The organism is Actinoallomurus vinaceus, assembly GCF_039542055.1.
Taxonomy (GTDB): Bacteria; Actinomycetota; Actinomycetes; order Streptosporangiales; family Streptosporangiaceae; genus Actinoallomurus; species Actinoallomurus vinaceus.
Genome location: NZ_BAABHK010000030.1, coordinates 1 through 93,179 on the forward strand (window position 1 = coordinate 1; position 93,179 = coordinate 93,179).

84 protein-coding genes are annotated in these 93,179 nt (G+C 70.9%); 45 read left to right on the forward strand and 39 right to left on the reverse strand.

Annotated elements, in window-relative coordinates; genetic code table 11:
• Positions 1–262 (forward strand): Scr1 family TA system antitoxin-like transcriptional regulator (locus ABEA24_RS50915; RefSeq protein WP_345443504.1); only part of this gene is annotated, 262 nt, incomplete at its 5' end.
• Positions 263–338: 76 nt separating this feature from the next.
• Here the strand turns inward: ABEA24_RS50915 and ABEA24_RS50920 are convergent.
• Complete coding sequence (locus ABEA24_RS50920; RefSeq protein WP_345443507.1) at positions 339–1,187, reverse strand: helix-turn-helix domain-containing protein; 849 nt, start codon at positions 1,185–1,187, stop codon at positions 339–341.
• A gap of 182 nt (positions 1,188–1,369) precedes the next feature.
• Positions 1,370–2,218 carry a siderophore-interacting protein gene (locus tag ABEA24_RS50925; RefSeq protein WP_345443510.1) on the reverse strand — a complete coding sequence of 283 codons (849 nt, stop codon included), beginning with the start codon at positions 2,216–2,218 and terminating at the stop codon, positions 1,370–1,372.
• A 196-nt stretch (positions 2,219–2,414) separates the two neighbouring features.
• On the opposite strand from ABEA24_RS50925, the gene ABEA24_RS50930 reads away from it, so the two are divergent.
• The 3 genes from ABEA24_RS50930 (at position 2,415) to ABEA24_RS50940 (ending at position 5,209) form a co-directional block, all read left to right on the forward strand.
• Positions 2,415–2,912 (forward strand): PH domain-containing protein, encoded by a 498-nt coding sequence (locus ABEA24_RS50930; protein WP_345443512.1) that lies wholly within the window; start codon positions 2,415–2,417, stop codon positions 2,910–2,912.
• Positions 2,909–4,414 (forward strand): PH domain-containing protein, encoded by a 1,506-nt coding sequence (locus ABEA24_RS50935; protein WP_345443514.1) that lies wholly within the window; start codon positions 2,909–2,911, stop codon positions 4,412–4,414. Before ABEA24_RS50930 ends, ABEA24_RS50935 begins: the two co-directional genes overlap by 4 nt.
• 99 nt (positions 4,415–4,513) lie before the next feature.
• The gene (locus ABEA24_RS50940) at positions 4,514–5,209 is read left to right on the forward strand and encodes an HAD family hydrolase (protein ID WP_345443516.1); all 696 of its coding nucleotides are present in this window, start codon (positions 4,514–4,516) and stop codon (positions 5,207–5,209) included.
• A 5-nt stretch (positions 5,210–5,214) separates the two neighbouring features.
• Here ABEA24_RS50940 and ABEA24_RS50945 read toward each other — a convergent pair whose 3' ends face one another.
• Entirely contained in the window at positions 5,215–6,492 is a 1,278-nt protein-coding gene (locus tag ABEA24_RS50945) for a glycosyltransferase family 4 protein (protein ID WP_345443518.1), read from the reverse strand.
• Positions 6,492–7,448, reverse strand: a complete 957-nt coding sequence (locus tag ABEA24_RS50950) for a phosphoribosylaminoimidazolesuccinocarboxamide synthase (RefSeq protein WP_345443521.1) — start codon at positions 7,446–7,448, stop codon at positions 6,492–6,494. Before ABEA24_RS50950 ends, ABEA24_RS50945 begins: the two co-directional genes overlap by 1 nt.
• A 446-nt stretch (positions 7,449–7,894) precedes the next feature.
• On the opposite strand from ABEA24_RS50950, the gene ABEA24_RS50955 reads away from it, so the two are divergent.
• Entirely contained in the window at positions 7,895–8,587 is a 693-nt protein-coding gene (locus ABEA24_RS50955) for an L-2-amino-thiazoline-4-carboxylic acid hydrolase (protein WP_345443523.1), read from the forward strand.
• A 276-nt stretch (positions 8,588–8,863) separates the two neighbouring features.
• Here the strand turns inward: ABEA24_RS50955 and ABEA24_RS50960 are convergent, their stop codons facing one another.
• Together ABEA24_RS50960 and ABEA24_RS50965 are read right to left on the reverse strand one after the other, a co-directional pair.
• Positions 8,864–10,021: an MFS transporter gene (locus ABEA24_RS50960; protein ID WP_345443526.1), complete on the reverse strand. Its 1,158-nt coding sequence runs from the start codon at positions 10,019–10,021 to the stop codon at positions 8,864–8,866.
• 143 nt (positions 10,022–10,164) lie between these two features.
• A complete protein-coding gene (locus tag ABEA24_RS50965; protein ID WP_345443529.1) occupies positions 10,165–11,730 on the reverse strand; it encodes an amino acid permease in 1,566 nt (521 codons plus the stop codon).
• Positions 11,731–11,956: 226 nt separating this feature from the next.
• On the opposite strand from ABEA24_RS50965, the gene ggt reads away from it, so the two are divergent.
• The 3 genes from ggt (at position 11,957) to ABEA24_RS50980 (ending at position 15,267) form a co-directional block, all read left to right on the forward strand.
• Entirely contained in the window at positions 11,957–13,783 is a 1,827-nt protein-coding gene (gene ggt / locus ABEA24_RS50970) for a gamma-glutamyltransferase (RefSeq protein ID WP_345443532.1), read from the forward strand.
• A gap of 142 nt (positions 13,784–13,925) precedes the next feature.
• The gene (gene cutA, locus ABEA24_RS50975) at positions 13,926–14,249 is read left to right on the forward strand and encodes a divalent-cation tolerance protein CutA (RefSeq protein WP_345443535.1); all 324 of its coding nucleotides are present in this window, start codon (positions 13,926–13,928) and stop codon (positions 14,247–14,249) included.
• 178 nt (positions 14,250–14,427) lie between these two features.
• Positions 14,428–15,267, forward strand: a complete 840-nt coding sequence (locus ABEA24_RS50980; RefSeq protein ID WP_345443538.1) for an oxygenase MpaB family protein — start codon at positions 14,428–14,430, stop codon at positions 15,265–15,267.
• An 8-nt stretch (positions 15,268–15,275) separates the two neighbouring features.
• On the opposite strand, the gene ABEA24_RS50985 is transcribed toward ABEA24_RS50980, so the two are convergent.
• Positions 15,276–15,962, reverse strand: a complete 687-nt coding sequence (locus tag ABEA24_RS50985) for an alpha/beta fold hydrolase (protein WP_345443540.1) — start codon at positions 15,960–15,962, stop codon at positions 15,276–15,278.
• A gap of 163 nt (positions 15,963–16,125) precedes the next feature.
• On the opposite strand from ABEA24_RS50985, the gene ABEA24_RS50990 reads away from it, so the two are divergent.
• The 3 genes from ABEA24_RS50990 to ABEA24_RS51000 all read left to right on the forward strand — a co-directional run bounded on the left by ABEA24_RS50990 (position 16,126) and on the right by ABEA24_RS51000 (position 19,051).
• Complete coding sequence (locus ABEA24_RS50990; RefSeq protein ID WP_345443543.1) at positions 16,126–16,731, forward strand: RNA polymerase sigma factor; 606 nt, start codon at positions 16,126–16,128, stop codon at positions 16,729–16,731.
• On the forward strand, positions 16,728–17,423 hold the full coding sequence (locus tag ABEA24_RS50995; protein ID WP_345443546.1) for a hypothetical protein: 696 nt from the start codon (positions 16,728–16,730) through the stop codon (positions 17,421–17,423). Before ABEA24_RS50990 ends, ABEA24_RS50995 begins: the two co-directional genes overlap by 4 nt.
• A 551-nt stretch (positions 17,424–17,974) precedes the next feature.
• Positions 17,975–19,051, forward strand: a complete 1,077-nt coding sequence (locus tag ABEA24_RS51000) for a M1 family metallopeptidase (RefSeq protein WP_345443549.1) — start codon at positions 17,975–17,977, stop codon at positions 19,049–19,051.
• 77 nt (positions 19,052–19,128) lie between these two features.
• Here ABEA24_RS51000 and ABEA24_RS51005 read toward each other — a convergent pair whose 3' ends face one another.
• The 4 genes from ABEA24_RS51005 to ABEA24_RS51020 all read right to left on the reverse strand — a co-directional run bounded on the left by ABEA24_RS51005 (position 19,129) and on the right by ABEA24_RS51020 (position 24,130).
• A complete protein-coding gene (locus tag ABEA24_RS51005) occupies positions 19,129–19,701 on the reverse strand; it encodes a histidine phosphatase family protein (RefSeq protein WP_345443552.1) in 573 nt (190 codons plus the stop codon).
• Between the two features lie 102 nt (positions 19,702–19,803).
• Positions 19,804–20,919 carry an alanine dehydrogenase gene (gene ald, locus ABEA24_RS51010; RefSeq protein WP_345443555.1) on the reverse strand — a complete coding sequence of 372 codons (1,116 nt, stop codon included), beginning with the start codon at positions 20,917–20,919 and terminating at the stop codon, positions 19,804–19,806.
• 99 nt (positions 20,920–21,018) lie between these two features.
• Positions 21,019–22,494, reverse strand: a complete 1,476-nt coding sequence (locus tag ABEA24_RS51015; RefSeq protein WP_345443558.1) for a potassium/proton antiporter — start codon at positions 22,492–22,494, stop codon at positions 21,019–21,021.
• A 229-nt stretch (positions 22,495–22,723) separates the two neighbouring features.
• A complete protein-coding gene (locus ABEA24_RS51020) occupies positions 22,724–24,130 on the reverse strand; it encodes an NCS2 family permease (RefSeq protein WP_345443561.1) in 1,407 nt (468 codons plus the stop codon).
• A 596-nt stretch (positions 24,131–24,726) separates the two neighbouring features.
• Between ABEA24_RS51020 and ABEA24_RS51025 the strand changes: the two genes are divergently transcribed.
• The 3 genes from ABEA24_RS51025 (at position 24,727) to ABEA24_RS51035 (ending at position 29,809) form a co-directional block, all read left to right on the forward strand.
• Complete coding sequence (locus ABEA24_RS51025; RefSeq protein ID WP_345443564.1) at positions 24,727–26,025, forward strand: helix-turn-helix domain-containing protein; 1,299 nt, start codon at positions 24,727–24,729, stop codon at positions 26,023–26,025.
• A gap of 735 nt (positions 26,026–26,760) precedes the next feature.
• Positions 26,761–28,788 carry a bifunctional copper resistance protein CopD/cytochrome c oxidase assembly protein gene (locus ABEA24_RS51030; RefSeq protein ID WP_345443566.1) on the forward strand — a complete coding sequence of 676 codons (2,028 nt, stop codon included), beginning with the start codon at positions 26,761–26,763 and terminating at the stop codon, positions 28,786–28,788.
• A 64-nt stretch (positions 28,789–28,852) separates the two neighbouring features.
• Entirely contained in the window at positions 28,853–29,809 is a 957-nt protein-coding gene (locus ABEA24_RS51035; protein WP_345443569.1) for a TIGR03621 family F420-dependent LLM class oxidoreductase, read from the forward strand.
• Positions 29,810–30,199: 390 nt separating this feature from the next.
• On the opposite strand, the gene ABEA24_RS51040 is transcribed toward ABEA24_RS51035, so the two are convergent.
• Positions 30,200–30,541: a rhodanese-like domain-containing protein gene (locus ABEA24_RS51040; protein WP_345443571.1), complete on the reverse strand. Its 342-nt coding sequence runs from the start codon at positions 30,539–30,541 to the stop codon at positions 30,200–30,202.
• 100 nt (positions 30,542–30,641) lie between these two features.
• On the opposite strand from ABEA24_RS51040, the gene ABEA24_RS51045 reads away from it, so the two are divergent.
• The 3 genes from ABEA24_RS51045 (at position 30,642) to ABEA24_RS51055 (ending at position 32,883) form a co-directional block, all read left to right on the forward strand.
• Complete coding sequence (locus tag ABEA24_RS51045) at positions 30,642–31,259, forward strand: TetR/AcrR family transcriptional regulator (protein ID WP_345443574.1); 618 nt, start codon at positions 30,642–30,644, stop codon at positions 31,257–31,259.
• A 206-nt stretch (positions 31,260–31,465) separates the two neighbouring features.
• Positions 31,466–32,029, forward strand: coding sequence for a retropepsin-like aspartic protease (locus ABEA24_RS51050; RefSeq protein ID WP_345443577.1), 564 nt, complete (start codon positions 31,466–31,468; stop codon positions 32,027–32,029).
• Between the two features lie 68 nt (positions 32,030–32,097).
• Positions 32,098–32,883 carry an SDR family NAD(P)-dependent oxidoreductase gene (locus tag ABEA24_RS51055; protein ID WP_345443580.1) on the forward strand — a complete coding sequence of 262 codons (786 nt, stop codon included), beginning with the start codon at positions 32,098–32,100 and terminating at the stop codon, positions 32,881–32,883.
• Between the two features lie 53 nt (positions 32,884–32,936).
• Here the strand turns inward: ABEA24_RS51055 and ABEA24_RS51060 are convergent, their stop codons facing one another.
• From ABEA24_RS51060 to map, 5 genes are all read right to left on the reverse strand, one after another.
• Positions 32,937–33,965: a S1C family serine protease gene (locus tag ABEA24_RS51060; protein WP_345443582.1), complete on the reverse strand. Its 1,029-nt coding sequence runs from the start codon at positions 33,963–33,965 to the stop codon at positions 32,937–32,939.
• Positions 33,966–34,127: 162 nt separating this feature from the next.
• Positions 34,128–34,865, reverse strand: coding sequence for a metal-dependent hydrolase (locus ABEA24_RS51065; protein ID WP_345443585.1), 738 nt, complete (start codon positions 34,863–34,865; stop codon positions 34,128–34,130).
• Between the two features lie 207 nt (positions 34,866–35,072).
• Entirely contained in the window at positions 35,073–36,326 is a 1,254-nt protein-coding gene (locus ABEA24_RS51070; protein ID WP_345443588.1) for a cytochrome P450 family protein, read from the reverse strand.
• A 154-nt stretch (positions 36,327–36,480) separates the two neighbouring features.
• A complete protein-coding gene (locus ABEA24_RS51075; RefSeq protein ID WP_345443591.1) occupies positions 36,481–37,452 on the reverse strand; it encodes a DNA polymerase ligase N-terminal domain-containing protein in 972 nt (323 codons plus the stop codon).
• A 34-nt stretch (positions 37,453–37,486) separates the two neighbouring features.
• Positions 37,487–38,335 carry a type I methionyl aminopeptidase gene (map, locus tag ABEA24_RS51080; RefSeq protein ID WP_345443594.1) on the reverse strand — a complete coding sequence of 283 codons (849 nt, stop codon included), beginning with the start codon at positions 38,333–38,335 and terminating at the stop codon, positions 37,487–37,489.
• A 57-nt stretch (positions 38,336–38,392) separates the two neighbouring features.
• Between map and ABEA24_RS51085 the strand changes: the two genes are divergently transcribed.
• Positions 38,393–38,560 carry a hypothetical protein gene (locus ABEA24_RS51085; protein WP_345443597.1) on the forward strand — a complete coding sequence of 56 codons (168 nt, stop codon included), beginning with the start codon at positions 38,393–38,395 and terminating at the stop codon, positions 38,558–38,560.
• Positions 38,561–38,638: 78 nt separating this feature from the next.
• On the opposite strand, the gene ABEA24_RS51090 is transcribed toward ABEA24_RS51085, so the two are convergent.
• Positions 38,639–39,220, reverse strand: a complete 582-nt coding sequence (locus ABEA24_RS51090; protein ID WP_345443600.1) for a hypothetical protein — start codon at positions 39,218–39,220, stop codon at positions 38,639–38,641.
• A gap of 78 nt (positions 39,221–39,298) precedes the next feature.
• Between ABEA24_RS51090 and ppgK the strand changes: the two genes are divergently transcribed.
• The 4 genes from ppgK to ABEA24_RS51110 are packed head-to-tail and all read left to right on the forward strand — an operon-like array spanning position 39,299 to position 42,530.
• Positions 39,299–40,048 carry a polyphosphate--glucose phosphotransferase gene (gene ppgK / locus ABEA24_RS51095; protein ID WP_345443603.1) on the forward strand — a complete coding sequence of 250 codons (750 nt, stop codon included), beginning with the start codon at positions 39,299–39,301 and terminating at the stop codon, positions 40,046–40,048.
• A gap of 24 nt (positions 40,049–40,072) precedes the next feature.
• On the forward strand, positions 40,073–40,753 hold the full coding sequence (gene npdG / locus ABEA24_RS51100; protein WP_345443606.1) for an NADPH-dependent F420 reductase: 681 nt from the start codon (positions 40,073–40,075) through the stop codon (positions 40,751–40,753).
• A complete protein-coding gene (locus tag ABEA24_RS51105; protein WP_345443609.1) occupies positions 40,750–41,712 on the forward strand; it encodes a ketopantoate reductase family protein in 963 nt (320 codons plus the stop codon). Before npdG ends, ABEA24_RS51105 begins: the two co-directional genes overlap by 4 nt.
• A 32-nt stretch (positions 41,713–41,744) precedes the next feature.
• On the forward strand, positions 41,745–42,530 hold the full coding sequence (locus ABEA24_RS51110; protein WP_345443612.1) for a helical backbone metal receptor: 786 nt from the start codon (positions 41,745–41,747) through the stop codon (positions 42,528–42,530).
• Here ABEA24_RS51110 and ABEA24_RS51115 read toward each other — a convergent pair.
• Both ABEA24_RS51115 and ABEA24_RS51120 read right to left on the reverse strand, forming a co-directional pair.
• Entirely contained in the window at positions 42,481–43,011 is a 531-nt protein-coding gene (locus tag ABEA24_RS51115) for a hypothetical protein (RefSeq protein WP_345443615.1), read from the reverse strand. The genes ABEA24_RS51110 and ABEA24_RS51115 overlap by 50 nt on opposite strands.
• 232 nt (positions 43,012–43,243) lie before the next feature.
• Positions 43,244–44,161 (reverse strand): LysR family transcriptional regulator, encoded by a 918-nt coding sequence (locus ABEA24_RS51120; RefSeq protein ID WP_345443618.1) that lies wholly within the window; start codon positions 44,159–44,161, stop codon positions 43,244–43,246.
• A gap of 230 nt (positions 44,162–44,391) precedes the next feature.
• Here ABEA24_RS51120 and ABEA24_RS51125 point away from each other — a divergent pair, with 230 nt between their 5' ends.
• Both ABEA24_RS51125 and ABEA24_RS51130 read left to right on the forward strand, forming a co-directional pair.
• Positions 44,392–45,384, forward strand: a complete 993-nt coding sequence (locus tag ABEA24_RS51125; protein ID WP_345443621.1) for an ATP-binding cassette domain-containing protein — start codon at positions 44,392–44,394, stop codon at positions 45,382–45,384.
• Complete coding sequence (locus ABEA24_RS51130; RefSeq protein ID WP_345443625.1) at positions 45,381–46,184, forward strand: ABC transporter permease; 804 nt, start codon at positions 45,381–45,383, stop codon at positions 46,182–46,184. Before ABEA24_RS51125 ends, ABEA24_RS51130 begins: the two co-directional genes overlap by 4 nt.
• Positions 46,185–46,256: 72 nt before the next feature.
• Here the strand turns inward: ABEA24_RS51130 and ABEA24_RS51135 are convergent, their stop codons facing one another.
• Positions 46,257–47,510: an asparaginase domain-containing protein gene (locus ABEA24_RS51135; protein WP_345443628.1), complete on the reverse strand. Its 1,254-nt coding sequence runs from the start codon at positions 47,508–47,510 to the stop codon at positions 46,257–46,259.
• Between the two features lie 653 nt (positions 47,511–48,163).
• Positions 48,164–49,006: a 3-methyl-2-oxobutanoate hydroxymethyltransferase gene (panB, locus tag ABEA24_RS51140; RefSeq protein WP_345443632.1), complete on the reverse strand. Its 843-nt coding sequence runs from the start codon at positions 49,004–49,006 to the stop codon at positions 48,164–48,166.
• Positions 49,007–49,205: 199 nt separating this feature from the next.
• On the opposite strand from panB, the gene ABEA24_RS51145 reads away from it, so the two are divergent.
• The 3 genes from ABEA24_RS51145 to ABEA24_RS51155 all read left to right on the forward strand — a co-directional run bounded on the left by ABEA24_RS51145 (position 49,206) and on the right by ABEA24_RS51155 (position 53,546).
• Positions 49,206–50,765, forward strand: coding sequence for an MFS transporter (locus ABEA24_RS51145; RefSeq protein ID WP_345443634.1), 1,560 nt, complete (start codon positions 49,206–49,208; stop codon positions 50,763–50,765).
• 14 nt (positions 50,766–50,779) lie between these two features.
• Complete coding sequence (locus tag ABEA24_RS51150; protein ID WP_345443637.1) at positions 50,780–51,388, forward strand: TetR/AcrR family transcriptional regulator; 609 nt, start codon at positions 50,780–50,782, stop codon at positions 51,386–51,388.
• A 91-nt stretch (positions 51,389–51,479) separates the two neighbouring features.
• A complete protein-coding gene (locus tag ABEA24_RS51155) occupies positions 51,480–53,546 on the forward strand; it encodes an ATP-binding SpoIIE family protein phosphatase (RefSeq protein ID WP_345443640.1) in 2,067 nt (688 codons plus the stop codon).
• A gap of 107 nt (positions 53,547–53,653) precedes the next feature.
• On the opposite strand, the gene ABEA24_RS51160 is transcribed toward ABEA24_RS51155, so the two are convergent.
• The 3 genes from ABEA24_RS51160 to ABEA24_RS51170 form a co-directional block, all read right to left on the reverse strand.
• Positions 53,654–55,474: an NAD+ synthase gene (locus ABEA24_RS51160; RefSeq protein WP_345443643.1), complete on the reverse strand. Its 1,821-nt coding sequence runs from the start codon at positions 55,472–55,474 to the stop codon at positions 53,654–53,656.
• A gap of 10 nt (positions 55,475–55,484) precedes the next feature.
• The gene (locus tag ABEA24_RS51165; protein WP_345443646.1) at positions 55,485–56,417 is read right to left on the reverse strand and encodes a LysR family transcriptional regulator; all 933 of its coding nucleotides are present in this window, start codon (positions 56,415–56,417) and stop codon (positions 55,485–55,487) included.
• A gap of 159 nt (positions 56,418–56,576) precedes the next feature.
• Positions 56,577–57,824: an MFS transporter gene (locus tag ABEA24_RS51170; protein ID WP_345443649.1), complete on the reverse strand. Its 1,248-nt coding sequence runs from the start codon at positions 57,822–57,824 to the stop codon at positions 56,577–56,579.
• A 231-nt stretch (positions 57,825–58,055) separates the two neighbouring features.
• Here ABEA24_RS51170 and ABEA24_RS51175 point away from each other — a divergent pair, with 231 nt between their 5' ends.
• Complete coding sequence (locus ABEA24_RS51175; RefSeq protein WP_345443651.1) at positions 58,056–59,450, forward strand: glycoside hydrolase family 16 protein; 1,395 nt, start codon at positions 58,056–58,058, stop codon at positions 59,448–59,450.
• A gap of 110 nt (positions 59,451–59,560) precedes the next feature.
• Here ABEA24_RS51175 and ABEA24_RS51180 read toward each other — a convergent pair whose 3' ends face one another.
• Positions 59,561–60,793 carry an MDR family MFS transporter gene (locus tag ABEA24_RS51180; RefSeq protein ID WP_345443654.1) on the reverse strand — a complete coding sequence of 411 codons (1,233 nt, stop codon included), beginning with the start codon at positions 60,791–60,793 and terminating at the stop codon, positions 59,561–59,563.
• Between the two features lie 55 nt (positions 60,794–60,848).
• On the opposite strand from ABEA24_RS51180, the gene ABEA24_RS51185 reads away from it, so the two are divergent.
• From ABEA24_RS51185 to ABEA24_RS51210, 6 genes are all read left to right on the forward strand, one after another.
• Positions 60,849–61,859, forward strand: coding sequence for an ArsR/SmtB family transcription factor (locus tag ABEA24_RS51185; protein WP_345443656.1), 1,011 nt, complete (start codon positions 60,849–60,851; stop codon positions 61,857–61,859).
• Positions 61,860–61,885: 26 nt separating this feature from the next.
• A complete protein-coding gene (locus tag ABEA24_RS51190) occupies positions 61,886–62,722 on the forward strand; it encodes an ABC transporter substrate-binding protein (RefSeq protein ID WP_345443659.1) in 837 nt (278 codons plus the stop codon).
• A gap of 151 nt (positions 62,723–62,873) precedes the next feature.
• A complete protein-coding gene (locus tag ABEA24_RS51195) occupies positions 62,874–64,391 on the forward strand; it encodes a penicillin-binding transpeptidase domain-containing protein (RefSeq protein WP_345443662.1) in 1,518 nt (505 codons plus the stop codon).
• 74 nt (positions 64,392–64,465) lie between these two features.
• The gene (locus ABEA24_RS51200; RefSeq protein WP_345443665.1) at positions 64,466–65,275 is read left to right on the forward strand and encodes an ABC transporter substrate-binding protein; all 810 of its coding nucleotides are present in this window, start codon (positions 64,466–64,468) and stop codon (positions 65,273–65,275) included.
• Between the two features lie 31 nt (positions 65,276–65,306).
• A complete protein-coding gene (locus ABEA24_RS51205; protein ID WP_345443668.1) occupies positions 65,307–66,128 on the forward strand; it encodes an amino acid ABC transporter permease in 822 nt (273 codons plus the stop codon).
• The gene (locus tag ABEA24_RS51210; protein ID WP_345443671.1) at positions 66,125–66,898 is read left to right on the forward strand and encodes an amino acid ABC transporter ATP-binding protein; all 774 of its coding nucleotides are present in this window, start codon (positions 66,125–66,127) and stop codon (positions 66,896–66,898) included. The genes ABEA24_RS51205 and ABEA24_RS51210 overlap by 4 nt, the downstream gene beginning before the upstream one ends.
• Before the next feature lie 97 nt (positions 66,899–66,995).
• Here ABEA24_RS51210 and ABEA24_RS51215 read toward each other — a convergent pair whose 3' ends face one another.
• Positions 66,996–67,982 carry an SMP-30/gluconolactonase/LRE family protein gene (locus ABEA24_RS51215; protein WP_345443674.1) on the reverse strand — a complete coding sequence of 329 codons (987 nt, stop codon included), beginning with the start codon at positions 67,980–67,982 and terminating at the stop codon, positions 66,996–66,998.
• 286 nt (positions 67,983–68,268) lie between these two features.
• Between ABEA24_RS51215 and glnA (ABEA24_RS51220) the strand changes: the two genes are divergently transcribed.
• Entirely contained in the window at positions 68,269–69,630 is a 1,362-nt protein-coding gene (gene glnA / locus ABEA24_RS51220; RefSeq protein WP_345443677.1) for a type I glutamate--ammonia ligase, read from the forward strand.
• 12 nt (positions 69,631–69,642) lie between these two features.
• On the opposite strand, the gene ABEA24_RS51225 is transcribed toward glnA (ABEA24_RS51220), so the two are convergent.
• Positions 69,643–70,461 (reverse strand): oxidoreductase, encoded by an 819-nt coding sequence (locus ABEA24_RS51225; protein ID WP_345443680.1) that lies wholly within the window; start codon positions 70,459–70,461, stop codon positions 69,643–69,645.
• A 165-nt stretch (positions 70,462–70,626) separates the two neighbouring features.
• On the opposite strand from ABEA24_RS51225, the gene ABEA24_RS51230 reads away from it, so the two are divergent.
• Complete coding sequence (locus ABEA24_RS51230; protein ID WP_345443683.1) at positions 70,627–71,211, forward strand: TetR/AcrR family transcriptional regulator; 585 nt, start codon at positions 70,627–70,629, stop codon at positions 71,209–71,211.
• Between the two features lie 65 nt (positions 71,212–71,276).
• Here the strand turns inward: ABEA24_RS51230 and ABEA24_RS51235 are convergent, their stop codons facing one another.
• Entirely contained in the window at positions 71,277–71,846 is a 570-nt protein-coding gene (locus tag ABEA24_RS51235; protein ID WP_345443686.1) for a TetR/AcrR family transcriptional regulator, read from the reverse strand.
• A 117-nt stretch (positions 71,847–71,963) separates the two neighbouring features.
• On the opposite strand from ABEA24_RS51235, the gene ABEA24_RS51240 reads away from it, so the two are divergent.
• From ABEA24_RS51240 to ABEA24_RS51255, 4 genes are all read left to right on the forward strand, one after another.
• Complete coding sequence (locus ABEA24_RS51240; protein ID WP_345443689.1) at positions 71,964–73,550, forward strand: MDR family MFS transporter; 1,587 nt, start codon at positions 71,964–71,966, stop codon at positions 73,548–73,550.
• 172 nt (positions 73,551–73,722) lie between these two features.
• The gene (locus tag ABEA24_RS51245) at positions 73,723–76,722 is read left to right on the forward strand and encodes a bifunctional [glutamine synthetase] adenylyltransferase/[glutamine synthetase]-adenylyl-L-tyrosine phosphorylase (RefSeq protein WP_345443692.1); all 3,000 of its coding nucleotides are present in this window, start codon (positions 73,723–73,725) and stop codon (positions 76,720–76,722) included.
• A 101-nt stretch (positions 76,723–76,823) separates the two neighbouring features.
• Positions 76,824–78,347, forward strand: coding sequence for a N,N-dimethylformamidase beta subunit family domain-containing protein (locus ABEA24_RS51250; RefSeq protein WP_345443695.1), 1,524 nt, complete (start codon positions 76,824–76,826; stop codon positions 78,345–78,347).
• Between the two features lie 90 nt (positions 78,348–78,437).
• Positions 78,438–79,502: a cobalamin-independent methionine synthase II family protein gene (locus ABEA24_RS51255; protein ID WP_345443698.1), complete on the forward strand. Its 1,065-nt coding sequence runs from the start codon at positions 78,438–78,440 to the stop codon at positions 79,500–79,502.
• Between the two features lie 19 nt (positions 79,503–79,521).
• Here the strand turns inward: ABEA24_RS51255 and ABEA24_RS51260 are convergent, their stop codons facing one another.
• From ABEA24_RS51260 to ABEA24_RS51290, 7 genes are all read right to left on the reverse strand, one after another.
• Complete coding sequence (locus tag ABEA24_RS51260; protein ID WP_345443701.1) at positions 79,522–80,406, reverse strand: phosphatase PAP2 family protein; 885 nt, start codon at positions 80,404–80,406, stop codon at positions 79,522–79,524.
• Positions 80,407–80,419: 13 nt separating this feature from the next.
• Positions 80,420–81,253, reverse strand: a complete 834-nt coding sequence (locus ABEA24_RS51265; protein WP_345443704.1) for a phosphatase PAP2 family protein — start codon at positions 81,251–81,253, stop codon at positions 80,420–80,422.
• Positions 81,254–81,359: 106 nt separating this feature from the next.
• A complete protein-coding gene (locus tag ABEA24_RS51270; RefSeq protein ID WP_345443706.1) occupies positions 81,360–82,151 on the reverse strand; it encodes a class I SAM-dependent methyltransferase in 792 nt (263 codons plus the stop codon).
• A 274-nt stretch (positions 82,152–82,425) separates the two neighbouring features.
• Positions 82,426–82,833: an OsmC family protein gene (locus ABEA24_RS51275; protein ID WP_345443708.1), complete on the reverse strand. Its 408-nt coding sequence runs from the start codon at positions 82,831–82,833 to the stop codon at positions 82,426–82,428.
• A gap of 26 nt (positions 82,834–82,859) precedes the next feature.
• Positions 82,860–83,357, reverse strand: a complete 498-nt coding sequence (locus tag ABEA24_RS51280) for an HAD domain-containing protein (RefSeq protein ID WP_345443711.1) — start codon at positions 83,355–83,357, stop codon at positions 82,860–82,862.
• Positions 83,358–83,439: 82 nt separating this feature from the next.
• On the reverse strand, positions 83,440–83,607 hold the full coding sequence (locus ABEA24_RS51285) for a hypothetical protein (RefSeq protein WP_345443713.1): 168 nt from the start codon (positions 83,605–83,607) through the stop codon (positions 83,440–83,442).
• Positions 83,608–83,856: 249 nt separating this feature from the next.
• Entirely contained in the window at positions 83,857–84,348 is a 492-nt protein-coding gene (locus ABEA24_RS51290; RefSeq protein ID WP_345443715.1) for a winged helix-turn-helix transcriptional regulator, read from the reverse strand.
• A 118-nt stretch (positions 84,349–84,466) separates the two neighbouring features.
• Between ABEA24_RS51290 and ABEA24_RS51295 the strand changes: the two genes are divergently transcribed.
• From ABEA24_RS51295 to ABEA24_RS51305, 3 genes are all read left to right on the forward strand, one after another.
• Positions 84,467–85,168: an SDR family oxidoreductase gene (locus ABEA24_RS51295; RefSeq protein WP_345443718.1), complete on the forward strand. Its 702-nt coding sequence runs from the start codon at positions 84,467–84,469 to the stop codon at positions 85,166–85,168.
• A 46-nt stretch (positions 85,169–85,214) separates the two neighbouring features.
• Positions 85,215–85,637: a tautomerase family protein gene (locus tag ABEA24_RS51300; RefSeq protein WP_345443720.1), complete on the forward strand. Its 423-nt coding sequence runs from the start codon at positions 85,215–85,217 to the stop codon at positions 85,635–85,637.
• A gap of 294 nt (positions 85,638–85,931) precedes the next feature.
• Positions 85,932–88,328, forward strand: a complete 2,397-nt coding sequence (locus ABEA24_RS51305; RefSeq protein ID WP_345443723.1) for an MFS transporter — start codon at positions 85,932–85,934, stop codon at positions 88,326–88,328.
• Positions 88,329–88,529: 201 nt separating this feature from the next.
• On the opposite strand, the gene glnA (ABEA24_RS51310) is transcribed toward ABEA24_RS51305, so the two are convergent.
• The gene (gene glnA, locus ABEA24_RS51310) at positions 88,530–89,954 is read right to left on the reverse strand and encodes a type I glutamate--ammonia ligase (protein ID WP_345443725.1); all 1,425 of its coding nucleotides are present in this window, start codon (positions 89,952–89,954) and stop codon (positions 88,530–88,532) included.
• A gap of 136 nt (positions 89,955–90,090) precedes the next feature.
• Here glnA (ABEA24_RS51310) and ABEA24_RS51315 point away from each other — a divergent pair, with 136 nt between their 5' ends.
• Positions 90,091–90,555 (forward strand): RDD family protein, encoded by a 465-nt coding sequence (locus ABEA24_RS51315; protein WP_345443728.1) that lies wholly within the window; start codon positions 90,091–90,093, stop codon positions 90,553–90,555.
• A 1-nt stretch (position 90,556) separates the two neighbouring features.
• On the opposite strand, the gene ABEA24_RS51320 is transcribed toward ABEA24_RS51315, so the two are convergent.
• Positions 90,557–91,255, reverse strand: a complete 699-nt coding sequence (locus ABEA24_RS51320) for a DUF4191 domain-containing protein (protein WP_345443731.1) — start codon at positions 91,253–91,255, stop codon at positions 90,557–90,559.
• A 157-nt stretch (positions 91,256–91,412) separates the two neighbouring features.
• Here ABEA24_RS51320 and ABEA24_RS51325 point away from each other — a divergent pair, with 157 nt between their 5' ends.
• Positions 91,413–92,723: a C39 family peptidase gene (locus ABEA24_RS51325; protein ID WP_345443734.1), complete on the forward strand. Its 1,311-nt coding sequence runs from the start codon at positions 91,413–91,415 to the stop codon at positions 92,721–92,723.
• 79 nt (positions 92,724–92,802) lie between these two features.
• Here ABEA24_RS51325 and ABEA24_RS51330 read toward each other — a convergent pair.
• Positions 92,803–93,179: lipoyl synthase (locus ABEA24_RS51330; protein ID WP_486303936.1), on the reverse strand; the 377-nt coding region annotated here is incomplete at its 5' end.

The window sequence follows — 93,179 nt, forward strand, 5'->3', positions numbered from 1 at the left end:
GGAGTTGCCGCATGTGACGTTGCAGGTGGTTCCGTTTCATCTGGGTGGGCATGCGGCGGCGGGTGGTCCGTTCAGTATTTTGCGGTTCGCGGAGCCGGATCTGCCGGATGTGGTGTATCTGGAGCAGCTGACGAGTGCGTTGTATCTGGATAAGCGTGAGGATGTGGATAATTATCTGGCGGTGATGGAGCGGTTGTGTATCGACGCCGAGCCCGCCACCCGCATCCGCGACACCCTCAGCGAAATTCTCCGCGACCTTTGATGTTCCACGCGCTCTGATTTCTCGCGCGCTTTTCCATTCCGCGCTCTGATGTCCCGTACCCCGGGCGGTGCCTGCCTCAGAGTTCGCGGATGATCTTGCTGATCAGGTCCATGGACTCCTCCGGCGAGGCGCTCTGCACGCACAGGCGCTCCATCGCCGCGGTGTAGTGGTCCATGTCGTCGTCCTTCTCGAGGTACATCGCGCCGGTGAGCTGTTCGATGTAGGCGATGTCGGGCAACTCCGGCTCGGGGAACCGCAGGATCGTGAACGCCCCGGCCTCGCCGGCGTGACCGCCGACCCGGAACGGCATGACCTGCACCGTGATGTTCTCGCGCCGGGCGGACTCGTGCAGCGCCCGCAGCTGGGCGCGGGCGACCTCCACGCCGCCGATCGGCCGCCACAGCGCCGCCTCGTCGATCACGGCCCACAGGCGCGGCGGATGCGGCTGGTAGAGGATCCGCTGCCGGCGCATCCGCAGCTCCACCCGCCGGTCGATCTCCTCGGCCGGCGGATCGGACATGGCCTGGGCGATGACGGCGCGGGTGTACTCCGGGGTCTGCAGCAGCCCCGGGATGAACTGCACCTCGTACGTCCGGATGACCTGCGCGGCCTCTTCCAGGTCGACGTACGGGCGGAACCAGGCGGGCATCGCGTTGCTGTAGGCCTGGAGCCAGCCCGGCCGGCTGGCCTCCCGGACGACGGTGAGCAGAGCGTTGCGCTCTCCGCGGTCGTCGATGCCGTACAGCTTCAGCAGGGCGACGACGTCGTCCTCGTCGAGGCCGGCCCGGCCCTGCTCCAGGCGGCCGATCCTGGTCTCCGTGGCGTGGATCGCCTCGGCGGCCTCCTTACGGGTCACCTCGGCCGCCTCGCGCAGGCGGCGCAGCTGCGCTCCCACGATCCTGCGGCGGACGGTGGGTCTGCTCACCGAATGCACCGCGACCGCCATCGGTTCCCACCTCCGATCACCATAATGCGGGCAGAGTCTGCCATTGATGACCACTGGTGAACAGACCTGACGGCCAACCACGATCTAAATATCGCTGGATGTGCGGCGAATGGCGCGGATCGCGCAGGGGGCGGGCCGGTTTCCGGCCGGTCCGGGCCCGCTCAGGCGGTCGCGGCGACCTCTTCTTCCTCGATGTGGCGGTTCCACTCCCGCTTGCCCGCCTGCCAGCCGTCCTCGTCCGTGTCGCGACGCCAGTACCCGGAGATGGACAGCTGCTCGAGGGGCAGTCCCCGCTCGACGCGCAGGTGGCGACGCAGCCGCTTGACGAAGTTCGCCTCGCCGTGCACGAACGCGTGGACCTCGCCCGGCGGGAACTCCAGGTCCTGTACGGCCGCGACGAGGGTGTCGCCGATCTGCCCGTCGCCGCGGTGCAGCCACACGATCCGGGCGTCGCCCGGCGTGTCGAGCGGGAGTTCCTCCTTCTCGTCGGCCACCTCGACGAAGATCCGCGCGGGCACGCCCTCCGGAATCCTCTCCAGTGACGCCGCGATGGCAGGGAGGGCGCTCTCGTCGCCGACGAGCAGGTGCCAGTCGGCCTTCTCGTTCGGCGCGTACGCGCCGCCGGGGCCCATGAACAGCACCTCGTCACCGGGCTTCGCCTGGGCTGCCCACGGCCCGGCCAGGCCGCGGTCCCCGTGGTGCACGAAGTCGATGGTGAGCTCCAGCGCCTCCGGGTCCCACGAGCGCACGGTGTACGTGCGCGTCCGCGGCCACTGGTCACGCGGGAGGTCGCGGCGCACGGCCTCCATGTCGAACGGCTCGGGGTACGCCACGCCCGGCACGCGGAAGAGGATCTTCACGTAGTGATCGGTGTACGCCCCGGCGGGGAAGCCGGCGAGGTCGTCCCCACCGATCACCACCCGGATCATGTGCGGGGAGATCCACTCGACGCGGCGGACGCGTCCGTGGTTCAGGGGGCGGCCCCGCCCGGCCGGTCTGTCGTTCGCCATCTGTCGCTCCTCACTTAGGTATGCCTAACTTTACGGCGCTGCGCGGTATTTCCCACAGTGCCGCCCGTACCCCTTTCGTGACACCGGTCACGTCCGTCCGGGCGGGAGCGTGCGCGGCCCTCGATGACATCTGTCATGGAAAAATCGGTGATAAGCCGCTCTGCAGGGGAGGCGGCGGCTCTGCCAGGATCCTGTCGTGGAGTCAACCGAAGTGCGGCTCCGGCCGCCACGAGAGCTGGTCAGCGCGAAGGCGATCGGCTACTGGACCGTGCGCGCGCTGGCGGGCTGGCTGATCGTGGTCGCCGCTCAGGTCATCTGGCTGATCAACGACGGCGGCCACGCCGCGTGGCACGTCGCCGGGCTGATCCTGACCGGCGTGCTCGGCGCCGCGCACGTCATCGTCATGCCCCAGTGGAGGTTCCGCGTGCACCGCTGGGAGGTCACCTCCGAGGCGGTCTACACCCAGTCCGGCTGGTTCGACCAGGAACGGCGCATCGCCCCGATCTCCCGGATCCAGACCGTCGACAGTGAGCGCGGACCCGTGGAGCGGCTGTTCGGCCTCGCCAACGTCACCGTGACCACGGCTTCGGCGGCCGGCCCGCTGAAGATCCACGGGCTCGATCAGGAGACGGCGGAACGGCTCGTCGAGCGGCTGACCGAGGGCACGGCCGCCGACCGAACGGACGCCACATGACGGCGATCGAGAACGGCGCCGGCGAGTGGCGGCGGCTGTCCACCCGCATGCTTCTGATCCATCCGGTGCAGGAGCTGCTGCGGGCCTGGCCGCTCCTCCTCGGCCTGGTGGTCGCCGGAAGCGCCGGCGGGCACGGGTCCTGGTGGAGCCTGATCGCCACCGGCCTCGTCATCCTCGGCGGGCTGCTGCGCTGGTTCACCACCACCTACCGCGTGACCGCCGAACAGGTCCAGGTCCGCAAGGGCCTCCTGCGGCGGCAGGTCCTCACCGTCCCGCGCGACCGGATCCGTACGGTCGACGTCACCGCCCACGCGCTGCACCGATCACTCGGCCTGGCCAAGGTGGAGATCGGCACGGGGCGCACCGACCGTAAGAACGACGGCGTCAAGCTCGACGCCATGAACGCCGCCGAGGCCGCCCGGCTGCGCGAGGAACTCCTGCACCGAGCGGACACCGGCGCTCCGGCGGCGTCCGCCGTACGGGCCGCCGAGCTGCCCCGGGAGACGCTCCTGGCGCGCATGCGGCCCGAATGGCTGCGGTACGGCCCGTTCACGCTGACGGGGTTCGTCACGGTCGGCGTCGTCGCCGGGGTCGTGTGGCGCTCGCTCAACGAGGCGCATGTGGATCCCAGGCGCATCGGGGCGCTCAGCGCGCTCGTGGACCGCTTCCAGCGGACGCCGCTGGCCGTGGACGTCCTCGTCGTCGTGGTCGCACTGCTCGTGGTCGTCGCGGTCGCCTCCACCCTGGGATACCTCCTGGCCTTCCACGGCTTCCGCCTCACCCGCAACAGCGCGGGAACGCTCCACGTCACGCGCGGCCTCATCACGACCCGCTCGATCACCATCGAGGAGCGGAGGCTGCGCGGCGTGGAGTTCAGCGAGCCTCTGCTGCTGCGGGCGGTGGGCGCCGCCCGGTGCATCGCCATCACCACCGGCCTGCGGGTCGGACGGGGCGCCGAGCGCGGTGGGTCGCTGCTGCTGCCGCCCGCACCACGTCCCGAGGCGCTCCGGGTGGCCGGCGCGGTCCTGCGGAACGACGCCCCGTTCACCGCGCCCCTGACCGGGCACGGCCCGCGCGCCACGCGCCGCCGATTCTCCCGCGCGCTGGGCGTCACCCTCCTCGTCCTCGCGGCGACGCTCGCCCTGTGGGGCCTCGGGGCCGTGCCCGCGTGGACGTGGGAGGCGGCCATCGCGCCGGTACCGCTCGCGGCCCTGGTGGCCGCCGACCGCGCGCACGCCCTCGGGCACACCGTCCTGAACGGCACCCTCGTCAGCCGCCGGGGCTCCCTCGTACGGCGCCGCAACGTGCTGTCCTGCGAGGGGATCATCGGCTGGAACCTGCGCCGATCCTTCTTCCAACGGCGGAGCGGCCTGGCCACGCTCGTCGCGACGACCGCGGCGGGGCGGCAGCGGGTGGAGGTCCAGGACGTCCCCCTGAAAGAGGCCCTCCGGGTCGCCGAAGAGGCGCTGCCCGGCCTGCTGACGCCGTTCCTGGAGCGGTGAGCGATCCTTCGACGTGGTGCCCATACCGCCCAAGGCCAGTCGGCTTTACCTGCGAAGCCCCTGGTAGCCGAATCGCCATGGCTCATGCATCATGCAGGCATGGCTGGTGACGTTGTTTCCGCCAGGTCGCCGACAGCGGTACGGGCACTCATCTTTGACTTCGACGGCGTGATATTGGACACGGAGACTCCACTCTTCGAATCCTGGGCGGAAATCTACCGGCAGTACGGATGTCAGCCGTTGACCGTTGAGGATTGGGCGCGAGAGCTGGGTGGGAAGGATCGGGGTTCTGCTCCACTCGCCATACTGGCCGAGAACGTCGGCATCGAAATAGATCGGCAGAAGGTGTTGCGGGCGCGCCGGGCCTACGGCCAGCAACTGCTGGCACGTGAGGCCATTCGGCCCGGATTGGTCGAGTGGTTGACAGAGGCTCGGCGGCGGCGACTGCCCGTTGGGATAGCATCGAGCTCTTCTCTTCTGTACGTCGTTCGCCATTTGCGTAGGATCGGCATATACGAATATTTCGACGCGGTCCTGTGCTGTGCGCCCGGAATCGAACCGAAGCCTGCGCCGGATCTCTATCGCCTGGCCTGTGAAGCCCTCGGCGTCAAACCGGACGGGGCGTTGGCGGTGGAGGATTCCCCCAACGGCATCGCGGCCGCCAGGGCGGCCGGCCTACGATGTCTGGCGGTGCCGAACCGGATCACCGAAAATCTCGACCTATCGCAGGCGAATGTCCTTGTTGACTCCCTATCCGGGATCACGTTGGAGGCCGTCATCGCGCTGGTATCGTGATTTTGTCACCACGGATACTGAAGTGACGTGATGAGGTTCGGCAATATATCCCTATCTCTTCGGACGTGCTCAGCGGCCGCCTCCCGGATTTCTGCAATCCTCGTCTTTGAGAGGTTGAGGGAACGTCGGATCGCCTCCGTCAAGGCGTTCTCCGCTTCGGGCTCATAGAGAAATCCGGTACGCCCGTCCGCGATTTGTTCGACGAAGCCGTCGTGGGCTGGGGCCACGACGACCGGACCGCCGTGTTGTGCCCACATCGCGACCTCGAAGGGTACATTGGACAGGGGTTCACCTCTGGCCGAGCAGACGACGACTCGTGTTTCGTCCAGCGAAGAGAGTGCTTTGGGAAGTTCTCGCGTGAACTGCGGAACGAAGGTCGCTCGAATTCTGAGATCCGAGATCTGCCTTCGATAGCCTTCGAGTAGAGGCTGCGAATAACTATAAGGGACCAGGATCACGACAAGGTGTACATCCTCGCGCAGCTCCGCCAATGATCGGATGAGGAGGTCCACCCCCTTGATGGGGTCGGCGCGTCCGAAGGACAGTACTATTGGCCGATCCAGCGGAACCTCCCACCTCCGCGCGATCTCCAGTGCGTCTTCCCGTTTCATCGGACGCAGGTCGTCGCTCATCAGATCGAGGCTTGATCTGAATGGCATGAACCGTGCAGGATCGGCCCTGTACTCTTCGCGAAGGTGACGGGTCATGAATGACCCGATGTCGGCCAACCTGGCGTGATCACCGCGGTTGACGTAATCGATGCAATCGCGTTCCCATTCGAGGCGGCCGGGTGTCGGCCGGGTTCCCCTTATCCGGTCCGTGCTGTAAAGAACCTGCATGATGTCGAGGCCATCGATCCGGCTCCCCTCTCTTAGGAGGTGGACCTCGCGGCCGACGCCGGCGAACGGCGTATCGACGGCGATTGCCAGCGTCTGATCGTATTGAGCGGTGAGTTTCACGCAGAGACGGGCTGCGCTCTCCGATAGTTGGCGCCATGCTTCAGGCGACCAGAGGGAGGAGTCTTCGTCGTGGGGGAGTCGGTAGAGGCGTCCCCCTCGTCTTTCGATGATGTCGCGTGCCCAGTCCAGATCGGCTTGACTGTAGGCCAGTGTTCGGTGAGTCGGGGCGGGAAATGCGAAGTTGAAGGTGACCGGTCCCACGTGTTCAAGAATTGATTCGTAGCGGTTCTGCAGCAGCGACAGCAAGGTCTTGGTCTGTCGGCCGATCCCGTTGGTGTTGTTGCATATGCCATTGTAGGTGATATAGAGGACGCTGCGACTCATCATGCACCCCTTCGGCTGCCGACCGTGTCGGCACCTCTCGCCGTGGCAATCCAGTCGTCTATGGAATGACCGGTGAGGATCTGATATATCCCCATGTATCGTCGCGCGGTCTCATTGACGACAGCGCGAGGTAGGTGCGGGGGCGGCGCACATCCGTTCCAGTTGAACGATTTGAGCCACTCGCGTATGGGCTCCCGATCGAAAGAGTATGGAATGCCGCCGGGCTTCCACGTTTCGGAGAGCCAGAATCGGCTCGAGTCTGGAGTGAGAACTTCGTCGGCCAGGATCAGGTTTCCGTAATGGTCGATTCCGAATTCGAACTTTGTGTCCGCTATGAGGACTCCCTGGGCGGATGCGAATTCGGCGGCACGCTTGTAAAGCTCAATGCTCAGTCGGTGGATCTGTTCGGTGAGCTCGACGCCGATCGCGTTGCGCATCTGCGCGATCGACACGTTTTCGTCATGGCCGTGCCTGTTCTTGATGGCGGGTGTGAAGATCGGCTCGGGAAGGCGTTCGCCGTGCCGAAAGGAATCGGGTAGTCGCGTTCCGCTGACGCTACCTTTCGCCCTGTAGGAACTCCAGGCGGATCCTGTCAAGTATCCGCGAACAACGCATTCGATGGGTATCATCGATAGTTTTCTGACCAGCATCGCGCGTCCGGCGTAGTGTGCGACCTCGCCAGGCAGATCGCGGCCTCGCCATCCGATCATGTGATTCGGCGCGATGTCCTGCAGTCGGTCCATCCAAAACTGCGTGAGGGCCGTCAGTACGAAGCCCTTGTTCGGAACCTCATCCCTGAGGACGACATCTAGCGTCGACATTCGGTCCGTGGCGACGAGGACGAGAGTCGCTTCTTCATGAGGACGCTCTTTGCGCGTCGAATCCCTACTGCCGGCATCGACCTCATAAATGTCGCGAACCTTCCCGGAAGATGCGTATCGAAATCTTTGGGGCATGGCTCATCGACCTTCCTGCCGTAGGTGCTGGTCATTTCGGGCCGCGAACAGCGGAAAAATCTTCGTCATTCCCGAATCCGCCTGGGACGGGCCATCAAGGTCGAGGCCTGCGATGATCATCCTTTGCCCGGATGATCATCGCCGACACGGCAGCCGTCAAGGCCCGCGCGTGGCGGCGGACGGTGCGCTCGCTCGCGCGGTCACCCTGCTCCGGATCCCGGCGTACACCCGGGCGTCGGTGCGACCGGCGTCCGGTGGCGGCGGCGTGCGAATGGTCACCATCGCCGCAGCCGTGCCATGATCGGCCGGACAGAGAACCATTGAAGTTCGTCGGCGCCTGGTCGGTCGGTGGAGTGCGTCGGCGTGCTCGCTCGGTCGCGAGCACGTCCGGCATGTCCATCGTCGGAGCCGTGTTCGGGACCGAGCCCGTCCCGAAAGGACCAGGCATGGACACCGACCACTTCGATCTCACCGACGACGGCCACGTCCAGGACCCCGAGAGGGCGATCGACGATCTCATCGACGCGCTGTTCGACCACGTCGCCGCGACGATGCGGGAGCACGGGCTGCCCGGTGAGCTCCTCACCGCCATGCGGACCCGGCACGCGGAGCTGGTGGCGGCGAACGCCGCCATGGCCGTGGACGAGCCCTCGCGTCACAACCTCCGCCTCACCCTGGCCGTGGTGGCGGCGCACGAACCGCTGCTGCCGCGACTGGGTCGCGACGCGGCCTTCGAGGCGGTACGGGCGGCGCTCGTCGAGCCGCTCGGCCATGTGGTCCGCGAGGGCACGCTGGCGATGCTGGACGCCGCTCCTGACCCCTTCAGCGCGATGGTCGAGGTCTGCAAGGCCCAGGAGGAGCAGGCCTACGGCCGGACGTTCACGTTCGAGCGTCCCGTCGACGACGACCGTGAGTACCTCCTGGAGATCCACCGCTGCTTCTACCACGACGTGCTCGCGGCCAACTCCGCGACGGAGCTGACACCCGCCCTTTGCGCGTTCGACGCGAACTGGATCGAGGCGATCGATCCGGACCGGCACGGCTTCCGGTTCGAGCGGCCCACGACGATCGGCCTGGGCGGGGCCTCCTGCCCCTTCCACTTCACCCGGACCCGCCCCCGCGAGTCCGGCGACGGCTGAGACCGAACCCCGGCCCCGGGGCGGATCCCAGGGGCGGCCCGCCCGTCCCGCGATCCGCCCTGGCCGGGGCCCGCGCCGGCCGGGGCCTGCGCCGGGGTCTGGGGTCTGTCCTGACCTGTGGTCTGCCCTGGCCCTCGGCCCGTCCTGACCGGCGGTCCGTCCCGGGTCGGTGGCCCGCGCCGGCCGGGGTCTATCCGGGGTCTGGGGTCTGCCCTGACCTGTGGTCTGCCCTGGCCGGTGGTCCGTCCTGACCGGAGGTCCGTCCCGGATCGGGTGTCAGTCCTCGCGGAGGGCGTGGGCGGGGAGGGCGATGAGGGCGGTCATGACGGCCACGAGCGTGAGCGCGGTGGTGAGCGAGGTCGCCTGGGCCACGAAGCCGATGATCGGCGGGGCGACCATCCAGCCGCCGTACCCGACCGTCCCGACGGCGGCCACCGCCGTACCCGGGTCGCGGCCGGGGGTTCGGCCGGCGGCGCTGAAGGTCAGCGGGACGACCGTGGCCATGCCGAGCCCGAGCAGGACGAAGGCGACGATGACCACCGGCGTGACCTGTACGAGGAGCCCGAGGGCCAGGCCCGAGGCGCCGATGAGGGCCGCCGCGCGGACGACCAGCGGAGCGCCGAGCCGTTCGACGACGCGGTCGCCGATCAGGCGGGCCGCGGCCATGGACAGGGAGAACCCGGCGTAGCCCCACGCGGCGACGTCCGGGGTCGTGTGCGCGACCGTCCGGAGGTACACGGCGCTCCAGTCGGCCGCGGCGGCCTCCCCGAACAGACTGCAGAAGGTGATGACGCCGAGGACGAGCAGCGCGCGGTCCGGCCGCGCGAACACCTTCCCGGGGGCCGAGGGCGGCGCGGGCGTGAGCCGGGTGCCGCACAGGGTGCCGACGACGGCGATGACGATGCCGACGGTCAGCAGGTGTTCGGGAGCCGCGATGTCCGACCTGGCGACCAGGCCGGCGGCCGCGGAGCCGACCAGCCCGCCGACGCTCCACAGGCCGTGCAGCCCGGACATGATCGAGCGGCCGTAGCGTTCCTGGACCGTGACGCCCTGGGCGTTCATCGCCACGTCGAGGACGCCGCCGGCCGCGCCGAACAGGAACAGTGAGCCGAAGAGCAACGGCATGCCGACGGCGAACGCCGGCAGCGGCAGGGTGACCGCGACGGCGACGACCATCACGCGGGTCAGGGTGCGGCTGTCGACCCGCGCGCTCAGCCACGCGGCGATCGGCATGGCGGTCAGTCCGCCGATCGCCGCGCCCATGAGCGCCAGTCCCAGGTCGGCGGAGGACAGGTGCCGTGCCTCCTTGACCCAGGGAATTCGGGCCGCCCAACTGCCCGCCGCGATGCCGTGCAGCGCGAAGACGGTGGCGACCGCGACCCGGGCGAGGCGATCCTGGCGCGTTGGACCGATCGAAACGGACGTCAAAGACACGACACCATGATCGCGGACATTCGGCGGGTGACAAGGGCATGACCGGACTGTGGACACGGGTGACGGGCACCGCCGCACGTCAGCGGCGACGACGTATCCGTGTGCGGCCGGTCAGCAGCGACGACGTATCCCTTTGCGGCCGGTCAGCGGCGGTGGCGGCCGTGGGCGCGGACCGGGCGGCCGTCGAGGACGTGCCGCAGGCGGCTGTTGGTCCGCCCGTACAGCAGATAGACGGCGAGCCCGACCGCCATCCAGATCGCGAAGTACTCCCAGGTGCGCAGGTGCAGGTTGAGCATCAGCCAGGCGGTGGCGGCGATCGCCAGGATCGGCGTCACCGGCGCGGCGGGCACCCGGAAGCCGCGCGGCAGGTCCGGGCGGCTGCGGCGGAGCGCCAGCACGCCGGCCGACACGAACAGGAAGGCGAACAGCGTCCCGATCACGATCATCTGCTGAAGCGTGAGGACGCTGATCTTCCCGAAGGTCCAGACGTCGACCTGGGACAGCGCGATCGCCGTGAAGCCGACCAGCAGCGCGGCACGGGTCGGCACCTTGTAGCGGCTGCTGATCGCGGCCAGTGAGGAGGGGAGCAGGCCGTCCCGCGCCATCGCGAAGATGATGCGGGTCTGGGCGACCATGACGACGAGGACGACGGTGGCCAGGCCGATGACCGCGCCGACGTCGATGACCAGGCCCATCGCGCTGGAGCCGACGCCGGCGAAGGCGCTGGCCAGCGGCGTCGACGGGTTGAGCTTGGAATACGGGACCATTCCCACCATCGCGATCGCGACGCCGATGTAGAGGGCGATCGTGATGAGCAGGCTGATGATCATCCCCCGGGGGACGCGGCGGGGGGCGTCCTGGGTCTCCTCGGCCGCGGTGGCGATCAGGTCGAAGCCGATGTAGGCGAACGCGATCGCCGACGTGGCGGCGAAGATGCCGAACAGCCCGAACGCGTGCGGCGTGCCGCCCATCAGCACGTCCAGGACGGTACGGTCGCCGTTCGCGCTGGCCGGCCGGGCGGGCGGCACGAACGGCTTGAGGTTGGACGGGTGGAAGAACAGCAGGCCGCCGACGATGACCAGCCCGATCGCGATGACCTTGGCCAGCACCATGAACCACAGGGTGTAGAGGCTGAGCCGCGCGCCGATGGCCACGACCACGGCCAGGACCAGGAGGAGCAGCAGGGCGAACAGGTCGAAGCCGGTCTCCTGCCCGACGACGCCGGACAGGAACGAGGGCATGTGGATGGCCGAGACACCGGAGAGGGTGCCGAGGTCGGTGATGAGCCGCGTCGCGTACAGGGACCAGGCCCGGCCCACCACGGCGGCGGCGAGCTGCAGCTCCAGCATGAGCGCCCAGCCGATCACCCAGGCCCAGATCTCGCCGAAGACGACGTAGGTGAACGAGTAGGCGCTGCCCGCGATCGGCATCGTGGACGACAGCTCGGCGTACGACAGGGCGGACAGCAGGCAGGCCAGGCCCGCGATGACGAAGGAGGCGATCACGGCGGGGCCGGCCGTGGTCGCGGCCTGCTCACCGGCGATCTTGAAGATGCCGGCGCCGATCATCACGCCGAGGCCCAGAACGATCAGGTCGCGCGTCTTGTAGACCAGGGAGAGGCGGTGGCGGCCACCGTAGTGCGGGCTGACGGTCTCCTCTACCGGGAGCCGGCGGAGCAGATTGTTGCGGAACGGCGCCTGGACGCTCAACTTCCGATTTCCCCCTTGTGCTCCGGCTGGCCGAGCCCGCACCGCCCAACATGTCCTAGAGCACCCCAGGATGAACTAAATCAGGGGTAAACCACAAGGTCATGGCGACTCAGTGGCGCATCTGAGATCTCGCGGTGGTTCGGCCGTGATCGGCCGATTGTCTGGTCGTCGGAACAGTGGGGTGGCAAGGTGGGCGCAAGCGTTCACCGTGGGTCAGGAGATCTCCATGCGCCGCAGAAACGCCGTCCTCGGGCTCGCCGCCCTCGCCCTGGCGACCCTCACCGCGCCGGCCGACGCGCGCACGGCGCCCGCGCATCCGGCCGGTGACGCGGCCCCTCCCCAGGGGAAACAGGCGGTCGCGATCGGATACGGCGGTGCGGTCTCCAGCGTCGACCTCGACGCGACCAAGGCCGGCATCGAGGTGCTGAGACACGGCGGCAACGCGGTGGACGCGGCGGTCGCCACCGCCGCGACGCTCGGCGTGACCGAACCGTACGTCGCGGCGATCGGCGGCGGAGGCTTCTTCACCTACTACGACGCGCGGACCCACAAGGTCTCCACCATCGACGGCCGGGAGACCGGCCCGGCGAAGATGACCAAGGACTTCTTCATCGATCCGAAGACCGGCAAGCCGCTGTCGTTCGACGAGGCGGTGACGAGCGGCCTGTCGGTCGGCGTCCCCGGCACCCTCGCCACGTGGGACGGCGCCCTGCGCCGCTTCGGCACCCGTCGCCTCGGCGGTCTGCTGCGGCCCGCGATCAGCGTGGCCGACCACGGCTTCACGGTGGACCAGGAGTTCTACGACCAGACGGCGCTCAACGCCGACCGGTTCAAGGCCATCGTGCCGACGCGGGAGCTGTTCCTGCCCGGCGGGAAGCCGCCGGCCGTCGGATCGACCTTCCGCAACCCGGACCTCGCCGACACCTACCGCCAGATCGCCCGGCGCGGCGTCGACTGGTTCTACGGCGGCGCGCTCGGCAGCGAGATCTCCGGCACGGTCCGCAAGCCGCCCGTCGACCCGGCCACCACGCGCAACGTCCGGCCCGGCGTCATGGAGACCTCCGATATCGCCGCCTACGACGCCCTGCGGCGCGCTCCCACCCACGTGAACTACCGGGGGCTGGACGTCTACGGCATGGCCCCGCCCTCCTCCGGCGGCTCCACGGTGGGCGAGGCGCTGAACATCATGAAGGAGTTCGACCTCCACGACCCCGTCCAGGCCCTGCACACCTACCTCGAGGCCTCCCGGCTCGCCTACGCCGACCGGAGCGCGTACGTCGGCGACCCGGCGTACGTCGACGTGCCGCTGAAGACGCTGCTGTCCGACGGGTTCGCCCGCTCGCGGGCGTGCCTCATCAAGCCGGACGAGGCGGCCAAGAGTCCGGTGCCCCCGGGCGACCTGAACGCCCACGGCTGCGCGACCCCGCAGGGATCCGCCCAGAACCTGCCGTACGAGGGACCGCAGACGACCCACCTCGTGACCGCCGACCGGTGGGGCAACGTCGTCTCCTACACACTGACGCTCGAGCAGTTCGGCGGCAGCGGGATCACCGTGCCGCACCGCGGGTTCCTGCTCAACAACGAGATGACCGACTTCGACTTCACGTCGTCGACCCCGGCGGGCTACCCCGACCCGAACCTGCCCGCGGCGGGTAAGCGGCCGCGCAGCAGCATGGCGCCCACGATCGTGCTGAAGAACGGGCGGCCGTTCCTCGCGGTCGGCTCCCCGGGCGGATCCACCATCATCACCACCGTGCTGCAGATCCTGCTGAACCGCGTCGACCTGGGCATGATGCTGCCGCAGGCGGTGGCCGCGCCCCGCGCCACCCAGCGCAACACGGCGCAGACCGCCGCCGAGCAGGCCTTCATCGACCAGTACGGCGCCGCCCTCAAGGCCAAGGGGCAGGACTTCGTCGTGTTCCCGGGCCCGCCCGCGGGCGTGATCGGCGCGGCGGCCGGCGTGGAGTTCCTCGGCGGCGGCAGGCTCCAGGCCGTCGCCGAACCCGTCCGCCGGCAGGGCGGCAGCGCCATGGTCGTCAGCCCGAGCCGATGAGCGCGCCGTCCGCCCGCCTCGAGGCCGTCGAGGCGGGCGGCGTTCCCGCGCCGCTCACGTGATCGTTCCGGAATGATTACGTGATCACTACGGGAGGCGAGCGCCCGCCGGGGCTACCATCGTGCGGGGAAGGGAGCCGTTGATGGCCGAGGCGTACGTCCAGGTGACGACGACCACCGACTCACGCCAGGAGGCGGCCGAGATCGCCCGCTCGGCGGTCACCGGACGCCTCGCCGCCGCCGCCCAGCTCGTCGGCCCCATCGCCAGCACCTACTGGTGGGAGGGCGAGATCGAATCGGCCGAGGAGTGGATGGTGGTGTTCAAGACCACGGCCGAGCGCTTCGAGGCCCTGGCCGCGCAGATCACCGAGCAGCACTCCTACGACACCCCGGAGATCATCGCGACCCCGGTCGTCGCCGGCAGCGGCGACTACCTCGCCTGGGTCCGCGAGCAGACCACGATCTGACCGCCCGGCCACCGCCCCACGGCCGTGACGACGCCCCGATCCGCGACCGCCCCCACCTGTTCGGACTGCCGGACGCCCGCATCGACGGCGTGTGAAAACCTTGATCCGGGGAAATAATCATTTACTTGCATCGGGCGCGTGTCGCACCGCGCCGGCAGGACCTCCCGAGGCGGTGGCGATGAGCGAGGACTACGGGCTGTTCGGCCCCGGTTCGGTGACCTGGAAGGTGATGGGGGAGCCGGTCCAGATGGTGGGCGGCTTTCGGGCGCTCATCCTGCAGGCGCTGCACCCGCCGTCCATGTGGGGCACCGCGCAGAACTCCGAGCTGATGGATCCCCGGGCCGCCTGGTCGCGGCTGGGTCGCACGATCGAGTTCGTCCGCGTCCGCACGTACGGCACCCTCGACGAGGTCGAGCGGGTGGGCCGCCGGGTGCGCCGCATCCATTCCAAGCTGACCGGCTACCACCCGGTCACCGGCGAGATCTTCCGGATCGACGAGCCGGAGAACCTCCTCTGGGTGCACATGGGCGAGGTCGACTCCTACCTCGACATCGCCCTGCGCGCCGGCGTTCCGCTGACGCCGGAGGAGGCCGACGCGTTCGTCGACGAGCAGCGCCGTTCCGGCGCCGTCGTCGGCCTCGACCCCGCCGACATCCCCGCCTCGGTCGCCGAGATGCGGGCGTACTACGCGGAGATGCGGCCCAAGATCTACGCCTGCAAGGAGGCGAAGCAGGGCCTGCGGCGCCTGTACAACCCGGCCGTCCCGCGCCGGATGCTGCCGCTCAAACTGGCCGCGCCGAGCATCGCGACGCTCGTCGTGGCCACCCTCCCGCGCTGGGCGCGCCGCATGTACGGCCTGCCGGCCACGCCGCTGGAGGACCTGTGGGCGACGACCACGCTGAAGGCTCTGTACCGGGGCACTCAGGTGGTGCCCGAGCAGTGGCGCTACTCGCCCGACGCCCGCCGCGCCCGCCGCCTGAGCCGGGAAGGGGACGCCGGCCTCGCCGCGGCCTCCTAGGGCCTGGCTCAGGCGAGGAAGGCGGTCAGCGCGGCGGCGAACTCCCCGGGTCTCTCCTCGTGGACGAGGTGCCCGGCGTCGATGGTCACCAGCCGGTGATCGGGGATCGCCTGCGCGAACCTCGTCAGCTGGTCCTGGGGGAGGGGGCTGCCCGGCCCGCCCGCGACGACCAGCGTCGGCGCGGTGATCGCGGCCGGCACGTCCCAGTAGGCCGGGTCGGGATCGTTGCGCTGCCGGTAGATCGCGTCCACCGCCGCCCAGTCGAACGCCTCGGTCTCCTCCGGGTTCGCCGGGAGGCGCCTCGGCGGATCGGCGGGGACGGGCGGCGGCGGCTCTTCCAGGACGAGGCGGTCCACGCGCTCGGGGTGACTCCCGGCCAGCAGGTACGCCACGGTGGCGCCCATCGAATGCCCGACGAGGCCCACCCGGTCCAGCCCCAGGACGTCGAGGAAGGCCACGACGTCATCGCGCATCAGCTCGAAGGAGTATGCGGCGGCCCGGTCGCTCGCGCCGTGCCCGCGCAGGTCGACCGCGTACACGCGGTGGGAGGCGGCAAGGGCCGCCCCGGTCTCCTGCCAGGTCCGGCCGCCCTCGCCGAGCGCGTGCAGCAGCACGACCGGAGGGGCCGCGGCCTCGCCGCCGACCCGGTAGGCCAGGCGCACGTCGCCGACGTCGGCCGTGCGAAGATCATCCATGGCGGTGAGCCTACGTCCTGAGAACACGCGGCCGGGTCTCCGCCGATCATCGGCGGAACATCTCTCGACCGCCCTCTCACCACCTCCGCCGGGTCGACGGGCGATGGCGGGCTGCGGTGCGCCGGGCGTGAACCGGATCGGCGGTGGATGCCCAATAGAGGGTGTGAAGACGGAACGACTCCCCCGGCACGGCCTTGAGGCCGAGCCGACCGACGCGGAACTGATCGACCGGTCGCGACGGAACCCCGAGCGGTTCGCGGCGGTGTTCGATCGGCACTCCGACCGGGTGCATCACTACCTGGCGCGCCGAGCGGGACCGGACGTGGCGGACGATCTGCTGTCGGAGACCTTCTTGAGGGCGTTCGACCAGCGAGACCGATTCGACCCCGAACGGAGTCCCACCGGGGCGTTGCCCTGGTTGCTGGGCATCGCGACGAACATGTTGCGTGACCACCAGCGATCGCAGGCACGGCGCTGGCGGATCCTGGCCCGATCCGGTACGGAGCCGGACGAGCCGTCACCAGTCGACCGGGTCGCGGCCCGCGTCGACGCGAACGCGATGGCCCGGCCGCTGATCGAAGTCATCGCCACGCTTGCGGACGGGGACCGCGACACCCTGCTTCTTTTCGCATGGGCGGACCTGACATACGAAGAGATCGCCGCGGCCCTGGGCATCCCCATCGGCACCGTACGGTCACGAATCCACCGAACCCGAGCGCGTCTGCGAGCCGCGCTCGGCACCACCACGGAAGAACAGGAGTCAGCATGATGGATGAGATCGACCTTCTCGCCCGGATCGGCACCGACGTACCGCCGCTGGCCGACAAGGCCCGGGCCCGTACGCGCGCACAGATCCTCGCACGGGCCGACCGTGCGGCGGCGGACCGGCCGAATGGCGTCGATGCCGGGCGATCGGCGAGGTTCCCCCGTGCCCGGCGCCGGATGGCGTTCCGCCTCGGACTCGGCACGATCGCCGCCGCAGCGGCAGCCATCGCGGTCGGACTGCCGCTCACGAACACCACTCCGGCGTACGCCGTGACGAAACATTCCGACGGCACCGTGGAGGTCGTGATCCGTCAGTTCCTCTACCCGAAGAAGCTGGAGGCGACTCTCCGCGAAAACGGCCTCCGGGCGGTCGTCGACTACGTGCCGCTGGGGCAGGTCTGCCTGGAGCCCCGTGGTCTCATGGTCCCCCAGGACACCATGAAGGTCGTCCCGCTTCCCGCGGCGCGTAAGCCCGCGAACAAGAATACGGTGCTACGACTCTCCCCGGCTGGGCTCAAAGCGGACGAGACTCTGGTCATTGAGGCATCCTTCGACAAGTCACACCCTGACAAATCCTCAATCTTCAGAATCGCCGTCTTCCGAGGCGCCGTGGCCGCCTGTAAGCCGACCTCCACCGCACGACCGGCACCGATAATGGACGGCCCCAACGGACCGATCACAACGCCACCCAAGTGACCTGGTACCCCCGGCTCGACCGCAGGGCGCGGGCCGCCTCTCATTACTGACGGATCTGCGGGGCGTGCGGCCCCGTCACAGCGGGGCCGCACCGGCTCCACCTGGCCGCAGCGATCCTCACATATCACGGTACGACCCATCCATTTGGCCGGTCGAAATAACACAAAGCGAGCGGCCCGCGTCCGATGCTCAGGTGCCACCATGCGCAATCCCCGAGCCCTCACCCCCCTTTGGAAGCCTGAATGAATAGAAGGATCGCGATCCCTTTCGCGACCGCATCAGCCCTTACCGCGATAATCGTCGCTACTGTTGCGACGACGAGTCACACCTCGGCGGCACAGCCGGCTGCGGCGCCGTTCGACGCAACCCGTACCCCTGCCACGCCGTCGTACGCGGTCAGCCTGAAGAGTGACGCCTCCGGCCGCACGTGGACCGGGCATGAGTCAGTGCGGTTCACCAACGTTTCGGCCACCGCGTTGAAGGAGGTCTACCTGCGTCTTTGGGACGGTTTCTACGGGAGTTGCCCGACCACACCGATCACGGTGTCGCACGTGACAGGCGGCACGCCCGGCGTGCCCAAGGTCGACTGTACGGCACTGAAGATCACGCTGCCCGAGCCGCTGGCCCGAGGGAAGATCGGGTCCGTGGCCTTCGACCTGAAGATCGCCGTCCCGAACTCAGGCGCCGACCGGTTCGGCCACGACGGGGCGTACAACTTCCTCGGTAACGCGCTGCCCGCACTGGCGGTCCGTGACGGCTCCCAGTGGCACCTGGATCCCTATTCGATCCTCGGTGAGTCGTTCTACAGTCTTGCCGCCGATTTCAAGGTCACCCTCGACCACCCCAGCACGCTGAAGGTGCCGGCGACCGGTACGTCGACCGACACGCGCGGCTCGTCCGGCCGGACGATCACGACGGCGACCGCGACGAAGGTGCGCGACTTCGCCTGGGCGGCCGGGCCGTTCAGCGAGATCTCCGCGACCACTCCTCGCGGTGTGAAGGTCAACGTGTACCGGAGAAGCGGCATCTCCGCCGGCTCGGCCCGGTCGATGCGGAGCACCGCGACGGCTGCGGTCGACGCGCACGCGCGGCGGTTCGGTGCCTATCCGTACGGTGAGGTCGACGTCGTCCTGGACGACGACTTCTCATTCGGCGGCATGGAGTATCCGGGGTTCGTGCTGAGCAAAGTCGACTCCACGGTCGTCGCACACGAGCTGGCCCACCAGTGGTGGTACGGCATCGTCGGCGACGACGAGTTCAACGCTCCCTGGCTGGATGAGGCGTTCGCCGACTACGCCACTGACCGCTACCGGGGCATCAGCGGCTCCGGATGCTGGAGCCGGGTGTCGTGGACGTCATCGGCCGAAAAGATCAGTAACTCGATGGGCTACTGGGACCAGGGCGAGCATTCCAGCCGCTACGGGATCGTGGTCTACGAGTACGGCAAGTGCGCCCTGCACGATCTGCGCCGCGTGCTGGGCGACGCGGCCATGACGACCCTGCTGCGCAGCTACGTACGGTCACACCGGTACGGGGTTTCGACGACCGCCGAGTTCAAGGCGGCGGCGCAAGCCATGACCTCCACTGACCTGACGTCCTTCTGGGCGAAACACCGCATCGCGGGCTGACCCTGCCGATTTGCTTCTCCACGGCCTCGCCGAGGGGTTCCAGGCACGTCAGCGATCCAGGCTCGGGAATGAGCGGGTCAGCGGGCGGGGACGTTCCAGGAGCCGATGACGGGACGGTCGTGCTCGGTGCCGAGCGTGGAGATCGTTCCGGTGTCGAGGCGGAACAGCCGGCCGTCCGCGGCCGGCAGGCCGAGGTACCGGGCCGTCAGCACCCGCAGCACGTGCCCGTGCGCCACGAGGGCGACGTCGCCCTCGGCGAGGTACGGCCGGACGCGCTCGATGACGGCGTCCGCCCGGGCGCCGACCTGGTCGACGGTCTCTCCCTCCGGCACCCCGTCGGCCCACAGGTACCAGCCGGGCCGCTCCTCGCGGATCGCGGGCGTGGTACGGCCCTCGTACGCGCCGTAGTCCCACTCCCAGAGCCGGTCGTCGGTCTCGGTGCCGGTCAGCCCCGCCAGTTCGGCCGTACGCCGGGCGCGCTGGGCCGGGCTCGTCACGGTCAGCGCGATGTCCCGGGCGGCGACGAGCGACGCCAGCGCCTTCGCCTGCTCCTCACCGCGCGGGGTCAGGGCGACGTCGGTGCGACCGGTGTGCCTTCCGGTGCGGCTCCATTCGGTCTCACCGTGTCGCAGCAGGATCAATTCCCCCATGGGGGGCACGATACGGGACACGGAACGAGCGCTCCGACTCCGCCTCGGTGCGCGAGCGCCCCGGCGGCCCGTCGGCCGGCCGGGGCGCTCGCGTCGACGACGTCAGGCGAGCAGGTCCTCCAGCGCGGTCGCCTGGAGGCCGTGCGCCTCGGCGACCGGCTCGCTGACCAGCGCGCCGTCGTGGGTGCTGAGGCCGAGCGCCAGCGCGTGGTCGTCCCGCAGCGCCGTACGCCAGCCCTTGTCGGCGAGCGCGACGGCGTAGGGGAGCGTGACGTTCGTCAGCGCGTACGTCGAGGTGTTCGGCACCGAGCCCGGCATGTTGGCGACGCAGTAGAAGACCGACTCGTGGACCTTGTAGGTCGGGTCGGCGTGCGTCGTGGGGTGGGAGTCCTCGAAGCAGCCGCCCTGGTCGATGGCGATGTCCACGAGCACCGAGCCCGGCTTCATCCGGGACACCAGCTCGTTCGAGATCAGCGTCGGGGCCTTGGCGCCGGGGATCAGCACCGCGCCGATGACGAGGTCGGCGCCGAGCGCCTCCTGCTCGATCGCGTACGCGCTCGACACCAGCGTCTTCAGGCGGCCCTGGTAGATCGCGTCGATGTGCCGGAGCCGGTCGACGCTGACGTCCATCACGGTGACGTCCGCGCCCATTCCGACGGCGATCTGGGCGGCGTTCAGCCCGGAGACCCCGCCGCCGATCACGACGACCTTCGCCGGGGCGACGCCGGGCACGCCCCCGGGGAGCACGCCGCGTCCGCCGTTGAAGCGCATCAGGTTGTACGCGCCGACCTGCGGCGCGAGCCGGCCCGCGACCTCCGACATCGGCGCGAGGAGCGGCAGCGACCGGTTCGGCAGCTGGACGGTCTCGTACGCGATGGAGGTGACGCCGGCGTCGAGCAGGGCCTGGGTGCACGCGCGGGAGGCCGCCAGGTGCAGGTAGGTGAAGAGCGTCTGGCCCTTCCGCATCCGGTGGTACTCGTCGGCGATGGGCTCCTTGACCTTGAGAATGAGGTCACCGGCCGCCCACACGTCGTCAGCGGTCTCCAGGATCTTGGCTCCGGCGCCGATGTAGTCCTCGTCGGGGATCGACGAGCCGGCGCCGGCCCCGCGCTCGATGAAGACATCGTGGCCGTGCCGGACCAGCTCGTGCACGCCCGCGGGCGTGATGGCCACGCGGTATTCGTGGTTCTTGATCTCGCGGGGTACGCCGACCTTCACGTTTCCTCCTCAGGGTGCTTCTCCCCTAAGAGTGGCCGCGCGACGACCGCAGAGGCGGGACCAAACTGTATCCGCATGGCCAAGGATGCTGACACCATGTCAGCCCGCCGGGGAGTCGTCCCGTCGGCGGGTGAAGACGGCCTCCAGGTCCGGGGTGTCGGGGGCCAGGACGAGCACCTCGTCTCCCGCCCGCATCAGCGTGTCGGCGCGCACCGGGACCAGGCGGCCGCCCCGGATGACGAAACTGACCCAGACGTCCTCGCCGCAGGGCAGGTCGTCCACGGTCATGCCGTCGGCGGCCGAACCCGCCCTCACCTGGTACCGGTGCAGGCCCTCCGGCTCCTCCTGGAACCGCACGCCCAGGCTCCACGGCTCGGGCTCGACGACGCGCAGGGGAATGCCCAGCCGGCGGGCGAGTTCCGGCACCAGACCGCCCTGGACGGTCACCGAGAACGCCACCACCACGAAAATGATCTCGTAGGCGCGCCGGACGCCGGGCAGTCCCTCCTGCAGGATGAACAGGCCGAGCAGGATCGGCACCGCTCCCTTCAGCCCGGTCCACAGCACGAAGATCCGCTCGTTCCGCCGCAGGCGCACCGGCCACAGCAGGAGCCCGACGAACACCGGACGGATCACGAAGGCCAGCACGGCGGCGATGATCAGCCCGATCCACCACGCGCCGCCGTCACCGAGGTCGCGCAGACTGATCGTGAGGCCGAGCATGATGAAGGCGACGATCTCGGCGAGGCTCGCCAGCGACGAGTGGAACCGCTCGATCTCCCTCTTGTACGGGGCGCGTTCGTCGCCGAGCAGGATGCCGGCCGCGAAGACGGCGAGGAAGCCCGAGCCGTGCGCGACGGTCGCCAGCCCGTAGATCACCAGCGCGCCGAACAGCACCCGCAGCGCGTACAGGCCCTCACTGGGGAGCGGGACGCGCCGCATGAAGGCCAGCAGGAGCATCCCGCCCGCGACGCCGACGGCGGCCCCGATCACCATCTGCTGGAGGAACCCGACCGTGACGTGGCCGACCGCCGACAGCCCGCCGCCGGTCGCGCCGAGCACGGCGACGAGCAGGGCGATGCCGACCGGGTCGTTGGCCCCGGACTCGCCCTCCAGGAGGGTGCCGGTGCGTCCGGCGATCTCCCGGCGGCCCAGCACGGAGAAGACCACGGCCGGATCGGTCGGGGCGAGGGCGGTGCCGAGCAGCACGGCCAGGCGCCAGTCCATGCCGAACGCGTAATGAATGAGCAGGGCGAGGGCCGCGACGGTGATGAGCGTCCCGGCGACGCCGATCCAGACGGTGGCGGCGGCCGCGGAGCGGAACCGGCGCCGGCCGATGTGCATGCCGCCGTCGAACAGGATCACGGCGAGCGCCACGGTGACGATCTTCTCGGTCGTCGGCGGGGAGAGCGCGCCGAGCCGGGGCCACAGGTCGGAGGCGACCGCCGCGCACACCAGGAAGATCGCCGGCGCCGGGATCCGCGTGCGTTCGCTGAACCGGTTGGACAGCACGGCCACCGTGCCGATGAGCGCGGTCACGAGAACGGCGAGCCCGAACGCTTCGACCTCTGTCACGGCGGCTGCCTCTTCCTGAAAAGGGGACGATAAAGACAGAGCCGACCAGACTTCCCGGCGCACCTGAGGCCTTAACGCTATCCATATGTCGCGGAGAACGTGACCTCGAGCGGCGAGGTCCGCCCGCGCGCCGCGTGCCTCGAGCGAGGCCGGTCCTCTCGGCGCGGGTCGGATCGGACCGCGCGACCGGCCCCGGCACCGTGGGTGTCCGGGGCCGCGCGGTGCCGTGTCAGGAGATGCCGAAGATCCGCTCGATCACGTTGATGCCGAAGTAGGCGACGAAGACGACCGAGATGACCCACAGGAGCCAGCCGGCCCACCGGCCGCGGGCGGTCCGGATCAGGGTGTAGGCGATGACGCCCGCGCCGACGCCGTTGGTGATGGAGTACGTGAAGGGCATCATCACGATCGTGACGAAGGCCGGGATCGCGATGTCCAGGTCGGACCAGCCGATCTTGGCGACCTGGGTCATCATCAGCGCGCCGACGATCACGAGCGCGGGGGCGGCGGCCTGTGCCGGCACCACGGCCGCGATCGGGGTGAGGAACAGTGTCGCGGCGAAGAGGAGCCCGGTGACGACGTTGGCCAGCCCCGTACGGGCGCCCTCGCCGATGCCCGCCGCCGACTCGACGAACACGGTGCCGGCGGAGGAGCTGGTGAGGCCGCCGACCATCCCCGCCAGGCCGTCCACGGCGAGGACGCGCCCCAACCGCGGCACGCGTCCCTCCTCGTCGAGCAGCCCGGCCTCCTCGGTGAGCCCGAGGATCGTGCCCATCGCGTCGAAGAAGCCGCTCAGCACGAGGGTGAACAGCACGACGAGGGCCGTGAGCACTCCGGCCCGGCCGAAGCCGCCGAAGAGGTCGACCTTTCCGAACAGGCCGAAGTCGGGGGTCGAGACGAGCTTGGAAGGGAGCTTCGGCACGACCGTGCCCCACGCCTTGCCGGCGATCGTGGCGTTGCTGTTGATGATGACGGCGAGCACCGTGGCGACCGCGATGCTCAGCAGGATCGCTCCGGGGACGCGGCGGACGTACAGCACGATCATCAACAGCAGGCCGATGACGAACACGACGACCGGCCAGCCCGCGAGGTGGCCGCCCGTCCCGAGGGTCAGGGGAGTGCCTTCGCCCTTGCCGACGAAACCGGAGTCGACCATGCCGATCAGGGCGATGAAGGCGCCGATGCCCGCGGCGATGGCGTGCTTGAGCGCCAGGGGGATGGCGTTCATGATCCGTTCGCGGAACCCGGTGACGGCCAGGATCACGATGACCGCGCCCTCGAGCACGACGAGGCCCATGGCCTGCGGCCAGGTCATGTGCGGAGCGGCCTGGAAGGCGACGACCGCGTTGATGCCCAGCCCGGACGCGAGGGCCAGCGGCGCGTTGCCGACCAGGCCCATGATGAGGGTGGCGATCGCGGCCGACAGCGCGGTCATGGTGGTCAACTGCGGAATCGACAGGTGCGCGTGGGTCACGTCCTCGGCTCCGCCGAGGATGATGGGGTTCAGCAGGATGATGTAGGCCATCGCCACGAAGGTGGTGATGCCGCCGCGTACCTCGCGCGCCACCGTGGTCCGGCGTGCGGTCAGGTCGAAGAAGCGGTCGAGGGGACCTCCGGCCTCCAGCCGCGTCGTCATTCGGGGCTCCGTTTCGCAGGGGTCGCGACTCAGGGTGCGGCCTCCGACGAATCGATCATGAACGGGATCGCACAGGTCGCGGACCGCAGGGGTGACGTCGGAAGACTAACCGTTGACGTCGTCTTCCGGACTCACCGGTACGCAAGTTACGGATCCCCCGCGGGCGTGCGGCCGGTAGGGTGCGGGACCCGCCCGCTCGTACGGCCCGGGGCGGCGTGAGGCGTTCCCTCGATCTGCGTGTGAAATGGGGCGAATCGCCGCGCTGCTTTGCCCGTGCCCGGCGGACGGATCGGCCGCCCTGCGGGGGCGTTGCCGGGGGCGGATCGCCGCGGCGGGTTTCGAATGTCGTCCAAGAGTCTTCTGTAAGAAGGCAGCGAAAACTATCCTTTCTGGTACAAGTATCGTCAGTGCCGCGGATCGGGCCGAGCGGGTCGATCAGTCGGCCGTTGCAAGGGGGCGTGATCGTCGAAGTGTCGCTGGTCGGCGGGAGAACGTCCCGCCTGCGGGACCAAGCCCGCGAGGCTTCGGGAATCACGCCATGGATTCGACAAACCCTCCTGATTCCTTGTTGATTGTTTTCGTAAAAGTGGGTCAAAGTGGATAGTCACCAATCGCTCGGACAACGCATCCGCTGGGCGCGGATGCGCAAGGGCCTTTCCCAGGCGCAGCTGGCTCTTCCCGAGCTGTCCGACAGCTACGTCTCCTTGATCGAGAGCGGGAAGCGCACCCCGACCCCCGATGTCGTCCGGCTCCTTGCCCGCAAGCTCGGCTGCTCGGCGTCCTACCTCTCCAGCGGCATCGACGAAGCCACGCAGGAGCGGCTGCAGACGACCCTCGACCGTGCCGACACCGCCCTGCGGAACGGCCGGGCGACCGAGGCGCGCGACCGGTTCGCCGAACTGCTGGCCGACCCGGCGCTGGCCGCGCTGCCCGAGTCGGCGCGCCGGGCCCGGTGGGGACACGCGCTCGCCCTCGAGGCGGCCGGTGCGCTGGACGAGGCGCTGCGGGAGTTCGCCGCCCTCGGGTCGGACCTGTCCCTCGAGTACGACACCGACGAGTGGATCCGGGTCAACGTCGCCGCCGCCCGCTGCCACCGGGAGAAGGGCGACCTGGCGGAGAGCGCGGCGGTGGCCGAGCGCGCGTTCGCGCGGGTGACCGCCAAAGAGGGGCCGTGGAGCGACGAGACGGTCAAGCTCGGCGGCACCCTCGTCGGCGTCTACCTCGAACGCGGCGACCTGGTCAGCGCCCGGCAGCTCACCGACCGGCTGCTCGACCACGCGGAGGCGACCGGCAGCCCGGCCGCCCGGATGGCCGCCTACTGGGAGACCGCCCTCGTCGCGAAGCACCAGGGCGACTTCGACACGGCGGCGACGTACGGGGAGCGGGCGCTGTCCCTCCTGGGAGAGGCGGCGGACCTGCGCGACGTGAGCCGGTTGCGGAGGGAGTACGCCACCCTGATGCTGCTGGCCCGGCCGCAGGACGCGCGACGCGCCCGCGACGAGCTCGAACGCGCCCTCCACGAGCTGACCGCGACCGGGGCGGCGGACCTCGACGTCGCCTGGTGCCTCACCGAACTCGCCCGCGCGGAGCTCGCGATGGGTGAGGCGCAGCGGGCCGCCGACCGGGCGAACGAGGCGCTGAACCTCCTGGGGAACGATCCGCGGCCCGCCACCGCCGGAGCCCTGATCGCGCTCGCCGAGGCGACCCTGCGGCTCGGCCACCCGGACGAGGCGGCGGCCACGCTGGAGCGTGCCATGACCTGCCTCAGGGAGATCGGGCCCTCCCGTGAGGCGGCGCAGGGCTGGTTCCGGCTCGCCGAGTTGCTGTCGGATGCCGGTTCGCCGCAGCAGCGGGCCGACGCGTACCGGCGGGCGCTGGCCTGCGCGGGACTGTGAGGCCGGAGGCGGCCGGGAGCGGTCCGGGCGACCCGTATCCACCGGGCGTCGGAGGGTGAATAAGCTGAGGAGGTCCGGGGAGCGATCCTGACGAGCGGGCGAGCGGCGGCCGGGGCACGAGGCCGCACGCGTAGCGCGCCCAGAGCGGTGAGCGCCCCGGGAACACCTGCCGACCCGGAGAGACCGCCTCCTTCACCATGATGAACCTCTCGCCGCCCGCGCGCCGCCCCGGCTCCGCCGACGCCCACCTCGGCTCGGCCGACCCTTGTCCCGGCTCGGCAGGCTCCCGCCCTGGCTCGGCCGCCGCCCGCTCCGGTCGGCCCGACGCCTACCTCGGCTCGGCCAACCCTTGCCTCGGCTCAGCCGACTCACGGCCCGGTCGGCCCGATGCCCAACTCGGCCCGGCGGACGTTCGCCCCGGCGCGGCGGACGCCCGCCCCGGCTTGGCCGACGCTCGCCTCGGCTCGGCGGGCTTCCGCCCGGGCTCGGCCGGCTCTCGGCCGGCTCGGTCCGACGCCCGTCTCGGTTCGGCCGTCACCCGGCCTGGCTCGGTCGGCTTCTCGCCCGGTCGGCCCGATGCCCACCTTGGGTCGGCCGACGTTCGCCCCGGCGCGGCGGACGCCCGCTCCGGCTCGGCCGGTTCCCGCCTCGGTCGGCCCGACGCCCACTTCGGCTCGGGTGACGCGCACGGTAGTGCGCCTCGCTCAGCCGTCCGACTCCGGCTCGCGGTCTCCCATGCGTAGCCACCGGCCGTACATCGCTGCGGCACTCGTCGGGCTCACCAGCGTCGCCGCCCTTCTCGTCGCGCTGGTCGCCGGCGGGGCGGTCCGCGAGAAGGTCATCAGCGGGCTCGCCGACGCGGGCACGCTCACCCGGTGGGGCCTTCCGGTCGCCCGGTTGATCAATGACCTCGGCGGCACCCTCACCGTCGGTGCGCTGCTGGGCGCCGTCGTCCTGCTGCCCTCGGCCAAGGGCGTGCTCGACCCGCAGGCCGTGCGCTACCTACGGGGCGCGTCCTGGATCGCCGCCGTCTGGGCGGCCGGGGCCGCCGCCACACTGCTCTTCACCGTCTCCGACATCCTCGGCGAGCCCGTCGCCACCATCGCCGGCGGGAACGAGCTCTCCAGCTACGTCGGTCAGCTGCCGCAGGGCACGGCGCTGATGATCGTCGTGCTGCTGACCGCGATGATCGCGCTGCTCGCCCGGACCGCGGCCACGCCAGGCGGCGCGGCCGGCCTGCTCGTCGCCGCCCTTGTCGCGCTGCTGCCGCCGCCGCTGACCGGCCACTCGGCGTCCTCGCCCAACCACGAGCTGGCCATCAGCGGCCTCGCCATGCACGTCGTCGCGCTCGCGCCCTGGGTGGGCGGGCTGCTGATCCTGGGCTGGCACGCCGCCCACGACGGCGACCACCTCGGGGTCGCCGCCCACCGGTTCAGCCGGATGGCGCTGTGGTGCTTCGTCGCCGTCGGCGTCAGCGGCGTCGCGAACGCGATCTCCCGCGTCCCCACTCCCACCCAGCTGTTCACCAGCGACTACGGCCGGCTGGTCCTGGTCAAGGCCGTCCTGTTCACCACGCTGGGCGTGCTCGGCTGGCTGCACCGCGAACGCACGTTGCCCGCCATCATGGCGCACAACCCCAAGGGGTACGCGCGGCCGCCGGTCGTCCGCCCGCCGTGGCCGTTCATCCGGCTCGTCGCCGTCGAGGCGTTCGTGATGGCCGCCACGATGGGAGTCGCGGTCGCGCTCGCCCGTACCGCCCCGCCGGCGCCCGCGACCGACGAGACACCCGTGCGCAGCCTGCTGGGCTTCGACATGCCGCCGCCGCTGAGCGTCGCCCGGCTGGCGACGCTGTGGCGGCCCGACCTGTTCTTCGCCGTCCTCGTCGTCGTGCTCGGCGGCCTGTACGTCGCCGGGGTGACGCGGCTGCGCCGCCGCGGCGACCGCTGGCCCGTGACCCGGACCGCCTTCTGGTTCGCCGGTCTGGTCACGGTGGTGGCGGTGACGATGACGGGTGCCGCGACGTACGCTCCGGTGCTGTTCAGCGTGCACATGATCCAGCACATGGTGCTGTCCATGCTGACCCCGATCTTCCTGGTGCTGGGCGCCCCGGTGACGCTGGCGCTGCGCGCGCTCAAGCCGGCCGCGATCCGTGGTGACCGGGGACCGCGCGAATGGCTGACCGCCATCCTGAACAGCCGGGGGCTGGCGTTCATCGCCCACCCGGCCACCGCGACGATCATCTTCATGGGCAGCACGTACCTGCTGTACTTCACGTCGCTGTTCGGCTACCTCATGCGCGCCCACGTCGGCCACCTCGCGATGCTCGTGCACTTCATGGTCGCCGGCACGCTGTTCTTCTACGTGCTCATCGGGGTCGACCCGACGCCACGCCGGCTGCCGTACATCGCCAAGATCCTCTTGTTGTTCGTCACCATGCCGTTCCACGCCTTCTTCGGCATTGCGCTGATGGAGCTCGGGCAGCCGATCGCCGCGGGCTGGTACAACTCGCTGCACCGGCCGTGGGGGTCGTCGATCCTCGCCGATCAGCACACCGGAGGCGGCATCGCGTGGGCGTTCGGGGAGATCCCGACGTTCATCGTGCTGCTCGCGTTGGTGTTCCAGTGGTTCGCGGAGGACCAGCGCGTGGCGCGCCGCCAGGAGCGCCATGCCGACCGGGCGGCCGCGCGCAAGGAGGACGACGAACTGGCCGACTACAACGCCTACCTGGCGTCGCTGGACAAGCGGGCGCAGAGCCAGGACTGACAGTGGTTTCGCCCTGAGGCGAAGGGGCTTGGCCGCCGCGCCGCCGTGCGTGAGGGTGATCGTCATGGGCGGCTTCCGGTTCTCCTTCAACCTCCTCGGCCTCGACTCCCGCGCGGCGCTCGTCGAGACCTGCCGGCAGGGCGAGCGGTACGGCTACGACACGGTGTTCGCCGCGGACCATCTCGGCATGCCCGCGCCGTTCCCGGCACTGGTCGCCGCGGCGGCGGCGACCGAACGCCTCCGGGTCGGCACGCTGGTGCTGAACGCCCCCTTCTGGAATCCGGCCCTGCTGGCGCGGGAGGTGGCCACCACGGACGTCCTCACGGACGGCCGGCTGGAGCTGGGACTCGGGGCGGGGCACATGAAATGGGAGTTCGACGAGGCCGGCATCCTGTGGGAGCCCTTCGGCGCCCGGGCCGACCGTCTCGAGGCGACCATCGACGAACTGGCCCGGCTCTTCGCTGCGGACGGCTACGAACAGCAGGCCGCTCTCCGCGAGGCGATGGGACTCCCGGCGCTCGCACCGGTGCAGCGGCACGGTTTCGGCGGCTCCGGGCCGCCGCTGCTGATCGGCGGCACCGGGGACCGGATCCTGCGCGTCGCCGCGGAGCGCGCCGACATCGTCGGGATCGCCGGGACGTACCAGGTCAAGGGCCAACCTCCGGGGACGTTCCGGCTTGCCACGGCGGCCGAGACGGACGAACGCGTCCGCTACGCGCGCGAATGCGCGGGTGAGCGGGCGGACGAGGTCGAGTGGCAGGTGCTCGTCCAGATCGTGCTGGAGACGAAGGACCGGCGGGCGGCCGCCGAGGAGCTGAGCGAGCGGTTCGGGCGCGCCCTGAGCGCCGGCGAGATCCTCGAGACGCCCTTCGTCCTGATCGGCACCGTCGACGAGATGGCCGAGCGGATTCTGCGGTATCGCGAGCGGTTCGGCTTCACGTACTACACGGTGCACGGCTCGTACATGGAGGCGTTCGCCCCCGTCATCGAGCGAGTACGGGCGGTCAAGGCTGACGCCTGAGCGCCGGGCGGGGCCCGGTCCGGGGTGACGCCGCGCCGGTCGCCCCGGGGGCAGCGGACCGTGGGCGGCCGGCGGCCGAGCACCGGCCAGCGGTCTCCTCCGAGACATCGCGGGCGGCGGCGCGGCGGGGCCAAGCCTGGGGTGATGCCCGCTCGGCTCGGGGTGACCGCCCGGGCGTCGGGATGGGGCCCCTGACCGCCCCGGGTGTCGGGTGGGGCCAGGTCCGGGGTGACGCCTGAGTGCGGGGAGAGGCCCGGCCCCTGACCGCCCCGGGTGTGGGGCGGGGCCAGTCTCGAGGCGACATCTGAGCGTGGGGAGGGGCCGGGCCGATGGTGACGCCTGAGCGGCCGGGCCCGGGCCGGGCCGGGGCCGCTCGGCGATGTCGGCCGGTCAGCGGGCGGCGGGAGTTCCGGACTCGACGGGAAGGCCGGCCTCCACCCAGTCCTGGATGCCCTCACGGTACTTGCGGACGTCGGTGTAGCCGAGGTTCGTCAGCCGGGTCGCCACCGCCTCGCTGTTGCCGCAGGCGGCGTTCGAGCAGTAGGTGACGATCGGGGCGTTCCGGTCCGGCAGCAGGTCCGCCGCGCGGGCGTCGACCTCGTCCTCGACGAGGTTGAGCGCGCCGGGCAGGTGCTGCTGCGCGTAGTACGACTCGGGCAGGGCGTCGACGACGGTCACCGTGCCGGCCTCGATGGCGGCACGCAGGTCGTCGCGGGAGATGAGCGCGGTCATGGTGATCCCTTCGATAATCGGACCGCAGTCCGGTTGGTATCGAGGACGCTACCGGACTATGGTCCGAATGTCGAGAGATCGACCGAGTGAGGGAGTGCGGATGCCGGAGGACGTCGAGTTGTTGTCGCTGGCGGCGCGGAGGCCGGTCGAGCGGGCCGACGCCGCGCGCAACCGTCGGCTCGTGCTCGACGCCGCGGCCCGGCTGTTCGCCGAGCACGGGGTGGACGGCGTGAGCATGGACGCCGTCGCCCGCGAGGCCGGGGTCGGCAAGGGCACCGTCTTCCGGCGCTTCGGCGACAAGTCGGGCCTGGCCGCCGCCCTCCTCGACGATCGGGAACGCGAACTGCAGAAGGGGATCCTGTCGGGCCCGCCCCCGCTCGGGCCCGGGGCCCCGGCGGCGGAGCGGATCACGGCGTTCATCGGCGCCTACTTCGACTACCTCGCCGGCCACCTCGACGTGTCACGGCTGTCCGAGACCGCCGTGCCGGGCGCGCGCTACCGCATCGGCGCCTACCGGTTCTGGCACCGACACCTGGCGATCCTCATCCACGAGGCCGACCCGAGCGCCGACGCCGACCACCTGTCCCACATGCTCCTGGCCGCGCTGTCGGCGGACCTCGTCCACGCGCTGCGCGCCGACGGCCACGACTGGGAGCGCATCCGCGCGGGGGTCCTGGACCTCGCCGCCCGCGTCATCCCGTCCGGTCGCGACGTCTGACCTTCGTCGTGCGCTCCGCGCCGTGACGTCTGACCGCGCCGTGACGTCTGACCGCGCCGTCCGCTCCGCGCCGCGACGCCTGACCTTCGCGGTCCATTCCCGGCCGTGACGCCTGACCTTCGCGGTCCATTCCCGGCCGGCCAAGATCCGGCCAGCTTCTTCGGCGACGCGGGTTAGCCCGCCCGCCGACGGGAACGTCCGTCCGTGTGTCCCGCACGATGATCACTGGGCTGCTGCTGGCGGTCGCGTTGCCGGTCGCCATCGGCTGCGCCGAGACACAGGTCCGGCCCGCCGCCACCGCGAGTTCCCACGTGCCCGCCGGCTCGGCCCCCGTGTCGCCGGCGCCCTCGCAGCTGGGAGCGCTCTCGCCGGTCCAGACCGGAAGCGGCTTCTCGCTCCCCATGCGGGTCGTCAACAGCGGCGACGGCACGCTGGTCTTCGTCCCGGTGCGGGTGAACGGCCGGGGCCCGTACGAGTTCGTCCTGGACACCGGGTCGTCGAACTCCTCTGTCGACCGCAGCCTCGTCCGCCGGCTCGGGCTGCCGCGTACGGGGCAGCAGCACCGGGTCCAGGGCGTCACCGGCAGCGGAACCGTGCCGATCGTCAAGGTGCGGCAGTGGACGATCGGTGGCATCCCGCTCCGGGCCAGGTCTCTCGCCGTCGTCGACCTCGGCATGGGAGTGTCCGGGCTGCTCGGTTCGGACGAACTCCGCCATTTCAGCAGCATCACCCTCGACTTCCAGCACGACCGCATCAACTTCCAGCCGTGAGTGGTAGCCGTCGTACCAGGACCGGCGTGCCCTGGTACCGGCCCGGCACCGCGTACGAGGATCGGACCATGACCACCGTACTGATCACTGGATCCACGGCCGGCGTCGGCCGGTATCTCGCCGGGCGCCTGGCCGAGCGGGGCATGACCGTTCTGCTGCACGGCCGTGATCGGGCCAAGCTCGACGCGGTCGCGGCGGAGACCGGCGGCCGGCCGTACGTCGCGGACCTCGCGTCGCTGGCCGAGGTGCGCGACCTCGCCGGCCGCGTCCACGCCGACCTCGCCGCGGAGAGCACCGACGGCACAGGGCTGGACGTACTGATCAACAACGCGGGCGTCGGCAGCGGAACGGGCCGCAGGCTCACCGCCGACGGGCACGAGCTGCACTGGGCCGTCAACTACCTGGCGCCCGTGCTGCTCACGCGCCTGCTGCTGCCCGTGCTCGGACCGGGCGCCCGGGTCGTCAACGAGGGCTCCCTCGGCCAGGACACGATCGACTTCGACGACCTGACGATGGAACGCCGCTACGGCGGCACCCTCGCGTACTGCCGCAGCAAGCTGGCGCTCGCCGCCTGGACCTTCGACCTGGCCGAACAGCTGGACGGCGTCGCGGTCAACTGCATACACCCCGCGACGTACATGGACACGGCGATGGTCCGCGAGGCCGGCGTCACTCCGTGGTCGACGGTCGAGGAGGGCGGCGACGCCGTGCTGCGGCTCGTCACCGAGGACGTCGGAACGGGCCGGTTCTTCGACGGCATGAGGCGTTCCAAGGCGCACGGCGACGCGTACGACCCGAAGGTCCGCGGCCTGCTGCGCGAGGCCACCGACCGCGCGCTGGCCGGGTTCGCCTGAGGACCCCCGCACGCGTCCAGCGGCTTTCTCATCAGGCAGCGCGGGCAACAGCCCTAACCGGGCAGCTGGCCCAGGGTGACCGCGGTCGTGGTCTTGCTGCCGTCCGGGTGCTGGACCACCACCTGCGCCTTGTCGCCGGGCTTCAGCACGGCCAGGACGTCGGACAGTTCGGCGGTGGTCGGCGTCTTGGTGCCGTTGACCGACACGATGACGTCGTTGGGGCGGATCCCGGCCCGGTCGGCGGGTCCGCCCTTCGTCACCGACACCACCCCGACGCCGATGACGTTGCCCGCCAGGTCGGCGACGTTCCGGATCGTGACGCCGAGCGCGGCCCGGCCCGAGTTGGTCACGCGGCCCGACCTGATGAGCTGATCGGCGATCAGTTTGACCATGTTGCTGGGGATCGCGAAGCCGATGCCCGCGGCCGCGCCCCCGATCTGCGGGTCGGACGCCGCGAGAGCGGGAATGCCGATCACCTCGTTGTTCAAGGTCACCAGCGCGCCACCGCTGTTCCCCGGGTTGATCGGCGCGCTCGTCTGCACCGCTCCGGCGATCGTCGCGCCCGGGAAGGCGCCCTCGCGCGGCGAGGACACCGTGCGTCCGACCGCGGAGACGATGCCGTTGGTCACGCTGCCCGACAGGCCGAGCGGATTGCCCATCGCCAGCACGATCTGGCCCACCGTCAGGCGGCTGGAGTCGCCGAAGTGCGCGGGCTTCAGCGACCCGTCGCTCACCCGCACGACCGCCAGATCGTCCGGGGCGTACTGGCCGATGAGCTGCGCGGGCAGCGCCTTCTTGCCGGTCGCGGTGGTCACCTTCAGCCGGTTGGCCCCCGCGACGACATGGGCGTTGGTGACGATGTCGCCCTTGTTGTCGTAGATGACGCCGGACCCGAGCCCCGAGTCGGTGTCGATCTGGACCACGGAGGGCAGCACCGTCTTGACGACCTGCTCGTACGTCTGCTCCAGTTGGCCGGCGTACCCCGGGGCCGGCGGTGCGGCGCCGGGGGCCGTCGCGGCCGCGTTCGTCTTGTCGGCGTCGCCGCCACCGCATCCGGCGACCAGCACCAGTCCGGTGATCACGGCAGCGCCACACCGTGTCATGTGTCCCACATCACTGCTCTTCCCAGCAGGTCGCGGGGTAAGCGGTGTGGCGCGCCCGCGGAATGCCGTCGGCGGACACCGTGGTGCCTGCCGACGTCGTGTGTGAGCCGGGGTGTCAGCCGTTGCGCGTGAGCCGGAGGGTCAGCCGCCGTTGTGCGTGAGCCAGTGCGCGGCGAAGGAGCCGGCCGACGACCGAATGCCGAGGATCACGATGCCCAGCGTGAGGATGGGCGTGACCACCCACTTCTCGACCTTCCCGTTGGTGCGGGGCACCAGCGGGATCGCGAGTCGCCAGGGGATGGGCCAGAACACGGGGCAGCCCTGCGGCGTGATGGAGTCGGTGATGACGTGCATGAGGCAGCCGAGCCCCACCGCGAAGCCGGCCCACCCCAGCGTGTAGCCGTGCGTCCCCAGGCCGGGCCCGGTGAACTTCATCTGCGCCAGGAGGAAGGTCAGCCCGCCGGCGATCGCGGCGTTGAGCAGCGCGTCGAAGTGCTCTTTCTTGGGAACGCCGATCCCGATCCCCTGCAACCCCAGGCCGATGAGCAGGAACAGCATCACCCACCACGCCTGCACGACGTGCTGCGACAGCAGGTCGGCGCCGACCGCCATGAGTGCGCAGAACAGCAGCGAGTGCGTCGCGTGCCGGTGCCCGCCGGACACCACGCTGATGCCCTTGCACAGGACGCGGGTGACCGGGCCGAACGTGTTGGCGATCGTCCCGTCGTGGTGGTCGAGGTCCGGAAGCAGCGCCGCCCCGGCGCAGACGACGGCTCCGGCCGCGATCTGGCCGGGAGTCATCCGCATGCCGAAGTCGGCGAGGAACGGCGCGGTCCCGAGCCAGGCCGCCGCCCCGGCCAGCGCATGCGTATGGCCCATCATGTGAAGATCACCCGCTTTGTTGACACGCGCGGACTGTAGCCCGCTTCGGGGAGTACGGACGCGCGACGCGCCGGAGCGGTTCCGCAATCGACCGGAATCAGTCCGCAGTGTGGAAACACAATGGCCCGGACCCGGTCAGGACCGGGTCCGGGCACGTGTCGCGCGGACCTGAGCGCGCCCCCGGAGAACGCGCCTATCGGAGGGTCACGCGGGCTCCGGCGTGCGCTCCTCCGCGGCCCGCTTCCGCGCCGGGCCGAGGTTCACCGGCAGGGACAACGGCCCGTACGTGATGAACGACGGGTTGTAGTGAATGGCGTCGGCGTCGGCGGCCAGGCTGAGCTCCGGGAAGCGCCCGAACAGAGCGTCCAGGGCGATGCGGCTCTCCAACCGGGCCAGCGGCGCGCCGACGCAGAAGTGCGGGCCGAACCCGAACGCCAGGTGACCGCTCTGCTCGCGGGTGATGTCGAACCGGTCGGCCGTGTCGCCGTACCGTCCGTGTTCGGTCCCGTGGTGCGCCAGGCTCAGCCAGAGGGCCTCACCGGCGGGGATGGGTACGCCCGCCAGGATCGTGTCGGTCACGGTGTACCGGAACGGCGAGCCGAGCACGGGGCCGCGGTAGCGCAGGGTCTCCTCGACCACCTGGGGCCACAGGTCTCGTTCGATCGCCAGGGCGAGCTGATCCCGGTGGGCGCACAGTGCGACGATGGCGTTGCCGAGCAGGTGGACGGTCGTCTCGTGGCCGGCGATGAGCATGACCCACAGGGCGCTGACGAGTTCGTCGTCGGAGAGACGGTCCTCGTCGTCGTGCGCCCGGACGAGCCCGGTCGTCAGGTCGTCTCCCGGTTCGCGTCGTTTGAGGTCGACCAGCGACGCCAGGTAGGAGTTCAGCGCCTCATTGGCGGCGGCGGCCTGCTCGCCGGTGGCGGTGTGCGACAGCAGCGTGGTCGTCCAGCCGCGCAGTTGGGCCCGTTCGGCGTGAGGGACGCCGTACAGGTCGCAGATGACCGACATCGGCAACGTCTCGGTGAGGGCGGGCACGAGGTCGACGCCGTCTCCGGCCGCGGCGATGCCGTCGATGAGCTCGGCCGTCATCTCGGCGATCCGGGGCGCCATCGCCTCCACTCGGGCGGCCGTGAAGGCCCGGGCGATCAGGGTCCGCAGCCGCCGGTGGTCCACGCCGTCCTTGACCTGAAGGTGGTCACCGGAGACGAGGGGGAGCATCGGCCAGTCCGCGGGAACCGTTCCGTCGTGCAGGGCGATCCAGTGCCGGGGGTCTGCCGAGAACACCTTGTTGTCGCGTGCGAAGACGTCGGCGAGCGCCTCGTAGCTGTTCACCGCCCAGGCGGGAACGTTCCCCGGCAGCTCGATGGGGACCACGGGCCCGGCGTCACGAAGCCGGGCGTAGGTGTGAAGGATCGGCTCTCCCGGCGTGGGGAAGGGGAAGCGGGAACCGCCCACGTATTGCCTCCAGATGCATGGGAATGACATCCGTAGCGTAATTACCCGCTGACATTCCGGCCAGGGCATTTTTCGTTTTTAGTGCCAACTCGTCCTAATTCGGACAGAATGTTTGACTGGAGCGGCATAGGGCAACGGATCCGGACGTCGCGCCTCACTCGACCGGTATGAGACGCCAGTCGGCTTTTCCCGGACGGTAGGGCGCGTCGAGACGCTTGGCGACGACCCCGGGCAGGCCCTGCTCCCGCGCGGCGGCCCGCACCGCCTCGCCGTCGTCGAAGCAGGGCGCGGTCTGCCATCGGAGCCCGGCGAGACGCAGGCCTTCCAGCAGCTCCCGACGCCGTTGGTACGGCTCGTCGAACAGCGAACGGCCGTCCAGGTGGAGCACGTCGAAGATCATATAGGTCTCGCGGTCCTCGACGACGGCCACCTCGCCGTCCAGGACGACCCGGTGGGCGGCAAGCGACTCCCCGAGCCCGGACGGGGTCTTGGCGGCCTCGCCGCCGGCGTCCTGGGCGTGCGTCGTGCCGCGGTCGGAGAACACGATCAACCGGCACCCGCCCCACGCGAACTCGAAGCCGTACGCCTCCGCGCGGCGGGGAAGGCGTTCGCGCACCTCGGGCCGTACGGGGTCGACTTGCTCGGGCATCGGGTCGGCGTCCGGGGCGACCGGCGGGTCCATCCGGTGGATCATCCAGTTCTTGCCGTTCGTCCGAAACAGGACGTATCTGCCGGACACCCGGTTTCCGTGCAGGACGACCTTGACCTCACGGTCGGTCCATTTCTCGGTCTCGTACGTTCCGCGGTCCCAGATGCCGACCTGACCGCCGCCGTACTCGCCTTTCGGGATCTCCCCGGCGAACGACGCGTACTCCAGCGGGTGGTCCTCGGTGTGCACGGCCAGATGATTGGTCCGCGGATCGTCCGGCACGCCCTTCGGCAGCGCCCAGGACACCAGCACGCCGTCGCGTTCGAGCCGGAAGTCCCAGTGCAGCCGCCGCGCGTGGTGTTCCTGGATCACGAACGTGTCGTCGTTCCCACGGGGGAGCGGCCCCTCGCCGGGAACCGGCTCCGGCGTACGGCTCGCGTCGCGCTTGCTGCGGTACGTCCCGAGTCTGTCGGCCACGGCGCGGTACGTACCCGCGACGGACCGCCCTATCTCACGGGAGGGTGAGGATCTCCGTGCCCGTGTCGGTGACGAGGATCGTGTGCTCGAACTGCGCGGTGCGCTTGCGGTCCTTCGTCACGACAGTCCAGCGGTCCGGCCAGATCTCGTAGTCGATCGTGCCGAGCGTCAGCATCGGCTCGATCGTGAACGTCATCCCCGACTCGATGACCGTGGTCGCGTGCGGGTCGTCGTAGTGCGGCACGATCAGCCCGGAGTGGAACGTCGTGCCGATGCCGTGCCCGGTGAAGTCGCGGACGACGCCGTAGCCGAACCGCTTGGCGTACGACTCGATGACCCGGCCGATGACGTTGAGCTGCCTGCCCGGGCGGACGGCCTTGATGGCGCGCGTCGTCGCCTCGCGCGTGCGCTCGACGAGCAGCCGCGACTCCTCGTCCACCTCACCGACCAGGAAGGTCGCGTCGGTGTCCCCGTGCACGCCGTCCTTGAACGCGGTGATGTCGATGTTGATGATGTCGCCCTCCCGGACGACGGTGTCGTCGGGGATGCCGTGGCAGATGACCTCGTTCAGCGAGGTGCACAGCGACTTGGGGAAGCCCCGGTAGCCCAGCGTCGAGGGGTACGCGCCGTGGTCCAGCATGAACTCGTGCCCGATGCGGTCGAGCTCGTCGGTGGTGACACCCGGCCGGATCTGCTTGCCGACCTCCTCGAGCGCCTGCGCGGCGATCCGCCCGGCGACCCGCATCCGCTCGATGATCTCGGGCGTCTTGACGTCCGGCTCCCCGGTGCGGGGCACCTTCTTGCCGACGTACTCCGGCCGGGGAATGTCCGCCGGCACTTTGCGCATCGGGGATACGTGACCGGGACGGAGTTGCGTCGTCATGCTGTTGGAGTGTAGTCAGCCCGCCGGGGCACGATGACACCATGATCGGAGAGCGCGATGAGTGACGAGGGCAAGTGGTTCTTCTGCCTCAAGCACCGCAAGGTCGAGTACGGGCCCGGCTGCCCGAACCGGGAGCGCATGGGCCCCTACGCCACCGAGGACGAGGCGGCGCACGCGTTCGAGCGCGCCGCGGAGCGCAACGAGGAGTGGCGCCGCAAGAGCTGAGATCAGGGGCTGTTTCATGACCCGCTGTCCGGCTGCGCGGCGCGGCTTGTGAAGGCCTGTGAAACAGCCCGAAGATCCTCAGGACACGGTCGGGCCGCTGATCGTCTCCAGGAGGCGGGCCAGGCGGTCGCGCAGGCCCCGTTTGGGGAGCGGCTCCCCGGCGGCCGCGCTCACGAGGTGCTGGGCCGCGTCGAACGACACCAGCCGGTCGTCAGACGGCACCGTCAGGGCCTCGTGCGCGAGGCCTTCGAGCTCCCGGTCGCCGGTGTCGAGCGCGAAGATCGTCGCGCCGATGCGCCGCGCGTCGTCGACCCGCTCCAGGAGCGGCGCCGGCGACTCCTCCTCGGAGACGACGATCAGCGTCTCTCCGCGCCGGGCCGCCTCCAGGCGCTCCAGTCCGACCCGCAGGTGCGGCGGCGCGCCCGGCGGCGGCTCCCAGCGGACCAGCGTGGGCGACAGCGCCGGGACGCCGCCGAGCCGGCTCTCGTCGTCGAGGTGGGCGGCGAGGTGCCACGGCTCGTCGTCGGCCGGGCCGAACACCAGCAGACCGCCCGGCTCCCGGGCGGACGAACGCAGCGCTCCGGCGAACTCCCGGGTGCGCTCCGGCCAGCCGGTCGTCGCGAGCAGCTCCCGCAGGGCCGCCACCTGACTCGCGTCCATGGCCCCCATGGTGCCGTACGGAGCGTGAGATCACGTGTGCTTTGTTAGGGGCAGGCGATCTCAGGTAGGTATAGCCCTATGGAGATACTCGGTGTCGACATCGGCGGGTCCGGCATCAAGGGCGCGCCGGTCGACGTGGAGAAGGGCGAGTTCGCGCAGGAGCGGCTGCGCCTGGCCACCCCGGAGGGGGCGGCGCCCCGCGAGGTGGCGCGGCTCGTCGCCGAGATCGTCACGCACTTCGGCTGGAAGGGCCCCGTGGGCGTCACCTTCCCGGGCGTGGTCACCGACGGAGTCGTCCGTACGGCGGTCAACCTCGGCGAGGCGTGGGTCGACCTGGCCGCACGCGACCTGTTCGCGGAGACCGCCGGGGTGCCCGTGACGCTGCTCAACGACGCCGACGCCGCCGGCGTGGCGGAGATGACCTTCGGTGTGGGGCGCGGCCGGAAGGGCACGGTGCTCATGCTGACGCTCGGCACCGGTGTGGGCACCGCGCTGTTCGTCGACGGACGGCTCGTGCCCAACACCGAGCTCGGGCACATCGAGATCCGCGGCAAGGACGCCGAGCGGCGGGCCTCCGCCCACGCCCGCGAGGTCCACGAGTGGGACTGGCAGGACTGGGCGAAGCGGCTCGGCGAGTACATGCACCGCATCGAGGACCTGCTGTGGCCGTCGCTGATCATCCTGGGCGGCGGGGTCAGCAAGAAGGCCGACCGCTTCCTGCCGTACCTGAAAGAGGTGCGGACCCCGGTCGTGGCCGCCGAGCTGCACAACGACGCCGGCATCATCGGCGCCGCCATGGCCGCGGTACCCGGGAAGGAGCCGGTCTGAGGTGCCCTGGCAGGATCGTCCACTATGAGCACTCAGCACGCAGATCTTCCGGATGTCAGTGGCCTGTCCATCGGCATCCTCGGCGGCACCGGCGACCAGGGCAAGGGGCTGGCGCGCCGGTTCGCCCTCGCCGGTCATGAAGTGATCATCGGTTCGCGCAGCGCCGAACGCGCCCAGCAGGCCGCCGACAGCCTGGGGGAGGGGGCGACCGCCCGGGGCGCGGAGAACGCCGCCGTCGCCCGCGAGGCCGACGTCGTGATCGTGGCGGTTCCGTGGGACGGCCACAAGGCGACCCTCGAATCGCTCCGCGATGAGCTGGCGGGCAAGATCGTGATCGACTGCGTCAACCCGCTCGGCTTCGACAAGCAGGGCGCGTACGCGCTGCCGGTCGAGGAGGGCAGCGCCGCGCAGCAGGCCGCGGCCGTCCTGCCCGACAGCACCGTCGTGGCGGCCTTCCACCACGTCTCGGCCGTCGTCCTCCTCGACCCGGAGATCGACCAGGTCGACCTCGACGTGCTGGTGCTCGGCGACGACCGGGAGGCCACGAACACCGTGCAGGCCCTGGCTGCCCGCGTGAAGGGCATGCGCGGCGTCTACGGCGGCCGGCTCCGCAACGCCCACCAGATCGAGGCGCTGACCGCGAACCTGATCTCCATCAACCGCCGCTACAAGGCCCACGCCGGCCTCCGGGTGACGGACGTATGAGGTTCGTCGTCTACGGCGCGGGCGCGGTCGGCGGCGCCATCGGGGCACGCCTCTTCCAGCAGGGCCACGACGTCACGCTCATCGCCCGCGGCGCGCACTACGAGGCCGTCCGCGACCGGGGCCTGCGCCTCGACACCCCGGAGGAGAGCGTCACGCTGCCGGTCCCGGTCGTCGACCGGCCGTCGGCGGTGACGTTCCGGCCCGGCGACGTCGTCCTGCTCACGATGAAGACGCAGGACACCCTGCCGGCGCTGGCCGAGCTCGCGGCCGTCGCGCCGCCGGACATCGTCGTCGCGTCCGCCCAGAACGGCGTCGAGAACGAACGCCTCGCCCTGCGGCTGTTCTCCCGCGTGTACGGCGTCTGCGTCCTGCTGCCGTCGGCGTTCCTCGAACCCGGCGTCGTCGCGGCGTACCTGGCGCCCCAGATGGGCGGCCTCGACGTCGGCCGGTACCCCGAGGGCGTGGACGAGACCGCGGAGTCCCTCGCGGCGGCCTTCGCGGGCGCGACGTTCGCGTCCGAGGCCCGGCCGGACGTCATGCGCTACAAGTACGGCAAGCTCCTGACGAACCTCGGCAACGCCGTCGAGGTCGTCATCGGCCCCGGTGAGCAGGGCGCGGACATCGCCCGGCTCGCCCGGGAGGAGGGCAGGGCGTGCTTGCGCGCCGCGGGCATCGACGCGCCGAGCGGGGTGGGCATCGCGAGCCAGGTCCGCCCGGTCCGCGGGCGCAAGCGCTCCGGCGGTTCCTCCTTCCAGAGCCTCCAGCGGGGAACCGGCACGATCGAGGCCGACTACCTGAACGGCGAGATCATCCTGCTCGGCCGCGAGCACGGCGTGCCCACCCCGGTCAACGAGCTGCTGCGGCGGCTGGCGAACCGGATGGCCCGCGAGGGCCGGCAGCCCGGCCTGATGACTCCGGAGGAGTTCCTGACCGAGCTGGACGGGGCCGCCCCCCGATGACCGGATCGCCGCGCGGTGCCTCGGTGCCCCCGATGGTCGACGACCTCGGAGCGCTGTTCCGGGCTCCGCGCGGGGTCCGCCGTGTCGTCTCGCTCGTGCCGTCCCTCACGGAGGCGATCGCGCGTACGGCGCCGGACCTGCTGGTGGGCGCCACCGACTGGTGCGTGGAGCCGCCCGGCCTCGACGTCGTACGCGTCGGCGGGACCAAGAACCCCGACCTGCGGAAGATCGTCGAACTCGCGCCGGACGTGGTCCTGGCCAACTTCGAGGAGAACCGCGAGGCCGACCTCGACGCCCTGCGGTCCGCGTACGTCTCCGTGTGGGTCACCGTGATCCGCACCCTCCCGGAGGCGCTGACCAGCCTCGCGCGGATGCTGGCCGCGTGCGGGCAGGACACGCCCGCGTGGCTGGCGGACGCCCGTACCGCCTGGGCCGACGTCCTGCGCGACCCCCCGCCGTCCGGTGCGATCGCGGTCGTGCCCATCTGGCGGCGCCCCTGGATGGTGCTCGGCCGCGACACCTTCGCCGGGGACCTCCTCGCGCGGCTGGGCGTCGGCAACGTGTTCGCGGGCGCCGACGAGCGGTACCCGAAGGTGTCGGTCGAGGACATGCTGCGCCGGCAGCCGGACCTCGTCGTCCTGCCCGACGAGCCGTACGCGTTCTCCGCCACCGACGGGCCGGAGACGTTCCCCGGCGTCCCGGTGGCGCTGGTGAGCGGCCGCCACCTGGAGTGGTACGGGCCCTCGCTCGCCGAGGCCCGGCGGGTCCTCAGCGCATCACTAGAACACTTTGGCCCTGCCTCCAGTCCGTCGCCATGATGTGCCGTGCGGTGGCGAGCGTCATCGTGCCGGCGCAGACCTTCTTCTTGAGCGCGTTCTCGACCGTGTCCTTGTCCGCCGAGGTGGATCCGCCGGCGTCGTAGCGCGGCTCTGGCCACAGGTTCTTCGGGTCCCGGGGCGCGCCGCCCAGTTCGAGCGGGATCAGGTGGTCCTCCTCGTAGTCCGCGGTGCTCGTGTCGCTGTAGCCGTACTCGGCGATCTGCTTGACCTTCAGCGGGTTCGTGTACGACGTCGGCGGCCGCACCGTGCTCGTCCAGCCGGACACGCAGATCGTCGAGCCGATGGTGGACTGCGTGACATCCGGGTTGGTCGCGCCCGGCTGGCAGGACGGGTCCGGCAGCGGCAGGTAGCTCTGCGAGCAGGTGGCGGCGTACGCCGGGGTCACGGCGGTCGAGACGGGAGCGACCAGGGCCACGGTCACCGCGACGGTGGTCAGGGTGACGGTCAGGATTCGCGGCATGGCGATGCCTTCCGGTAGCGGGGGGTTTGCCCCACCATCCGGACAGTCGTCCCTGACGGCTATGGAACCTACGGACGAATATGTCGTTATTTAACAGCGAAGTCTGACAAACGTGTAAAAAAGCCCCAGGTCAGAGGTCTCCGGCACCGTAGGCGTACGAGGGCTCGGCGGCGGAAGCGGTCGGCGGCGGTGAGCGGTCGTCGATATCCCGCAGCACCATGGGGCTTGCCGCTCAGGTGTCGTGAAGGTCCAGTGGCCCGAGGTCCCGCACGATCTGGGCGAGCGCGCGGATGGGGTCGTTCTCGGTTTCGGTCCGCCACACCATGGCGTACGGCAGGGGCGGCATGTCGCGGATGGGCAGCCATTGGATGTGCGGCATGGCCCAGTACCTGGTGACGTGGGCGGGGAAGCTGTGGACGATCTCGCCCGTGCCGACGAGGTTGATCAGGTCGTCGCCGTTGGTGATGGTCTGGCTGCGTTCGATGGGGCGGCCCCGCGGGGTTTGGAACGGCAGGTAGCGGTCTTCCCAGTAGTCCGGCATGCGGGGGGCTGTGGCGTGCGGGCGGTCGGCGAGCGCTTCCAGGGATACCGAGGATCGTGTGGCCAACTCGTCCTCGACGGAGACGGCGAGCAGGCGGGCGTCGGTGAACAGGATCGGGCCCACGGTGAGGTCGGGTTCTTCCACGGGCAACCACACGATCAGAACGTCCAGCCCGCCGTCGCGGAGCCCGGCGAACGGGTCGACGAAGGGAGCGCGGCGGATCTGCAGCTCACATTGCGGGTGCTGTGAGCGGAAGGTCTTCCAGTACAGGTGCAGGTCGGCGATGTTGAACGGCATCATGCCGACGCGCAGTGTGGCGGTGATGCCTTGGGCGGCTTGGCGGGCGCGTTCCAGGCTGTCGCGCAGGCTCGCGTACACCGGGCGCAGGTCGTCGCACAGTTGGCGGCCGAGCGGGGTGAGGCTGATTCGGCGGCGGTTGGAGCGGTCGAACAACACGCCGCCCAGGCGGCGTTCCTGTTGGCTGATCGCCTGGCTGACGCGCGCCTGGGACACGTGCAACCGCGCGGCGGTCCGACCGAAGTGCAGTTCCTCGGCCAGCGTCAGGAAGATCTCGATGTCCCGCAGCTCCACCGGCGCTCCTCCGGTCATAACCCCACGGTGAACAGTACGTGCGCGAAGTTTACGTTGATCAAGGCCAGGGCCCGGGCCGAAGGTTGGTGAAGGTCACACGAAGGCCCGCCACCGGTGCAGACGGATCCGAGCGCACCGACGTGACGGCCGAAACGACCCACACCGACCCTGTGGAAGGAATCGAGCATGCAAGCCCGAATGACCGACCCACTGGTCCTGACCCCTGAACATCAGCAAGGAGATTTCTCATGAGCGATGCGATCACGGCCGAAGGGCTGGTCAAGAGGTATGGCGAGGTGACGGCCCTGGATGGGCTGAGTTTCTCGGTCCCGGAGGGGACGGTGCTGGCGCTGCTCGGCCCGAACGGGGCGGGTAAGACCACGACGGTGCGGGTGCTGACCACGCTGCTGCCCCCGGATGGCGGCCGGGCCACGGTCGCCGGATTCGACGTCGCTGGGCAGGCCCGGCGGCTGCGCGCCCGTATCGGGTTGTCGGGGCAGTACGCCGCGGTCGATGAGCACCTGACCGGTGCGGAGAACCTGGAGATGGTCGGGCGGCTGTACCACCTGGGCGCCAAGCGCAGCAAGGCCCGTGCCCGTGAGCTCCTCGAACGCTTCGACCTCACCGATGCCGCCGACCGGCCGGTGAAGGGCTATTCCGGTGGCATGCGCCGCCGCATCGACCTGGCGGGCGCGCTGGTCGCCGACCCGCCGGTGCTGTTCCTGGACGAACCCTCCACGGGCCTGGACCCCCGCGCCCGGGCCGGGTTGTGGGACACCATCTCCGAAATCGTGGCGGCCGGCAGCACGCTGCTGCTGACCACTCAGTACATGGAAGAAGCCGACCACCTGGCCGACCAGATCATGGTGGTCGACCACGGCCGCGCCATCGCCCGCGGCACCGCTGATGAGCTCAAGGACCAGGTCGGCGGCAACCGCATCGAACTGACCGTGACCAGCGCCGCCGAGCTGGAGACCGCCCGCCAGATGCTGGCCTGGTTCGCCGTCGGCACCATCCGGACCGTGCCGGAATCGCTCCAGATCACCGTCCCGGTCACCGACGGCCCCGAGGCACTCCGCCAGGCCCTCGGGCAACTGGCCGAGGCGGGAGTCCGGGTCCGGGACGCCGGCCTGCGGCGCCCCACCCTCGACGACGTCTACCTCACCCTGACCGGGCACCAGGCGTCCGGCCCCCAGCACACCGACGACGCGGACGAGAAGGTCCTGGAGGCCGCCCGATGAACGCCCTCACCATGCCCATCGCCGATGGCTGGACCATCGCCAAGCGCAACACCCTGAAGATCAGGCGGTCGCCGGACCTGCTCGGCAGTGTGGTGATGCTGCCCATCGTGCTCGTGCTGATGTTCGCCTACGTGTTCGGCAGCGCCATCGAGATCCCGGGGATGTCCTACAAGGAGTTCCTGCTCCCCGGCATCTTCGTCCAAGCCGTCATCACGGCCGCGCAGGTCACCGGCTACAGCCTGACGACCGACCTGGAGAAGGGCATCTACGACCGGTTCCGCTCGCTGCCGATGGCGCCATCGGCGGTGCTGGTCGGGCAGACCGCCAGCGACCTGCTGATGAACCTGGCGGGCCTGGTCGTCATGGCGGCGATGGGACTGATCGTCGGGTGGCGGGTGCACACCTCCCCGCTGGAGGCGGCCGCCGGGTTCGCGCTCCTGCTGCTGTTCGCCTACGCCTTCTCGTGGGTGACCGCGACGGTGGCGCTGGCGCTGCGGACGCCGGCGAGCTTCAACAACATCGCGACCATGCTCTCGTTCCCGCTGGTGTTCGTGTCCAACGCGTTCATCGACGCCTCACGCCTGCCCACCCCGCTGCGGGTGTTCGCCGACTGGAACCCGATCTCGACGTTCACCCAGGCCGCGCGGAAACTGTTCGGCAACACCAGCACCGCGATGAAGACCTCTGACGCCTGGCCCATGCAGCACGCCATCCCGGCATCACTGCTCTGGATCGCCTTCATGCTGATCGTGTTCATCCCGCTGGCGACCCGCCTCTACAAGAAGACGGTCAGCGCCTGACCACCGACGCAACGCGAAGGCGCCCCCCGCCGACCCACACCGGAGGGGCGCCTTCGCCCGGCCGGGTCGCGTTCAGGGCGGCGGGAGAGCGCCTCCGGTCTGGGCGGAGAAGGCGTCCAGCACCGCCGTACGGTCGTGGCCGGCGTCGAGCAGGAGGTGCATGAGCACGCGTGCCTTGAGCGGGTCGAGGCGGGTGGCCGCCATGCCCTCGGGCGTCGGGGCCGGGGCGCACAGGACCACCGGGACGCGACCGGCCGCTTCGGCGAGAAGCGGGGTCGGCAGGGCGAAGGCGGCCGATCCGGCGGGCAGGACGACGATCAGGCCCTCACTGTGGCCGGCGAGGACTCGCAGCAGCTCACCGTCCTCGCCGAGGGCCACCATGTGCAGGCCGACGCGCGGCGCGCGCCCCGCGAAGGGCCCGCCTACCGTGAACCGCTCCGGCGGGCGCCACAGCAGGCGCGGCGCGCCGCTGATCACGTGCCCCAGCGGCCCGGCGGCGGGGGAGGCGAGGGATGGAGCCGCGATGCCGGTCACGGTCACGTACCGGGCGGCGTGGATCTCCCCGTGCGCGACGACCACGCAGCCGAGTCCCTGAAGGTCGGAGGCCGCGACGGCGACGGCGTCCGCCAGGTCGTGCGACGTGCCCGAGGCCGCGGTCAGGACGATGGGGGCGGTCCCCTCATGGAGGAGATCCAGCGCCCAGGCGGTCTCCGCGAGCGTCTCCGGCGGGTGGACGATCACGACGCCGTACGCCCCGTCGTCCACCGCCTGCGCGGCCTCGCGCGCGAGTTCGCCCACCACGGTGAAGGAGGAGCCGGGGCCCGCGGCAGGGCGGCGCTCCACCGCCACCCCGGGCGGGAGGGGCGGTGGCGTCTCGGCCATGGGCGCGGGCATGTCGGGCACGAGCACGGTGACCAGCCGGGCCGACGGCACGGCGCTCTCGGAGGGCGTGGTGGTCGGCTCTTCTCCGGCCTGGGCGGTCTCTGGGGAGGGCGTGGTGGTCGGTTCCCCTCCGGTCGGGGCGGTCCCAGGAGATGGCGTGGTGCCCGGCTGTCCTCCGGTCGGGGCGGCTTCGGGCGAGGATGCGGGGTCCGGCTCTCGCTCGGTGAGCGCGGGCTCGGCGGACGGCGTGGCGTCCGTTTCTCGCTCGGCGGGGAGGGCTCCGTCGGAGGGCGCGTCGGCTGGTGCAGTCGGGGCGGACGGCTCGCCTGCCGGCCTGGCCGGCGGACCGGCGGGCGTCGGCTCGGCGGCCGGTTCGCGAGAGGGCAGGGTCACCTGCCACGACGGCGGCATCGGCCAGGGCGGCGGGCTCACAGAGGCGGTCATGCTCGGCACCTTTCGGCGTCACGCGGCGCCGACGGCGTCCGCCCCGTGATCAAGTTATGGGCGGAAACCTAGTGCATTCACGGCACTGACGAAGGCGACTCGGTGCGAGTGCGGACGGCCGGATCCGGACTGCCGCGTCGCCGCTCACGGGCCCGCGCTCGCCCGCCGTCGTCGACGGTGGTCACGACGGCGACGCCGGTCACGCGCAGGCGCGGGCCGAGGCGCCGCCGGCCCGTCACGGCACCGGTCGACCGGCCGCCCCTCGCCGCTCTCCAGCCGTACCGGAAGGCCGAACGGACCCCGCTCGCCCCGGCGGATCGGGGGGCGGCGAACGTGACAAGGGTTAACGGTCACCGCCGACCCCCGGTGGCCCGGGGCGGTGGGTGCGTCGACGGTCACCGCCGGTCCCTGGTGGAGTCGGGGAGCGGTGGGTGCGATGAGGGCCGACGGAGGCCGCTTGCCCCCGGTGGACCGGGGGCGGTGGGCGGACGAGGCGCAACGGAGGCCGCCGGTTCCTGGTGGCCCGGGGCGGTGGGTGCGTCGAGGGTCACCGCCGGTCCCCGGTGGATTCGGGGAGCGGTGGGTGCGATGAGGGCCGACGGAGGCCGCTCGCCCCCGGCGGACCAGAGGGCGAGCGGTGAAGGTGACGAGGGTCAGCGGTAGGCGTGCTCGGGGCCGGGGAAGGCGCCCGAGACCACCTCGGCCGCGTACTCCTGGACGGCGCCGCGCAGGACGCCCGCCACGTCGGCGTACTTCCTGACGAACTTGGCGGTGTGCGGCGTGAGGCCGGCCATGTCCTGCCACACGAGGACCTGGGCGTCGGTGCCCGGGCCCGCGCCGATGCCGATGGTCGGGATCGACAGCGCGGCGGTGACGCGGTCGGCCAGTTCGGCGGGGACGCATTCGAGCACGACCGCGAACGCGCCCGCGGCCTCGAGGTCCTTGGCGTCGGCCATGAGGCGTTCGCCGTCCTCACCGCGTCCCTGGACGCGGTAGCCGCCGAAGGCGTTCACCGACTGCGGCGTCAGCCCGAGGTGCGCCATGACCGGGATGCCGGCCGCGACCATCGCCTCGACCTGGGGCAGGACCCGCCGGCCGCCTTCGAGCTTGACGGCGTGCGCGCCGGCCTCCTTGAGGAATCGGGCGCCGGCGTGCAGGGCCTCGGCCACGCCGGCCTGGTACGCGCCGAAGGGCAGGTCGGCGACGACCATGGCGCGGGAGGTGCCGCGCACCACCGCCGCGGTGAGGGGGATGAGATCGTCCACGGTGACGGGGATCGTGGATTCGTGGCCGAAGACCACCATCCCGGCGGAGTCGCCGACGAGCAGCACCGGGATCCCGGCGTCGTCGAAGACCCGCGCGGTGAGCGCGTCGTACGCGGTGAGCATGGGCCACTTCTCGCCGCGCTCCTTCGCCGCCGCGATGTCGCGGACGGTCACGCGGCGTCCCGTCTGGCCGCCGTACAGGGTGGTCGGCCGACCGGTCGATACAGACATCGGAAACCTCCTGCCTCGAGGCGCCACGGTGGCGTCCCCGGACGTGCTCGATGATCCCACGAGGTCAACGGCCCGTACAGCCCGGACCTTCCCGACGTCTTTTATGAAACGCTACGGTTGCGTATCGGATGGGGAATAACCTAAGGTGGCGAGCGTTAAGAAACGCAACAGCATCGTATCGATACTTACGAAGGGTCTCATGGATCCGCAGACCATCCACAAGAGGCGCTGGACGATCCTCGGCGTCCTGATCGTCAGCCTGCTCGTGATCGTGCTCGACAACACGGTCCTCAACGTCGCGCTGAAGACGATCGCGGACCCGCGCGACGGCCTCGGCGCCACCCAGGGCCAGCTCGAATGGGCGATCAACTCCTACACCCTCGTCTTCGCCGGCCTGCTGTTCACGTTCGGCGTGCTCGGCGACCGGATCGGCCGCAAGCGCATGCTGATGATCGGCATGCTGCTGTTCGGCCTGGCCTCACTGCTGTCCTCGTACGCCCAGACCCCCGACCAGCTCATCCTCGCCCGCGCGGCCATGGGCTTCGGCGGCGCGGCGGTCATGCCGCAGACCCTGTCGATCATCACGAACGTCTTCGAGCCGCAGGAGCGCGGCCGGGCCATCGGCGTCTGGGCCGGTGCGGTCGGCATCGGGATCGCCGTAGGGCCGATCACCGGCGGCCTGCTGCTCGACCACTTCTGGTGGGGCTCGGTCTTTCTCATCAACGTCCCGATCGTCATCGCCGGCGTGATCGGCATCGCGATCGTCGTGCCGGAGTCCAAGAACGCCGTGCGCGCCAAGATCGACTTCGGTGGCGTGCTGCTGTCGATCGCCGGCCTGATCCTCCTGACGTACGGGATCATCGAGGGCGGTGAGAAGGCGACCGTCACGGCGCCGACCGTGTTCGGTCCCGTGCTCGCCGGGGTCGCGCTGCTCGCGGTGTTCGTCTGGTACGAGTCCCGCATCGAGCACCCCTCGCTGAACGTCCGGCTGTTCCGCGACGGGCGGCTGTCGGCGTCCGTCGGCGCCATCGCGCTGGTCTTCTTCGCGCTCGGCGGCGTCTTCCTGTTCGTCTCGCTGTACCTGCAGAACGTCCGCGGCTACTCGCCGCTGCAGGCGGGCCTGCTCACGCTGCCGCTGGCCGTCGGCCAGATGATCTTCTCGCCGCGCAGCGCCGGGCTGGTCACGCGGTACGGAGCCAAGCGGGTCGCCGCGACCGGCCTGATCATGGTCGCGCTGGCGCTGTTCAGCTACCACTTCACCGCCGTCCACAGCCCGATCTGGATCCTGGAGATCACCTTCTTCGTGCAGGGCGCCGGGATGGCGCTGGTGATGCCCCCGGCCACGACCGCCGTCATGTCGGTGCTGCCGAGGGAGCAGGCCGGATCCGGGTCGGCCATCAACAACATCGCCCGCCAGGTCGCGGTCGCGCTGGGCGTCGCCGTCCTGGGCTCCCTGGTCTCCTCGATCTATCGCAGCGGCATGAAGCCGCACCTGACCGCGCTGCCCGAGCGCCTGCGCGACGTCGCCGGATCGGACATCGGCACGACCACGGGCGTGGCGGAGAAGCTCGGCGCGACGGGGCGGGCGCTCCTCCCGCCGGCGCACGACTCCTTCGTGCACGCCATGCACATCACGTCCGCGATCTCGGCTGCGGTGGCCTTCGTCGGGGCGCTCGTCGTCCTGAAGTGGATGCCCGGTCAGCCGGCGGCGGAGGCCGACACCCCGCCGGTCGAACAGCGAGAAGCCGTCGAGGTATGAGACGGTGATGGGTGATGACGCAGACCACTGACCAGCTCTCCGCGCGGCCGCCGGGCCGGCCGCGCAGCGAGCGCGCCGACAAGGCGATCGTCGACGCCACCCTGGACCTCCTCGCCGAGGAGGGCGGGGTGGCGGGCGTCTCCATCGAGGCCGTCGCCGCGCGCGCCGGGGTCGGGAAGACGACCATCTACCGCCGCTGGCCCAACAAGGAGGCGCTCATCATCGACGCGCTCGCCGCGTTGAAGGAGCCGCTCATCGAGCCGCGCGGCGAGTCGGTGCGCGAGGACCTGATCGCTTGGGCCAAGGTCTTCATCGCGGACAAGAGCGACAAGAAGCGCGTCGACTGCTACTGGAGCATCCTCAGCAGCGCCGAGCGCTATCCGGAGCTGATCACCCGGTTCAACCAGGAGGTCATCGAACCCCGGCGCGAGGCCATACGGCAGGTGCTGCGACGCGGCATCGCCACCGGGGAGCTGCGCCCCGACCTCGACGTCGAGCTGGCCCTGTGGATCCTCACCGGAACCATGGCCCATCGAGCGCGGGCGTCCAGCGCCGGCCCGGTCCCGGAGGACTTCGCCGAGCGGGTCGTCGACGAGCTCATCGCCGGTCTCGGGCGGCACTGACCATCAGTGGCGTGATCTTCCTTCCCTCCAGTCGCCTTTTGGTCATACTTTTACTCGGGGGCTGATGGGCCACAGGGAAGGACTCCGGCGGATGGCCGATTCTTCGGCAAGGACCCTCGTGCTCGGTATCGGCCGGGCCGGCGAGGTCCTCCAGTGCGGGCAGAACTCCTCCGGCGTCCTCGGCCGGCCCCCGGAGGAGGTCGTCGGCGCCGACGTGACCGGCCTGTTCACCGAGGAGAGCAAGGAGGCCCTCACCGGGCTCCTCGACGCCCTCGCGAACCGTCACGAGCGGACCGCCGTCCTCGGCGTGCGGACCGGGGACGGCGAGGCGCGCAACGCCGTGGTCACGGTCCAGCCGATGCACGCGACCGGCGCCGACCCGACCGACCTGATGATGATCCGGGTCGCCGTGATGGACTTGGAACGCTTCACCGACCCGGCGCTGATGCGCCGGGCCATGCTCGACGACGCGCTCGTCCGGATCGGGGCGACGCTCGACCTGGACCAGATGGCGCGGGAACTCGTCGACGTCGTCGTGCCGCACTACTGCAACGCCGCCGGCGTCCTCATCCAGGAGAGCATCGTCGCCGCCGACGAGCACCCCTCGATCGCCGCCGACGGCACCACCGTGCTGCGCCGGGTCGCGCTCGCCACCGACGCCTCGGACCCGAAGTGGAACGCCGCCTTCCCCACCGGGGAGGTCCTCACCTACCCGCCCGGCACGCCGTACACCCGCTGCATGGCCACCGGCGAGCCGGTGCTGGAGCCGCACCTCGACGCCAAGGCCGCCAGGCGGATCGCCCGGCTGTGGCGGCGCAAGCCCGTCGCCAAGCTCCTGGCCGACAGCTCCATGGTGCTGCTGCCGCTGATCGCGCGGGGGACCACGCTGGGGTTCGTCGTCTGCACCCGGAGCGGCGCCCACCGGGCCTTCGACGCGTACGACGTCGAGCTCGGGATGGAGTTCGCCGCCCGCGCCGCCCTCTACATCGACAACGCCCGCCACTACAGCCGCGAGCGCGCGACCGCGCTGACCCTCCAGCGCAGCATGCTGCCCACGGGCCTGACGGCCCCGTCCAGCGTGGCGGTCCGGCACCGCTACCTCCCGGGCAACCAGCTGATCGAGGTCGGCGGCGACTGGTACGAGTCGATCGCCCTGCCAGGCGGCCGCGTCGCCCTCATCGTCGGCGACGTCGCCGGGCACGGCGTGCGCGCCGCCGTCACCATGGGGCGGCTGCGCACCGCCCTGCGGACCATCGTGAACCTGGAGCTGACACCGGCGGACGGCCTGCAGCAGCTCGACGCGCTGATGCGGGAGATGGGCGAGCGGGAGCCCGCCTTCGCCACCTGCGTCTACGCCGTGTACGACGCGACGGACGGCACCTGCGAGATCGCCTCCGCCGGGCACCTGCCGCCCCTGCTGCTGCGCCCGAACGGCACGAGCGAGTTCCTCGACGTCCCGCCCGCGCCCCCGCTCGGCGTCGGCGAGGGGATGATCGAGACCCGCACGTTCACCATCGGGGACGGCAGCGTCCTGGTGCTCTACACCGACGGCCTCGTGGAGAACCGCGGCCAGGACATCGACGACGGCCTCTCCCGGCTGCAGGGACTGTTCGGCGCGGACGCGCTGTTCCGGCCGCTGGAGGAGCTCGCCAAGGCCACCCTCGACAGCGCCTACGCCGACCACGACCGCGACGACATCGCCGTGCTCATCGCCCGCCTGCGGCGGCTGCCCGACGGCGACGTCGCCTCCTGGACACTGCCCGCGCTGCCGTCCGCGGTGCGCGACGCCCGCGCTCGCGTGCGCGAGACGCTCGAACGCTGGGAGTGCGACGAGCTGTCCTTCAGCACCGAGCTGGTGGTGTCGGAGCTGGTGACCAACGCCCTGCGGTACGCCTCCGGCGACATCGGGCTGCGCCTCCTGCGCGACCGTACGCTCGTCTGCGAGGTCCGCGACGACTCCGACGCCCTGCCCCGGGCCCGCCAGGCGGCCGACGACGACGAGGGCGGCCGCGGCCTGCAGGTCGTCCACCGCCTGGCCAAGCGCTGGGGCGCCCGTCCCGTCGCCGACGGCAAGGTCGTCTGGTGCGAGCTGGACCTGCCCGGCCAGGACGACGGCTGGGAGGGCTCCTGGCCAGGTGAGGCCCACCACCTCCCCTGACCCCCTCCTCGGTGATCGCCGAGGATGTGGCCGCCTGGTTCGCGAGAACCCTGATCGCCGAGGGTCTTCGGGGTCATAGGCCCGAAGACCCTCGGCGCAGGCCGGCGTCAGGCGTCGCGGGCGGGGTCGGTGGTGTGGGGGGCGACGATCTCGCGCCACTTGTTGGTGATGGGGAGGCGGCGGTCGCGGCCGAAGTTCTTCGGGGTGATCTTCGGGCCGGGCGGGTACTGGCGGCGCTTGTACTCCGCCGCGTCGACCAGCCGGATCACCCGCTCGACCAGCTCCGGGTCGTGGCCCGCCGCGATCAGCTCGTCGCGGCCCATGTCCTTCTCGACGTAGTCGTCCAGGAGCGCGTCGAGGACGTCGTACGCCGGGAGGGAGTCGGTGTCGAGCTGGCCGGGGCGCAGCTCTGCGGACGGCGGCTTGTCGATGATGTTCTGCGGGATCGGCGCGGTATCGGAGGGGCGTACGAACGGGTGCCCGCCGTCGGTCCGATCGTCGCGCCAGCGGGACAGCGCGAACACCGTGGTCTTCGGGACGTCCTTGATCGGCCCGAACCCGCCGGCGGAGTCGCCGTACAGCGTGGAGTAGCCGGTGGCCAGCTCGCTCTTGTTGCCGGTGGTGAGCACCAGGTGGCCGTGCTCGTTGGACAGGCCCATGAGGATGTTGCCGCGGACGCGCGCCTGGAGGTTCTCGGCTGCGAGGCCGTGCAGTTCGAGCTCGGCCTCGTAGGCGTCGACGATGCCGCGGATCGGGACGGTGCGCGCGTGGAGGCCCTGCCGTTTGACGAGGTCCTCGGCGTCGGTGATGGAGTGGTCGCTGGAGTAGCGGCTCGGCATGAGGACGGCGTGGACGTTCTCGGGGCCGATCGCGTCGGCGGCGATCGTGGCGACCAGTGCCGAGTCGATGCCGCCGGACAGCCCGAGGATCACCGAGCGGAAGCCGTTCTTGCGGACGTAGTCGCGGACGCCGAGCACGAGCGCGCCGTACACCTCGCCGAGGTCACCGAGCGGTTCGGCGCAGGGCGGCTCTTCCGGGGGGTACGGCTCGACGGGGCCTGCGGACAGCAGCACGCGCTCGATCGTGATGGTCGTCCCGTCGCAGCCGTCGGCGGGCGTTTCGCCCGGCGTGAACTCCGCCGGCGCGGGCGGCAGCTCGAGGTCGGCGACGAGCAGGCCCTCCTCGAACTGCGGGCCACGGGCGATCAGCTCGCCCTCGCCGGTGACGATGACGGAGTCGCCGTCGAAGACGAGCTCGTCCTGCCCGCCGACCAGGTTGACGTACGCGAGGGCGCAGCCGGCCTCGCGGGCCCGGCGCGCGCACAGCTCCAGCCGGACGTCGTCCTTGTTGCGCTCGTACGGTGAGGCGTTCGGGACGACGAGCAGCTGGGCACCGGCCTCGTGGGTGACGGTGACCGGGCCGCCCTCCTGCCAGAGGTCCTCGCAGATCGCCACGGCGACGTCGACACCGTGCAGCCGGAACACCGGCAGCCGGTCGCCGCGGACGAAGTAGCGGTACTCGTCGAAGACGCCGTAATTGGGCAGGTGGTGCTTTGCGGTACGGACGACGACCCGGCCCTGGTGGAGCACTGCCGCCGCGTCGAGCGGCGCGCCGGCGGGCTGGCCGACGCGGTCGACGACGTCGGCGCGCCGGTCGAGGTGGCCGAGCACGACCGGCAGCCCGCCGAGACCCTCGTCGGCGAGGCGCCGGGCCGTCGCCTCCAGGGTGGCGATCGACGCGTCCACGAACGACTTGCGCAGGGCGAGGTCCTCCACCGGGTAGCCGGTGAGGGACATCTCGGGAAAGACGACGAGGTGCGCGCCGCGGTCGGCGGCGCGCCGGGTCCATTCGACGGTGCGGCCGGCATTGCCGGTGAGGTCGCCGACGGTCGCGTCCACCTGGGCGAGTGCGATGCGCAGCTGTGCCACGTCTCCGAGACTAAACGGGGTGTTCCTGGACGTGTTCGGCGGTGTTCGGGGCGGGGGATTCGGCGCCTCTTTCCAGGTCGGCGGCGGCCTGGACCAGGGCGCGGATGAGCGGGTTGTCGTCGGCGGTGCGCCAGACGAAGGCCCATTCACAGGGCGGGGCGTCGCGGATGGGCACGAAGGCCAGGCTGGGCCAGGGATAGAAGCGGGCGGCCTCGGCGGCGACCCCGGCGGCCGCCTGGGCGGAGGAGACCGCGGTGAGCGCCTCCTGCCAGGTGGAGACCTTGGGATCGTGCCGGATGGGACGGCCCGAGGGGGTGCGGAAAGGCGCGAGGGTCTCTTCCATATAGGCGGGGATCGACCGGCCCCCGACCAGGGCGCAGTCGCCGAGGTCCTCCAGGCCGACGGCATCGCGCCCGGCGTAGGGATGGTCGGCGCCGACCATCAGCAGCACGGACGAGGTGTGGAGCACCGGGCCGACGGTCAGGTCGGGTTCGCGGACCGGCAGCCACAGCAACGCCACGTCGACCTCGCCGGAGCGGAGCAGGTCCAGCGGGGAGGGCGGCTGGATCTCGCGGTGCTGTAGCCGTGCCCTCGGGTGGCGGGCCTGGAACAGGTCGAGGAGGTCGCCGATCAGCAGGGTCATCGGGCCCATGGTGCCCAGGGTCAGGCTTCCCGTCGTGCCGTGGACGGCCTCCTTCGCGGCGTCGATCCCTTTCAGGATCTGCCGGTATCCCGCATACAGGTCGTCGCGCAACTGCTCGCCGAGGGGGGTGAGACGGACCACGCGGGAGGTGCGGTCGAACAGCGGAGCGCCGATGCCGCGTTCTTGTTTCTTGATCGCCTGGCTGACGCGGGACGGGGTGATGTGGAGCCGCTCGGCGGTCCGGCCGAAGTGCAGCTCCTCGGCGAGCGTCAAGAAGATCTCGATGTCCCGAAGCTCCATCCGTCCCCCCGGATCGTTAACACACAGCTCAACAATCTTTTGATCAAGGCATGCACCGTGAATCTATCGGTCAACAGTGCATGCCGACACCGCCGTACCGATCCCCGTCGCAGCAGGTCATGGCAAGGGCGGGCGGTGAGCCACCGGACCCCCGTACGGTCAGGCGGGCCGGTCGCCGGGCCGGGACCGCAGCGTCCGCACCTCGGAGAAGAGCAGCGGGGTGAGGACGATGAGGATCTGGAGGGACCCCGCCGTCCAGAGGGTGGTGTGCAGGCCGAGCCGGCCGGCCACGGGCGCCACCAGCGCGAGGCCCAGCGGCTGGCAGGCGATCGCGCCCGCCCACTCGTAGGCGCTGACGCGCGACAGCGCGGTCGCCGGGATGTGCTGCTGCAGGGCGGTCTCCCACAGCGTGTTGAAGACCATGAGGACCACGCCGCCGCAGAACGCCGCCACCGCGATGCCGGTCACCGTGAGGCCGGCGGCGAGGGCGAGGGTCGGGAAGGCGAACATCGCCATCATCGCCACACCGGAGCGCAGCGGGAACCGCGGCCGTACGCACAGGGCGATCACGCCGCCGCCGAGGCAGCCGGCACCGAACGTCGCCGAGATCAGCGCCCACGCCCCCGCCCCGCCGAACGACCGGGCGCTCATCGTCGGGCCGAGCACCGAGAACGCGCCGTAGAGCAGGTTGACGAGGGAGGCGGCGACGATGACGCTCCACACCCAGCGCCGCGACCGGAACTCCCGCCAGCCGTCGGCCAGGTCGCGGGTGAACCGCCGGGACCGTTCGTGACCGGCCTGCCGCAGCCGGAGCCGGGACAGGCAGGCGGCACTGACGGCGAACGTCGCGGAGTCGGCGGCGATCGCCCAACCGGGTCCGACGCCGACGACGAGGGCGCCGGCGATCGCGGGCCCGGTGAGCAGTGACGTCGAGAGGGCCAGGACGCGCAGGGCGTTGGCGGGCTGCCGTTGTTCCGGCCTGGTCGTCGCCTGGATGATCCCGGGCACGGCCGGTCCGGACAGCGCGGAGGCGATCCCGTGCACCGTCTGGAAGACCAGCAGGTGCCAGATCCGGGCGGATCCGGTGATCAGAAGGGTCGCCGAGACGCCCTGGACGACGGCGCGGACGAGGTCGGTGCCGAGGATCAGCGCGTGCCGGGGCAGCCGGTCGGCGATGACCCCGCCCGCCAGCGTGAACAGGACCTGCGCCGCGGATCCGGCGGCGAGGACGACGCCGAGGTCGAAGGCGCGGCCGGTGAGGCCGAGGACGGCGAAGGCGAGCGCGGGGGCGACCATCCCGTCGCCGAGCATCGAGGTGCACTGGCCGACGAAGAACCAGCGGAAGTCCCGCTCCCGGAGAACGGACAGTCCGCGCGCCAGGACACAGGAGCTCTGAGCCCGCACCATTCAGCTCGTACGCCGCCTCGAAGGGGATTAACCACCTGAAGTTAGACATTCCGGACTGGTGTGGTCAACCCCTCTTCAGAGATCAGAACTGTCTACTAGTTGAACGCAAGAATTCGGGCTCGACCAGCATGTGTTCATGGCTTGACCTCATTTGTCGGACGAGGGACAGTGAGGCCGCAGCCTCCTGACTGCGCGCTCATGGCCCCGCCCCGCTCTCGAAGAGAGGTCCCGATGAGTGCGTCCCCCGCCAGGCACGGCCGGCGTGTGCCCCGTGCCCTCCTCGCCCTGTTGTCCGCCCTGGTCGTCGCGGGCGCCGCGGCGACGGCCGTCTCCCGCCCGGCGCACGCGTCCGCGCCCGGCGCCCCCGCCGGCTGGACGACGGTGTTCACCGACGACTTCAACGGCCCCGCCGGCTCGGGCGTCGACACCGCGAACTGGCAGTACACCACCGGAACGAGCTATCCCGGCGGCCCCGCGAACTTCGGCACCGGGGAGGTGGAGACGATGACCTCCTCGACGTCCAACGTCTCCCTGGACGGCTCGGGGAACCTGCGGATCACCCCGCAGCGCGACGGCGCCGGCAACTGGACCTCCGGTCGCGTCGAGACCCTGCGCTCGGACCTCCAGCCGCCCGCCGGCGGGAAGCTCCGGGTCGAGGCGCGGATCCAGATGCCGAACGTCACCGGCGCCGCCGCCCACGGCTACTGGCCCGCGTTCTGGATGCTGGGCGCCCCCTACCGCGGCAACTGGTGGAACTGGCCGGGCATCGGCGAGCTCGACATCATGGAGAACGTTCAAGGCATCAACAACGAGTGGGCCACGATGCACTGTGGCACCAGCCCCGGCGGCCCGTGCAATGAGACCACCGGGATCGGCGGCCAGCGGGCCTGCTCACCGACGACCTGCCAGGCCGACTTCCACACCTACGCCCTCGAGTGGGACCGGAGCACGAGCCCGGAGGAGATGCGCTTCTACCTCGACGGCGTCAACTTCCACACCGTCCGCGCCGACCAGGTCGACGCCACCACCTGGGCCAACGCGACGAACCACGGATACTTCATCATCCTCAACGTCGCGATGGGCGGCGGCTTCCCGGCGGCGTACGGCGGCGGCCCGGACTCCGGCACCGTCCCCGGCCACCCCATGCTGGTCGACTACGTCGCGGCCTGGCAGACCGGCGGCGGAGGCGGCACCACCCCGCCCCCGACAGGGAACCGCGGCGCGTACACCCCGATCCAGGCCGAGTCGTACGACCAGCAGTCCGGTGTGAACTCCGAGGCGACGAGCGACAGCGGCGGCGGGCAGGACATCGGCTCCGTCGCCAACGGCGACTGGGCGCTGTACAAGGGCGTCGACTTCGGCTCCACCGCCGCCACGCAGTTCTACGCGCGGGTCGCGAGCGGCGCCGCCGACGGCGTGAGCGGACTGGTCGAGGTGCGCCTCGACAACCGCGCGAACGCGCCGATCGGGAGCTTCGCCATCGCGAACACCGGCGGCTGGCAGAGCTGGCGCACGGTCCCCGCCAACATCAGCGGGGTCACCGGCGTCCATGACGTCTATCTGACCTTCACCAGCGGCCAGCCCGCCGACTTCGTCAACGTCAACTGGTTTGACTTCGGCCACTGAGACGCGTGGGCGCGGGGCGCCCGCCCCGCCCGCCCCGCGCCCATGCCGAGTTCCGCAGAGCCCGCACGGGATGGACGCCGCGAGCCCGGCAGACCATTCCGCGCGGGCTCTCAGGCGGTGAGGGCCTGCCGCCGGCGTCGTACCGCGGGGCCGAGCGCGAGGGCGCCGGCGGCGGCCGCCCCGCACGTGAGGGCGCAGGCGAGCCACGGCGCCCAGGAGGTCAGACCGAGCAGCCCGCCGCCCACCGGCGGGCCGAGCAGCGACGCGATCGCGAACGCCGTGCCGTAGAACCCGCTGTACCGGCCGCGCAGGTGCGGGGGAGCGAGGTCCGCGATGATCGCCATGGACACCGACGCGAACAGGATCTCGCCCAGCGTCCACACCCCGACCGTCGCGGCGAACATCCACGCCGACGAGGCGAACGCGGTGAGCCCGAATCCGGCACCCACCACGGCCACGCCCGCGGCCAGGACCCGGCTGCGGTCGCGGCGGCCGAGCCAGGCGCCGATCAGCGGCTGGACGATGACGATCCCGATGCCGTTGACGGCCATCGCGAAGCCGAACGCCGACGGGGGAAGTCCCGCGCGTCGCATCGCCAGCGGAAGCGTCGAGTACGCCTGCAGATAGACGAAGCCGTAGCACAGGACGACCAGCACCGAGCCGACCGCGACCCGGTCCCGCAGCACGTCCACGAAGCCGCCGGGTTCGCGCTCCGCGCGCCGGCCCCGGGTCTCGGGCACCGCCCGCCAGACCAGGACGCCGCACGCCACGCTGCTGGCCGCGTCCACCCAGAACAGCCACGTGAAACCGGCGCGCGCCAGCGTCCCGCCGAGCACCATCGCCACCGCGAAGCCGAGGTTGATCGCCCAGAACAGCAGCCCGTACGCGCGGGTCCGCTCGGCGGGGCCGATCAGGTCGGCCATCAGCGCCTGCGACGCGGGACGGTACGCGTCGATGGTCAGGCCGAGCACGAACACCAGCGCGATCAGCACGGGCGTCGCGGTGGCGTACCCGAGCGCGAGCATCGCCGCCGCGGTGGCCAGCATCCCGCCGGTCAGGGTGGCGCGCCGCCCGACCCGGTCGGCGAGCACCCCGCCGACGACCTGCGACACGATCGAGCCGAGGCCGAACAGCGCGAGCACGATCCCGGCCGCGGCGACGGACAGGCCGCGCACCCCCGTGAGGTAGAAGGCGAGGAACGGCTCGACCATCGTGCCGAGCCGGTTGACGAAGCTGCCGGTCCACAGCACCCAGAAGGCGCGCGGCAGGCCGCCCACACGTGTGTAGAGGAACGAGGGGAGGCGGGTGGGCGGGGGAACGGGGATCTCCTCGACGGACGTCATGGGGGAATGGTCGACAACCCGTGGGTCCGGCTGAAATTCTTTTAGCGGTGCCTAAATGATCGAGTTCCTCTTCGCCCCCGACGACGTCGCCCGCCTCCGCTTCGCGTTCTCCCCGCTCTGGGAGCTCGCGCACAGCCTGCGCGTGCTGGCCGATCCCTCGCGGCGCGCGCTGCACATGCCGTGGGTGCGCGCGGTACGACCCCGGCTGCGCGGGCTCGACCTGACGCCGCTGCGCGCGCTCGTTCACGCCGACGGGTACATCCCCGACTTCCTCACCCCGCCGCCGGAGACCCCGCTGCCCGACTTCGCCGCGGAACTCGCCATGGTCCGGGCCACGCCCGCCCACCTGGTCGCCGAGGAGATCCTGCACGTCGGACGGCGCAGCACGGGCGCCGTGCCGTTCGAGGAGCAGCGCCGGGCGATGGCGGAGCAGCCCGAGCGCGCGCTCGCGCACGTCGCCGACCTGCTCGGCGCCTACTGGGAGGCGGCGATCGAGGAGCACTGGCCGAAGATCCAGGCGCTGCTGGAGACCGACGTGCTCCGGCGGTCCCGCGCCCTCACCGAGCGAGGTGCCGAGGGGCTGTTCGCCGGGCTCCACGAGGCGGTCCGCTGGCACGGCGATCGGCTCGCCGTCCAGCGTACGTGGCACTACCGGGGCGCGCTGGCAGGGCGCGGGCTGATCCTGGTGCCGAGCGCGTTCGTCTGGCCCTCCGTCTCGATGATGACCCCGCCCTACCGGCCGATGCTGAGCTATCCGGCGTACGGCGTCGGGACGCTGTGGGAGACCGCCCCCGCGGCGCCCCCGGACGCCCTCGCGGCGTTGATCGGCCGGCGCCGGGCGGCGCTGCTCCTCGCGCTCGCGGGCCCGGCGTCGACGACCGAGCTCGCCCGGCGACTGGCGGTGACGCCGGGCGCGATCAGTCAGCACCTCGGGGTCCTGCGCGCCTGCGGCCTGGTGACGGGCCGCCGGGTCGGCCGGCGCGTGCTGTACGCGCGGACGGCCGCGGGCGACGCGCTCGCGGAGGCGGGCGGCGCGATCGACATGGACGTGACCGTGCGCGACTGATTGACTCTGGTGCGTGAGTGGGACGGATGGAACGTCGCGACCCCCTCGGAGGCACCGTGCACCTGATCACCCTCTCCCGGGCGTCCGCCCTGCCCGCGACGGCGGCGGCCTGCCTGCTGGCCGCCTGCGTGCCGGCCGGCCACACCGTGCGAGGCGTCCACCTGGTGGCCGGGAGCACGCTGACCACCTGCACCCACCTGCCGTACGCCCCGTTCCAGTTCCAGCGGGGCAAGGCGATCGTCGGCTTCGACGTCGACCTGATCGACCTGATCGCCCGGCGGCTGGGCGTCCGGCAGAAGATCGTCGACACCCGGTTCACCGCGATCACCTCCGGCCAGGTGTTCGCGGTCGCCGCCTGCGACGTGGCGGCCGCCGGGATGACCATCAACCCGCAGCGGGCGGGGGTGGTCGACTTCTCCCGGCCGTACTTCGACTCCGGGCAGGTGCTGATGGCCCGGCGCGGCGAGCCCGTCACGCCCGGCGCCTTCGGCCCGGGCGGGCTGCGGGTGGGCGTGGTCGCCGGCACGACCGGGCAGGCGTACGCGCGCGTCGAGGGTTGGGAGCCGAAGGCGTACGAGAACGCCACGACCGAGCTCGACGCGCTGCGCACCGGCCAGGTCGACGTGCTCGTCCAGGACGACCCGGTCGTCCGCTACTGGCTCACCGACGAGGCCAACGCCGACTTCGTCCTCGTGCCCGGACTGCGCACCCACGAGCAGTACGGCTTCGCCGTGCGCAAGGGGCACAACCCCGCCCTGGTACGGCTGATCGACCAGGTCATCGCGCAGATCCGGCGGGACGGCACCTACCGGCGCACGTACGAGCGCTGGATGGGCCCGATGCCACCCGACGCCGCGGGCTGACGCCGCCCCCAGGCGTTCTCTCCGGCCGACCGGGCGGCGGCACGCCGCGTTCCGGACCGGGCCGTGGGGTGGGCCGTCCGGAATCGGTCAGATCGTCGCCTTCCCGCGGCGGTGGATGATCGACTTAGGCGTCGCCGATGGGGGAGTTCGAATGCGTCAGGTGGCCGTCCTCGCGGCCGGGGTGATCCTGCTGGTGGCGGCGGCCGCGTTCTCCTGCGCCGCGTTACGGCGACCGAGCGGGCCGGCGACGCCGGAGCAGGCCGCGAGCGCGTACTTCCGCGCCTGGGGGAACGGCGACTTCGCCGCGATGCGGCGCCTGGTCGACGACCCGCCCGGCGACTTCGCCGACCGGCACCGGGACCTGTCGCGGTCGCTGCACGTGGACTCGGTGGAGTTCACCCCGGGCCGTCCGGTGCGGCACGGGGACGAGGCGTCCGTCGACTACGCCGTCACGCGCGCGCTGGGCGGCGTCGGCGACTGGAGTTTCCACGCGACCCTGCGGCTGGCCCGGCGGAACGGCGCCTGGCGGGTGGTGTGGTCGCCCGCGACCCTGCATCCCGCCCTGGTCGACGGCGGGGAGTGGTTCCTCACCCGGATCGAGTCCGCGTCGGCCGCCCCGGCCGCCGCGGACGGCAGGCCTCTTCCCGATGACAGCAGCGTCCAGCCGTACCTCGCCGGACTCGGCGACGGCTCCGAGGAAGGGCGCCCTGGGTGGGCGGTGCAGATCCGGAATCCCGGGCACGTGGCCGTACGGCTCAAGACCTTCGGCGGGAGCGACGCCCACGCCCTCCGTACGACCATCGACCGGCGCGTGCAGGCCGCCGCCGACGCGGCGGTCGGATCGGCGTCGGCCGCGCTGGTCGCGATCCGTCCGTCGACGGGCGAGATCCTGGCGGTCGCCGACCGGCTGCCCGATGCCAAGGGCGCCTTCCTCGGCCTGTATCCGCCGGGGTCGACGTTCAAGGTGGTGACCGCGGCGGCCCTGCTGAACGGCGGCATGACGCCGGCGAGCCCGGTGGACTGCCCGGCGGTCACGGTGGCGGGGCAGCGCACCATTCACAACCACGGGAGCCTCGCGCTGGGGCGCGTGCCGCTCGCCGACGCGTTCGCGGAGTCCTGCAACACGACCTTCGCCACGCTGGGCGTCGCGGCGGGCGCCCGGCGGCTCGGGTCGAGCGCCGCCGCCTTCGGGTTTGGCGCCCACTTCGCCCCGGGGACGGACGCGTACGCCGGCGACTTCCCGGACCCCGGCGGCGACAACGGGCTGGCCGAGGCGTCCATCGGCCAGGGGAGGGTCCAGGCGAGCCCGCTCGCCATGGCCGTCGTCGCCGCGGCCGTGGCCGACGGCTCGTATCGCTCCCCGCGGCTCGTGTCCGCGCGCCTCGCCGGGCAGGGAACGGTCCGGCCGCTGCCCGCGGCGGTGGTGGCGGGGCTACGGTCGATGATGCGCGCGGTCGCCACGCGGGGGACCGCGGCGCACGCCGGGCTTCCGGCCGGCACGGCGGGCAAGACGGGGACCGCCGAATATGATGCCGAAGGCCGTACCCACGCGTGGTTCATCGGCTACCGGGGTGACCTGGCCTTCGCGGCGTTCGTCTTGCACGGCGGCGACGGCGGGCAGGTGGCTGCTCCGGTGGCGGCCCGCTTTCTGACTGTGATCAAGTCGTAACCCGCTGGAGTATCCGCAGGTGGCGACTGATATGACATAGTCGGACAGTTGTTTTCATGGCTTATGGAGGAATTGTGGCTATTCGTCGCCGGCTTGCCGCCGCGACCGCCGGGCTCTGCGCGGCCGCTCTCGCCCTCACCGCCTGCAGCAGCGGAGGAAGCGGGGCGACGGTACAGGGTGCCAAGCTGGTGAAGAAGGGCAAGCTCACCACCTGCACCCACCTGCCGTACCCGCCGTTCCAGTCGGCCCAGGGCGGCAAGGTCGTCGGCTTCGACGTCGACATGATCGACCTGGTCGCCAAGAAGCTCGGCGTGACCCAGCAGGTCGTCGACACGCCCTTCGAGACGATCAAGAGCGGGACCGCGCTGAACGCAGGGAAGTGCGACGTCGCCGCCGCGGGTATGACGATCAAGCCGGAGCGGGCGCGCTTCATCGACTTCACCAAGCCGTACTTCAACGCGACCCAGGCGCTCATGGCCAAGAAGGGCCTGAGCTTCCCGTCGCTGGACCAGGTGAAGGCGCAGAAGCTGAAGGTCGGCTCCCAGGCGAGCACCACGGGTGAGGACTTCGTCCACTCCAAGGGCATCGACTCCAAGTCCTTCAAGGACTCGGCGAGCCTGCTCAACGGGCTGCGCAGCGGCCAGGTCGACGTGATCATCGAGGACTACCCGGTCGTGCAGGGTTGGCTGAAGGACCCGGCGAACGCCAAGTACGCCGTGGCGGCCAGCCTCAACACCGGTGAGCAGTACGGCTTCGCCGTCCGCAAGGGCAAGAACCCCAAGCTGCTCGCGCTGATCAACCAGGCCATCGACGAGTCGCGGCAGAACGGCGAGTACAAGAAGATCTACGAGAAGTGGATCGGCCCGATGCCGGCGAACGCCTGAGCCCGGCACTGATCGATCCGAGAGGCCGCAGATGACTCAACACGCGGAGGCGGCGCCGCGGCTGACCCGGAGGCAGCGCCGCCGGCTCATCCTGGGCGGCGAGTACGGCATCGTCATCGTCGTCGTGGTGCTTCTCGCGTCCCTGGCGAACTGGGGCGCGCTGAAGACCAACTTCGCCGAATGGCGCGTCGCCAAGACGCTGTTCCCCGACATCATCACGGTCGGGCTCCGGAACACCCTGCTGTTCACGCTCACCGGGTTCGGGCTCGGCCTGGTGACCGGGCTGCTGCTGGCGCTGATGCGGCTGTCGTCCGTACCGCCGTACCGCTGGTTCGCCCTCGCCTACATCGAGGTCTTCCGCGGGCTGCCCGCGCTGCTGATCTTCATTTTCATGGGCACCGGCGTTCCGATCGCCTTCCCGGGGATCAACATCCCCGGCGGCGTGTACGGCCAGGCCGCCCTCGCCCTCGCACTGGTCTCGGCGGCGTACATGGCCGAGAGCATCCGGGCCGGCATCGAGGCGGTGCCGCGCGGCCAGATGGAGGCGGCGCGGACGCTCGGCATGTCGCACGGGCGGGCGATGCGCTCGATCATCATCCCGCAGGCGCTGCGGATCGTGATCCCGCCGCTGACCAACGAGCTGGTCCTGCTGGTCAAGGACTCCTCGCTGGCCCTGTACCTCGGCGTCACGCTGCAGCAGCGGGAACTGGCGAAGATGGCCCAGGACGTGACCGGCCAGCAGGGCAACACCACACCGATCATCGTCGCCGCCCTCTGCTACCTGATCATCACCATCCCGCTCAGCCACCTGGCACGGCGGCTGGAGGCCCGGCAGAAGAGGGGGCAGCGGTGACGACCGTGAACGACGGCGCGGCGGTCCAGGTCATCGAGCTGCACAAGGCGTTCGGGGACCTGGAGGTGCTGCGCGGCATCGACTTCGAGGTCCGGCACGGCGAGGTCGTGTGCATCATCGGGCCGTCCGGCTCCGGCAAGTCCACGCTGCTGCGCTGCGTGAACCTCCTGGAGGAGCCCACCGCCGGAGCGGTGTACGTCGGGGGCCTGGAGCTGACCGACCCGGACGTCGACATCGACGCGGCGCGCCGCCGCATCGGCATGGTGTTCCAGCAGTTCAACCTGTTCCCGCACCTGTCGGTGCTCGGCAACGTCACCATCGCCCAGCGCAAGGTGCTGCGGCGCTCCGCGGAGGAGGCCGAGCGGGTCGCGCGGGAGAACCTCGCCCGCGTGGGCCTGGCCGACAAGGTGGACGCCTTCCCGGCGCAGCTGTCCGGCGGCCAGCAGCAGCGGGTCGCGATCGCCCGCGCGCTGGCCATGGGCCCGGAGGTCATGCTGTTCGACGAGCCCACCTCCGCCCTCGACCCCGAGCTCGTCGGCGACGTGCTCGCCGTCATGCGCAAGCTCGCCCTGGAAGGGATGACCATGCTGGTCGTCACCCACGAGATGACCTTCGCCCGCGAGGTCGCCGACCGGGTTGTGTTCATGGACGGCGGCGTCATCGTGGAGGAGGGGCCGCCGTCGAAGGTCGTCGGCGACCCGGAGCACGCGCGGACCCGCCGGTTCCTGTCGCGGGTGCTCGACCCGGCCGCCGCCGACGTCGAGGACTGAGCGCCCGCGGGTCCCCGCCTGAGGCGATGGACCGCGCGTACACGCATGCCAGGCCGAGACGGGCGCCTGTCGGCGCCCGTCTCATGGCATCCGCGTCTCAGCGGCGGAGGCGCGCGACGAGCAGGTTCGGGTCGCGCCGGGTGAAGTACGCCGCGTCGGCGATGTACACCGTCCTGCCGCGGACGGCCACCGACGTCGGGTTGGACAGCCCGTCCGCCGCGGTCAGGACCGTCTTCGCCGTTCCCCTGGAGTCGACGAGGACGACCTTGTTCTCCTGGTTGACGGCCGCGAGCACGGCCGTGCCCCGTCCGGTGAACGCGAAGTCGTCGACCGGGCCCAGGCCCTTCGCGGCGACCGCGGGTCTCCCGGCGGCGCCGTTCCGCGTGATGGGCACGTGCACCAGCGTGCCGGCGTCCAGGTTCGACACCCAGACGGAGCCGCCGCGGACCTTCAGGCCGTTCGCGCCGAAGCCGCCGGCCGTACGGGACGCCAGGACGCTCCCGCCCGCCCAGGCGGCCGGAGCACCGCCTCGCGGTGAGAGGCTCCAGACCCGCCCCTGGGCGGAGTCGGCGACGAACAGCCTCCTCGTGCGACGGTCATAGGCCATGCCGTTCAGGAAGGCGCCGGGGGACAGCGCGGCAACGCGCACCGGCGCCCGTCCGGCGCGGAGCCGGTAGACGCCGGTGCCCTGAGCGGTGCCGGTGGACACCGCGACGTAGCGCGCACCGCCCGGCAGCCGCACGATGCCGCCGAGGAAGATCTTGCCGTGGGTGAGGGGGACGTCCCCGTCGGCCGGGATCGGAACCTGGGCGATGACGCTCACGCGGCCCGTGCGGTCGACGCGGGCCACCCGGCCCGAGAAGCCGTATGTCAGATCGGCCGAGCCGTCGGGTTCCAGCGCGATGTTCTCGGGCTGGGCGCCGGCGGCCAGGTCGAGATGGGCGAGGATCCGGGCATGACTCACCGGGGGAGTCGCCGCCCGCGCCGGCGTGCCCGTCAGGGACACGCCGACGGTGAGGGCGGAGACGGTCAGGACCGCCGGCAACGCCGGACGGCCTTTTCGGAAGATGGGGGAACTGCGCATGCGCCGACCGTAATGAGGCGGCCCCATAGTGAACCAATAGTTGATCATGCCCCCTCCGATCGGAAAGCCGATGGGGCGACGGCGGGGAAGGGGAAGTCGCGGCGGCGGGGAAGGGGAGTCGCGACGGCAGGGAAAGGGGGGTCGCCACGGTGGCGAAGGCGAGTGCGGCGATGCCCGGTCCCGGAGACCGGTCACGGGCCGGGACGTTGTAACGTGACCGAAACATGGGGGCGGCACACTGATACAAGGCCATCGTTGTCGCCGCAGGTTGCTAAGGGGATCGGTTTTGGACCGTCAGCAGGAGTTCGTGCTCCGCACGCTTGAGGAGCGCGACATCCGCTTCATCCGGCTGTGGTTCACCGACGTGCTCGGATTCCTGAAGTCCGTGGCGGTCGCGCCCGCCGAGCTGGAGCAGGCGTTCGCCGAGGGCATCGGGTTCGACGGGTCGGCGATCGAGGGATTCGCCCGCGTCTATGAGGCCGACATGCTGGCCAAGCCGGATCCCTCGACGTTCCAGGTGCTGCCGTGGCGCGCGGAGTCGCCGGGCACGGCCCGGATGTTCTGCGACATCCTCATGCCGGACGGCTCGCCGAGCTTCGCCGACCCGCGCTACGTCCTCAAGCGCACCCTCAGCCGCGCCGCCGACCTCGGGTTCACCTTCTACACCCACCCCGAGCTGGAGTTCTACCTCCTGGGCGACCGCCCCGACGACGGCAGCGAGCCGTCGACCGTCGACTCCGGCGGCTACTTCGACCACACGCCGCACCGGGCCGCGCACGACTTCCGGCGCAACGCGATCATGATGCTGGAGTCGATGGGCATCTCCGTCGAGTTCAGCCACCACGAGGGCGGTCCGGGCCAGCAGGAGATCGACCTGCGCTACGCCGACGCGCTCACCACGGCCGACAACATCATGACGTTCCGCCTGGTGATGAAGGAGGTCGCGCTCGAGCAGGGCGTGCACGCCTCCTTCATGCCCAAGCCGTTCACCGACCAGCCCGGCTCCGGCATGCACACCCACATGTCGCTGTTCGAGGGCGACCGCAACGCCTTCTACGAGCCCGGCGCGGAGTTCCAGCTCTCCAAGATCGGGCGGGCGTTCATCGCCGGCCTGCTCCGGCACGCGGCCGAGATCTCCGCGATCACCAACCAGTGGGTCAACTCCTACAAGCGCCTGTGGGGCGGCGTCGGCGCGTCCGCCGGGGCCGGCGGTGAGGCGCCGCCGTACATCTGCTGGGGCCACAACAACCGCTCGGCGCTGGTCCGCGTCCCGATGTACAAGCCGCAGAAGGGCCACGCGACCCGCATCGAGTTCCGCGCGCCCGACACCGCCTGCAACCCCTACCTCGCCTTCGCCGCGATCCTCGGCGCCGGCCTGAAGGGCATCGAGCAGGGGTACGAGCTGCCGCCGGGCGCCGAGGACGACGTGTGGGCGCTGACCGCGGCCGAGCGCCGCGCGATGGGCATCGAGCCGCTGCCGCAGAGCCTGGACGAGGCCATCGCCGCGATGGAGCGCAGCGAGCTGGTCGCCGAGGTGCTGGGCGAGCACGTCTTCGACTTCTTCCTGCGCAACAAGCGCGCGGAGTGGGAGGACTACCGCCGCCAGGTCACCGAGTACGAGCGCCGCCGCTACCTCTCGGTGCTGTAAACGGCGGAGCGCTCAGCCGGCCAGTCGGTTGAACTTACGGATCTGCTTGTCGAAGGCCCGTGCGGGAACGACGCGGCGCAGCGTGCTGATGCGTCCGGCCCTTGGACCGGCGGCGTACCGCAGCTTCGGCTTGGGGTCGGTCGCCGCCGCGACGATCGCCTTGGCGACGGTCGCGGGGTCGTCGCCGTCCTTGAACGCCTCCGCCATCACCTGGTCGGTGATGTGCCGCTGCTCGGCGTAGACCGGCAGGGGCCTGTCGGGCTGCATGGCGTTGGCCTCGAAGCCGGTGTTGGTGACGGCGGGCTCGACGAGGAGCACGCGGACGCCGTGTTCGCGGACCTCGTGGTCCAGGGACTCGGAGTAGCCCTCGATCGCGTGCTTGGACGCGGCGTAGACGGCCATGTAGGGCGCGGGGATGAACCCGAGGATGGACGAGGTGTTGATGATGCGCCCGCCTCCCTGGGCGCGCATGTGCGGCAGCACGGCCTTGGTCATGCGGATGACACCGAACACGTTGATGTCGAAGACGCGCTGGTCCTGAGCGAGGGAACTCTCCTCGGCGGCGCCCGCCGAGCCGATGCCGGCGTTGTTGACCAGGACGTCGATCCGGCCGAACCACTCGATCACCTGCCCGACCGTGGCGGCGACCGACGCGTCACCGGCCACGTCGAGATCGAGGAACCTCACCCCGTCGACCGGGGTGACTCCCGCTGCGTTCCGGCTGGTTCCGACCACCTGGAAGCCCGCCTGGGCGAGTGCGAGGGCGGCTGCCCTCCCGATGCCTGAGGACGCGCCCGTCACGAGCGCCACCGGCTGGTCTGTCTTCATCATGAACTCCTGATCGTATTGAATTACGACCGTAATACTATGGACGAGGCCCAGCGGAGGGCAAGTGGTCTTCGGCTGACCGCATCGCCGACGCCAGGACGTATTGGATTACGGTCGTACTATCATTTGCCCGGAGGGTGAGGGCCCTCGCGGCGAGGTGGAGGGCGCGTGGCGCGGTACGGAAAAGAGCACAAGCAGGCGACGCGGCGGCGGATCATCGAGAAGGCCGGCCGCCGGCTCAAGCGGGACGGCATCGACGGCTCGGGAATCGCCGCGCTCATGGCCGACGCGGGGCTGACCAACGGCGCCTTCTACGCCCACTTCACCTCGAAGGACGACCTCGTCGCCGCCGTGGTCGCCGACCAGCTGCGCGAGCAGAGCGAGGGCTTCGGCGCGCTGGCGCCGGACCGCGCCGGACTTGAGCGGTTCGTGCGCGCGTACCTTTCGGTGGAGCACCGCGACGGCCGGGAGGACGGCTGCCCGTCCGCCGCCCTGCTGGATGAGATCGGCCGCTGTACGGACGCGACCAAGCAGGCGTTCACCGACGGCGTGCTGGTCGTCATCGACGACATCGCCGCCCGCCTGGCGCCCGACGATCCGCGGTCGGCGCGCGCGAAGGCGCTCAGCGTCTTCGCCACGATGGTCGGGACGCTGCAGCTCTCCCGCGCCCTCGCCGACCGCGCCCTCGCCGACGATGTCCTCGAGCAGGGCGTCCAGAACGCCCTCACGCTGTTGGGCGCCGGGCCCGAGTAGTAGCGCCCCGCCCTTCGTTCCGGGCTGTGCGTCTCGCCGGCCTGGCGAACGCCGAGCGGCAGGCGCTATGCGTCGGTGTGCGGGGAGCCGGAGACCAGTTCCAGGGCGACGGCGATCCCGGCGGCGCGCCGCTCCTCGTCCGTGATGTCGTAGTCGTCGAAGGCGAAATGCGCGATGTTCAGCGTGAAGGGCGCCATGGCCGACTTGAGCTGGTCGGTCAGCGGCGCCTTCGGGTCGATGAGCAGCTCCCGCAGGCCCTTCATCCGGGACTTGAGCTTCTCGCCGACGGCGAGGTCGCGCATGGTGCCCTGGTTCTCGTGCGCGAAGCGCATGAGCCCCGGCCCGCTGGCGTACAGCTGGTCGGCGTATCGGCGCACCAGCTCCTGCCGCGTCTCCTGGGTCGCGGGCTGCTCCCGGCCCCAGGTGATCAGCTCGTCGAGCCTGCCCAGCTGATCGTCGAACAGGCTGACGACGATGTCCTCTTTGGTCTTGAAGTGGTAGTACAGCGCCGCCTTGGTCACGTTGAGCCGCTCGGCGATCTCCCGTAGCGACGTCTTCTCGTAACCCTGTTCGGCGAACAGCTCGAGCGCGACCGCCTGGATCCTCGCCCGGGTGTCGCCGCGGTGTTCGCCCATGATCAATCTCCACTCAAACTAACTTGACGACCGGCTAGTTTGTAGCTTACCGTACGGCAAGTAAGTTCACTAGCCGGTCGGCAAGTAAGCACCAAGGCCATCAGAGAGAGGCTACCCATGTCGGGGACGAAGACGGCGGACTCCGCGCCACCGGGCGCGGCCGAGCCGAGAAGCACGCGATCGATCTACATCGCGATCATCGGCCTGATGCTCGGCATGTTCCTCGCGATGCTGGACAACCTGATCGTCGGCACCGCGCTGCCGACGATCGTCGGTGATCTGGGCGGCCTCAGCCACCTGGCCTGGGTCGTCACCGCTTACACCCTCGCCACGGCGGCCGCGACGCCGATCTGGGGGAAGCTCGGCGACCTGTACGGCCGCAAGGGCATGTTCATGGCGTCCATCGTCATCTTCCTCGCGGGATCGATGCTGTCCGGGCTGTCGCAGAGCATGAACCAGCTCATCGGCTTCCGGGCACTACAGGGACTGGGCGCCGGCGGCCTGATGGTCGGGGCGTTCGCGATCATCGGTGACCTGGTTCCGCCGCGGGAGCGCGGCCGCTTCCAGGCGATCATCGGCGGGATGATGCCGATCGCCTTCGTCGGCGGCCCGCTGATCGGCGGGTTCCTCACCGACCACCTCAGCTGGCGCTGGACCTTCTACGTCAACGTGCCGATCGGCGCGATCGCCCTGCTCGTCACCGGCCTGGGCATGCGTCTGCACACGCCGCACATCAAGGCGAAGATCGACTTCATCGGGGCGTTCCTGCTGACGGTCGGCGTCGTCTCCCTCACCCTCGTGGCGAGCTGGGGCGGCACCCAGTACGACTGGGCCTCCGCGCAGATCATCGGGCTCGCGGTCGCGTCGGTCGTGGCCCTGGTCCTGTTCGTCTTCGCCGAGGCCCGCGCCGCCGAGCCGATCCTGCCGCCGCGGCTGTTCCGCAACCGCAACTTCACGGTCGCGCAGATCCTCAGCTTCTTCGTGGGCGCGGCGATGTTCGGCGCGGTCAACTTCCTCCCGTACTACATGCAGGACGTCCAGGGCGCCTCGGCGACGACGAGCGGCCTGCTGCTCCTGCCACTGATGTTCGGCATGCTCGTCGTCATGCTGACCACCGGGCAGCTCATCGCCCGCAACGGCCGCTACAAGATGTACCCGATCATCGGCGGCGCGGTGATGACCGCCGGCATGCTCGTGCTGCTTCTGCTCAAGGTGGACACCAGCACGGTGATGAGCTCCGCACTGACGCTCGGCGTCGGTCTCGGCATGGGCTTCATCATGCAGAACACCACGCTCATCACCCAGAACAGCGCCGAGCTGCGGGACATGGGCGCGGCGAGCGGCTCGGTCACCCTGTTCCGTACGGTCGGGGGCTCGCTCGGAGTGGCGCTGTTCGGGTCGATCTACACCAACCGCCTCGAGCACACCATCAGCGACCGGCTCGGCGCGGAGGCCGCCCACAAGATCTCCTCTGGCAGCGCCCACCTGACGCCGGCGATGCTGCACACGCTGCCCGCGCCGGTCCGGGAGGCGTTCGAGGCCGGTGTCACCAGCGGCCTGCACGGGACGGTCATCGGCGGAGCGGTCGTCGCCTTCGCCGCGTTCCTCGTCGCCTGGCTCGTTCGCGAGGTGCCGCTGCGCGGCTCCGCTCCCAAGGGCTCGACGGAGCAGGCCGCCGAGACCATCGCCGAACCGGCGATCTGATCTCGTTCCACCGCGAAAGGGGGGTTCCCGCCGGGAACCCCCCTTTCGCGTCAGCCGGGGGTACATGCCGCAGCGCGATCCGGCGCCGAGCCCGGACGCGCGCCTGGTCCATCCCCAGGGGATGCTTTGCCCGTGGCGATGGTTCGCCGGGCGTTCATGATTACCTTTATCCGTGAGTGAACGCCGTACGGAGAGCACGACCGCCCGGCTGGCCCGGCTCGGGATCACCGACGTCGCCGAGGCCGCGCGCCGCCTGACGGGCCACGGGCTCGGTGCCGGCCTGCTCGACGTCCTCGGCGCCGCGGCAGATCCCGACCTGGCCCTCACCGGCCTGATGCGGATGCTGGAGAGGGCCGACGTCCGGGACGAGCTGACCGCCGACCCGGACGCCCTCGGCCGGTTGATCGCCGTTCTCGGCGTCAGCGCCGCGCTCGGCGACCACCTCGTGCGGCATCCCGACCATTGGAGAGTCCTCACCGGCCCGGCGGCGCTCCAGCGCCCGACGGCCGACGAGCTGCGGACCGCGCTGCTGGACGCCGTCGGCGCCGACCCGGCCGACCCCGCGCCACGCGCCGGACGGCCGGACCCGATGGTCGCGCTCCGGGTCGCGTACCGGCGGGCGCTGCTGCACCTGGCGGGCCGCGACCTCACCGGCGCTGCGGATGTCGAGGAGGTCGCCGCCGAGCTCGCCGACCTCGCCGCGGCGGCGCTGGAGGCCGGCCTGGCCATCGCCCGCACCGAGCTGGGCGAGCAGGCCGACACCTGCCGGCTCGCCGTGATCGGCATGGGCAAGTGCGGCGGGCGCGAGCTTAACTACGTCAGCGACGTCGACGTCATCTTCGTCGCCGAACCGATGCCGGGCCAGGACGAGACGGTCGCGCTGCGCGCCGCGACACGGCTGGCCTCCGGGATGATCCGGGCCTGCTCGGCGAGCACCGCCGAGGGCGCGCTGTGGGAGGTCGACGCCGCGCTGCGCCCGGAGGGCAAGGCGGGGCCGCTCGTGCGGACGCTCGCCAGCCACCGCGCCTACTACGAGCGCTGGGCCAAGACCTGGGAGTTCCAGGCGCTGCTGAAGGCCCGGCCCGTCGCAGGCGATCGGAAGCTGGGCGAGGAGTACACCGCGGCCCTCGCCCCGCTCGTCTGGCGGGCCGCCGAGCGAGAGAATTTCGTCGAGGACGTCCAGGCGATGCGCCGCCGGGTCGAGGAGCACATCGACCCGGACAAGGCGGGACGCCAGCTCAAGCTCGGCCCCGGCGGGCTGCGGGACGTGGAGTTCGCGGTCCAGCTGCTCCAGCTCGTCCACGGCCGTACGGACGAGGGCCTGCGCGGGCCGAACACGCTGATCGCCCTCAAGAAGCTGTCCTGGGGCGGGTACGTCGGCCGGGCCGACGCCGCCGCGCTCGCGAACGCCTACCGGTTCCTGCGGCGCGTCGAGCACCTCATCCAGCTCCACCGGCTGCGGCGCACGCACCTGGTGCCCGAGGACCCGGCCGACCTGCGGCGCCTGGGCCGGGCGCTGGGCTTTCGCACCGACCCGGTGGGGGAGTTCACGGCCGAATGGCGGCGGCACGCCCGCGAGGTCCGGCGTCTGCACGAGAAGCTCTTCTACCGGCCGCTGCTGCTGGCCGTGGCGCGGCTGCCCGGCGACGAGGCGCGCCTGACCCGGGAGGCGGCCCGTACGCGGCTGGAGGCGCTCGGCTACGCCGACCCGGACGGCGCGCTGCGGCACCTGGAGTCCCTGACGTCCGGGGTCTCCCGGCGCGCGGCGATCCAGCGGACGCTGCTGCCCGTCATGCTGGGCTGGTTCGCCGACGGCCCGGACCCCGACGCCGGGCTGCTCGGCTTCCGGCAGGTCAGCGACGCGCTCGGCACCACCCCGTGGTACCTGCGGCTGCTGCGCGACGACGTCACCGTGGCCGAGCGGATGGCGCATGTGCTGTCCTCCAGCCGCTACGCCACCGACCTGCTGCTCCGCGCGCCGGAGGCCGTCTCCCTGCTGGCCGGCGACGCCGAGCTGACGCCGCGGTCGCAGGACGCACTGCGCACCGAGGCTCTGGCCGCGGTGGGCCGGCACATGGGCGCGGCCGCCACCCGCCTGCAGTTCGATCCGGCGGCCGAGGCGGTCGCCGCGGTGCGGGGCATCCGCCGCCGCGAGCTGCTGCGCGTGGCGGTGGCGGACCTGCTCGGCCGCCTCGACGTGCGCGCGACCGGCGAGGCGCTGACCGCCATCACGATGGTCACGATCGAGGCGGCGTTGTCGGCCGCCATCGCCAAGATCGAGATGGAGCGGCGCTCGCCCCTGCCGACGCGGTTCGCGGTCGTCGCGATGGGCCGCCTCGGCGGGTACGAGCTCGGCTACGGCAGCGACGCGGACGTCATGTTCGTCCACGACCCGCTGCCGGGAGCCGAGCGGGAGGCGCCCGCCGCCGCCCACGCGGTCGCGGAGGAACTGCGCAGGCTGCTCGCGCTGCCCGCGCCGGACCCGCCGCTGGTGATCGACCCGGGGCTGCGACCAGAGGGACGGCAGGGCCCGCTCGTGCGCACCTTCGACTCCTACGCCTCCTACTACCGGCGCTGGTCCTCGCCCTGGGAGAGCCAGGCGCTGCTGCGCGCGGCCCCGGTCATCGGTGACCAGGAGCTCGGCGCGCGCTTCCGGGGGCTGATCGACCCGCTCCGGTGGCCGCAGGGCGGGATCGACGACCGCGCGCTGCTGGAGATCCGCCGGCTGAAGGCCCGTATGGAGGCCGAGCGGCTGCCCCGCGGCGTCGACCGCCGCCTCCACACCAAGCTGGGGCCCGGCGGCCTGTCCGACGTCGAGTGGGTCGCCCAGCTGCTCCAGCTCCAGCACGCGTACGAGATCCCGGAACTGCGCACCACGCGCACCCTGAAAGCGCTCGACGCCGCGGCGGCGGCCGACCTGCTGGACCGCGAGGACGCCGTCCGGCTCTGCGATGCCTGGCGGCTGGCCACGCGCATCCGCAACGCCGTCATGCTCGTACGCGGGCGGGCCTCGGACACGCTGCCGACCGAGCACCACCGCGCGCGCTCCGCCGTGGCCGGCATCCTCGGCTACCCCGCCTCCGGCGACATGCTGGAGGACTACCGGCGCCACGCCCGCCACGCCCGGGCCGTCGTCGAGCGCGTCTTCTACGGGGACGGCGGAGGTTCGTGAACGGGGACGGCTCGGGCCACCAGTGGGGATGGCGCGAACCGAAAGGTTAACGCCCGGTCAACCCCGGGTTGCGCGGAGCCTGCCGTGCGGGAGAATCCAGCGTGATCGTCAACCGGGCCGTGGCCGCTCTCGCCGTTCTCGCGCTGCTGACCGGATGCGGCGGGGGAGGCGGCAAGGCGCCGGTCCGGCACCGCGCACCCACGTCCGCGCCCACGCCCGCCGTCGCCGAGAACACCCGGCCGGGCACCAAGGACTGGAAGGTCCGCACGGCCGGCGCCGAGCACGCCATCGAGGGCTTCGCCGACCGCGTGAGCGTGCTGCCGGGCGAGTCCTTCCGGCTGTTCGTGTCGACGACCGCCAAGGGCTACACCGTCAGTGCCTTCCGCATGGGCTGGTACGCCGGCGCCCAGGCGCGGAAGGTGTGGGCCTCGCCGCACCAGGCCGGGCAGAAGCAGGCGGGCGCGAAGACGACCGGCGGCACCCACACGGTCACCGCGCCGTGGAAGCCCTCCCTCACGGTCGCGACCCGGGACTGGCCCGAGGGCTCCTACCTGCTGCGCCTGGACGCCGACTCCGGAGCCCAGCGGTTCGTGCCGGTCACCGTGCGGTCGCCGAGCACCGCGGGCAAGGTCGTCATCCTCAACGGCACGACCACCTGGCAGGCGTACAACATGTGGGGCGGCCGCGACCTGTACAAGGGGCCGGGCGGCTTCGACGGACGCTCCCGGGCCGTCAGCTTCGACCGCCCCTACGACGGGAACGGCGCGATCAAGTTCCTCGCCTTCGAACAGCCCGCCATCGCGCTCGCCGAGAAGACCGGGCTGCCCCTCGCGTACGAGACCGACAACGACCTCCACCACGACCCGCGGCTGCTCGACGGCGCCCGGGCGCTGGTGACCCTCGGCCACGACGAGTACTGGTCGACCGCGATGCGCGACGAGGCGACGAAGGCCCGCGACGCCGGGATGAACATCGCCTTCCTGGGCGCCAACGCCGTGAACCGGCACATCCGGTTCGAGGCGACCTCCCTCGGCGCGGACCGCCTCGTCGTCTGCTACAAGAGCGCCGAGGAGGATCCGATCAAGGATCCGGCCGAGAAGACCCAGGACTGGCGCCTGTCGCCGAAGCCCCGCCCCGAGAGCGCCCTGATCGGCATCATGTACACCTGCTTCCCCGCCGACGGGGCGTGGAAGGTGTACCGGCCGGACAACTGGGTGTTCGCGGGCACCGGCGCCCGCGAGGGGGAGGAGTTCCCCGGCGTGATCGGCCCGGAGTCCGACGCGGTCACGAGGGGCGGCCCGACGCCCCGGCCGATCGAGGTGCTGGCCCACTCCACCGTCCAGTGCGGCACGTCCACGACGACCTCCGACGCGACGTACTACACCGCCAAGAGCGGGGCCGGGGTGTTCGCCACGGGGACGATGCGCTGGGTCTGCGCGATGCGCGGCAGCGCCTGCGGCCACGGCGTCACCGGGAAGGCGGCGTCGTTCGTCGCAAAGGTCACCGAGAACGTCCTGCGCGCGTTCGCCGCCGGTCCCGCCGGCCGGTCCCATCCGGCGCGGGACAACCTCAAAAAGGTCAAACCGGCCGGGCTCGGCGCGGCCCAGGGCGCGGATCTCGATTAGTTATTAGGCCGAATTCTTGAATTCGGCAGAGTCCTATTCCGATAATGGATGGTAATTGCGTGGCTGCGCTCCGTTTTTTAGGCTGAGCGCATGGCAATGTCTACCGAACCGATCGGCAGCATCCCCCGTCCCCCGGAGCTTCTGGCCGCGATGCGCTCCCACGCCTCCGGTGAGATCGACGACACCGATCTCGGCAAGGCACAGGACGAGGCGGTCCGCGACACCATCCGGCGCCTGGAGGGGATCGGCTCCCCGGTCGTCACCGATGGTGAGCAGTCCAAGCCGAGTTTCGCCACCTATCCGCTCGACGGAGCCTCGAATCTGGCGAGCGACGGCGCCGTCATCCCCTTCGCCGACGGGCATCAGCGGCAATTGCCACGCATCACGGCGGGCCCGTTCCGGTACCGGGTGCACGCCGAGCGCTACCTCCGGGCCGCGCTCCGGCACGCCACCGTGCCGGTCAAGCAGGCCGTCATCGCCCCATCCGCCCTGAGCCTGCTCTACCCGGGCGCCGGCCTCGACGGCTATCCCCGCGAGCGGTTCCTCGCCGACCTCGCGGACGAGGCCGAGGCCGACATCCGGGGCGCCCTCGACGCGGGTGCGCACCTGGTTCAGCTCGACTTCACCGAAGGCCGGCTGTCCCTCAAGCTCGATCCCAGCGGCGGCGTCCTGGACGACTTCATCGCGCTCAACAACGCGGTCCTCGAGCGGTTCACCGAGGCCGAGCGGGCCCGCATCGGCGTGCACACCTGCCCGGGCGGTGACCAGGACTCAACGCACAGCCTCGACGTCGACTACGTGGAGCTGCTGCCCAAGCTGTTCCGGCTGCGGGCCGGCGCCTTCTACCTGCAGATGGCCGGTGAGAGCCGGCCGGACCGGGCACTGGCCGTCGTCGCCGACCACCTGCCCGAGGGGGCGCGCGTGTTCATCGGCGTCACCGACCCGATCGATCCCCGGGTCGAGACGCCCGACGAGGTGTGCGAGCGGGTCCTCGCCGCCGCCCGCCACGTGCCGCCCGACCGGCTGGGCACCTGCGACGACTGCGGCTTCTCGCCGTTCGCCGACGACACCTCGACCTCGCGGGAGACCGCCTTCGCCAAGATCCGCGCCCGGGTGGAGGGCACGGCGCTCGCCGCCCGCAAGCTCGGGGTCTGAAGCCGGGCGTCAGATCCGGTCAGACGGCCGTCGAACCGCGCTCGCCGCCCGCAGGCCCGGGGCTTGAAGTCGGGACCGGCCAAGCGGCCGTCGACGTGCCGCCCGTGTCGGTGGAGAAGATACGGGCGGCCGGGCCGAGCCGGGGGATGATCGTCCGGACCGTGCGCGTGGCCGCGTAGCCGGCGAACAGGGTGACGACACCGCCGATGGCGTCGAGCAGGTAGTGGTTCGCGGTGCCCAGGATCACGATCACGGTCGCGACCGGATAGCAGTAGACCAGCCACCGGAACCTGTTCGGCCGCGTCACGTCGGCGATGGCGATCGCGCACCACAGCGACCATCCCGTGTGCAATGACGGCATGGCGGCGTACTGGTTCGACACCGACGCGATCGGCGAGGCGCCGGACTCGTACAGGCCGCCGGTGTGGAACGTCAGCACCGTGTCGACGAAGCCGGGCACCATGCGCGGCGGCGCGAGCGGATACAGCCAGAACCCGATGAGGGCCAGCACCGTCGTCGCGAAGATCAGCCGCCGGTAGAACACATAGCGTTCCGGGTGGCGCAGGTAGAGCCAGACGAGCACGCCGATCGTCACGACGAAGTGCAGGCTGGCGTAGTAGTAGTTGGCGCCGACCCCGAGCCACCGCACATCGGTGAAGAGCCGGTTGATCGACAGCTCCACGTTGAGGTGCAGCAGCCCCTCGAGGTGGAGGATGTCGTGCCCGCGATGGAGCGCCGCCGTGTGGTTGGGCGGCACCAGATTGCGGACCAGGGAGTAAGCGCTGTAACAGAGCGCGATGAGCAGGATCTCACGGTAGAAGCGGGGGCGTTTCGCGGTCTGCCCTTCCGCGCGCGCCCCCGTCGTGTCGCCCGTGGCGACTGGCGCAACGGCCGACCTCGACATGATCCCTATGGTCTCAGATCGAAACGGGTGAGCCGTCGGTATTCGTTGTCTTGTTTGTCACTTTGTGATCTTTCAGTCGTCCGCTCGCGGTCACCTTGCGATACGGGAACAGGCAGGTGGCCAGCGCGCCGGCCGTGATCACGATGCCGACCGCCGCGTCCAGCAGGTAATGATTGGCCGTCGAGAAGATCACCAAAATTGTCACGATTGGGTAAAGTGTCGCGATCGCCCGTACCCACGGGCGGCGCGAAAGCGTCACCACCGCGACCGCGCACCACAATGCCCACCCCGCGTGCATTGAGGGCATTGCCGCGAACTGATTGGTCAGCGAACCCGCCTGGGGCGACGAATACAGGCCGAACGTGTGCAATGCCGTCACCGGGTCGATGAAACCGAGCCCGCCGAGGAAGCGCGGCGGCGCCAGCGGGTACACCCAGAAGCCGATCAGCGCGATTCCCGTGGCCAGCATGAGGGAGGTGCGCAGCCGGTGGAAGTGCTGCGGCCGCCGCCGGTAGAGCCACACGAGCACCGTGAGCGTGACGGCGAAGTGCGCGGTGGCGTAGAAGTAGTTCGCGAGCCGGGCCAGCAGCGGTTCGTGCATGAGGCCGTGGTTGAGGTTCAGCTCGACGTCGATGCCCAGTGCGTGCTCCAGCCGCAGGATCTGCCCCGCGTGTGCGTACGCCGCCGGCTCGTCGTGCGGGATCAGCAGCCGGACCAGTGTGTACGCGCAGTAGAACGCGGCGGCCAGCGCGATCTCCCGCCATAGCCGCAGCGCCGACGACGTCGAGGACGGGGCGGTGGGCGGCCGGCGTGTGGGACTGGGGTGGGGGGCGGCAAGCTGGGCCATGATGTCAATCTTGGACGAGCCGCATCCTCCTGTGATCATCTCCAGGAATGGTCTGCGACTCGGCCCAGGAGAGTACGGGCCTAGTCCTCAGGGGGGATGCCGGCTCCTATCGGTCCCACCAGATCGTGACCAGGGTACGGCCGATCGTGCCGGGAAACGCAACGCGCCCGCCCGGCGGGCGGGGGTCCACGCCGAGCTCGAGCAACGCGGCCGTCACCTCGTCCGTCCGCTCGGGCGGCAGGTCCAGGCGACGGCGCACCCGGTCCGCGAGGGCGGCCAGGTCGGGGTAGCCGCCCCATCCCTGCTCGTCCACCCACGTCTCCACTTGAGGGTGCACACCGGCGGCGCGGAGCGCCTCCGCCGCGTCGGCCGCCGTCGGCGGCGCGGGCCGTACGACGCCGTGGAACCTCTCCCACAGCGGGCTCAGCGCGTGCTGCGGATGCCGCTCGGGGATCTCGATGACGACCCGGAGGCGGGCGTGCCCGGTGAGCGCCGCGGCGAACGGCGCCAGGTCCGCCGCGCCGTACAGCACGTGGTGGCAGACCACCAGATCCGCCGGTGGCGCCTCGGCCTCCGGCCACGAGCCGCGTACGGTCCGGACCGGCACCCCCACGCTCTCGGCGTTGCGGCGCAGCGCGGCCAGCAGGTGCTCCTCGCGGTCCAGACCGACGATCAGACCGGCGTGTCCGGCGAGCGGAAGAGAGGCGCCGCCGGAGCCGCAGCCGACGTCCAGCACGGTGCCCTGATCGGGCAGCGCCTCCCGCTCCCGGGCGAACGACCGGCTGCCGGGCGGGACGGCGGTCTCCGCGTCCGCCGGCCGAGCCTCCCGGCGCACCCGCGGCCCGCCGGAGGCGTTCCACGCGGCGACGGCGCGCCGCCACCGCTCGAGGGCGTCCACGGCCACACGATACGGCCCCCGCACGGTGCCGTGACCGAGCCGGGGCCGCCGTGTCGCGCAGACGCCGCGGCGCTCACCCCGAGCCGCTCGGCGACCGGCTACCGAGCCGGTGGCGCCGCGTCGTGCCGGCGCTGTGGCGCTCGCCCCGAGCGTCTCGGCGACCGGCTACCGGACCGAGGCCGCCGCGTCGTGCCGGCGCCGTGGCGCTCATCCCGAGTGTCTCGGCGACCGGCTACCGAGCCGGGAGCGCGCCCTGAGCGTCCCGGCGACCGGCTCAGGACAGCTCGGGCAGCACCTGCTCGGAGGGGGTCTCCTCGCGCAGCGCGCGGCCGACCGTGCAGTGGTTCTCGTGCACGCGGTGCGCCACGTCGGCGAAGACCTGCGCGGCCTTCTCGTCCCCCTCCGGGAGCTCCACGTCGTACGTGACGGTGATCGTGCCGAGCTTGGTCGGCGCGACCTTCTCCGCCGCCACGGTCGCGGCGAGCTTCACCAACCGATGGCCGCGCTTGGCGGTCAGCGGCTCCACCGTCACGATCTCGCAGCCGCCGAGCGCGGCGAGCAGCAGCTCCACCGGGGTGAAGACGCCGTCCTGGCCGGCGTCGCCGAAGGCGACCTCCGCGCCGCGGTCGTTACGGGCGACGAAGCCCCCGTCGTCGGTGCGCTCCACCCGAACCGAAGCCATGGCCCCTCCTCTGTAGTCCCTGACCACTAACCATGGTCCCCGGTGAGTTGTTCCAGCCACGTACGCGCCTGGGCGACGTGCGTCTCGGTGAGCCCGTGCAGCGGATCCACCGGGACGATGAGGTACGGGCCCAGCCCGGAGTCCTCGGCGAGCACCTCAGGGACGTCGGGCTCGTCCTCCAGCCACACGAACGGCCGAGCGCCGACCCAGGCGGCCACGTGCCGGGCCTTCCACGCCCCGAGCGAGAACTCCGGGTCGTGCGGCGGGATCGGAACGTGCCGCAGCTGGGGAAGCCCGACCCGCGGGCCGATCCAGTCGTTGGCCGCGTCCGTCCAGTAGGTCGCCCACACGATCTCCGCGCCCATGTCCGCCGCGAGCCCGGTGAGCAGCGGCCCGTGCGCGGGATTGAGCAGCAGCCGGTAGACGACGCCGTTGGGCGAGGCACGGTACCGCTGATAACCGGGGGAGCGTTGTAGGGGATTGAGAACACCGTCCACGTCGAGCAGCACCAGCGGCGTGTCCATGACTTCGGACGCTATTCCAGTCCCCCCGGTCCGGACCAGTGCCCGCCGGAAGAACGATCGATCAATTCCGGTGGGTGGCACGTCACCATCGAGCGGTCCCGCCGTCGTGACCCTCGCCGCGGCCTTCGCGCGGCACGAAGATCGCGAAGGCGTCCTCCTCGGTGCACCGGGCATTGAGGCAGTAATCGGCCCATTCCGCAGCCTGCTCGAAGGCCGAGTCCGCGGCGACGCGGGCGACCGCCGCCTCCACGTCCAGCAGCGTACGGCGCAGCTCGACACCGGGCCCGAGCAGCGCCCAGTGGGCCCCCGGCCCGTCCGTACGGCATGCCGACGCTCCCCGGGTTCACCACGAGGCGGCCCGCGGCGAGCCGGGTGAACGGCATTGCCGACGGCGCTTGAGCCGGGCGGAAGGGGCGGCATCGTCAGCGCCGTGGATCGCCGTTGCCGGAGGCACGAAGAATCTCGGCGAAAGCTCGCCAAGGCTCGCCTCGCTGCGTGGTCAGGCGCTCTCGGGGTCGGTGCGGATCAGGCCTGGGCCCGCGTCGACGACCGAGTCCCCGGGGGTGATGTCGTGGCCGTTTTCGCAGCGTAGTACGGCGTGTACGGGGGCGCCGCAGTCCCGGTGGCGGACGGTCAGCGGCGGTCCTTGCTCGTCACTGGCCCAGGCGTCGCCCCACTGCCGCAGCGCCATGATCACGGGATACAGGTCGCGGCCCTTCGCGGTCAGCCGGTAGGCAGAGCGGGTCCGCTGGCCGGGCTCCTGGTAGGGGAAGCGCTCCAGCAGTCCCGCGGCGGTCAGTTCCTTCAGGCGGGCCGCGGTGGCGGGCTCGCCGATGCCCACCCGCCGCGCGAAGTCGTCGAATCTGCGCGTGCCGAAGAAGGCCTCCCGCATGATCAGCAGCGCCGACTTGGTGCCGACGACCGCCAGGGCACGGGCGATCGAGCAGTTGGCCATGGACCAGGTGTCGCGATCCTCCAACAGGTCACTCATGTCGCAATCGTACCTGACTTGCGTGGATGCAAGTTAGGGTTATAACGTCGTAACTGACTTTCGTCAGCATTAGCCAGGTGGCCGTGCAGGCCGCCCGTACATGTCGAGGAGAACGCACATGACTGCGATCGAAGGTTCTGTCGCCCTGGTCACCGGAGGTCAGCGCGGCATCGGCAAGGCGTTCGTCGAAGAGCTGCTGGCCCGGGGGGCGAAGAAGGTCTACGCCACCGCGCGCAAGCCCGGCCCGAGCCACGATGAGCGGGTAGAGGTCCTCGCCCTGGATGTCACCGACGACGCCTCGGTCGCCGCCCTGGCCGAGCGCGCCAGGGATGTCGACACGGTCTTCAACAACGCCGGTGTCCTGTACCGAGCGCCGCTGCTCACGTCGGACCTCACGCAGGTCAAGGACATGTTCGACACCAACGTCTTCGGCCCGCTGCGCATCGCTCAGGCATTCGCCCCGGTGCTGGCGAACAACGGCGGCGGCGTCCTGGTCGACATGCACTCGCTGCTGTCCTGGTCGGCCGGAGGCGGCGGCTACGGAGCCTCGAAGGCCGCGCTGTGGTCCCTGACGAACTCCCTGCGCATCGAGCTCGCCGCGCAGAACACGCAGGTCGTCGGCGTCCACCTGGGCTTCGCGGACACCGACATGGTCTCGGCCATCCCCGTCCAGAAGATCTCCGCCGACGACGTCGCCCGCATCGTCCTGGACGGCGTCGAACGCGGCGACAGCGAAGTGCTCGTCGACGACGTCACCCGCAAGATCAAGTCCGCGCTCTCCGGCCCCGTGGAGGGCCTCACCCTCGGCATCGGCCGCTGACCGAAGCGCTCTCCGCGCTCCACCCGACCCGACCTGGGAGAAAATCATGCCGCTCTGGCACGTCTACCACCCGCCCGGCACCTACACCCCGCAGCAGAAGCAGCAACTCGCCGACGACATCACCGGGTTCTACACCGACCGCGGGCTGCCGAAGTTCTACGTCGTCACGCTCTTCCACGAGATCGACGCGTCCTCCTTCTACATCGGCGGCGAGCCCTCGCAGAACGCCGTGCGCTTCGTGGTCGAGCACATCGCCCGGCACGCCGTTGACCCGGCCGCGCGCAAGCGGACCGGCGAGGCCCTCGCCCGGCTGCTCGCCCCCCACACCAAGGACCGCGGCCTGTACTGCGAGTTCCACGTCGACGAAACGCCCCGGGAGCTCTGGATGACGGACGGAATCGCGCCGCCCCCGTCGGGGAGCGACGCCGAGCAGCACTGGGTGAGGGAGAACCGCCCGATCCCCTACTGACCGGACTCCCACGGCGCTCTCCCGACCGGTCCAGGGCGCCGCGGGACCTCAGGACGCGCCTGTGTCAGATGGCGACTCCCAGGGTCACGTCGAAACAGCCACCGCCAACTCGCCGACGATGTCGCGGCTCGCTACCCGTAGCTCGACCGAAACGAGAAAGCCATGCCCTCCAACCCCGCCGACGCCGTGGCCCGGCCCACAGGCGCGTCCCCGCGAGCAGGCCGGCGAGCCGACGCCCGGCCCCCCCGAGGCGGCGGTTCGCATCGGCTCTCGGAGGCCTTCACACTCATCGCGATGTGCCTGGGCAGCATGATGACCTTCCTGCTGATCACCGCATCGGTGACGGCCCTGTCGGCCATCCAGGACGATCTGCACGTCGCCCCGACCAGCCTGGTCTGGATCCCCTCGGCCTACAGCCTGCTCGTGGCGAGCCTGGTCATGTCCGCGGGCACCATCGGTAACCGCTACGGCCGCAAACGGGCCTTCCTGACCGGCGCCGCGATCATGATCATTGGATCGCTCACCGTCTACGCCGCCGGCTCGACCGGAACCGTCATCGCCGGTCAGTTCATCTCCGGTGTCGGTGGCGCCCTCATCCTGCCCAACAGCCTCGCCATCCTGGGCGCCACCTTCCCCGACCCCCACCGGCGCACCGAAGTCGTCACCGCCTGGGTGGCATCATCCGGCATCGGACTCGCGGTCGGCCCGCTGATCGCCGGAGTACTCCTCGATCACTTCCGTTGGAACACCGTCTTCCTGTCCACCGCCGCCCTGGGCGTCGTCACCATCGCCGTCGCCGCTTTCGTCACTGAATCCCGCAGCCCCGGCGGCAAGCTCGACATCCCCGGCCAGCTTCTGGGCATCCTCGGCATCGCCGGCCTGGTCTACGCCATCATCGAAGGCGGACACGACGGCTACACCAGCACCCGCATCCTCACCGCCTGGATCATCGCGGCCGCTGCCCTCATCGGCTTCGTCCTGGTCGAGCGGGCCAGCACCACACCGCTGCTGGACATCACCTTGTTCCGCTCGGCCTCCTTCAGCGCCGTCATGTTCATCGCGGCCGTCTCGCTCTTCGGCTTCACCGGCGTCGCCATCCTGTCGGTGCTCTACTACGAGCGCGTCCAGCGCCTGACCGGCCTGGAGGTGGGCTGGCGCATGCTGGCGTTCTTCGGGGTCTACGTCGTCGTCGCCTACGTGACCGGACGAGTCATCCGCCACACCGGCTTCAAACTGCCCCTCACCCTCGGTCTGCTCCTGGGAGCGGGGGGCGCTTTCGGACTCACCACCCAGGACCCAGGCACTCCCTACACCCACGTGTGGTGGCTGTACGCGCTCTTCGGAGCCGCATGCGGGCTGGTAGCGGCCCCCAGCACGGCCGCGGCACTGGTCAGCGTCTCCCACGAACGCGCCGGCATGGCCTCCGGGGCCGTCAACGCCTTCCGCCAGGTCGGATCGGTCATGGGCTCATCACTGCTGGGCGCGTTGCTCGCCGGCCGGTTCGCGTCCCAACTGCCAGGCCGGCTCGGCTCCCACCATGTTCCCCAGGCCGCCTGGCCGGCCGTCGAGCAGGCCGCTTCCAGCGGCACCGGTCAGGGAACCGCCCCGCCGAATGTGACCGCTGCGGTCGGCGACGCCTTCACCTCCGGCATCCACGCCGGGATGACCGTCATCGCGGCGGTCTTCCTCTGCGCAGCACTCATCGCCTTCGTCTTCGTGAACAACCGGCCCCACACCACCAACCCGGTGAACAAGGAAGCCACCACCGCCGTCGGCATGGGCGCGTCCGCATCGATCGGGGAGGCGGGTGCGCGAGGCCGCCACGACCACCAAAGCGAGCAGGAACCGGTCTTTGCCGGCATGGACCCGCAGGCCCCGAAGGTCGTGTACGGCTCCGTAGGTGGCGAGGACGCTCAGCATGGCGGAGTGATCCGCGGGTTCGTCCGCGATGCCAACGGCGTGCCGGTGGCCCACGCCGCGCTCACGCTGATCGACGTCCGCGGTCATCAGATCGGCCGCGCAACCACGTCAACCGACGGCCGGTACGAGGTGCCGACGCCGAGCACCGGTGCCTATGTGCTGATCGCGTCGGCGGGTGACCACGAACCGCGGGCCGCCACCGTGGTGACCGGCGACCAGCCGACCGACTTCGATCCGGTGCTCATCGGCGCCGACAGGCTCGTCGGCACCGTCCGTGATGTGGACGGCGAACCGGTGCGGGACGCAATGGTCGTGGTGACCGATGCATCTGGCGAGGTCGTCGCGGCCGACACGACCGACGCCGATGGCGGCTACGCCGTCAGGCGGATAGCGGCGGGAACTTACACGCTGGCCGTCAGCGCCGCCGCGCATCGGCCGTCCGCGATCATCGTCGAGGTCGGCATCGACCAGACCCGCCAGGATGTCCAGTTGCTGGCAGGCGCCTGGCTCCGCGGCACGGTGCGAGCCACCGGACGCGGCGCGCTGTCCGATGTCCGGGTTGCGCTGCTGGACGCCGCCGGGAAGGAGGTCGGAGTCGTGATCACGGGTCCGGACGGGGAGTACGCCTTCGCCGACCTGACCGGCGGCCAGTACACCGTCGTGGCCTCCGGTTACTCACCGGTGGCCAGTGCGGTCATCCTGGACGGCCGCGGTGAGGACGCGCACGACGTATGGCTCGGCCATCCAGACCTCGACCTCAGCACCGAGTAGGCGGTTGCCCGGCGGCCTCGCGTCCGGCACGCGTTGGCCAAGACGACGCTCGACGTTTACGGGCACCTTTGGCTCGACAAAGACGAATCGACCCGGTCCGCCGTGGATGCTGTGCTGGCGGACCGGGCCGGTTCTGTGGACTCTGTGCGGACTCAGAGGGAGGTCACCTGATGTCTTACCAGGTGAGCACATCCCCCCTGATCACACGTCGTAGTAGAGCTCGAACTCGTGCGGGTGCGGGCGGAGCCGGATCGGGTCCAGCTCGTTCTCGCGCTTGTAGGCGATCCACGTCTCGATGAGGTCGGGCGTGAACACGCCGCCCTCGAGGAGATAGTCGTGGTCGGCCTCGAGCGCGTTGAGGACGGCCTCCAGCGAGCCCGGCACCTGCGGGATGTTGCGGGCCTCCTCCGGCGGCAGCTCGTACAGGTCCTTGTCCACCGGCTCCGGCGGCTCGACCTTGTTCTTGATGCCGTCGAGGCCGGCCATCAGCATGGCCGCGAACGCGAGGTACGGGTTGGCGGACGGGTCCGGCACCCGGAACTCCAGGCGCTTGGCCTTCGGGTTCGACCCCGTGATCGGGATGCGGACGCAGGCCGAGCGGTTGCGCTGGGAGTAGACCAGGTTGACCGGCGCCTCGTAGCCCGGGACCAGGCGGTGGTAGGAGTTCACCGTCGGGTTGGTGAAGGCCAGCAGCGACGGGGCGTGCTTGAGCAGACCGCCGATGTAGTAGCGGCCCATGTCGGACAGGCCCGCGTAGCCGACCTCGTCGTAGAAGAGCGGCGAGCCGTCCTTCCACAGCGACTGGTGGCAGTGCATGCCGGAGCCGTTGTCACCGAAGATCGGCTTGGGCATGAAGGTGACCGTCTTGCCGGCCCCCCGGGCGACGCTCTTCACGATGTACTTGTAGAGCATCATCTTGTCGGCCATGGTCAGCAGCGTGTCGAACTTGATGTCGATCTCCGCCTGACCGGCCGTGCCGACCTCGTGGTGCTGCATCTCGGTCTCGATGCCGCACTCGATGAGCTGGCGGACCATCTCCGACCGCAGGTCGGTGAAGTGGTCCATCGGCGGCACCGGGAAGTAGCCGCCCTTGTACCGCGGCTTGTAGCCGAGGTTGCCGCCTTCCTCCTTGCGGCCGGTGTTCCACGCGCCCTCGATGGAGTCGATGTGGAAGTAGGACTCGTGCTGCTTCGTCTCGAAGCGCACGTCGTCGAAGATGTAGAACTCCGCCTCCGGGCCGAAGAACGCCGTGTCCGCAATGCCGGTGCCGCGCAGGTAGTCCTGTGCCTTGCGGGCGACGTTGCGCGGGTCACGGCTGTACGGCTCGCCGGTCAGCGGGTCGTGGACGAAGAACGTGATGTTCAGCGTCTTGTGCTGGCGGAACGGGTCGAGCACAGCCGTCGACGGGTCCGGCAGCAGCAGCATGTCCGACTCGTGGATCTCCTGGAACCCACGGATGGAGGAACCGTCGAACATCAGCCCGTCGGTGAAGACGTTCTCTCCGAAGTTCTCCACCGGGAACGTGAAGTGCTGCGTCGTGCCCGGCAGGTCCGTGAACCTGACATCGACGAACTGCACCCCTTCGTTCCTGATGAAGGACAGGACCTCTTCGGCGCTGTTGAACATCCAACCTCCTTGGGGCGCTTTTTTGCGTTTAGAACGCTAGGTGCCCGCGGTTTCCATGCCATGTCCCATGTGTTTCGCGTGTGTTACGGCGGGCCTGGAGTCGGCTCGGCGGGGTTGCCCGGATAACTTTGGGGGTATGAGTGGACGTCGGCGCTCGGCCGGATCGTGGATCGAAGGGGCCCGCGCGGCGGGCGTGGATCTCGGGTACCCGGGGGAGCGCCTCGGCCTTCCCCAGGAGGGGGCGGGCTCCGTCGCGGGGTACGGCCGGCGGCTCGGGGCCCTGGCGATCGACTGGCTGATCGCCCTGCTCGTCGCCACCGCTCTGGCGGGCGCGCTGCACTGGAGCGCGCAGGCCCGCAGCCTCCTCACGCTCGGGGTGTTCGGCGTGCTGACGTGGCTGCTCACCGGCCTCATCGGCACGACGGCGGGCAAGGCGCTGTGCGGGCTGCGCGTCGTCCGTACGGACGGCCGACCGCTGGGCCCGCTCTGGGCGTTCGTGCGGGCGCTGCTCCTGGTGCTGGTCGTGCCCGCGCTGATCTGGGACCGGGACTACCGCGGCCTGCACGACCGCGCGGCCGCCGGCGTCGTCGTACGCCGCTGACCTAACGCGTACGGGGCTTGGGGCCCTTCGGTGTGCGGGCGCCCCTCGGGATCGGGCCCTTGGGCATCTGCATCGCCTGCGGCAGCGCGTTGAGCCGGTCGATCAGCTCGCTGACCTGGTCCTTCTTGAGGTTGCGCGGGAGCCTGGTCAGGTGACGCTGCAGCTTGCTGATCGGGATCTGTCCGTCTTCCGTGCCGACCTGGATGTCGTAGATCGGCACCTCGGAGGCGGCGCGGGAGATGCGCTTCTTCTCGGCGCCGATGAGCTTGCCGACGCGCGAGCGCGGCCCCTCGGAGAGCAGGATCACGCCGGGCTGGCCGATGACCCGGTGCACGACGTCCATGTTGCGGTTGGCCTGGACGGCGGGGGTGACGACCCAGCGGCCCCGCATGTTCTCCACGAGGGACGCGGCGGCGCCCGGCTGCCCTTCGATCATGGAGTACTGGGTGCGCTGCGCCACCTGGCCGAAGATGATCATGCCGACGGCGATCGCGACCAGGACGCCCAGCGGGATCATGAACAGCGCCTGGCCGAGGACCAGCCCGAGGATCACGAAGAGGACGAGTGTGCCGATCGCCGCCGCGAAGACGATCGGCATCGCCTTCGGGTTGGCCTGGTGGACCAACGAGGCGACCATGCGGATCTGCTTGAGGCGACCGGGGCGCTCGTCCTGCGCGCCGTCCTGGGGCTTCTTTGCCATGGATGGAAGGATACGAGGGATCGGGTACCGAGTCGAAAGCGGGCCATGCCGGTCGTTAACAAATTTCGATCCAGCCACAGGGCCCGTAAAGCGTTGACATGATCGAGTGTGCCGTCCTAGCGTCCCGAAGCAGGTTCCCGCTGCTCTTGGAGTCGTCATGGCCTGGTCCGATGTCCGTGCCTCGGCATGGAAGGTTCCGCTCCTCATATCCGTCGGTCTCGCCACGGTGGCGGCGACCCCGGCGACCGGTTCGGCCGAGGTGAGCGCCGCCGATCAGCCGCGCGTCGCGTATCACCAGTGGACGTCGGCCCGCGACTTCGCGAACGGCTCCTCGGAGGGCGTCCGTCCGTACGGGGCCGGCGCCCTGACGATCGCGCACCCGGTCGGCACGACCACCTACGCCGACCCGTACGGCGGCGGCACCAAGACCTGGGACTACGCCCGCTGGACCTCCCCGACCGTGCCGATCGGCTTCGGCGCGAGCCAACTGGTCGCGTCCTGGACCGCGAGCACCCCGCACGGCAGCTGGCTGCAGGTGGAGATGCGCGGGCACACGGGCGCGGGCGCCGACACCAAGTGGTACGTCATGGGCCGCTGGGCCGCCGACGACCCGAAGGCGGGCGGCGACATCCACCGCACGTCGGTGCCGGGGCAGAAGGACGACGACGGCAACGTCGACATCGACACCTTCGTCGCCAAGAACTCCCTGACCTCCTACCAGCTGCGCGTGACGCTCTACCGGCTGCCCGGAAAGCACGTACGGCCCGTGCTGCGCTCGGTCGGCGCGATGGCCTCGCTGCTGCCGTCCCGTACGGCGGTGCCGGTCAGCCCGCTCGGCGGCGCGGAGGGCATCGAGCTGAAGGTCCCGTCCTACTCCCAGGAGATCCACAAGGGGCAGTACCCCGAGTACGACAACGGCGGCGAGGCGTGGTGCAGCCCGACCTCGACGTCCATGGTCGTCGCGTACTGGAAGCGCGGGCCGTCGAAGCACGACCTGTCCTGGGTCGACCAGTCGTACGCCGACCCGCAGGTGGACCACGCCGCCCGCAACACCTACGACTACAACTACCAGGGCGCCGGGAACTGGCCGTTCAACCCCGCGTACGCCGGGCGGTTCGGCCTGAACGGCTTCGTGACGCGGCTGCGCACGGTCGCCGAACTCGAGCAGTTCATCAAGGCCGGCATCCCCGTCGTGACCTCGCAGTCGTTCAAGGCGGCCGAGATGCCGGGCGCCGGCTACAGCACGAACGGCCACCTGTTCGTGGTCGTCGGGTTCACCAAGAGCGGGGACCCGATCATCAACGACCCGGCGTCACCCTCCGACGCGGCCGTGCGCCACGTCTACCCGCGCGCCAACTTCGAGAACGTCTGGCTGCGCAGCTCCTCCAGTGGAGGCATCGCCTACGTCATGTACCCGCACGGCCACCGGCTCCCGCCGAACGTCCCCCGACTCGACAAGAACTGGTGACGTCGCGCCCCTGAGACTTCTGTCCCCCCGGAAGAGGGGAACGCCCCGGCCTCGTGCCGGGGCGTTCCTCTTTTGAGCCCTAGTGGGCCTGGCGGGCGGTGATGGCCTGCTGGTAGAGGCGGCCGGCGCGGTAGCTGGAACGCACCAGCGGTCCGGACATCACCCCGGCGAAGCCGATCTGGTCGGCCTCGTCCTTCAGCTCGATGAACTCCTCGGGTTTGACCCAGCGTTCGACCGGGTGGTGGCGGGGGGAGGGACGCAGGTACTGGGTGATGGTCAGCAGCTCACACCCGGCCTCATGCAGGTCCCGCATCGCCTCGGAGACCTCCTCGCGGGTCTCGCCCATCCCCAGGATGAGGTTGGACTTGGTGACCAGGCCCGCCTCCCTGGCGGCGGTGAGGACGCTCAGGGAGCGTTCGTAGCGGAAGCCGGGGCGGATGCGTTTGAAGATCCGGG

Excerpts from the sequence above, each read along its gene's own strand:
- ABEA24_RS50925 (WP_345443510.1), bottom strand. The coding sequence starts at position 2,218 with ATGGCGAACGACAGACCGGCCGGGCGGGGCCGCCCCCTGAACCACGGA.
- ABEA24_RS50935 (WP_345443514.1), top strand. The coding sequence starts at position 2,909 with ATGACGGCGATCGAGAACGGCGCCGGCGAGTGGCGGCGGCTGTCCACC.
- ABEA24_RS50940 (WP_345443516.1), top strand. The coding sequence starts at position 4,514 with ATGGCTGGTGACGTTGTTTCCGCCAGGTCGCCGACAGCGGTACGGGCA.
- ABEA24_RS50945 (WP_345443518.1), bottom strand. The coding sequence starts at position 6,492 with ATGAGTCGCAGCGTCCTCTATATCACCTACAATGGCATATGCAACAAC.
- ABEA24_RS50950 (WP_345443521.1), bottom strand. The coding sequence starts at position 7,448 with ATGCCCCAAAGATTTCGATACGCATCTTCCGGGAAGGTTCGCGACATT.
- ABEA24_RS50955 (WP_345443523.1), top strand. The coding sequence starts at position 7,895 with ATGGACACCGACCACTTCGATCTCACCGACGACGGCCACGTCCAGGAC.
- ggt (WP_345443532.1), top strand. The coding sequence starts at position 11,957 with ATGCGCCGCAGAAACGCCGTCCTCGGGCTCGCCGCCCTCGCCCTGGCG.
- cutA (WP_345443535.1), top strand. The coding sequence starts at position 13,926 with ATGGCCGAGGCGTACGTCCAGGTGACGACGACCACCGACTCACGCCAG.
- ABEA24_RS50980 (WP_345443538.1), top strand. The coding sequence starts at position 14,428 with ATGAGCGAGGACTACGGGCTGTTCGGCCCCGGTTCGGTGACCTGGAAG.
- ABEA24_RS50985 (WP_345443540.1), bottom strand. The coding sequence starts at position 15,962 with ATGGATGATCTTCGCACGGCCGACGTCGGCGACGTGCGCCTGGCCTAC.
- ABEA24_RS50995 (WP_345443546.1), top strand. The coding sequence starts at position 16,728 with ATGATGGATGAGATCGACCTTCTCGCCCGGATCGGCACCGACGTACCG.
- ABEA24_RS51005 (WP_345443552.1), bottom strand. The coding sequence starts at position 19,701 with ATGGGGGAATTGATCCTGCTGCGACACGGTGAGACCGAATGGAGCCGC.
- ABEA24_RS51020 (WP_345443561.1), bottom strand. The coding sequence starts at position 24,130 with ATGACGACGCGGCTGGAGGCCGGAGGTCCCCTCGACCGCTTCTTCGAC.
- ABEA24_RS51030 (WP_345443566.1), top strand. The coding sequence starts at position 26,761 with ATGCGTAGCCACCGGCCGTACATCGCTGCGGCACTCGTCGGGCTCACC.
- ABEA24_RS51035 (WP_345443569.1), top strand. The coding sequence starts at position 28,853 with ATGGGCGGCTTCCGGTTCTCCTTCAACCTCCTCGGCCTCGACTCCCGC.
- ABEA24_RS51040 (WP_345443571.1), bottom strand. The coding sequence starts at position 30,541 with ATGACCGCGCTCATCTCCCGCGACGACCTGCGTGCCGCCATCGAGGCC.
- ABEA24_RS51045 (WP_345443574.1), top strand. The coding sequence starts at position 30,642 with ATGCCGGAGGACGTCGAGTTGTTGTCGCTGGCGGCGCGGAGGCCGGTC.
- ABEA24_RS51055 (WP_345443580.1), top strand. The coding sequence starts at position 32,098 with ATGACCACCGTACTGATCACTGGATCCACGGCCGGCGTCGGCCGGTAT.
- ABEA24_RS51065 (WP_345443585.1), bottom strand. The coding sequence starts at position 34,865 with ATGGGCCATACGCATGCGCTGGCCGGGGCGGCGGCCTGGCTCGGGACC.
- map (WP_345443594.1), bottom strand. The coding sequence starts at position 38,335 with ATGACGACGCAACTCCGTCCCGGTCACGTATCCCCGATGCGCAAAGTG.
- ABEA24_RS51085 (WP_345443597.1), top strand. The coding sequence starts at position 38,393 with ATGAGTGACGAGGGCAAGTGGTTCTTCTGCCTCAAGCACCGCAAGGTC.
- ABEA24_RS51090 (WP_345443600.1), bottom strand. The coding sequence starts at position 39,220 with ATGGACGCGAGTCAGGTGGCGGCCCTGCGGGAGCTGCTCGCGACGACC.
- ppgK (WP_345443603.1), top strand. The coding sequence starts at position 39,299 with ATGGAGATACTCGGTGTCGACATCGGCGGGTCCGGCATCAAGGGCGCG.
- npdG (WP_345443606.1), top strand. The coding sequence starts at position 40,073 with ATGAGCACTCAGCACGCAGATCTTCCGGATGTCAGTGGCCTGTCCATC.
- ABEA24_RS51105 (WP_345443609.1), top strand. The coding sequence starts at position 40,750 with ATGAGGTTCGTCGTCTACGGCGCGGGCGCGGTCGGCGGCGCCATCGGG.
- ABEA24_RS51110 (WP_345443612.1), top strand. The coding sequence starts at position 41,745 with ATGGTCGACGACCTCGGAGCGCTGTTCCGGGCTCCGCGCGGGGTCCGC.
- ABEA24_RS51115 (WP_345443615.1), bottom strand. The coding sequence starts at position 43,011 with ATGCCGCGAATCCTGACCGTCACCCTGACCACCGTCGCGGTGACCGTG.
- ABEA24_RS51120 (WP_345443618.1), bottom strand. The coding sequence starts at position 44,161 with ATGACCGGAGGAGCGCCGGTGGAGCTGCGGGACATCGAGATCTTCCTG.
- ABEA24_RS51125 (WP_345443621.1), top strand. The coding sequence starts at position 44,392 with ATGAGCGATGCGATCACGGCCGAAGGGCTGGTCAAGAGGTATGGCGAG.
- ABEA24_RS51130 (WP_345443625.1), top strand. The coding sequence starts at position 45,381 with ATGAACGCCCTCACCATGCCCATCGCCGATGGCTGGACCATCGCCAAG.
- ABEA24_RS51135 (WP_345443628.1), bottom strand. The coding sequence starts at position 47,510 with ATGACCGCCTCTGTGAGCCCGCCGCCCTGGCCGATGCCGCCGTCGTGG.
- panB (WP_345443632.1), bottom strand. The coding sequence starts at position 49,006 with ATGTCTGTATCGACCGGTCGGCCGACCACCCTGTACGGCGGCCAGACG.
- ABEA24_RS51145 (WP_345443634.1), top strand. The coding sequence starts at position 49,206 with ATGGATCCGCAGACCATCCACAAGAGGCGCTGGACGATCCTCGGCGTC.
- ABEA24_RS51150 (WP_345443637.1), top strand. The coding sequence starts at position 50,780 with ATGACGCAGACCACTGACCAGCTCTCCGCGCGGCCGCCGGGCCGGCCG.
- ABEA24_RS51155 (WP_345443640.1), top strand. The coding sequence starts at position 51,480 with ATGGCCGATTCTTCGGCAAGGACCCTCGTGCTCGGTATCGGCCGGGCC.
- ABEA24_RS51165 (WP_345443646.1), bottom strand. The coding sequence starts at position 56,417 with ATGGAGCTTCGGGACATCGAGATCTTCTTGACGCTCGCCGAGGAGCTG.
- ABEA24_RS51170 (WP_345443649.1), bottom strand. The coding sequence starts at position 57,824 with ATGGTGCGGGCTCAGAGCTCCTGTGTCCTGGCGCGCGGACTGTCCGTT.
- ABEA24_RS51175 (WP_345443651.1), top strand. The coding sequence starts at position 58,056 with ATGAGTGCGTCCCCCGCCAGGCACGGCCGGCGTGTGCCCCGTGCCCTC.
- ABEA24_RS51180 (WP_345443654.1), bottom strand. The coding sequence starts at position 60,793 with ATGACGTCCGTCGAGGAGATCCCCGTTCCCCCGCCCACCCGCCTCCCC.
- ABEA24_RS51185 (WP_345443656.1), top strand. The coding sequence starts at position 60,849 with ATGATCGAGTTCCTCTTCGCCCCCGACGACGTCGCCCGCCTCCGCTTC.
- ABEA24_RS51190 (WP_345443659.1), top strand. The coding sequence starts at position 61,886 with ATGGAACGTCGCGACCCCCTCGGAGGCACCGTGCACCTGATCACCCTC.
- ABEA24_RS51195 (WP_345443662.1), top strand. The coding sequence starts at position 62,874 with ATGCGTCAGGTGGCCGTCCTCGCGGCCGGGGTGATCCTGCTGGTGGCG.
- ABEA24_RS51205 (WP_345443668.1), top strand. The coding sequence starts at position 65,307 with ATGACTCAACACGCGGAGGCGGCGCCGCGGCTGACCCGGAGGCAGCGC.
- ABEA24_RS51215 (WP_345443674.1), bottom strand. The coding sequence starts at position 67,982 with ATGCGCAGTTCCCCCATCTTCCGAAAAGGCCGTCCGGCGTTGCCGGCG.
- ABEA24_RS51225 (WP_345443680.1), bottom strand. The coding sequence starts at position 70,461 with ATGATGAAGACAGACCAGCCGGTGGCGCTCGTGACGGGCGCGTCCTCA.
- ABEA24_RS51235 (WP_345443686.1), bottom strand. The coding sequence starts at position 71,846 with ATGGGCGAACACCGCGGCGACACCCGGGCGAGGATCCAGGCGGTCGCG.
- ABEA24_RS51240 (WP_345443689.1), top strand. The coding sequence starts at position 71,964 with ATGTCGGGGACGAAGACGGCGGACTCCGCGCCACCGGGCGCGGCCGAG.
- ABEA24_RS51255 (WP_345443698.1), top strand. The coding sequence starts at position 78,438 with ATGGCAATGTCTACCGAACCGATCGGCAGCATCCCCCGTCCCCCGGAG.
- ABEA24_RS51260 (WP_345443701.1), bottom strand. The coding sequence starts at position 80,406 with ATGTCGAGGTCGGCCGTTGCGCCAGTCGCCACGGGCGACACGACGGGG.
- ABEA24_RS51265 (WP_345443704.1), bottom strand. The coding sequence starts at position 81,253 with ATGGCCCAGCTTGCCGCCCCCCACCCCAGTCCCACACGCCGGCCGCCC.
- ABEA24_RS51275 (WP_345443708.1), bottom strand. The coding sequence starts at position 82,833 with ATGGCTTCGGTTCGGGTGGAGCGCACCGACGACGGGGGCTTCGTCGCC.
- ABEA24_RS51280 (WP_345443711.1), bottom strand. The coding sequence starts at position 83,357 with ATGGACACGCCGCTGGTGCTGCTCGACGTGGACGGTGTTCTCAATCCC.
- ABEA24_RS51290 (WP_345443715.1), bottom strand. The coding sequence starts at position 84,348 with ATGAGTGACCTGTTGGAGGATCGCGACACCTGGTCCATGGCCAACTGC.
- ABEA24_RS51295 (WP_345443718.1), top strand. The coding sequence starts at position 84,467 with ATGACTGCGATCGAAGGTTCTGTCGCCCTGGTCACCGGAGGTCAGCGC.
- ABEA24_RS51300 (WP_345443720.1), top strand. The coding sequence starts at position 85,215 with ATGCCGCTCTGGCACGTCTACCACCCGCCCGGCACCTACACCCCGCAG.
- ABEA24_RS51305 (WP_345443723.1), top strand. The coding sequence starts at position 85,932 with ATGTGCCTGGGCAGCATGATGACCTTCCTGCTGATCACCGCATCGGTG.
- glnA (WP_345443725.1), bottom strand. The coding sequence starts at position 89,954 with ATGTTCAACAGCGCCGAAGAGGTCCTGTCCTTCATCAGGAACGAAGGG.
- ABEA24_RS51315 (WP_345443728.1), top strand. The coding sequence starts at position 90,091 with ATGAGTGGACGTCGGCGCTCGGCCGGATCGTGGATCGAAGGGGCCCGC.
- ABEA24_RS51320 (WP_345443731.1), bottom strand. The coding sequence starts at position 91,255 with ATGGCAAAGAAGCCCCAGGACGGCGCGCAGGACGAGCGCCCCGGTCGC.
- ABEA24_RS51325 (WP_345443734.1), top strand. The coding sequence starts at position 91,413 with ATGGCCTGGTCCGATGTCCGTGCCTCGGCATGGAAGGTTCCGCTCCTC.